Below are 115,343 nucleotides of genomic sequence, written 5' to 3'. Positions count from 1 at the left end.
GGACAATAGATGTTTGCGATCGAGCCATGCCCAAGTTTCACCATGTCAGGAGACTGTGCGCTTATTTGCTGATCGTCGCGGCAATGCTGCTGTCGATCGGCACCGTACATGCCGCCATCACGGAAGAGAGCGGGCGCCGCGTCGCCCTGGTCATCGGCAACTCGGTCTACAAGACGCTGCCTTCGCTTCCCAATCCGGCCAATGACGTCGAGGAGGTCGCGACCACGCTGCGGGCGGCCGGTTTCGACGTGACGATCGGCGTCAATGTCGACCGCATCGGGCTTGAGGATACGGTGCGCCGTTTCCTGCGTTCGACCAGCAATGCCGAGGCCGGCCTGATCTATTATTCGGGCCATGGCATCCAGGTCGGCGGGCAGAATTTCATCGTGCCGGTCGATGCGACCCTGGAGACGCCCTATGACGTCGAGACGCAGACCATGCCGCTCGACCTGATCCTCAACCATCTCAAGCAGAATTCGCGGGTGCAGCTGATCTTCCTCGACGCCTGCCGCAACAATCCCTTCAACGCCCAGAAATTCTGGATGGCCGAAAAGCTGGAACCGGTCGGCGCCACGCGCGGACTGGCCCGCATCGACAGCGATCTCGGCAGCCTGATCGCCTTTTCCACCGAACCGGGCCAGGTGGCGCTCGATGGCACGGGCGCGCTTAGCCCCTATTCCGAATCCTTCATCAAGCGGGCGAGCGAACCCAACAAGGAAATCCGCCAGGTCCTGACCGATGTGCGCCGCGATGTGATCGCCATGACCGGCGGCAAGCAGGTTCCCTGGGAAAACTCATCGCTGACCGACAGCTTCTATTTCATTCCGGCACCGCCGCCCCCGAGCGTCGAGCCGATGCAGCAGGTGAGCGTGCCGGAGGGCGCGGCCGCCACCAAACTGCCGATCGCCCCGCCGCATGACGAGACCGGCGCAGCACTGCTCGTCACCCTCAACCAGCTTCCAAAGACCGGCAAGCTCAGCTTCGACGGCAAACCCGTCGAGCAGGGCGCGAAGGTCCCTGCGGCAGCCCTGACGGCGCTGACCTTTGATTCATCCGGCGTTGCCGCCGGAACCGTCGGCCTGATCGGTTACACCGTCAGCGACCCCTATGGCCAGGCGACCCAAGGCGTGGTGGCAATCACCGTCTCGGCGGATGCCGGCGCCAAGCTCGCCCAGCTCGAACAGCAAAAACAGGCGCGGCTTGCCGATGCCGATGCCTATCTGAAGACCCTACCGCGCGATGTGGACGCAACCATCGGCGTCGGCCCCGTCGAGGCCGGCCTGCCGGCCGTACCGGCATCGGTCGCGGAAATGACCTTCAAGGTCGCGGCGCTGCCCGACAAGGGCACGCTGCGCGCCGGAGACCGGGTGATCGGGCTCGGCCACGTGCTGGAGGCGGCCGATATTTCGACCCTTTCCTACGAGCCACAGATCGGCACGGAAAACCAGCCTTTCGCCCTGACGCTGCAGGCCGCCAATGACGACCTGGCGCCGGCCACCATCACCTTCAAACCGGCGCTCGACGCCTGCGACACCGCGGCCGCGGCACCCCTCGACCTGCAGGGCGTGACCGCCGGAAAACTGCCGAACGAGATCGACCCCGCCTCCGCACTGCCGGCCTGCACGGAGGCGGTCAAGGCCTATCCCAAGGTGGCGCGTTTCGTCTACCAGCTCGGCCGCGCCCAGCTTGCCAACCGCGATACGAAGACGGCTTTTACGACGATCACGAAGGCGATGGATGCCGGGCATGTCCGGGCGATCCAACATCTTTCAAGCATGTACGAAATTGGTGCATCGGTGCCCCGCAATGTCGATAAGGCTGCCGAGATCGTTCAAGTAGCAGCCAAGAAGGGCGATCCTTACGCGTTGCACAGCTTCGGAAACGCTCTGTATTATGGTCGGGGCATCAAAGCCGATCAGCAGCAAGGATTGCGCATGATGCTACAGGCTGCTGATCTCGGCCATACCTATGCCATGAATGCTCTCGGCTACATCTTTCTTAACGGCGTCAATGTTCCGGCCGATCCGGAGCGTGGCATCCGCTTCTACGAGGCCGGGGTTGAACGCAATGACATCTATTCCGAGAATAATCTCGCGTTGGTTTATCGCTTCGGAAAGGGCGTGCCTCAGGATCTTGCTAAGGCACACGACCTTTTCATGCGGGCGGCAGAGGGCGGCCAGCCCTATGCTCCAACCAATCTCGGGCGCATGTACCGCGATGGCATTGGTGTTGCCCCCGACAAGGCAGCAGCGGTGAAATGGCTGGAGATGGGTGCAGAACGAGGTGACTATTGGGGCGCGTTCGATCGCGGCAAACTGGCAAAAGATGAGGGAGCGAATCCCGATACACTTGCAATCGCTGCGCGCTATTTTGCACTCGCGATGGCGGTCAACAGACCGGGCAGCGGCGACCCGAAGAACCAGGCTCTAGCGGAGCTCAAAAGTGTACCTGACGCTGCAAAGAAGAAAGCGGAAGGAGCTTTCGTCTCTGAGCTGACTACTCAGGAATTAAAGGCTCTTCCGAAGACAAAGTCGCTAGACACGAGACTTGTTCAGCTCGCCAAGGCGACATGGGTAAAGCGAAATCCAAGATATGATCTCTTCTAACGCGGAGATTTGGGGGATTCTTCATGACCAGAAAGTTAGTCATTCGTCTACTGCTTAGCTCGACATTCATCATAGGCTCGAGCACATTACTTCAGGGTTGCGTTTTCGACCCTGGCGCCAAGACGCTGTTTACCAGCAAGGAGCCAACCCAAAAGAAAACGCCGACGGCTCGAAGAGTCTCTGCAGGTAATAGGGAAGTGGCTTTTGGCCGGTCAGGTAACGATTCCAGTTCGTCTGGCAATTCCAATTCAGGCAGTTCCGGTTCAAGCAGCTCCTCCGGTTCAAGTGGCTCTTCCAGTTCAAGCGATTCATCGAGCTCTAGTGGAGACGGTGATTCAGACGGCGGCTCTGGTGGCGATACCGGCACTTGGCACTAAGATAGCAACAGACCGGTGACATGACGCTTCCGCCGTCAACCATCCAGCCCCCTGAAGCGCACCGGCTGGTAGCCGCGCATCAGCAGGCTGCCGAGCGAATAGGTGTTGCGGCAGACGCGGCCTTTGCAGGCGTTCGGCGAGGCCTCCATCACCTCCACCTTGCGGTCGTCGGTGAAGCGCATGAACAACAGCACATGCGAGCCGGGCTTGTTCAGCGCGTCGCCCGGCCGCAGCGACCAGGGGTCGGAGAGGCGCTTGGTGATGCCGGGGATGGCGCGCGTCGTCACATGCATCTTCAGGCCCCAGGCGTCGCTGACGAAGCCGGAGCAGTCGACGCCGAGAATGTTGGATTGCGGCGCGCTCTTGGTGCAGACATTGCCGGCGGTCTGGCCCTTTTCCACCCCGCCGATGAAATTCTCGAGCGGCGTCTTGCAGCCCCAGCAATAGGGAACGCCTTTCACCGTCTGGCCGCGCTTGCCGATCAGGTAGATCGGGCGGCGCAGCCGGTTCATGTTGTCGCAGCCAGGCCCGGGATCCTTGCCATAGGCCGTCTGCGTCACCAGCCAGTTCAGCGTCTCGAAGCCGATGGCCCGCTCGATGACGTCGCTGCGCGATTTCGGCACGATCGCCACCTTCGGCGTCTTGCCGGGTTTGCCGGCATTCGGCTGCTTGGCGGGGCTGGCGACGGCAAGCTTGCGGCCGGGCTCCCTGCCGTCGAGCCGCAGCACCTGCGCCCGGCTCTCCAGCGATCTTAAATAGAGCACGTCGCCACGCGGGCCGATCGCCACGAAACGCCTGGAGAATACCGTGCCCGGTTCGATCGGCAGGTCGTAGACCCGGTCCATCGCCCCGTTCGGCGTGAAGCGCACCACCAGCATGCCGGTGCGTTCGGGCCGGTCGGCCGGCACCAGCTCGACCAGCGCATAGGGCCTGCCTGTTGTGTCGATGTCGAGCAGTTCGACGGTGCCGATCCGCCCTTCGGAGGTCAGCTGCAGCGACAGGAAATTCTCCTCCGAGCTGCTGCGCCGCAGCAGGATCTCCGCCTTGTCGTTGGCAGCCGAGACTTCGGCGACGATATCGCCGAGCCCGCGGCTCGGCACATATTGCTTGACCGGCGGGCGGACCTCGGGCCGGCTCACGCTGCGGCCGATCTCGTCGATGATGCTGTTCAGCGGCCCGGGCGATACCGAGCCCATCGAGGCAAAGACCGAGCGGGTGTAGTCGTCGGCATCGCCGCCGCCGTCGACGGCGCGCAGCGTCTGCGACCGACCGTCGGCATCGGTGGCGCGCTCGAGCGGCACGACGCCATCGGACCAGAGGTAGAGTTCGTTGTGGACGACGGCGAGATCCTCCGGCGTGGCATTCTCCGGCAGCGGCAGGATCTCCGGATCGGCCTGCGAACGTTCGGCGTCGACGGCGAGCACGCGGCCGTTGTTCTGGTCGAGAATGTAGATGGTGCCGTCGTCACCGACGGTGATCGCCGCAGGTCCGGATGCCTCCACTTCCTCGTTGGACGAGATGATGCCGACCGAACGCGCGCCGCCGCCGCTGCGAAGCTCTATGATTGTCGTGTCTTTGGCAAAACCTGGCGAGGCGACTGCAAGTGCCGCGGCAAACAGAATATGCGACCCCAAACCACGCATTGCCTCGACCCTCGAAAAGACTGCCAAGCCATTCAAAATGGTAAGATAGATGCGCCCCATCAGCAAGCTGTTGCTTTCCAAACGATTTGGAGATCTGCGCCTGGAATAGTACAAGATCATCGTCTCGAAGATTTGCTGGCAGGAAATGCTTATGCTGGAATGGAACGGTGACGAACTGGCGCTCGACATCAGCCTGCTGGAGCAGGTTCGCGCCGCACGGATAGGTTTTTCCGATCGCGTCTGCGCGGCGTCTGCCAGCAAGGACGACAAACATCTGGCGCAACTGCGCTCCGAGCCGACCTATCTGATGGCCGAGTTCCTCTATTCGATGAAGGTTTTCGGCATCAACACGGCCGAGGATATCGAACGCTTCGCCGATCTGCACAATGACTACGTGGTTTCGCTGACCCGCGATCCGGCCAAGCTGCAGCGCCTGGGGCTGTCGCAGGATCGGGCGCTCGCCTCGATGTTCACCGCCGACACCAAGCCGCGGCTGATCCAGAACTGGGCGGAAAAATCAGGCGCGATCGACCAGTCCAATCTCGCCCGCTTCCTGGTCGCGGTGATGTCGAGCGAGACCTGCCGCAAGACGCTGATCGATTTCGAGACGGCGGGCTTCATGCAGCGCAAGCGCTCGCCCTACGGCACCATGGTCGTCTGGTCGACGGGGATGATCGAGGAGATCTTCGGCGAGATGCTGCGCGACCTGCGCCTCAGTCTGCAGCAATTGAAGATCCTCTAATGCATGTCGCCCGGAAGTGTGCAGCGGTTCCGGGGCAACGACATGCATAAAACAAAGAGCGAAAGCGCCTCTGCCAGTCGATTTCAACCCTCCCAATCGATTGGCGCCAAGCGCCGTTGCCATCCTCCCAGCCTCTCCCTATTGTCGGGGCGCTTGTCGCGTAATGGCGCCCATAAGACGGATGTGACGACGATGACGAAATCCTGGCTCATAACCCTGTCGATCGGCCTGCTGCTGGCGCTGCAAATGCCTGAGCTTAGTCAGGCCGGCCCGGTCGAGGATGCGCTGGCGGCGCGCAACCCCGCGCTGGCAGCGTTGCGCCAGCAGGACGAAAAGGCCTTTGCTGCGGCGACCGCCATCATCGCCGAACATGAGCGCGCCGAGGGGCTGGCGCCCGGCGAAGGCAAGCTGCCCGATGCGACCTCGCCCGGCCGCGACATGGGCGCCGGCCCCGGCAAGGAATTCGCGATCGACAATCCGGATATTCTCTGGCTCTACAATTCCTCGCCCGAGGGAATGAGCGACCTGATCTCGATTTTGAAATCAGCCGGGCAGAAACCCAAGAACTAACCGCATCCCAGCCATCCGAACGGACTATAATAGCCGCCGGATATTGCCGAGCATGAGTCTTGCTTACCTCTTTGCCTTGATGGATTCTTTCGGGCTCCAAATAATTTGTAACCCTCCCTCAAGCAAGACGGGTGAAACCATCCCAATTTCGCCGGTCAGTGCTATTCTCATCTTCAACACAGTGTGAGATTGTTCGAAGAGGAGGTTTTCCAATGCTGAACCGTAAAGCCATCCTAGCAGCAGCCACCTTTCTTTCATTCTTTTCGGTGGTTCCCGCCGTCGAGGCGCAGAACGAACGCACACTGACCGAAGCGCCGGCCCAGACCGGCCCCGTCAGCATCACCTTCGATCGCGCCGAGGCCAAATACGCCATCGGCGAAGTGGTCGGCCTCTTCATCCAGTCGAGCGAAAACGCCTATGTCACGGTGCTGAACGTTTCGCCGAACGGCGCGGTGGTGAAGCTTTTCCCAAACAAGTACCAGACCGATGCGCTCATCGGCGCCGGCAAGCGTGTGCAGGTGCCGGATCCGGCAAGCGGCGCCCGGCTGCAGGTTTCAGGTCCGGTCGGCCAGGAGCAGATCAAGGTCTTCTATTCCTCCAAGCCGCTGACCATCTTCGCCGATCTCGGCGGCAGCGGCAGCGGCATGTTCCGCTCGATCGACGGCGGCATGGATGCCGTGTCCCGCAGCCTTGAGGAAGCCCGCAGCCTCGGCACCAAGATCAGTAGCAAGACGCTGATGCTGACGACGGTCGATAGTCTGCCCGCGGCTCCTCCCGTCGCAGCCGCCCCTGCCGCAAAACCCGCACCGGTCGAGCAGGCGGCAAAGCCGCCCGTTGCGCCGAAACCGGCAGCCGCTCCGAAGCCGGTGACGAAACAGGAAGTTGCCAAGAAGCCGGAAACGGCGGTGGAAAAACCGAAGTCCGCTGCCCCGAAAAAGGTGGCGCCGAAGCCTGTCGAGCAGGCCACCACACAGCCGCCGAAGAAATACAAGATCGTCACCAATCTGGCGCCCGGCCAGGAACTTGCCGCCGACGAACTGGAACTGATCGGCCCTGCCGACACCACCTCGTCCACCCGGCCGACCCAATATAAGCAGCCGACGCAGTACAAGCAGCCGGCCCAGTCTTCTCAGACCAAGATGCCGAAACTGCCGATGCCGCAGATCAAGATGCCGCAATTCAAGCTGCCCGGCGGCTTCAGCATCAAGATGCCGCAGCTGAACCTCGGCCGCTCGGCCGAACCGGATCAGGCCGGCGAGGAGATCGAGGTCGCCAACGCCGATACGCCGGTTTGCACCGCGCTTCTCGACAAGCTGAACACCGCCGTCGCCGCCAAGGATATCACCGCTGCCGCTTCCGAGGCCGATGCGATCGCCGTCAGCGCCGATTGCGGCCAGTTCCAGGTGAATGCCCAGCGCCGCGTCGCAGCCCTCAGGCTTTCCGCCGCGCAGGAGATGATGGCCGCCGATAGACCGGTCGCCGATTACGAACCGCTGCTTGTCGCTGCCGACAGTCCGCAGGTGCTGTGGCAGGCTTCCGCCACGCTCGGCGAGATCTATTTCTCCGCTCGCCGCTTCGCCGATGCCGCCGCCGATTACCAGCAGGCGATCGAGATCATCAAGAACGAGACCCGCACGCCGAAGGCGCCGCCGGCCGAAACGATTTCCGATCTCATCCAGCGCGCCGCCCAGGCCCGCATCCTTGCCGCGAATCCTTCGAGCGACAATCCGCAAGGCAGCTTCGTGCCGGCCGAGAAGGATCACCGCAGCGGCGTGCTCGGCGGCATCTATTCCGAGAATGTCCGCGGCATCGTGCCGGTCTCCATTCCGGTGCCGATCACCTTCGATTTCGACAAGTCGAGCTTCACCTCGATCGGCACCGAGGCCGCCGAGGAACTGCTGGAAGCGCTGAAGGAGCAGAAGCCCGGCCGCATCATCCTCGTCGGCCATACCGACCGGCGCGGCGCTGACGATTATAATCAGAAGCTGTCCGAGCGCCGCGCCCAGGCCGTCGCCGATTTCCTGAAGAGCCACGGCATCGACGCGACGATCGATGCCGAGGGCCGCGGCGCCTCCGAGCCGGTCGACGTGACGGCAACGGCAAACCTCACCGAAGACGATGTCGATGCGCTGAACCGGCGCGTCGAATGGCGTCGCGAATAGCCGCGGCGAGGGGAGTTTGGCCATGTCCGCATCCGTTTCCATGGCCGCCGCATTAGCCCTCCTCACGCTGGCGGCCACCGACAGCCTGGCAAGGACGATCGAGGCGCCCGAGCGCGGCGCGGTCCGGGCGGTACTGATCGGCATCGATCTCTACCGCAATGTCCCGCCGCTGCACGGCGCCGTCGCCGATGCCGAGGACCTTTCCCTGTCGCTGCGCTCGGTCGGCGTCGAAGACATGACGCTCCTGAAGAATGGCGCAGCCGATCGCGAGGGCATTTTCCAAGCGATCGGGGCCGTGACGGAGCGGGCAGGACCTGGCGACCTCGTCGTGCTCGGCATTGCCGGTCACGGGTCGAGCGAGCCGGAACGCGTCAAGGGCTCGAAACCGAGCGGCCGCGACGAGGTCTATGTGCTGGCCGGCTTCGACACCCGGCTGCCCGGATCGCGCGAGCGCATCTTCGGCGACGAGTTCAGGGTGCTGATCCGCGGCCTGGAGGCCAAAGGCGCCGATGTCGTCTTCATCGCCGATACCTGCCATGCCGGCGGCATGACCCGCGACGTCGATCCGCGCGGCGCCGAGATCACCTGGCGCCAGGCGCCGTCCTATACGATCGAGGAGGATGACCTCGCGCCGATTTCGACGACAGCCGATGCGCTCTCCACCGGCTTCGATTTCGAGCGGCTGACCTTCCTTGCCGCCGTCGACGAGAACACCAAGTCGCCCGAGATCACGATCCCCGGCATTCCGCAGAAGCGCGGCGCGCTGAGTTATGCCACCGCCCGCGCCTTCGAAGGGGCGGCCGACCGCAACGGGGACGGCGCCGTCAGCCGCCGCGAACTCTTCGAATATGTGCGCCAGGCGGTCTATCAGTTCACCGACCAGCGGCAGAACATCTTCACCGAAAGCCCGCCCGGAACCGATCTCGACCGTGCGGTCGTCTATGCCTACGAAGGGGCGGGGGCGCAGGCGGTGGCGGAGAAGTCAAACACTCCGCTGCCCACCGAGCCCGCGCCGATCAGCGTCGCCGCCCTGGGGTCCGAGCCGGTTTTGCAGGGGATCGACGCAGCCGTCACGCCATTCAAGCTGACCGAGGGTGCCGATGCCGAACTTGTCTTCGATCCCGATAAACACGAGGCGATTGCCGGCGGCGATGTCGTCGCCTCCGCCATCGGCGCCGGCGACATGCCTTTTGTCGTCGACCGGATGGCCGCGCTCGACACGCTGAAGCGGCTGTCGGAGACAAACCCGCAAACCGTGCGCGTGACGCCGTCCGACACCGTCCATGGCGAAGGCGAGCGCGTCGGTGTCACGGTTTCGGATCTATCGGGCCGCAAACTCGTGCTCTTCGACGTCACCGGCGATGGCACCGTGCAGTTCCTCTATCCCAACGAGAAGGAGGCCGATGCCGAGATGTCCCAGACCTTCGATCTCGATCTTTCGGTCGTCGCCCCCTTCGGCACCGACCTGCTCGTCGCTGTCACCTCTGAAGCCCCGATGCCGCAGCTTGTGGAGTTCCTGAAGCAGAACGACAGGCGCCGCACTGCCGGCAATATCGCCAGGCACCTCGGTGAATTCCTGCCCGAAGGCGCGCGCGTCGGATTCACGGTCCTCTATACCTCCGCCGGAGCCAAGCTATGAGCACGTCGATCAGCAGGGTCCTCACGATTGCCTCCGTCATGCTGCTTGTGACCTCTCCGGCTCTTGCGCAGCAGGATACCGATTTTGCCGGCGAGGATGGCGGGCGCGTCATCGGCGGCCAGGCGGCGAAGAAGGGCGAATGGCCCTGGCAGGTGAAAATCCTGGCGCCCGACCCCGAACAGCGCGGCCGCTTCGGCGGCCATTGCGGCGGCTCGCTGATTGCACCGCGCTGGATCTTGACGGCCGCCCATTGCGTCACCAGCGGCCGCTCCGGCAAGCAGGATCTCTTCGCCCGCGACCTGCTGATCGTCGAGGGCAAGTCGAAGATCGACAAGGTGATCGCGGTCGACGGCCCCGACAAGCCGGGCCTTGCCGTGGAAGACGTCGTTATCCATGAGGATTTCGACCGCAAGGTCTTCGCCAACGACATCGCCCTGATCAAGCTCGCCGAGCCCGCCAAATCAAGGCCGGCGATCCTTGCCTCGGCCTCGGACGAGGCGGTGGAGGCCGCCGGCCACCCCGCCGTCGTCACCGGCTGGGGTTACACCAAGGCCGACCACGGCTGGGACGACAAATATCTGCCGACCGAGCTGCAGGAAGTCGAACTGCCGATCGTGCCGCGCGAGGACTGCCGTGCGGCCTATCGCGACAGCTCGATGCGCATGAACCCGATCGACGAGCGCAATGTCTGCGCCGGTTATGCCGAAGGCGGCAAGGATGCCTGCCAGGGCGACAGCGGTGGACCGCTCGTCGCCCAGCGCCCCGACAAAAGCTGGATCCAGCTCGGCATCGTCAGTTGGGGTGCGGGCTGCGCCGAGGCCGAACATTACGGCGTCTACACCCGCGTCGCCGCCTTCCGCGGCTGGATCGCCGCGAAGACCGACGGCGCCGTGCCTGATGTCGAAGGATCGGCGACAGGCGATCAGGTGGCGTCAACCACCACCGGCGCCGCAACGAAGCAGCAAAAATCCGGGCAGGAAGAGGCCAACCTCACCATCACCTCGCCGCCCAGCGGCGACGCCCCGCCCACCGGCGACACTCCGCCCGCCGGCGATAGCGCGCCCGCCGGCACGACCGGAAAGCCAAGCCCCGACATGCCGGCTGACAAGCCTGCCCCCAGGCCCGCAGACGCCGAACCCGTCGTCCAATCCCCGACCGTCCAGGCACCGGTGATCCAAAGCTCCCCCGGCGACCGCGCGCTGCTGATTGGCATCGACGATTACGAGATGCACGAGGCGCAACTGACCGGCTCCGCCAGCGATGTGAAGGCGATGCAGGTCTTCCTCGCCAAAACGCTGGCCTATCGCCCGGAACAGATCCACATGCTGACCAACCGCAAGGCGACCCGCGAGGCGATCCTGGCCGAGATCGACGACTGGCTGGTGCGCCAGTCGACGCCGGGAAGCCGGGTCTTCCTCTATTTCAGCGGCCAGGGCTCGGAGGAAATGGGCGCCGAGGAAACGACGAGCCCGACGCTGGTGGCCGCCGATGCGAAACTGGTGCGCGAGGGTGGCAAGGTGACGGTCACCAACCAGATCCGCGAAACCGAGATCGCTGCACGGCTGAACAGCCTCAAGGACCGCCGCGTCACCCTGCTGATCGACGCCTGCCATGTCGGCCCCGGCAGCCGCAGCGCGGTCGCAGCCCCCTCCGGCACCGTGCGTTGCCTCGGCCCGGCACTGGCAGCGCTTGAACCGCCGAACAAGTCAGGCAAGGAAGCGAAATTCTCCTTCGGTGGCGAAAGCGCCATGGTCTGGTCGGCCGTCAATGCAGGGCAGTGGGCGCTCGTTGACCGCGAGGCCAAGCCGGCGCTCGGGGTTTTCACCCGCAACTTCATCGAAGGCGTGCAGGATGGCGTGGCGCGCGCCGCCAACAAGCCCGACGTCAGCAATGCCGCTTTGCTCGATTATGTCCGGCGCAAATCGGACGAGTATTGCCGGACCCATGCCGAGGATTGCCGCTTCACGCCGGTCCCGCAATTTTATGGCCAGCCGGATGCGCTCGGCCGCGACGTGATCACCGGCGAGGAGGCAAAGACGCCGGTCGCCGCCGTCGAAAATACGCTGAAGAGCGACAATGACGCCGGTGTTGCCGTCGACATGCTGCCCGGCACCGCCGTCAGCATCGGCGACAAGGTGGCGATGCGCGTCTCTACCAAGAAGTCCGGTTACCTGATCCTGGTCGATATCGACGCCGCCGGCAAGCTGACGCAGCTCTACCCGAACAAGCGCTCGATGGGCCTGAAGCCGACGGCCAAGAGCGGCGACAACCGGCTCGATCCGGCCCGGCCGGTCGTCGTGCCCGATGCGCGCAATCCCTATATCGGCTTCGAATATCAGGTCGAGGGTCCGGCCGGCGTCGGTATGGTCGTCGCCATCCTCAGCGACAAGCCGATCGAAGTGCTCGACCTGCCGGATGTGCCGACACCGCTGGTCGGCCAGCGCGCCGCCTTCAACTATGTCTACGATCTCGCCCGAAGCCTCAGGATCGTCGGCGACGACGAGACCGGCGCCCAGGGCAAATGGTCGTTCGATTCCAAATTCTATCGCATCCGCTGAAGAGGAGCGAACCATGCCGAAATCCACTCTGCTGGCCGGTCTTGCCGCTTCCCTGATGGCGTTTGCCCCAGTCCATGCCGGCGAGACCGGCGACAGCAAGGCGGTGCTTGCCGCCCAGGCGGTGCTTGCCGCCGAGCTCATCGACCGCACCCTGGCAAAGGAAGGGGCGGCCAATATCATGGTGTCGCCGGCAAGCCTTGCGGCCGCCCTCGGTCTCGCAAGCCTCGGCGCCTCCGATGAGGGCAAGGCGGCAATCGCCAAGAGCCTCGGCTTCGCCGGCGAAGTGAAGGGACCGGAAAAGGTGCTTGCCGCCATGACGGGGGAAAAGCCGGCCGCGGCCGATGCGCCTTTGGCGACGGCGGTTGCGATCGTCTTCGACGACAGACTGGTGCTCGTTGCCGATGCGCTTCCCATGCTCGCCGGTCACCGGGTCAAACCTTCGATCGAGGATCTCGACGGGCCGAAATCGGTCGAGAACATCAACGGCTGGGTGAAGAACGCCACGCGGGGCGCCATTCCGTCGATCCTCGACGCACCGCCCGGCGGCGGCTTCGTCAGCCTCGGCGCACTCTCCTTCAAGGCGCGCTGGAAGACCTCCTTCGAGAAGGAGAGCCCGGCAAGCCCATTTCAGCGCCCGGATGGCTCGACGATTTCGGTGCCGATGATGCATCTTGCCAGCGACGGGCAGAGGTTTCGCTCCGATGAAAAATTCACCGCCGTCGATCTTGCCTATGCCGGCGAGAGCTACAGCATGGTCGTGGTGGCGGCGCGCTCCGGCAAGGGTGTCGGCGGCACGGATCTGAAGGCGCTCGCTTCCTGGCTTCAGGGCGAGAAATTCGAGGCCGCCAAGGGCGAAATCTTCCTGCCCCGCTTTTCCCTGAACGACGGGCGTGATTTGATGCCGGTACTGAATGCGATGGGCGTGGCGCCCGAGAAGGCCAAGGATGCAGGTTTTCCGGGTTTCACCAAGGAAAACATCCGCTTGTCCCATGTCCTGCAGAAGACCATGATCAAGGTTGACGAAAACGGCACGGAGGCGGCGGCAGCCACGGCTGTCATCACGGAACGCAGCATCGAGCCGACACTTGTTCGCGTCGTCGCCGATGCCCGTTTTGCCTTCGCGCTTCGCGATACGAAGACCGGCCTGCTGCTCGCCGCAGGCCTGATCGGTGACCCGCTACTAGAACAGGATGATTTAAGGCCGACCCGGCCTTAAATCTGAATCCTGTTCTAAATTAAAGAGTTAGAGCATGATGTCGTCCGAAAACCGCGTACACTTTTCGGCATCATGCTCTGGCGGGTGAATAGAATTCGGTTTCATGAATGAATGCAGGGGGACACGTGCATGAGAAGTGATCTGATCGCCCGCTACACGATCGGCGAGCCGATCTATGAAAACGAGTTCATCGTCTATCCCGCCCAGGACAAGCGGATGGACCATGCGGTCTTCATCGTCACGCCCGATATAGCGCTAAAATTGGACAAGGCGCGTTTCGAGCGCGTCTGGACCTCGATCAACGAGGCCAAATCGCTGACGGCGCGGCGCTTCGTCGAAATCGAGGACCTTATTCCGCCGTCGCCGGAAGACGACAATTTCTATATCGTCGAGAAGCGGCCGTCGAAGACGCTGCACCAGTATCTCGACGAAACGGAGATGGTGGCCTACGAGCGCGCCGTCGAGATCGGCCGCCACATCCTCGAGGGCCTGGCGACGCTGCACGGCGCCGGTTACGCCCACAATGCCCTGACCGACCAGTGCATCTATGTCTCCGAGGATTATTCCGGCCTGTCGGTGCGGATCGGCAACCTGCACCTGATCTCGAAGATCGGCGAGCATATCATACCGCCCTATGTGCCGGAATTCGGGGCGCCGGAGATCTATGCCAGCGGCACCTTCTCCGCCTCGCCGGCGCTCGATATCTACGCCATGGGCATGATCGCCTACAAGCTCTTCCTGCCGCGGCAGACCTATGCCAGCGTCTTCGACAGCGTCATGGTCTGGGAAGACGAGCACCAGCGCGAGCAGAGCTGGAAGAACATCCATCTCGATCCGTCCAACGTCTTTCCCCGCCTTGATGTGCTGACCCCCGGTTTTCCCGAGGGTCTGGCAAGCCTTGTGGAAAGGATGCTGAGCCGCGACCCGGCCGCGCGACCGCGCACAGGCGCCGATGCGCTGGGCGAATATGCCCGGGTGACCACAGGCATCCAGCCGATGTCATGGGATCCGCGCGGCGGCATGCAGCAGCCGGAACCGCCGAAGCCGAAAAAATGGACGCTGGCCAAGCTCTCCATGATCGGAGCGCTGCTCCTGATCTGCATCGGCGTCGGTGTCGTCACCATCCCCAAACTGCTGCGCCCGGATCCGAAGCTCGTCGCCGATGTCGGCACCTGGAAGAAGGAGGCCGAAAGCCGCAAACAGAAGGCGATCGCCGCCAAGGCGTCGGAGCGCCCTTCCGGTGACCAGGCGAAACTCGCCTATGACACCGGTGCTGCGGCGCTGACCTCGGCCGATGCGCTGCTCAAGGACGAAGACTACGACAAGGCCCTTCCGGGCTATCAGACGGCTGCCATCAATCTCGGCAATGCGCTGATCGCCATCTCCAAGGAGAATGCCGAGAAGGCAAAAGCTGCCGCCTCTGCCGCAGGCGGCGACAAGGCGCCGGGTTTTGCCGAGGCCGATACCAAGATGAAGACTGCCGCCGAGGCCGCCGCCGCCAAACAGATGCACGCTGCCGTCGGCGCCTATGACGAGTCGAAAACGACGTTTGACGATCTCGCCAAGGCGCTCACCGCGCTCACCGCAGCCGAAAAGGACGCGGCGGCCAAACGCGAAACCGTCAACCGCATCGGCGCCGGCGATAGCCCCGACGTCGCCAAGGCGAGCGGGCTGATGACCGAAGCCAAGGCCAAGGCCGAGCAATGGCAGACGCCGGCGGCGACCTCAGGCTATGGCGACGCCGCCAAACTGTTCGACGCCGTCATCGCCGATGTCATGGCGGCGAAGGACGAGGCCACCGCGCTGAAGCAGAAGGTCACCGATCTCAACGCCTCGATCGCCACTCGCGCCGGTGCGGCCGATCCGACGCTAGCAGCCCTCGCGCCGAAGATCGGCGAGGCCGACGACCGCTACACCGCCGAGGCCTACAAGCTCGCGATCATTGCCTACCAGCCGATCCTCGCCGATCTCGAGGCGCTGTCGGCGCGCGGCTTCTGCCCGGTTTCGCCGACCCTTGCCTTCGAAACCGTGCCGGCCGGAAGCTATTCGCTGGAGAATGTCCGGCTGATGACCTCCTCGATGAAGGAGCTCGGCGGCATGCTCGGCGTTGCCAATGGCGCGGTGAAGATCGACAAGTCCTTCTGCATGCAGGCAAAGGCGGTGACCCGCGCCGAGATGGCGCAATATTACACCGCCATCTCAGATCAGACCGCCGCCCAGGCCTATGCCGACAATCCGCAGCAGCCGGCCGACGACGTGCCGCTTGCCGTGGCGCAGAACTATACCGCCTGGCTGTCGAAACAGCTGAACGCCCCCGTCCACCTGCCGTCGGCAACCGAATGGATGGCAAGTGCGGCGAAGATCCCGCCGGAAAAACTGCCCGATAACGGCGACATCATCCTGCAATGGAGCGCCACCCCCTGCGAAGCCGGCGGCAACGTCGCCTTCATGGCGCAGGAGGGCTCCACCTTCGTCGTCTGCTCGGATGCTTCGGCCGGCGGGATTTTCCGGGTTACTGCAGAATTGCGGTGAGGATCGGAAGGGTCGAGATTGAAGGGGGAAAGCTGGGTGCCGCTGACTATCGGCTGCGCGGGATGATGCGCCCGCCCGACCGCGATGGGACAATGTCGATTATCGGCAATGTCCCGTTCGGGCCGCGTCGCGGTCAGCCAGGCTGATGGCGATCAAATCCCGAACGGCGTGCAAGTCCGTCAAGACGCAAGCGCCGAGGCCAAGAAAAAATAGAGAATTCTAGCCGCGGGCAAACGCCGCCAGCGTCTCTCCCGCCATCCGATAGCGGATCCATTCCTTCTGCGGCTCCGCGCCGATCGCCTCATAGACGCGGATCGAAGGTTCGTTCCAGTCGAGCACACTCCATTCAAAGCGGCCGCAGTTCTTTTCCAGCGCGATCTGTGCCAGGCGCCGCAACAGCGCCTTGCCGGCTCCCGAGCCGCGCGCGTCCGGTGTTACGTAGAGATCTTCCAGATAAAGGCCGTTCTTCGCCTGCCAAGTCGAATAGCTGAAGAAATAGACCGCCATGCCGATCGCTTGGCCTTCGCGTTCGCAGATCAGCGCATGCGTGACCGAACCGTCGCCGAAGATCGCCGCACGCGTGCTCTCCTCGGTCGCCTCGACCTCGTGGATCGCCTTTTCATAGTCGGCCAATTCGCGGACGAATCGCAGGATCGTTGCCGCATCTGAAGGCGTCGCGGGGCGTATGTTAAGGGTCATGTGAGAGGCTCCTGATCTGGCGCTCCAGATGAAAGAACCGTCCCGACCTGTCAACTGCATGACGTGCGGAGTGCATCTGTGTAGGCTTGCAGTTTTGTTCCCTCACGGCTCCACGGCGGCTCCCGCCATCGAGATGGCGATCAAATCCCGAACGGCGTGAAGATCCGCCAAGATGCAAGCGCAGCGGCCAGGAATATCCGGAGCCGGCTGAACCAGATCAGGCACCATGATGGTCATCGCTCCGGCGCCTGATGCGGAGAGAACTCCATTTCGGGAGTCTTCCAGGGCAACGCATTCCGATATGGGCAGGTTGAGCCGCTCGGCGGCCAGCAGGTATGGAGCGGGATCCGGTTTTCCCACCGTGTAATCGCCATAGGCAATAATGGTTTGGAACCGGCGGCCTTGCAGCCCGGCGGCCGAAAGATGCGCCTCGACGGCCGTCCGATCCGATGAGGTGACGATGGCCGAAGGGATCCGCGCCGCTTCGAGGAAGGATAGGATTTCCGGCAAGCCTGCCTTCGTTCGTAAATCCGTTTGCACCATCTGCGTGAAGAGTTCCGAAGCCTGCCTCCAGAGATCCTCCAGAGGGGCATCCTTGCCGAACCGGGCCAACAGGAGTTCGCGCACACGGGAAGCCGGCAAACCGATGGTTTCAAGATAGGCCGAGAGAGGCAATTCGAAACCCGCATTCCGTGCAGCCGTGATCGTCGCATCCCGATACAGCGCCTCGGTATCGAACATCAAACCGTCCATGTCGAACAGAACGGCTTTGGGGGCACGGGGCAGGCGCTGCATGTATGGCTTTCGACAAAGGGATTCGCTTGAGTGTATACTGGCTTGCCGTGACTGCACCATGGCCTATGGGTCGTCACCGTCATGACGAATAGAGGGAGGGGTTCCGGCAGATCGACAAATATGCTACTGAGTAGCAAATTCGGCTCAATGGAGATAAACCGATGAGTGTCAAATCGTCGATCTCGCTGACCGACCAGCAGGACGCCTTTGCCCGTTCGCTGGTGGAAAGCGGCCGGTATTCCAGCATGAGTTCCGTTCTTCAGCAGGGCTTGGAACTCCTCCGCCAAAAGACGGAGGCAGAGGCCGTCGAAACGGCAGCGCTTCGCGAATTGGTCCAGCGGCGTCTGAAAGGCCCGATGATTTCCACGACGGAAATGGAAAGCCGCGTCGAGGCGATGATCGAGCGGAAGCGGCGGGCTGTTCGTGTGGAGCCTTGAATATTCCGAGGATGCCGAACGCGATTTTGAGCTGATTTTCGATCATCTCTTCGAGTCCCACGTCGAACTCGGAGACTTGGCCGACGAGGCGTTGGAGCGTACCGCTGAACGAATCCGCAAGTTGCGTGTCGAAATCGATCGTCTCGTCGATACGCCTTATACCGGCACATTGCGGGCCGACATTGACCCTGGAATCCGGTTTCTTCGGCGGGATAAGGCGGCTATCTGGTTCGTGCCGGTGGAAAGTCGTCGCACGATCACTATCGCTGCAATTTTCTACGGCGCGCAGGACCATATCAGACATATGCTCGCACGTATGCTGGCTGGATAAGGTCCCTACTGGTGGCAGTTGCTACGCTTCGTCGGAAAGCATGGTTCAAAAACGCCTTCCATGATTTCCGATCATGTGGACGGCCTTTCCGCCCCAGGGATGTCACCTGTCGACGCAACGCAGGGCGCTCCGAGATAAAGCCATGGGCGCCATTTTTCCGGATTCCACAGCCTCGCGTTCAAGCGGTGCCTCTCGACAGTTTTCAATTCCAAATTTCAAAATACGCGCGTATATTGATCGCGGGGACTGTAGTACCCGTGCCTTGAGGGGTCGAGGACAATGTGCTGGAATACATCATCAGCATTTACGCCGGTCGGATTCGCTTTGCGAGGACCGGCATCTCGCAAGATCGTATGGACGCTGGGCGACGCGGCGCGTCTCCTGATCAACGACTGGCCTTGCGATGACGGCGAGGAATATGTGGCTGCCGTGAAAGCCTGCGTCGACGCATTGAGCGGGAAGATTGCCCCGGAACAATTCCGGGAAGCGCTTCTGCGTGCGGCCGATGAGGCGGGGATCGCGGCTCTATCGCTCGTCCCGCGGGGACTGGGAGAGCGGCGGCCGGACCTTCCTCCGATGATGCTAACCTAGGCCGTATTTCCAGGGGCTACCTGCCTATCGACGTCAGGCTTGCGCCGGGAGCGGCCGTCGCTGATGCATGTCGCCCGGAAGTGTGCAGCGGTTCCGGAGGTACGACATGCATAAAAACAAAGAGCTAAAGCACGTCGCTTGAACCACGTTTCATGCGACGCGCTTTAGAGCAATTCCAGGAAAAGTGCGAAGCGGGTTTCCCAGGCAAAGCGCGAAGCGCTTTTGCCGGGAATTGCGTAAAAACAAAAGAATAGAGCGGTTCTGCGCTTCCGTTAAAAGCTGAACCGCTCTAGACCGCTCGAACTTCGGCAAGTCGCTGTTTCGCGTATTCGTCATCCCAACAGACGGCGGCTTCCCATGCGGCCGATGCTTGCGCGGCGATGTCATACGCCCCGGCTTCCAGATCGGCAGCATTATGGGGCAAGACGAGGTCAAGGTCGGGGACGTCGATATGCGACTCATCCCAGTCGATCAGTGCGACGCGGTCCGTGGTCATGCGGATGTTGGCAGGGTTGTTGGGATTACCGTGGACGACGCTTGCCTCACGTCCGATAAGCCGTGCCCACGCCGCGCGGCATCGAGCGACGCCATCTGGCGGCATCGCGGCAAGGTCGATCCTCGTCCCCGTCTCGGCATGCAGGAGGTCCGTCGAGGATCGCCACCCTGGGCGCTGCGGCCAGCCTTGCGTCAAACGATGCAGTTCGCGGAGGGTCTCGGCGACACGACGCCAGTCGCCCTCGGTCTCGGGTGGTCCGCCATGCATGTATGTCATAACCATCAGGCCATCCGCGAATAGCCGGCCGTCGTCTGCCGGGATCGGCACCGGCACGCTCAGACCTTCACGGTCAAGGTGCCGGAGGAGTTCAACCTCCCACGCCAGATCAGCATTGCTCCTGGTACCCAGACGACCGACTGCAAGTTGCCCGTGGATGTGCACGCTCCAGACATCATTGGCGACCCCGCCAGCCAGCCGTTCGATGCGAACCGCGTCCTTGCCCCACAGCTCCAGTGCTTCCCATCCCACTCGCGGCACCCTCGATCAACCCGATTGAGACTTGGGTAAACCAAGCGCAGGATCGGGACAACACCCGGTCGCATTGCGCCCCATATTGCTCATAGAACCACCTGTTTCCTTTTTCCGAAAGCGGACATGGCACAGGTTTGAGAAGCGGTCATTGGGAAAGCCATTGCGTTCGTACTCAGGCTTTGGTCGCCTCCGCTCTGGTCGTTGGCTTCAGCAAGATGATGAGAAGCAAGCCGGCGACGATGAGTGCCGCGCCTTCGAGATGATAGCGTTGCAACTGTTCGCCGAGGAACAGGTAGGCGAGCACGGCGATAAAGATCGTCTGGATGTAAAGCAGCACGCCCGCCCGCGCCGCACCCAGGGCCTCGATGCTGCGATTGAAGAGATAATACATAACCGCGCCACCCGGGATCGCGACATAGCCGAGCGCGATAAGGCCGCTGGCATTCAGCGTCGAGCGCTCGTCGGAGACAAGCTCAAACAGGTAGAAGGGCAGCGCCGTCAGCACCGCTGCACCGAGGAGCAGCACCAGGAGCGCAAGGCGATTCACATCGAATTTCGCCCGGCGGAGCAGGACGGTATAGAGGCTGAAACAGAACGCGCCAGCGACGATCCACAACTCCCCGGGATTGAGGTCGAGACGCAAGAGCGCAGCCGGGCTGCCCTTGACGATGATGACCACGATCCCGAAAAAGGCGAGGATCGATCCGATCACCTGCCAGCGTCCCATCGGCTCAGCCAGAATGAAACGGGCAAGAATCATGGTGATGATCGGGATCAGGGCGATGATGATGCCGGCGGTCGTGGCATCGGCATGTTCAAGGCCGACAAAAATCAGGCCCTGGCAGACGCCAAGCCCCACACCGCCGATGGCGAGCAGCTCGAGGCCGCGAGCCCGCACCAGCGCGACCATGGCGCCGAAATGCCGGTACACGATGGGCATCAGGATCGCCCAGGCGATCAGCACGCGCCAGAAGCAAAGCGCCCAGGGCGGCATCTCCGAAGAGACCCATTTCGCGGCGATATAGACGCCGGCCGACAGCAGCCAGCAGAAAACCCCCACGGAATAGGCGGCTGCAAGCGAACCGCCCGCCGCCTGTTCCGTCCCGACCGTGTCGCGATGGACCGCCAAGACATGTATCGCCATGGCCCAGTTATGCCACAATTCCCGTGCGCTGCACAGATGAAGGCGGCGGTATCCCTGGTTGCTAAGCCGCCGTCTGCTGGCGGGACGAGTATGCAGTCAAGCGGCTTGCCGAAGTTCGCCCGGTCTGAGCAGTTGCGGCGGGAAATCGGCTCTCCTGAAGAGGCGGCACGGCCGTCTGCGTGAATCCCATCCCGATGAAGCAGCGATGACCGCTTCGAAGCGTTGCACACGCATCGCGGCCCCTGCGATTCTGCACCGTTTCATGATCCGGGTGATGCGTATCGAGAGGCTGGCTCTCATTTTCCCCGGCTACCGACCAGGGCGCGTGGCCGGTAAATTTTCTCCATTCGATCAAGCATTTCGCTTGACTGCCAAACGGCATACTCGGCGTCGCGGAGACCAAGGCTCGGTGACGCAACGTCAAAAGGGTGAGCATATGGACAGACTTTTCTATGTTGGCGTGTCGGCCGCTCTCTTTGCGGCCTTTGCCTTTTCGCTCAATTTCGTCGTGCCCTTCATCATCGGTGACTATTCCACCTTTGATTTTGCCCTCATCCGTCACGTCGTCTCGGCACTCGTCGGGCTTTACATTCTGTTTTCCGAGAAGGGTGTCATGCGCCACCTCACGCTTCGAAACTGCCTGCAAGCCATCTGGCTCGCCTTCGTCGGCTATGTCGGCTACTTCCTGACAGTGACCGGAGCGGCCCTCTTTGCCGGCCCAGTCATCGCTCCGGCCTTTCTCGGGCTGGTGCCAATCGTATTGATGGTCATTGGCAATCAGCGTCAGGCATCATTGCCTTGGCGATCCCTCATGGTGCCTCTGGCACTGGTGCTGGTGGGTCTTGTTCTCGTCAATGGCACGGCATTCACGGCCGAAGGACTGGACTCTGTGCAATCATTGTGGATTGGCGTGCCGCTGGCGCTTGCTGCCGTGGGCCTTTGGGTCTGGTTCGCGCTTTCCAATCAGGCGGCACTCGCCGCACGGCCGGACATGCCCTCCGGCGTGTGGTCGGCGCTGATACTGGTGGGCGGCGGCGTCTTGATGCTGGCCTTCTATCCCATCGGTGCCGCGATGGACCTCTTCCGGCTTCCTATATTGGGATTCGGCTGGAGCGCTGCCGGCAACCTCTATGTCTGGGGCACAACTCTCGCGCTGCTGGCCACCGTAGGCGGCGTCTGGGCCTGGAATATCGCCTCCCGCAGCCTGCCGGTTGCCTTGGCCGCGCAATTGATCGTCTCAGAGACTGCCTTCGGCGTGATCGGCGGACTTGTCGTGCATGCCCGCTGGCCAACTCCGATCGAAGTCGCTGGGGTTGTCGTCCTGATCGCCGGCGTCGTTCTGTCGGTTCGGATTTTCTATAATCGCCAATTTGCATCTGGAAAGACAGTGCTTGCGAACGAGTGACCCGCTGGACACAGGGCCAAAAACAGGCGCAGGCATCAAAGATGCAATCACGTTCAACGTAAAATCCGCTTTTGATGCAAACATGCCGCCTCGCCACTCCGATGCGTTGTCCGCTTTCAAGCCACCGCTTGGCTCTACGATTGATATGAGGACGCCAAGCAGCCTTCGCCTTCGACACCGAAAGGTCCGCTTAGGACCGAACTCCCCCATGGCTCAGATGGACCAAAAGCAAACTCCCCGGTGAGGTCGGCTGTCCAAAGGCTTGTGTGCGGTGGAGTGGCGGCGGCCAGTAAAATCACCGGCCGCCCTTCACATTCAGCAGGGAGCCGAGGGCCGGCTCCCCGTCCTATACCATGGCGGCGGCGGCCCGCAGCTCGAGCCTTCGGCATAGCGGGTCGTCTCTCAGGCCTCGGATTTCAGCTTGCCGCCGACCGCCCAGGAATCCTTGGCGATCTCCGTTATCAGGATTTCCAGCGATTCCGGCGGGCACGCCAGGGTTTCGACGGCGGCCTTGGTTGCTTCGCGCGCGAAGGCGCGTTTCTGATCGTCGGTGCGGCCGGGATGCATCTGCAGGTGAAGAATGGGCATGGTCTCTTCCTTGGTCAGGTTGGTGATGTCCGTCGTCTTGGCGCGGGCGTGATGACCATGTTGTAAATTCGTCGGTTGATAAATAAGCTGTTGGTATCGTCATTCGAAACCAACAGGTAGGCAATCGTGGACAAGCTGGCCGGCATGGCGATGTTCGTCAGGGTCATCGACAATGGCAGTTTCGCGGCGGCCGCGGAGATCGCGCAAGTGTCGCCTGCCATGGTTGCCAAGCACATCAAGACGATCGAGACCCGGCTCGGGGCGAAGCTGATCCATCGCACCACGCGGCGCCATCAACTGACAGAGGTCGGCCAGCTCTATTACGAGCGCTGCAAACGCGCACTTTCCGAAGTGGCGCTGGCCGAAGCTTCGGCGAGCGAACTGCAATCGGCGCCGCGCGGCCGGCTTCGAGTGGTTGCGCCGGTCAGCTTCGGCACGCAAGTCTTGGTGCCGGCGCTGATCGATTACCAGAACGCCTATCCCGACGTCAGCATCGAACTGTCGCTCGACAACAATGTCCATGATCTCGTCGGCGAGGGGTTCGAGCTCGGCATCCACATCGGCCCGCTCGCCGACAGCGGCCTGGTCGCCCGCCCGCTCACGCCCTACCGGCGGATTCTCGCTGCCTCGCCGGACTATCTTGCCCGCCATGGCCGGCCGGCCTCGCCGGAGGCTCTGGCGAACCACCTCTGCCTCGGCCACTCCTATTGGCGCATGCAGGATCGCTGGCACCTGGTCGGGCCGGGCGGCGAACTGCGCGATGTGTTGATCTCCGGAAAATTCTCGACCAACCAGGGAGCGGCGCTGCGCATGGCAGCACTCAGCGGCGCGGGAATTGCGCTTCAGCCGGAACTGCTGCTCGCCGCCGATATCACCGAAGGACGGCTTGAACGGGTACTGCCGGAGTGGTCCTACAAGCCCGTCCCGATGCACCTCGTCTATGCGCCGAACCGGCGGCCGACAGCGATGTTGCGGACGGTGATCGATTTCCTGATGGGACGGTTTGGCTGACGACGCTCGGCCAAGGCCGATGTCGCTCGTAAGGTTTAGCCTTGAGCTCTGTCCCCGGCTCCGGACTTACGCCTGGGGATAATCATTGAAGGCGACTATTTGCCGCGCCGCTTTAAAGCCTATGGACGTCGAAGTTTCCGCATCTAGATGATGATCGGTTGTGGATAGCGTTTGATCAACTGCCTGTCTCCCAGCGGAGCAACTCAATGCAAATCACAAAGCTTGTTTTCGGACTTTTGCTCATCGCTATCGTGCAGCCTGACCCTTCGGCTCACGCCGACGAGTTGGTGCGATTTGACAGCGCAGTCGTAAAGCCAAGTCCATTTCTGGAACGCAAGGCAAGGGAACAAGGTGTCAGTCTCCCGCAGGCCCAAGTCACGCACTTGCTGGGATATCTAAGCCGACCACAGGGAGATGGTCCCTTTCCGGCTATCGTCGTCATGCACGGTTGTGGCGGTATCCATGAGAACGTCAAGACTTACTGGCCGCAGCGGTTGACCTCATGGGGATATGTCGTGCTGGTGGTCGACAGCTTCACGACCCGCAACATCGACAACACCTGTGAGAGCTGTCTTCCTGACCGGGTATTCGATGCCTACGGGGCTCTCGATTTCCTATCAACATACACCTTCGTTGATGCCCGACATGTGGGGCTGATGGGCTTTTCCGCTGGTGGCATCGCGACGCTGGAAGCCACGAAAGCCGAGGGCAACGAACAGTTCATGGATCGGAAGTTCGAGGCTGCAGTCGGGTACTATCCGGTTTGCGCTCCCCACGAGGGCGATGCGACGGTGCCAACTTTGATCCTCATTGGCGACGTGGACGATTGGAGCCCAGCCGAAAGGTGTCGGCAGAGGGTTTCTCACATCAGTGGCAAAGGTCCGCCGATCGAACTCGATATCTATCCAGGTGCGTACCATGCCTTCGATGCTCCAGACGTCACAGTGGCAAAGACGGCATTCGGTCATCGGGAAGAATATAACGCGCCTGCTGCCGAGCAGTCCTTCATCAGAGTGAAGGCATTCCTGCACGAGTATCTCTCGAACTGAACGAGCTGGCGGCAATTTGGCGGCGACGCGGGCTCGATGATGCGTCAGTCAGGTTCGCTTGCCGGCGATCAGCGGTGCTGATCGTTCTCGCCTTCCAGCCAGGCAAGCTTCGGGGCTGAGACCACTCAACTCGGATTCGATGCAATAAAGTTCACCGATCGGCTTCATGTTTGAAGCCCATCAGCAATCTACCCTCATTGAAGCGGGACAAGAGATGGACGGAATATTCATCGTAGGCAATGGCGGAAGTGGCAAGTCCTGGCTGGCCGGGCAACTAGCCCATAAATTGCAAATCCCAGCAGTTCATCTCGACGATCTTCATTGGCTACCGAATTTTGCCGGAGAGCGTCCGCGTGATGAGCGCGACCGACTGGTGACCCAGGCTGCTGGCAACAGCTCTTGGGTGATGGAGGGTATTTACGGTTCGATCCTCAGGCAGGTGATGACGCGTGTGACAACTCTCATTTGGCTCGACGTCTCTGACGATGAGTGTATTTCAAACCTTCTGCAACGAGGCCAGACCGGCGGCGGGACCGTGGAACAGTTCGAGGAATTGCTGGAATACACGCGTGGTTACCGTCTTCGGAAGAACCACATGAATTCCTTCGACGCACATCAACGTTTTTTCGAGGAGCATCCGTTGCAAAAGGTAAGGCTGTCCAGCCGCTCGGATGTTGCGACCTTCCTGGCGACAATCTGAAGCCGAAGCTACGCGCCGCCTTAGTGATAGGTCACGATGGGATGGAACATCCTTTTCAGGAAGGGGCGGAGAGCTTCCTGCACGTGGCTCCTTGGAATTTGATGCCCACACTCAAACATGTGAAGCGTCACCGGGACGCCTGCATTGGATAGAGCTTTTGAGAACAGTTCAGCATGGGCAACCGGCGCACGGTCGTCATGCTTTCCATGCAGCAACAGCGTCTCCGACCGAACTTCGGGCGCGTAATGCAGCGCAGAGCGAGCCAGAAAGGCCTCTCTCGACAGGCCCGCCTCCTTCTCGATAGCCCACCGCAAACCGTCTGAACTCGCGTGATAAGCGACTTCAAGATCGTAGACGCCGCCCGAGAGAATGACTGCTCGCAGATCAGAAATCTGGGTGGCAACCATTGCCGATGCAACGGCGCCACGACTGTTTCCATAGAGGACCATTCGGCTAGGGTCGACGGAAGGCTGTTCCCTCAGGAAGCCGAGAGCCGCAATGATCGCCTGCTGAGTTTTGGGACCGCAGAAATCTGGAGGCCCATCTGACGCCCCAAAACCGGGCTGCGAGACTGCCGCCGCAGTGATATTCAAACCAGAACAGAACCGAAGCAACGCGCCGCTATCGACCGCCTCTATCCCTCCAAGCAGACGGCCACCCTGGTTGCCGTGGACAAACAGGATTGCGCCTGCGGGCGTTTCGCTTGCGACCTGAGCTTGAAAGAGCTCGACCGTGGCTCCGTCACCCCGATCAATGAGATGTCGAGTTACTACCGGCATAACCACCATCAGGTTTTCTCGTGCGGGACAGACAATAGTACAACTTTTGGTATTGGCAACGTCCGGTGATCGCCTTCTGCATACGGCGACTGCGGAATATCCAGGCCGCACTGAGTGTGGAGTTCTCGAATCCCCCGTCCGTGGGCTGAAACATGCCCAATTCATCCCGAGGACTGGTCGAGATGCCTGTCCCACGACAGACAGTTACAAGCCCGCCTTGCGAAAGTTGACAGGTTGAAGCTGTTTGGGAAAGCTTGCTTAGCAGTTTTCCGCTAGACATAGCTTTCACAACGAACGCGGATAGGAAGTAAGCGTCCGGTGGTGACGGCTATGCGATTGTGAGGATAAGAACGGCGACCACAACCACCCACGGGATCAAACCGATCCATCCTGCCATAGGAGCTTGGCAGATCAGTGAGCCATCGGGGACGCGTTTGAAGCCCAGCCAGTTAAATCCCGTCTCGGTCGAGGATATGGCTTGCACGCGCACCTTCCCGCCGGTGATGAGCGGCAACACGAGCCTGGCGGTAGTGTAGCCAATCACCTCAAAAATAAAGTCGATAATGATCAAATCAGGGCTCCGGTGTGATGTTTCACGGCAACAAGGCGTCAATTCGGTTGATGGGATAATCGGCGAGTAAGCGTCCGGTTAACTGGTTTTCCAAGTGCATGATGGCGTTTCCTGAGGCTGTAATGCTACGATAACAGCTCCGGCGTGAAGAGGTTGAGCTTGTGGTGCGTGCGATTGTTTTGCTTTTGGTCGGGACTCTGGCAACGCCGAGTTACGGCCAGGGTCCGGCGGAGCTTGGACCGAATACAAACGAGCATCCTTTCCAGTGTGGAGCGGCCTTTGCGATCATGGCTAAGGTCTATCAGGAAGCCGGAGATGCCAACAAAGCCGGAGATTACCAAACAAAATTCGATAAGCTAGCTGTCCAGGCTGAAGGCATTTTCGAACAATCTCATCGACCTAAAAGCGATGCAGAAGCCTACATGCAGAAGCATGTAGATTCCTTGGCCGCTATTGCTGAGAAAGACGCCGCGCTCGTAATCAATTTTGCCCGACGTTGCGACCAGCGCTTTCCTGGTTAGATTCGGTTAGCTGCGGTGTTCCATGGCAATAGCTCACCGATTGTGTAGATGGGATGATCGGCGATGCGGGTAAGGATGTCCCGCAGATAGGCCTCTGGATCGAGACCATTGAGCTTTGCGGTTTCGATCAGTGACAGGATGGCGGCGGCCCGTTCTCCGCCTTTTTCTGATCCGGCGAACAGAGAAGGTGGCCAATTGCTGCTTGGGATGTTGCCCCTTACGATCCGGACTGAAGAAGTAGCAGGCTGCCGGTGGTGTCGTGTCACCGTGGGGCCGACCGTCGCGAACATAGGTCCACAGTCGGCCAGTCTTGGTCTTGTCCCTTCCAGGCTCCAGCACAGGAACACTGTATCATCGCCATGACGTCGATGACCCGCGAATACATGCTCTTGAAGCTTCACCAGCAGCGGCTCCAGCAATGTGCTGGCTGCCGATCCAGTCTGGCATAGTTGAACGGCTCAGATCGACGCCTTCCCGAGCATAAATCTCTGACTGGCGATAGAGTGGGAGGTGATCATAGTATTTGGCGATCAGCACATCGAGGGGACGGTTGGGATGACGGCAGTCATCGTGAGCACTTAAAAAAACCGGAGTGTGGCCGTTGCCGCTGGCCCAACTGCATGGCCGTCAGGTAGGCCAGCGGATCGATGGCCGGATTGACAGATGTAGACACCACCATGCGACGGGTGGATCTATGTATCCGGCTGTAGTCAAGGGATACACTCTTGGCAGAAGCAATCATATAGGGCATTCTTAGTTCATGATGACCTTCGCGAGCAAAGCAGCACGCGTGCGTATTCTCGGCGCACGACTTACCAACCCGGCCTCCTGACTGGAGCCGGGTCAATCCTGCTATTTGCCTTTCATTTCATCTGCCTGGGTCGTCATCCATGGACGTTGGAACGTCTTCCTCGCCTCATCATTCAATCACCGTCGAAGCGCGGCTGCGGCTGGCGAATTCGCATGCATGTCGACTTAGCGGCGGCTGCCGGAAATCATCGCAGTACCGGCAGCCGTAGCTGCTCCTGACATCCTTAAAAGCGAGCCACATTCAAAAGACGCCACCAATGAGTTGGTCGGCGCGAGGAGCGGCGCATGCCCTACGATCCACGGGCCATTGAGCCCAAATGGCAGGCCTATTGGGCCGAACACGATATCTTTCGAGCGGAGTTCGAGCCGACCAAGCCGAAATTCTATGCACTCGATATGTTTCCGTATCCGTCAGGCGCTGGGCTGCATGTCGGCCATCCCCTGGGTTATACGGCGACTGACATCCTGTGCCGCTACAAGCGCATGTGCGGATTCAGTGTGTTGCACCCGATGGGATGGGATAGCTTCGGCCTGCCAGCGGAGCGCCATGCGATGCGCACAGGCGTTCATCCGGCTATCACGACCAAGCGCAATATCGAGACGTTTCGCGGCCAGGTGCAACGACTGGGTTTTTCCTACGACTGGAGCCGCGAACTCGCCACCACCAATCCCAACTATGTCAGGTGGACGCAGTGGATTTTCCTGAAGCTGTTCGAGCGGGGTCTTGCGTACCAGGCCGAGGTGGCGGTCAATTGGTGTCCGGCTCAGAATGCCGTGCTCGCCGACGAGGAAGTCAAAGACGGGCGCTACGTCGAGACCGGCGATCCGGTGGTCCGCCGTCAGATGCGTCAATGGATGCTGCGCATCACCGCATATGCCGACCGGTTGTTGGATGGCCTGGATGATCTCAATTGGCCAGAAAGCCTGAAGGCGATGCAGCGCAATTGGATCGGCCGTTCGGCAGGAGCCGAGATTGCCTTTACTGTCGATCCTGGCGGCACGGAGATCGTGACCTTCACAACACGACCCGAAACCCTGTTTGGTGTGAGCTATATCGTCGTCGCGCCGGAGCATCCGTTGCTGCCTGCTATCGTGACGGGGGAGGCCCGAGCTGCGGTGGAAAGCTATGTTGAGCAGTCTGCAGTCCTAGATGAGACGTCGCGCGCCGATGCAGGACGCGAAAAGACCGGCGTTTTCACGGGTGCTTACGCAGTCAATCCGGCAACAGGGATCCGGCTGCCGATCTGGGTGGCAGATTATGTTCTGAGTGGGTACGGCACTGGTGCCCTCATGCCGGTTCCAGCCCATGATGCGCGTGATCATGCTTTTGCTGTTGCTCACGGCCTGCCGATCACGCGCGTGATCGAGAGCGACCAGGACGTCGAGCGCGTGGCCTACGAGGGCAATGGGCGGATGGTCGGTTCCGGTTTTCTGGATGGCCTGGACGCGCCTGCAGCCAGGCAGACGATGGTTGCCTGGCTGCAGGCCAACGGGGCAGGTAAAGCGAAGGTCACCTATCGCCTGCGGGACTGGCTTTTCTCGCGTCAGCGTTATTGGGGTGAGCCGATTCCGGTGCTGCATCTGGCCGACGGTTCGGTGGTGCCTTTGCCTGAAGAATGCCTGCCGCTGCTGCCGCCGGAATTGGATGACTATGCACCGACGGCTGATGGAGAACCGCCACTCGCCCGGGCGGAGGACTGGGTGCAAACGACGGTGCCTGGCACCGACCTCCCGGCAAGGCGGGAGACCAACACGATGCCGCAATGGGCCGGCTCATGCTGGTACTATTTGCGGTTCCTCGATCCCCACAATAAGCGTGAACTGGTGGGGCATGAGGCCGAACGCTACTGGATGCCCGTCGATATCTACGTCGGCGGGGCGGAGCATGCCGTCTTGCACCTGCTCTACGCTCGCTTCTGGCACAAGGTGCTTTACGATATCGGGGTCGTATCGACCGAAGAACCATTTCAGCGCCTGTTCAATCAGGGAATGATCCTCGCCCACTCCTATCGGGATGTGGCTGGCCGATATTACGAGCCGTCTTCCGTAACCGAAAAGGGCGGACGATGGTTTGCGGGCTCGGTCGAGGTCCATCGCGCCGTCGAGAAGATGTCCAAGTCGCGTTTGAACGTCGTCAACCCTGATGACGTCGTCGACGAATATGGGGCTGATGCGCTGCGGCTTTACGAGATGTTCATGGGGCCACTGGACGGAACCAAACCCTGGCAGACGGAGGGTGTGAAGGGTGTGCGCCGGTTCCTGGATCGAGCATGGCGCATGGTCTGTGATGAGGCTGATGGACTGCATCCAGCCGTGCGGGACGCCATCCCTGGTTCGGAACTGCTGCGCTTGCGCCATCAGACGGTGAAGTTCGTCACCGAAGATATAGAAGCCATGCGCTTCAACACGGCCATCGCCCGTCTGATGGAATTGTCTAACGCCCTTGTGGCAGCGACCGAGCGGCCGCGCGAGGTCGTCGAGACATTGATTTTATTGTTGTCCCCGTTCGCTCCTCACATTGCCGAGGAGTTGTGGAGCAAGCTTGGTCATGAAGGGACACTGGCTTTCGTTCCATGGCCAAGTTTCGATCCTGAATTGGCGGAGGAGGAGATGCGCGAGTACGTGGTGCAGATCAACGGGAAGGTTCGTCACCGTTTCCGAGCGGCGTCCGATCTGGGGGAGGGTTTGCTGGCGGCAGCTCGATCAGAGCCTGAGGTGGTGACTTTGCTTGCCGGCAGGACCGTTGTGAAGGAAATAGCGGTCCCGGGTCGATTGGTGAACTATGTCACAAAAGGGTAAGGTTTGCTTCAAGGAGCAACGATGGCTGTAACCAGCAAAAACTCAATTTATGACAGCCGCTGGCCGTCTATGTTTCCTGCTGAGAAACAACGGATCGCGGGCTGCTTCGAGGGTGATGTCGCATTGTTTCACCAGCGCCCGAACACGACGCTTGGCGTTTAACTCAGGCATCGTAGCCAAAATTAACAACGTCACGCATCGAGCGCACCTCGTTTGGCAATCGAGATCAGCTCTTTGAAGTGAGTCACAATTCTACCTTCACGGCTGGCGTCCTCCGCTTCCCAACCGAACTTCCACGCGTCGTGACGCGCAAGCCAATCCCCCAGAGCAGCGCTATCACCGGTCGGCATCCTATGGGCCGCGAGGTATGGGTTCTCGTGAGCCTTCAGTCCGAGCACCCGCGCCCTCGAGCCTGCTTCCTGTAAATCGATCAGCTCTTCAATTGTCATACGCGATCCCCCACGATGGCGTCGACGGTAGCATCGAAGTCCGCGCATGCAAGCGAATGCTAAATTATGGGTTAATTTGGGACAGTTGCGAGTGGAGAGCGCCTCTGGTCGGTCGGGCGTTGCACCGGAGTGTCAATGCTTCCTGTGCTTCATACTTGCCCCGCCGCCAATTGATCGCAGGAGCAGCAAATAAATCAGGCGTACTGCCTAATTTCAGCACACCTCCTGACGAATTTATACGCAACCATAAGTGTTGATTCTAGAATTTTTTACACGTAATAATGCGCCCGCTGAGCGCTACAAGCAGATAGGAGCGGAGTACTTTCAAGACGGATATTGCAAGTTCGACGAGTTAACGGAGCAAAGGAGCGCATGATGGACCTACAAACAGTTCTGACGTTTAGCTTGGCCTTCTTCGTATTCGCGGCAAGCCCTGGCCCTGACAACCTGACGATCCTGTCGAAGACCGTGTCCAGCGGCCCGGCGCAGGGCGTCGCCTACGGGGGCGGCGTCGTTTTTAGCATCTTCCTGTTCGTCATCTTCTCGGCCATCGGCTTCAACGCCATTGCTCAATACATGAACGAAAATCTGCGTTTCATCCAATATGTCGGCGCTATCTACCTGATTTACACAGGGGTCACGATGTGGCGTTCGAAGCCGAACATCAAACCTCGTGTGATGAGGGGCGGCCTGATCCGCCTGTTCATTACGGGTTTTCTTCTCAATATCTCCAATCCCAAAATGCCGATTTTCTATCTGGCGCTACTGCCGGGCGTCTTGGGCATCCGGCCACTGACCATCCCCGACACCGTGGAACTGCTGGCGGTCATAGCCCTGATAGAGGTGGTCGTGGTCGGAGGACATGTGCTCATCGGCTCTAAAGCGAAAACGGCACTGGCCGATCCGAAAAAGATCGGCATCCTCAACCGTGGCGCTGGAGCTTTGATGGTCGGGGCAGGGGTGCTTGTCGCCAGCAGATGATGCCGCCTCGAAGGCGTAGCGCCGAATAGTGACGCGATGACGGAAGCCCACGATGCGATAAGAGAACGTGCGGGATGGCTGACTGGCATCAACGGCTTGTCGGCCCCGAAAGGTCAGAGGACTTCGAACGTCCGCTTCGGGCCGAGAGCGGAAGACCGGCCTCGGCTGGAATGCGCCAATAGCGAACGTTGTGCGCGTTGCGGAACTTCCTATTATCCCGACGGACAGATCCAGCGGATCACTTTGGCGGAGAGGCTCATGATCGAAATTCCAATCCGTTGTTTTGCTGTATCGGTCGTCGTCATCCGCAAAAGAACTGCTCGACATGAGGTGCTGCTTTTACGCAGAAATCACACGTTGATTGGTGAGTGGTGCCAGGTAGCCGGCGGCATCGAGGACGGCGAGAAAGCTTGGGAAACTGCGCTACGAGAGGTCCGTGAAGAGACGGGCCTGATCTGCGACTTTCTCTATTCCGCAGATATCTGCGAGCAATTCTATGAGGCTGATCGCAATGCCATCAGCATGCTGCCCGTCTTCGTCGGCATTGTGGATGCCGAGCAGCCAGTTTTTCTCAACGACGAACACAGCGAATTTCAGTGGGTATCATTCGCGGAGGCGATGGAAATGGTGCCATTCGCAGGGCAGCGCCATGTTCTAAAACATGTAGAGGCAGAATTTGTGAATCGGGAGCCTATTCGGCATCTTCTCATCCATGAGGTGTCGCGGAAAATTTAAATTTCTGCGACGCCCAATGACCGCTTCGGGCCGATACCGTTGAAAAACTTGGCATTGCCGGTGCTTGAGACGCGTGATTCAATCCTCTGAGTGATTTGCAGGGGATTAGGCGAATGATGGGATGTCAGGCGGCTCCGGCACAGCTCTTCTACGACTTCTGCCTCGATGATCACGTCCCTGCGGACCATCTGCTGCGCGGGATTAACCGCCATCTCGACCTCGACAGCGTCCGGGTACAGTTGAAGCCGTTCTACAGCAGCACAGGTCGTCCTTCGATTGACCCTGAGCTGATGATGCGGATGCTGATCATCGGCTATTGCATGGGTATCCGCTCGGAACGGCGGCTTTGCGAAGAGGTTCACCTCAATCTTGCCTATCGCTGGTTTTGTCGCCTCGGACTGGACGGCAAGGTGCCGGATCATTCCAGCTTCTCGAAGAACCGTCATGGCCGGTTCCGGCAGAGCGACATCCTGCGGCATATGTTCGAGACGGTGGTGGAGCGTTGTCTGGCACAGGGTCTTGTCGGTGCTGAAGGCTTTGCGGTCGATGCCAGCTTGATCGCGGCGGACGCCAACAAGCAGCGCTCGGTGCCCGGCTCAGAATGGGAGGTCAAAGACGACGCCAGCCGCTCGGTCCAGGAATATCTGGCGGTTCTCGATGACGCCGCTTTCGGTGCTGCCTCTCCCGTAACGCCGAAGTTCATCTCCCCATCCGATCCGGCAGCGCAATGGACCGGTGCCCACAAAGGCCATGCCTTCTTCGCCTATGCCACCAATTATTTGATCGATACCGACCATGGCGTCATCCTTGATGTGGAGGCGACGCGTGCGATCCGCCAGGCGGAGGTGGGAGCATCCCGTACGATGCTCGACAGGACCGAGAACCGCTTCGGCTTGAAGCCGGACTATCTCGCTGCCGACAGTGCCTATGGTTCTGCCGACAATCTGGCCTGGCTGGTCAAGGAAAAGAAGATCGCGCCGCACATTCCTGTCTTCGACAAATCGAACCGGACAGACGGCACCTTCTCGCGTTCCGACTTCACCTGGGAGGCGGAGAATGATCGCTACATCTGCCCTGCGGGCAAGGAACTGAAGCAATTCCATCGAACCTATGCAACGCCCAGATCGGGGATCACGGCCGAAGGTACGCGGCTCTATAGGGCAAAAAAGAGAGATTGCGACGCTTGTGAACTCAAGCAGAGATGCTGTCCGAACATGCCGATGCGCAAAATACCGCGTGATCTCAACGAAGATGCCCGCGATGTCGCCCGAGCGATTGCCGCCACACCGGAATACGAGCAGACCCGGCATCGTCGCAAGAAGGTCGAGATGCTCTTCGCTCACCTCAAACGAATTCTCCGCATGGCGCGTTTGAGGCTGCGAGGTCCATGTGGTGCGCGGGACGAATTCTTGCTTGCAGCAACCGCCCAGAACCTCAGAAGATTGGCGAAACTCAGACCACCAAGGCCGCTGTGCGGCGTCATCGCCGCATAAGAGCGGCACAAACCAATACCCCCGCGCACGAGCGCAGGGCATCTACCGACAACGCCCTGCGCCAAAAGGCCGAAACCGGCAGATGAGCCGCTACCCCTTCGAGTTTTTCAACGATATCGGCCGAGAGCAGTCAGCGGATCGCGTCCGCTTTGTACTGAGAGCGGTCATTGAACCGATGGCCGCTAAGAGGCATTGTGCAAGCCTTCGCAACATATCGAGAGATCATTGCATGCTCCGAAAAGCGGTTCCGAGTGACCTCTTGGCGCTGAAAGCTGTCCGTTCCTCAGTCGTCGAAAACATATTGAGCGACCCCACAAAGGTTACCGATGATGATTACGATTTGTATGTAGCCAATCCGGGAGTGGCCGTTTGGGAAGAGAACGGCGAGGTCGTCGGCTTTTCTGCGGCCGACCCACGCAACGGAAACATTTGGGCGCTTTTTGTGGTTCCCGGATTTGAAAGAAACGGGATCGGCTCGATCCTGCTGGCCGAAGCCTGTGCCTGTCTCAAGTCTGCAGGCATCGGACGCGCTTGGCTCACCACCGATCGAAACACCCGAGCCGAGAGATTTTATCGCGCGGCTGGTTGGGAACACGTCGGCGAAAAGGACAATGAGCTTCTTTTCGAACGATCACTGTGAATTAGATCACAAACGCTCCAAAAGCAGGCCTCCCGCCAAGGCATGAAAGGCCTCGACCGCCTTCGGCTGCGCGCTCTGCGGGTTTTCGCTCGCGGCGACCTAGAGGGCAGCGTTGAGAGCCGCGCCGCTCTCCCTGATCTCCATCTTCGACGGTCCCGTCTGATCAACACTTCGTCATCCACGACCATTCCTCAGGAGCCGCTCGCCCGCGTCACGGGCATTTGCCAAGCCCAGGCGCGACGCTCGAACCTCGTGATCGCTGGTGGCCAAGAAGTGAGACAATTTGCCCACTTAACTATGACCTAAAAGTAATTCATCCTCCAATTGACTCTTCAGAATCGCGGTTGTAATTGCTGTTTGAGTTTTGAAAATACAAGTTGAGTATATGCATCACCTCGGCGAAGTTGTAATACGAAGACAAAAAGAAAAGTTGATTGAAATAGTAAGGAAATTTGTAAGCCGGGGACAGCCTTACGTTTTAATAAACTTTCCATCAAATAAAGATCCTGGCCATCACGCGAGTTGGCTTGGATTGGCGATAGTATTGCGCGAAGTAACGGGGCGCCTCCCGGTGCTGACGGGCAGCACAACGCAAAGTATAGATGAGATAAAAACAACACCAGGCGACGCTCCAATATTCATTTGCGGTGGAGCCGACCTTGGCGACGCGCAGGCGGGCAGGGATGATGTTCGCTACCGTTTGATGTGGAAATATCCGGATCGAACGATCATCCAGATGCCGCAAACGATCCATTTCGCAAACGAGTCCCTCAAGGAATATGCGAAACGTACGATCGGAAGGCATCGCAATTTTTTTTGCATGACGCGCGATCGTCAGAGTTTCGAGCTGGCGAAAGCCAACTTCGATTGTGATGTCGAGGCCGGCCCGGACACGGCATTCGGCGTGGGAGCGCTGAAACCGTTCGAAGCCGATCCTCTCCGGGTATTATATGTCATGCAGCCTCTCGGAGAGGACGAGGTCGATATAGCGAAAGCGCGAGCGATCGTTGACGGACCTCTTACCAATTGGATCAACGGTCCGAACAGTTTGTCGCGCATGCGCAAGTCGAGCGTCGTCAAGTCGGCGTTGCGGCATGGCTTTAGCCGCACAGAGATGATCGCCCAGCATCGTCAGGATGTCGCGGCTCGATATGTCGATTACGGCGTGAAGATCCTCTCCGGCGCACAACGGATCATCACCAACCATCTGCACGGTCATATTCTCTGTCTTTTGCTGAATAAGCCGCATATCGCGGTTGCGAGGGACGGCAGCAATCTGCACGACGTCATCGGTAGCCAGACTGGCGATAGCCCTCTGGTGGAGAAGGCGACAAATGCCGGTGAGCTTTTGGCAGCAATGTCTCGCCTGCCGTATGAGCTGGGAGGAACTTGGTACAAGTCGAGTAAACCCATGCATCCAAGTCCCGCTGTTCCGGCCCCAGATCTAATACCTCAACCCTCCATAGTCTGATTCCCGGTAGGAGTTCACTTTGTCGGTTTTACGAGACGACGATATTCTGTTCAGCCATGTCAGTGAGAACCGATCCGCCGCAGCCGTTACGGGTGCTTTCTGGTCGGCGCTGAGCACGCTTATTCCGACAGTCCTGACCTTCGCAGTCTTTGTGGTGACGTCTCGCGTTCTCCAGCCTCAGGATTTCGGCCTTGTTGCGCTGGCCTTCAGCATCGTGTCGTTTGCCGGCAGCTTTGGACCGACGGCATTTGGCGAAGCGATCATCCAAAAAGCCGAAATCAGGCGCAGCCATCTGGATACGATATTCCTGCTTTCGCTCGCTTTTTCATTTTTGATCTATGGTGCTTTGTGCATCGCCGCTTCGCCAATCGCGGCCTATGTGGGGCATGAGCAAATCACACCCCTGATTTACATCATGGGATTGAAGGTTTTCTTCGACTTCACGGCCGTCGTTCCGAATGCAATTGTCAATCGGAAGATGTCGTTTCATCTGGTAGCCGTCCGCACTGTGATTGCGACGATCACTTCTGCCTGCATTTGCCTTGTTTTGGTTCTCGCGGGTTTCGGCTTGTGGGGGCTTGCGATTGCGCAGATCGCGGCCACAGCGGCATCATGCGGCGCCGCTTTCTGGGGCGCCGGGTGGCGGCCCGGGCTTCACCTGAAAAGAGCAAGCCTCAACGAGCTCCTTCACTATGGGTTTTTTGCATCCGGCACTCGGTTTTTACAGACAATGAGCTTGGACAACCTGCTCATCGGGGTGCTCTTGAGCCCATCAGCGCTCGGGATCTATAATTTTTCCAAGCGTTTGTTCGATATGATCAACAACGTCATCGCCGGGGGCTTAACATCCGTCACGCACGTCTTGCTTTCTTCATTGCGGGCCGATCCGAAGAAAGTGCGAGAAGCATTTCTCATGGCGACGTTTGGCTGCGCTCTGGTTTCCTACCCCGTCTTCATAGGCCTTGCTGCCGTCGCCGATGATGCGATCACGACAATTTTCGGTGCACATTGGATCGCGGCCGTTTGGCCGGTTCGGTTCTACTGCGTCATAGGATTGATGGCCGGGATCGGCTACGTGCAGGCATCCTTGATCAAGAGCCAAGGAGAGATGGATTGGTGGTTTTACTACCAGCTGGCACGAAACCTCCTCACACTCCTGACGATCGCAATTCTCTATCCCTACGGCGTCACGACAATCGTTTTCGCCATCATGATCGAAGTTCTGTTGTTTTGGCCGATCACCAGCTGGAAGGTTTCGCAGCATATAGAGCTGAGTATCCCGGCATATCTGGCGCAATTCCTGCGGCCTACCATGGCCTCTGCAGGAATGGTTGCAGTCATTTTCCTCCTCCATGAATTGCTCATTCATTGGTCCCCGTATCCACGCTTGGCCGTGGAAATCCTGGCAGGCGGCATGGCTTACTGCGGTCTGATATTCGTTCTGTGCAGAGCTCGTTTAAATGTCTTGATCGGCAGTATAAAGCAGGCACGGCAGCGCAAGAGTAACAGGGGTGCGGTTGCCAACCCTGCATGATTTCCAGGCCATACCCGCATAGACCTGTGTCGCGATTTGAGGGATCTGGTGCTCAAGCCGTCATCTGAAATTATCAGAACGTCGCTTTGGTGACGTTCTCATCCACCGCATCCGAACGCCCCTCAGACGCAATGCGCAATAGGATAATCCATAAGATGACTAGCCTCGACCGCGGTTATTCGCCATCGGCGATGGACGACGTAGGAGTCTCGATTGCCGAGCGCAGCCGTTACTACACGCTCGATGCCATGCGCGGATTTGCCGCTATCTGTGTTGTCGCTACACATTTCCGGGAGAGCTATGCGCCTTCGGCCTATCTGGCAGTCGATTTTTTCTTCGTTCTCAGCGGATTTATTATCGCGGATATTTATGGAAAACGGCTCTCGCGCGGTCTGCTGTTCCAGTCGTTTATGGCGGCCCGCATCAAGCGCCTTTATCCGCTCTATTTCATCGGAATTGTGGTCGGCCTCGTCCAGATCATTCTGCTAACAAACTGGGGGCTGAGAAATCAAAGCGTCCTCGACCTGCTGGTGTCGACGACTGCGAACACGTTCTTTCTGCCGAGCCCGATGTATTTCCTTCAAGCGAATCCGATGCAAGGAATGTTTCCGATCAACGGTCCGGCATGGTCGATGTTCTGGGAGCTGTTGGTGAATATCGTCTTCGCCCTGTGGCTTTTTCGGCTCTCCGTCCGCGCGCTCTGCGGCGTTGCATTGGTCTCGGCTGCGTTTTTGGGTTTTGTCGGTCTTAAATACGGCATGTTGAATATCGGCTGGGAGTGGCCCTCAGCGGTCGGTGGACTGCCAAGGGTGATGTTTTCGTTTACGGCAGGGGTGGTGATAAGCCGCCTCTTCGGCGGCATGCCCGCCTGGAGGAAGGGTTGGGTCGCCATTGTGCCATGCCTTCTTCTGATGATTTGCATTGCGGCGCCGGTTCCTGTCGTGTTGCGGCCTTACTACGACTTGATGTTCGCGATGGCCTTGGCCCCGCTCATCGTGATGCTCGGCCTCTTTCTGGAGATGCCCGCAAAAGCCGAGGCGTTGGCGACGTGGATTGGCTATATTTCCTATCCTGTCTACATCTTGCACCGCGGGGCGATCGGCGTTTTCAAGCCGGTTGCGGCGTCGATGGGATTGAATGGCCCTCTCGCATTCTCAGTGTTTCTCAGCGTGGTCCTGTGTTTCGCTTATCTGACCGCTCGTCTCGTTGACAAAACGATGGCCACACGGACTCGTCGCGCTCGATAAGTTGCGTCCGCTACGCCATGGGCTTTCTGTTTGGCGAGAGAACCTCTCACGACGATCACGAACGCTCCAAAAGCAGACCTGCCGCCAAGGCATGAAAGGCCTCGACCGCCTTCGGCAGCACGCTCTGCGGGTCGTCGCTGGCGGCGATCCAGAGGGCGGCATTGAGAGCCGCGCCGCTCAGCAATCGGGCAGCCGCCTCGGCGTCGAGCGGCTTGAGGATGCCTTGTGCGGTCAGGCGCTCCACCGTGCTCTTGGTCACCTGTAGACAATTGTTCTGGCTGGGCCATTGCGAGGGATCACCCAGCACCGCTGGTCCGTCGAGCAGAACGATGCGCTGGACTTCCGGATTGAGCGCCATCTCGATATAGGCCGCGCCCTCGGCGAGTAGGCCCTGCCAGTCGTCACCCGCCCGAGACCCGATCTGTTGAGCGCGCGCCGCCATCTCCGTGTCGATCTGATCGACGACCGCCGCCAGCAGCCCGCGCTTGTCTCCGAAGTTGTGGTAAAGCGCGCCGCGTGTCAGGCCGGCGTCAGCCGTCAGCTCGTCCATCGACGCTGCGGCGTAGCCCTTTTCGGCGAAAGCCTTTCGCGCCGCCGCGATCAGCTTGGCGCGGTTTTCCTGCATCGTTTCATTGCGTGTTTTCGCCATTCGACCCCTCAATTCACATACGAAGCGTATATTAACTTGACATACGATGCGTATGCCAGTTATTTCACATACGTACCGTATATCAAATCGAGCACGCTTGTGAAGCATTCCCCGCGCTCACCGGTCTTTGCCAACATCAAGAGAGATCAGAATGACCCAACGCGAAGCAATCTTTCCTGCCGAAAGGCACGCTCTTTACGAGGAGCACGGCTATTCCGCCGCCATCCGATCCGGTGATCTGCTGTTTGTATCAGGGCAGGTCGGCAGCCGTTCGGATGGAACAGCCGAACCCGATTTCGAACGTCAGGTGCGGCTGGCCTTTGAAAACCTGAAGGCGACGCTGAGCGCCGCCGGCTGCACGCTGGATGACATCGTTGACGTCACCACCTTCCACACCGACCCGGAGAACCAGTTCGGAACGATCATGGCGGTCAAGCAGGAGATCTTCAGCAAGCCACCCTATCCGAATTGGACGGCGCTCGGGGTGAACTGGCTCGCCGGTTTCGATTTCGAGATCAAGGTCATCGCCCGCATTCCGGCAAGTCCTTGATATCGTCCCCCGGCTTGAACGTCAGCAAACAGCGCTGCGGGACCGCTGTCAGCGGCGGGCGACCGGCTTCGTGGCGGCGCGGCGCTGCAGCGCGAAACGTGCAGCCGAGCAGTTGACGTCGGGCACGAGATCGTAGGTCTGCTGGTAGAGGCTCTGCGCCAGCGTATTGTTGCCGCGGGTTTCCGAGGCAAGGGCTGCGAGCGCCGTGCGCTTGTAGGCCTCGACGATCGGTTCGGCGGCCTTTGCCAGCGCCGCATCGTCGGATGGTTCGGCGCTCAGGGAAAGGGCGGCATAGGTTGCGTCGCCATCCCTGCCGACGCGGCCGCCGACGGCGCCGTTGAAGCTTTGCTCGGAAACCTGGCGCATGCGCCGGGCATTCTTGATGCATGTGGGGATGCGGGCGGCTTCCGCGTTGATGCGTTCCGCCGTCGGGCCGCCGTCCGCGCTGCCGCTGTCGGATAGGATGACGTAGCCGATGATGCCGACGATGGCGAGATAGGCGACCCCCATGCCGGCGAGGAAGGCCGGCTGCTTGAGCAGCGATTTCTTCGGCTTGTCGTCACCGGCCTTGGAGGCCTCCTTCTTCGGCGCCTCCTTGGCGGCGGCTTTGACGACGAACTGGAATTCGACGTCCTTGCCGAGACGGAAGCTGTCGCCAGCTTTCAGCGAGGCCGTCTGCAGCAGCGCTTCGCCGCGCAGCATGATCGGGTTCAGCCCCATGCGGCGAATGATGAAGCCGCCGTCGCTCTGGCGCTCGATGCGCGCATGGATCGGCGCCAGGAACGGATCGTCGACGACGATATCGGCGTTGGAAGCTCGACCGATCGACATTTCCGGCCGGTCGAGCACATGGCTGCGGCTCTGGCCGCCGGGCCCGGTCTGCAGCAGGCTTGGTTTGTTTCCGCGAAAGAAGGAAAAGGCCATGATCAGAACATCCCACTCGACATCATCTCGACGATTGCCGGCGCCAGCACCAGAAGAAGGATCGACACGACGATCATCATCGCCGGCATGACGATCTTGGCCTTCAGCTTTTCACTGGCCCTGTCGGCCTTTTCCCAGCGGCGGAAGCGCAGGTCGCGCGCATGTTCGCGCAGCAGCTCGACGCGGTTGCTGCCCTCAACTTCGCCCTGAATCACCGCACGGATGACCCGCACGACCTCCTCGGCGGTCATGCGGCGCTCCAGCCGCTGCAGCGCCTCGACCATGCCGGTGCCGAGCGCGACGTCCTTCAGCGTCTGTTCGATCTCCTCGCTCATGACGGTGCCGGGTGCGGCCTCGGCATAAAGCCTCAGGCTCTCCGGCAGCGTCGCCTGCGCCTGCTGCGTCATGACGACGAGATCGAGAAAATAGGGAAATTCGCGTGAGATGCGCTCCTTGCGGTCCTGCATCTTGTCGTCGGCGACGACCCAGAAATAGATGGCGGGGATCAGGCCGAGGATCAGCCCGGCCACCAGCCCGCCGATCACGCTGCCGCTGGCAATGCCGAACAGCACGCCGAGCAGGACGAAGCCGAAGAGGCTGAGAACCACGAGAAGGGCGATATATTCCCGCCCCGTCACGCCGCCGAAGGGCCGGCCGCCATAGATCAGCTTCTGCTCGAGCTGGGCGCCGTAATCGGCCAGCAGCGGCTCGAAATGGGTCAGCACGAATTCGACTGGCGTGCGCATGCCGATGCTGTCGACGATATTCGGCGGCGGACCATCGCCGCCCGCGGACCGGCGCACCACCTGGATGCTGCCGAGCAGATCGCCAATCCACCAAACGAAGAGGGCGGCGGTGATGCCGGCAAAGACGACGGCGATCGGGGCGAGGGGTATGTGAGACATCATACCGACACCTTCATCATCGAGCGCATCCAGAAGAAGCCGGTGGCATAGAGAATGGCGCCGACGATCGCGATGACGATGCCGATGGCGTTGCCGAACACCTTGTCGATCAGCTCGGGCTGGCCGAAAAAGATCATCAGGATCATGAACAGCGCGCCGCCATTGACGACGCGGAAGTTCATGCGCGCCTGCGACGACGAGGTGGTGATCTTCTGGTCGAGCTTCCAGATCTCCTTGAAGGATTTCGACATTTCCGTCAGCGGCTCGGAAATGTCGCCGCCCTGGCGGGCAAAGAGGCCGAGGGCCGCATCGACCATCTTGAAGTGCAGGCTCGGCACGTTGCGGCCGTGGCGGTCGAGCGCCTCGACGAGGCCGATGCCGAGCTTCTGTTCGCGGGCGATGCGCTCGAACTCGCGTGAGGCCGGCATCTGGCCGGTATCGGCCACCGCATTGACGGCGATGGCAAGCGGCTTGCCGGTGCGCACTGCCGAGACGATCTGGTCGACGGCATAGGGAAGCTGCGATTCGATCTGCAGCCAGCGGCGCTGCAGGAAATAGCGGATGATCGCCTTGGGCAAGAAGAAGGCGACCGGGATGGCGATGACGATGCCGGCGATCGGCCCGAAGATCAGCGAGACCACCACGAAGACGAGGATCGCCGTGATGCCGTAGGCGAGGATCATCGTATAGGGCGGAACGGCATCGCGCCCGAAGACCTGGGCCGCCTCGCTGGCGAGCGCGATGTCGCGTTCGGTGGCGCGCAACAGCGGCGCCGGCCAGCGCACCGGCGCGCCCCAGACGAGCAGTCCCGCCGTCACTGCGCCGAGGGCGACCGTAAAGATCTGCAGAATGCTGATATTCATGGTTTCCCCCTCAAACGAACATGTCCAATTTTTCGATTTCGCCGTCGTCGTTGAACTCGACGAGCTCGGCGACGAAGCTCGGCAGGTAACCGGTGAAGGCATGCACGGCCTGGCCGCCGGCGCGGCCGACGAGATGGAAGATCGGCTCGACGATGACAAGACCGGTATCCGGATCGATGCCGATCACCTCGGATATCTCGGTGACGGCGCGCCGGCCGCTCTCCAGACGGTTGAGCTGCACGACGAGTTCGACGGCGGCGACGATCTGCTGGCGGATCGCCATGACCGGCAGCGAGCTCTGGCCCTGCAGCACCATCACCTCCAGCCGGGTCATCATGTCCTGCGGCGTATTGGCATGCGCCGTCGTCATCGAGCCAGCATGGCCGGTGTTCATCGCCTGCAGCATGTCGATTGCCTCGGCACCGCGGCACTCGCCGACGATGATGCGGTCGGGCCGCATGCGCAGCGCGTTGCGCACCAGGTCGCGGATGGTGACGCTGGTCTCGGATTCCGCCGTCTTCGGCCGCGATTGCAGGTAAACGACATGGATGCCGTCGAGCTGCAGTTCCGACGTGTCCTCGACCGCCACGACGCGCTCGCCGACCGGGATGAACTGCGACAGGCTGTTCAACAGCGTCGTCTTGCCGGAGCCGGTGCCGCCCGAGACGACGATGTTCTTGCGGGCGCGGACGGCCGCCTCGAGGAAGGCGCGCATCGGCTCGCTGAGCGCACCTGCCGTGACCAGCTTGCTAATGTCGAGCCGCGACTTGCCGCCGAATTTGCGGATGGTCAGGCAGGCGCCCTTGACCGCAAGCGGCGGAATGACGGCGTTGACGCGCGAACCGTCCGGCATGCGGAAGTCGGCCATCGCCTCGCTCTCGTTGATCGAGCGGTTGGAATCGACGGCGATGCGCTCGATCACCTTCATCAGCTGCCGCTCATTGGCAAAGGCGAAGGGGTAGCGCTCCAGCAGGCCGAATTTTTCGACATAGATCTCGTCGTAGCGCGTCACCATGATTTCCGAGATGACGTCGAGATCCATCAGCTCCGAGATCGTCCCCCAGCGATACATCAGCTCCTCGATATTGGAGCGCAGGTGCATATGGGCGATCTCGTAGCGGTCGCCGGCATTGAAAAGCGCCTGCCGGGCCTGGAAGGCGGCGCTGAAACGGGTATCGAGCTGGGCGAAGTCCGCGCGGGTGGATTCGAAGTTCAGCTTCAGCTGCAGCGCCGAGATCAGCGCCTTGCCGACGTCGAACAGGCGGCGGTTGTCCTGTTCCTCGCGCGCCAGGCTTGCGGCATTCGACGAGGCGTCGCGCCGGCCGGTCCGGGCGATGCGTTTTGCCAGCCATCGATAGACGGCGTTCTTGATGACCAGGATGACAAGATCCTGCGGCGCGCTGTCGAGCGCCTCCTTGATGAACATGTCGAGACGCTCGCGGATGCGGCCGCGCGTCTCCTCGCGGCCGAAATCGGAAGATTTCACCAGCCGGTCATACTGCGTGTCTTTTAGCAGTCGCTCATGTATCTCCATCTGCAGCGCCAGCACCCGTTCCTGGTCCGGAAACTGCGTGACCGCCTCAGGCGCTGCCACCGGCTCGACGAGTTCGATCGTGACGTTCGGCACCCAGATCGACATGCCGGCCGAGACCGCGACCGGCGTGCCGGCCCGAAGCGGCTGGTCGTCGACGCGCGTCGGGTTGCGCCCATGATGCTGCACCGACCAGCCCTGGCCCGATTTCCGCAGCACGAATTGCGGCGAGGAGACATGACTGCCGCGCAACCGCACGACGCCCGCACCGGCCGGCAGCGTCAGCGTGCTGCTTTCGCCGACAAAATAGGTCTCATTCGCCGAGAGCGGGATCACCTCCCGACCGCTGCCGTCCTCATAGGAAATTTTCAACAGCATGGCTCATTCCCCCGCGACGGTCACATGCGCGTCCAGTTGATGCTCGGCAGGTCCTCGACGGTATTGTCGGTCGGATTGCGCAGCACGAGATTGAGGCTGCCGTTCGACTGGCCCATGGCGAAGATCAGCATCTCGGCTTCCGACGGCGTCACTTCGACGGTCACATTGTTGTAAGTGCTGTTGGCCTTGGTCACCGCACCCTCCGGGGTCGTCGCCGCACCGACGGCCAGAACCTTGACGTTCTGCAGGAAGGTGCGGGTGACGACGCGGGTGCGTGAGCTGATGCCGAGTTTATAATCCTGCGCCTGCTTCCGGTAGGCGTTGACATCGTTCTCGTCGGCGCCCGGATACTGGGTGAGGTAGTTCTTCAGCATCTGCTCGACCGGCGACGGCGGCTGGGCCGGAGCCGGCGGTTGCTCAGTCGCGGCAGGCTGCTGGCCCGGAACGGCAGGCACCTGGCCAGGTGTTCCGGGCTGAGTAGCGGCGGCAGGCGCCACCGGCTCGACCGGTTCGTCGACTGTACCGAGGATATCGACATAGCTGCCCGGCTCGACGAAATGGCCGACGGCCGCGGCAGCGTTGACGGGAAGGGTCAGCGCCCGCTTGCCGGGCGCGATCATCGTTGTCAGGCGTCCGCCATCGGTATCGTCGAAATACTGGAAGAGCAGCACGGAGCCGGCCGGAATGTCGCTCGCAGCCGTCCTGTCCTTCAGCCATTCCTGGTAGGCGCTGGCGGCGGGAACCGCGAGTTTGGCAAGCGCGCCGAAACTTTCCGGCAGCATCACCGGTTCGGCGAGCATATCGGGCGTGATCGCCTGGCCTCGCGTCACCTTCCGGTCTGGCTGGAGCCGCATGAAGGCATAGGCCACCTGCTCGTTCTTGACGCTCTCGGTCCAGAAGTAAAGCAGAACGCCGGTGATGAGCCCGACGATGACGGCCGCAATGAGCTTCCAGTTCATGGTGTTATTCCTTCGACGAAGGGTTGCCGGATTTGAATGACCTCGACGGTCCTGCCGTCGGTTTTGCTGCGCGTGTACAAGACATTGGCCTCGACGCTGCCGCGCCGGCCGTAAAGGGCGGTGACCCCGCCGCGCTCAGCCAGCGGCGTCTCGATGGTGAAGCCGTCGCGGGCAAGAAGATCGGCGCGCTGATCCGACCAGCGCGAGGCCGAAATGGTGCCTTTCGACACGACCGTGCGCGAGGTGTGGCCCTTGTCGCGATCGCCGATATCGCTCAGCACCTCGACGCCGGCCGGCGGACGCAGCGACATCGGCAGCTTGCTGACATCGGCAGGCGCCGCAAAGGCCGGCAGCGTCGAGGCGACATCCTCGAAGCGGCTCATCAGCACCTCGGTCATCGGCGCATCGGCGGGACGGCGGATCATGATCGAGACGCCCGGGATCGGCGCTCTTGCCGAAGGATTGGCCGGATCCTGCCGCCTGAGATAATCGAGGGCGGCCTCGCCGTCGCCGTCGAAGAAGCGCACCACCACGGCGAGGTCATCGCGGATGCGGCTTACCTTCGGGACGATCAGCATGTTGGCGGCGATGACGGCGGTCAGCTCTTGCCTGTCATTGCTCTTCGGCAGGGCAGGTCTTGTATTGACGGCCAGCACCCGCAGCCACTCGTCGGTGATATCGGAAATGCTGCGGTCGCTCTGGTAGGGCGTGAATTCCAGCGGCTGGCCGTTGATGGCGAGATCGCGCGGCGAACGTTCCGGCGCGCCGAGAATGCCGGCCAACATCGAATTCAGCGTCACCCTGAAATCCTTGTAGATCTCGGCACGGCCCGGCGTGGCCACCACGGTGGCGAGGCTGATGACCAGCGCCAAACTCGTGAGATGGCCGGCAAAACGGAAGGAGATGCGCGAGCCCTGTCCCATCTCATTTCGCTCCCGGAAAGACGCCGTCGAAGAGATCGCCGGAATCGTCGGCCACATCGCGGATTTCCCGGCGCAGCGTCGGATCGTAGCCGCGGCGCGTGGTATCGTTGTTGTGCGAGGCAAACAGCGTCGAGTCATCCACCGTGAACGCATCCTTCCAGCGGATGCTCCTGATCGTATCGAGATCGTCGGAATCCCTGAACTTGTAGACCCGGTCGGCGGTCGCGGTGACCAGCTGCGGCTTTTCATTGGCGAGGTCGCCGACCATATCGCCGAAGTCGCGACCGTCGCTCTTCAGGGTATTTTGCACGTCGTCCCAGACAAAGGTGCGTTGCGGTTCGCCGTCGCCTTCATGCGACGGGGTGCGCGAGCAGTTCATGGCGTCGCGGCCGGGCAGGGCCGGCAAGGCCGGGATCGGGAAGACGTTCGAGAAGTCGGAGGTGCAGGTGAGCCCATTCGCCTCGGCGAAGGCGGAGTTGCGCATGGCGAGCATGGTCCCGACCTTCTTGGTGGAAATCCTGTTCGCGTGGATCACGAAAATCACGATCAGCAGGATGACCGGCGCGGCGAGCACGAATTCAATCGAGGCAAGCCCGCGACTGTCGCGGTGCAGCCGCATCAGCAGCCCGCGGCCCGGAGGACCGCCCATTGGCTCAGTGTGTGTTGACGGCAGCCCAGGCATTGGCTCCTCCCTGATCGAAGACGCGCGTCAGGCCGGTGAAACTGTCGGCGGCCGGGCTCTGCTTGATGGTGTTCGAGACCTCGCCCATATCGTCGGCAAGCGTGGCGGGAGCCAGCGATGCGAGCCAGTCCTGGGTATAGAGGTCGAAGGCCGTGTAATTGTGGACCCAGCTCTGCGCCAAGGCATAGGCGGATGGCGTCTTGTCCTTGAAGATGCGGACCTGCAGCCGGGCGCGCGGTGCGCGCGAAACGACCGCCAGCGTCTGGTAGTCGGTGAGCTGGTCGCCCCCGAAGGGCGTGAAGTTGAAGGGTATGCGTCCCTTCAGCCAATAGGGCTTCGGGAAGGAGACGACGGGCAGACTAGCGCCCGCCACGGAGATCGCACCGCCCGCCGGGCCGCAGACCTGGTTCCAGATCATGTCGAACTTGCGGGTGAAGTCGTTCTCGTCCTTTGTCTGCGCATCCGAATAACGCGGCGGCACGTCGATCGGCAGCTGGAAGGGGTTGGTGATGCCGAAGCCGACGCCGAAGACCTTGTCTGCCAGCCAGAAACTGACATCGAGCGCCAATTCTTCCCAAAAGCCGAGGTCGCCGGCATATTGCTCGACAATCGCCTTGAACGGAACCTTGCTCAGGTAAGCCGGGCCGAAGGCTTCATAAAAGATGTAGAATTCCACCAGTTGATCGTCGATGCCGCTCTCGTGGTTGACCCAGTCGCGAATATGGCTGCCGTCGACCCCGCCTGCCGTCAGCGGACCCTTGCCGTTGGGGAAGCCACGATTGGCGAACTCGCCGCGCATGAGGAGCGGATCCTGTCCCTGAGTCCCATAGGACATGGCAAGGCACATTTCGGTATAGGCCGCGGCGGGATTGACGCCATCACGGTCCACCGGCAGGTTGCCGCCGGCACCTTCTCCGGCCTGGCCGCAGGATTCGCACGGGGGATGGAAGACGACGTGATCCGACTTGTTGAGGCGCACGAGGTGCAGGGCTTCGTTGCCGACGCGCTGCGGAAAGCTTTCGACGAGGTAGTCGTTCAGATCGTTCATCGCATCGATGATGTCACTGGACTTGTTGATAAGACCCCAGGGATCGTATTTGACTTGCGCCGCCACCGTATAGGCAATCGCCTTGGTGGCTTCCGTCGCCCGGAATCCCTGGAACGCCAAGCAAGCGCCGTAGATTATGCCGCCGACGATCGGCACCTTTTGCCAGCCGGGGCAATAGGGCATCGGCGGAAGCGGCGGCAGCAGGGATGCCGGCCCAAAGCCTTCCGTGAAGGAATATTCGGCGAGTTTCGCCAGAATGACACCCGAGCGCAGGGCCAGTTCCGCCGTCGTAAGTTGGAAGGCGACCGAGGTCGCCATGACGACGGTTGCCTGCGACGAGGCGACGTTGTTCATCGCCATGATGTTGAGATAGCGCGCTTCCCAGTCGGCGTGGACGAGGGCGGCGGCGTCGGCCGTATCCTGCGTGCGCTGCTTGTCGTAGATCATCTGTCCGGTGTTCAGGATCCAGACGATCATCAAAGCGAGCGCGATCGTCATGTAGAGAATGATCGGCGAGAGGAAGCCGCGTTCGTCGCGGTGCAGACGTTTGATGAAGGTCGGTGTCATAGCAAGTTCACCTCCGCCGTCGAAATCGTGTAGTAGCGGCCGTCCTTCCTTTGGCCGCGGGCAAAGACCCAGCCGGCATATTCGAGCAGCAGGAAACGCGCTTCCACCTTGGCGGTCACCGGCACGTGCGGCGAGCGATTGATGGCGGCATAAAGCGCCATCGGCGCACGGTCGACAGTCACGGTGACGTTCTGCGGATCGAACATATAACGGGCCTGGTTGCGCATCGCGCGCCAGTTCTTCGAAAGGCCCGAGGCGTCGGCAAGGCTTTTCAGTGCGTCTTCCGGCGGCTGGCAGGCACCGACGCATTTCAACTGGTCGTAGGGAGCGGCCGGAATCAGCGCCAGGCGGGCGGCAAGATCGGCCTTGCCGGCGGCGGCATCGTCGTCACAAGTCTTGGCGTCGATCAAGCTCCGGATGGTGATCGGCAGGGCCGGGCAGAAATATACGCGGGCGCTGCGCGCCGCCGCATAGGCGGCGTAATGGGTGAAGAGGTGGTTTTTAGCCAGGATGGTGAACTGGAAGACCACGAACATGAAGAAGACGAAGACCGGCGTGACGAGCACGAAATCCATCATTGTCGTGCTGCCTGATGTATCGCCGTGCAGCTCGGATATCCGGCGCCGGCGGGCGGAAAGCCGCGGCAGCAGCAGCATCGAGGCAAGCAAGATCATGGCGATCGCGAAGGTGCCGAAGAGCGCGCCGTGATCCTCAGGGATCCAGAAGGTCCGTGAGTGCAGGATCGAACTCCAGAAAGCACCGTCGAAGATGGGGCGTTCGAGTTCCGCGCGCATTGCCGTTACCTCACGAGTGAGAGAGGGGTGAAATCGGGCATGAAAAGGCACCAGAGAAGTCCGAGCGCAGCGGCAACGCCGAAGCGGACGGTATGATGGGTTTCGCGCGGCTTCAGCACCGAAGCGGCATCGCGGAAACCGGCGGGCAGGAGCAGCGCAAACAGTCCGACAGTTCGGGCCAGCACGCTCCACTGAACACGCCGCGCCATCGAGAAAACGGCGATCACGCCGCCGATCATAAGCGATGCGAGGGTCACGTCGATGGCGGGCCACAGGCCGAGAATGGCGCCGAGCGCCGCCATCAGCTTGACATCGCCGCCGCCGCAGCTTCCGGCTGCGAAGGCGATGAAAAAGATCAGGCCGGCTGCGAGGAGCCCGGCAAAGGCCAGGCCGATCCCGGTCAGACCGCCACTGAGCGCTGCCAGCATGAACCCGCCAAGCAGGCAGGGATAGGTGACGGCGTTCGGGATATGACCGTGGCGATGGTCGAGCACCGCCGCGGTCATGGTGCAGGCGACGGCAAGAGCCGCCGCTGCAGGCATCAGGGTCAGATCGTAGGTCATGTCCATGACACTGATCCGCTTATTGACCCGGCTCGGGAATTCTCTCAGCGTCGGAGAGAGCCGTGTTCTTTTCGTTGAACCATTCGCCGATCTGTTTGCCGAATGCGAGCAAAAGCAGCATCAGCGGAATGACGATCAAAGCGACGGCCAGGACGATCTGGGCCATGTCGCCGCGCTCGTCCTTGTGAAGTGCAATTGCGATAGTCTTGAGTTTTCCAAACATCTGCGTATTCCTCGTTCCTAGGTTTGTTTCGGATCGAAGACCTTGGCGAAGATGAAGCAAGCATACGCTATCGATCCGAACCAGCACGTTGCTCGTTCCAATGATATTTTCTGCTTCAGCTTATCTTCCCCAGTGGCCAACGCTTGTTGAGCAACACCATTAAGACCCAAGAGTGCGCCCAAGGCCAGCCCTCCGTCAAGCAAACGAAACGAAGGGTTCCAATTGACTTGGAGACGTCGCCGGCAAAGCCGCAGTTGACGGCGGAGTTTTTCAACTAACCGTTTGAACCGTCTGCAGTTTTACCTGCCGAGACGAAGTTTTTGGCGCTGTTGCGGCACCTCGTCTACTGCTCCATAATTGGTCAATTCTTTCAAAGCGATAGAAGAAGTGGCGCGCTGCACTCATAACGGCCGTCTTCGTCGAGCCCAACCATGGTGTTATTTGAGGATCTGGATTAAGCTTTCCTCAAATGGTGGACATGGTCCGCCAGTCGATCCGGAGAGAAAACGATGGAAACGATGAGCAGCATCTTGATACTTGGATTGGTCCTCATTCCACTGATGATGTTCTTTCCGACCGCCGTTCAGATGATGGCGACACTCTTCGGCATGAGCACGGTTCTGGTCGGGATGCCGCTCTGATGAAAGCCGTTTCCGACGACGCTGCCGAACAGGCAACCTTCCAGGTTCTGACCCGGGCGCTGGACAAGCTGCTCGGGCCGATCCGTTTTCTCCTCGAGGATCCGAGCGTTTCCGAAATCCTGATCAACGGGACATCCGACATCTTCGTCGAAAGGCGAGGCAAGCTCGAACGCGCCGATACGCGTTTCGCCAGTCGCGAGGACCTGGAATCGGCCGCGCGCAGCATCGCGCAATTCTCCGGCAAGCGGCTGACGCCGGAGGAGCCGAGCGTGGAGGCCCGCCTGCCGGATGGTTCACGCGTCCAGATGATCCAGCCGCCGGCGGCCCGCACCGGGCTCTGCATCTCCATCCGCCGCTTTCTGAAAGAACATCGCAGCATCCGCGATCTCGTCACACAGGGCAGCCTGACCGAGGAGTCGCTGTCGCTGCTGCAGGCGGCCGTCGGGCTGCAGAAGAACGTCATCATCTCCGGCGGCACCGGCACCGGCAAGACGACGATGCTGAACGCGCTGTCGGAAGCCTTTGCCGACCACGAACGCATCATCGTCATCGAGGACACGTCGGAACTGCAGATCCGCAAGGAACACGTGGTCTATCTCGAAGTGACGAAGCCCGACCGTTTCGGCCGCGGCGGCGCCAGCATCCGCGACCTGTTCCGCTCGTCGCTGCGCATGCGGCCCGACCGCATCATCGTCGGCGAGTGCCGCGGCGGCGAGGCGCTCGATATGATCCAGGCAATGACCTCGGGCCATAGCGGCAGCCTTTCGACGGTGCATGCGAACACGCCCTACGATGCCCTGCACCGGCTGGAAACGCTGGCGCTGATGTCCGACATCGACATGCCGCTGCGGCCACTGCGCGCCCAGATCGCCTCGGCAGTCGACGTCGTCGTGCAGATCGCCCGCTTCAAGCGCACCGGAAGACGGCGGGTGATCGAGATTTCCGAGATCAAGGGCCTGAACAATGACGGCCAGTATATCGTCGAAAGCATCTACAAGCTTGAGGGCGACGGCCACTCCAATTCCGATGGCGCATTGCTATGGACCGGCGTCGTGCCCAGCTTCGCCACCGATGCGATGGAAGAACTGCAAGGCGCAGAGCGCGCGGAGTGGATGACGGCCGAAGCCACCGCGCGGGCAACGGCTTGAAATCTGTTGGCGGACGCTACTTGGGAACTGTCTGCCCGACTTTCGACGCTTGGTAAAAGGCCCGGAGATCGCGCCGAGCGTCGATAGCATGCACCGGCCGCGCAGATTTTTCTGCGGAAATCGAATCGCCATTAATGCCGGGCCGATACTCTTGTTCGCTATCCCCTACAATTTAAAGGGTTCACAAAACTGTCATAATCCGCAATCATGGGTAGATTGATTGTTTTATTTCAATGTGAGCCGATGTTCCGATATAGCACGCCCCCAATGTTCGACTGTGCAACGGCCTTGGCGGCATCTGTTGTGTCGTACTTTGACCCCGAGTCCAAAGCAATCAGCCCTCCTCGTTGGGAGAAAGAACGGGAACTCCATAAGTCGACAGTCGAATTTGTGCGGCAGGGATTGGAAATCGAGGTAGCCGAAGCGTGGTCTATCTCTCCTTCGGTGCCTTCTTTTTTTAGGGGTGTTTTGTCGAGCATCAAAGATGCCCTTGAACGGCCCGGCATGCCGGTCAACCAGGCAACTATTGTAGCGAGTCGTGTCCTTTCTGAAACGAGGCTGCTTTTTGCCATGCAAAATTTTGACGCAAATTCGGCGTCTCCGAGCAAGCGGCGATCAGATCACCCCGGTAAAGTCAGCGTTATAATTCCTTTTCGAGCAACCGTCCCTCATGACGGCCGGCTGCGAAACCTGCTTTCGTGTTTGAGGGTACTTACCCGACAGAGCGCTGGAGCAGTATCCATCGTCGTTGTCGAAGATGATGAGATTCCCCGCAACAGGGGGGCACTGGAGCACTACGACATCCAATATCATCATCGGCTGAACACCGGCAAATTCAACAAATCAGCAGCGATTAATTTCGGCTCATCAATTTGCAGATCGGATGATGGGATTCTCTGCATTCTCGACGGTGATGCCTACCTAGATGAAACATTTGTCGATCAGTCGATAGGTTGCCTCATTGAGTCGGGCTGCAAGGTACTCTTTCCCTACACGGACATGTACTTCATTCAGCCGGAAGATACGGGCCGAATATACGAAAAGGGATTTCGGTCTGCCTGCCCAATCTTCGGGTACGTTTCGAAGAATGCACCAGGAGGCTGTGTCTGGTTATTTCAAGAAACATTCGACGCCGTTGGCGGATTCGACGCAGGCTTTGTCGGCTGGGGAGGAGAAGACCGTGACTTCTTCAGCCGGGTTGAAGCGATTGAGAAAATCGCCCGCCTTCCCGGCATTTTTGCCCATCTCTATCACGAACGAGCCCCAGAAATAAAAATATCGATGAATTCAGGAAAGCCATGGGAAAATGACTATAGAGCCTCTGCCACCTAAAGTATAAGTGAAGGAAATTTATAGTGCAAAATGCGATATCCGAATATATAACGGATTTTAATAGCGCTTTGGCGTCAGTGCATTTAAATTCGATTGCCTCTTTCGTTGATCTGATCGATGACGCTTGGCAGCGGGATAAGCAAATCATAGTTTGCGGCAATGGCGGCAGTGCTTTGACGGCGCTCCATTACGTTACTGACTGGAACAAATCGCTCCCACTCGCGACAGGGAGGCGGTTTCGTGGTCGGTCCGTTCTTGACAATATTGGTTTGCTGACTGCCCACGCGAACGACCAATCCTATCCAGAAAGTTTTGCCGAGCAGATCCGCAATGTAGTCGATCCCGGCGACGTTGTTCTGCTGATTTCCGGTAGTGGCAACTCCGCCAACGTCGTCCAAGGGGCGAAAGTCGCAAAGTCCCTTGGCGCAACGGTCGCCTCGATCGTCGGGTTTGATGGCGGAGCACTGGTATCGTTGTCCGACCGGATTCTTCACGTTTCGCGTTCCGACATGCAAATATGTGAAGACATTCACATGATGGTCGGACACATGATCCTGCGCACACTGATCAAGCGGCACACTCCCCCTATTGCTGCTGCATGAGCCATCTCAAATCGCCTGACGTACCGCCCGACTTAATAGTTTCAAAAACCCCATTGAGGGTGAGCTTCCTGGGTGGAGGAAGTGATGTGCCAAGCTTCTATAAGAAAATGAATGGCGGCGTCGTGAGCACCGCCATCGACAAGTTTGTGTTCGTGACCGCCAAATGGCGACGCGATAGCAAAATCAGGTTGGTTACTCATTCGGAACAGCTATTCTCAACCTGGCATAAGATAAGCGATCCGATCCTACGATCGGTTTTCCAGTCTCTCAACTGGCGAGGGGGAGTTGACGTTTCGATCATGTCGGACGTCACATCAAGCGGAAGCGGCCTTGGAGCATCCAGTGCCGTTGCCGTTGGCCTGTTCAATGCACTTGTGCAACTCGCCGGTCATTTTCTCGAACCGAATGAGCTAGCAGCGCGCGCTGCGCACGCCGAAATGATAATTGCTGGCCGCGAGATCGGGAAGCAGGATGCCTACCCTCCGGCCTTTGGCGGTCTTCGACATTATCGGTTTCTGTCTAACGAAACGGTCGAATGCCGTGGCCTCGACCTTTCGCCTGATGTGCAAGCAGAATTGTCAAGCTGGCTTATGCTGCTCGACAGCGGTTATCGCCGGGACGCGTCGAAAACATTGGCAACACAAAGGGTTCTTGTGTCGCCCGTTGCACGCGACGAGGTTCTGGCAAGGATGGTCCACCTTGCTGAAGACTTGGCATTGGACTTGGAACGTTCGGATCTATCGAACGTCGGAAATTACTTCGACGAGGCGTGGCATCTCAAAGAGCGCCTTGGCGCTTTAGATGGCAAACCTGAGCTGGCGGAGATTTACAATCGAGCCAAGCGTTGCGGGGCTTTAGGTGCGAAAATTCTGGGAGCCGGCGGAGGAGGATATTTCCTGTTTCTAACGCCCCCTAGCGCACATGCTCAGCTCCAGGATGCCTTTCACAGCAAAGCCTTGCACAAGGTTTCCATCCATAGCGAAGGCTCTCGTGCCGACAAGATTGACTACTCTGGCGTGGGAGCGTCTTAATGGAAGGTGCAGATCACTTTGATGTTTTGGTCGTGGGAGCTGGCTGCGCAGGGCTCACAACTGCCGACGTTCTAAGCGAACTTGGCGCAAAAGTCCTCCTCATCGAGCAAGGAGATAAAATCGCTCCTGGTCCAAGCACTCGGAACGGGGGCTATGTTCACGGTGGCGGTTTTCATGCCGCTGTGATCGATGATCCGATACGGGCGGCCCGCACTGCGCAACGATGCAGGGAAGGGTGCGAATTTTACCGCACGCATCATTGGACGGCGATCCATCACAACGCAGCGCCGGTTCGCCTTCTTGTCCGCGACAAGGTTCTCGCAGACCGAGCCCTGGAAAGATGGGCCTCTTTTCAGATAGAAGCGATCCCTCTTTCTTCTGCCCAATTGGCCAACCCTGAATTTGAATTCCGCGGAAACGCCACGGTTGCTGCATACGTGAAGGACCTGCCGATCAACTACGCAATGGTCTACCAGAAGCTCCTATCCCGGATGCTTCATAGAGGCGTCACCACGTGGGTGGGACATCGCCTGTCTTCATACGTCGATGGCATTGCAACAATCACGGTCGCGGGTGAGACCAAGCGCGTGAGGGTAAAGCAGGTCGTCTATTGCGCAGGTTTCGAAACAAAAGGCTTGTTGGAGCGAAACAGAGACCGGTGGAGTTCACTCGGGGATACGACTGTTAAACTATGGAAAAGTCATGTTGTTTTGACGAAGCGTTTCACGAAATTTGGATACATGATCGTCGATCCCGGTGACGTTTCGGTGATGCCCCAAGGCGACTACTGCGTTGTATGTCAGAGCCAGGAGGATTTGGAAATCGAAGCGCCCAACTATGACCAGGTGCCCTCCACTGTTGCCGGCATCAAAGACCGGCTGAATACAACCTATAACGTCCCGCATTTCGCAGCTTATCAGTCCAATGCCTGCCTGAAGCCGAGCATTCATGTCAGCAGCGCCGGCCCACGATCAGTTGACGTGCATGTCATAGAGCTTTCTGAAAATGAGATCCTCGCCCTTCCAGGCAAAGCAACGGAAGCTCCCCTCATGGCAGCAGAGGTAGCCGCCAAATTACAAGCCATGCTCACGTATTCAATAACGAAACGGCCGGGAGACACATATTCATGGTGAAACACAGATTCCCGGAAGAGACCCATCTTTCAGTGGTAGCTCGAAATGTCCGCTGCAAGCTCGCTGGTAGTTTCGAGTTCGATGACGCAGGTCGATCGGAACAGTTCCGCATTTGGTCAGATTTCACACGGACTCGGCCGAGCGCGTTCGATGGCGCACTTCTCAGGCTCAAATCTTTTGCGAGCGCAAAGGGCATCGCGGCAATCGAGGCAGAGCGGACATCCTTCTCCGCTTACATCACATCACGCCAGCCGTCGTTTTCTGATGAGTTTCCAGCGTCAGGAAGAGCAGACCCCCTGGGCTTGACTGTTCTTCTTGTCAGCCGCGATAACCACCTTGTCCTCACTCAGCGGAGCCTAACAGCCGAGCAAAACCCGGGTGGTCTCTATTTCGTCGGCGGATATGCCGAGCCGACCGCGCGCGATGGAGAGATCAATCTATTCGAAGAAGCCACGCGCGAAGTGAAAGAAGAACTTGGGGTTCTGGATGTTGATCCAGACCGATCATGGCTGATCGGCCTAGCGTATGATCCTGTCTACTGCCATCCGGAGCTGTTCTTCGTTATGAGGGCCGGTCACACTGCGGCGGAGATTGTGAGCCTCAGCCGGGATGCGGATGATCGGAATGAGGCAAACAGCATCTTTACGCATCCATTTGATGCCGTTCTATCAGAGGATGTGAAGCAACTGGCGACTTTTCCGAGGACGTGGAGCTATATCAGAGGCATTAACTTCGCGAGACGCCATGTTGAAACCACTGGCCGGTTATAAGCGGCAGGAATACGAGAAATTCCATTCTCGCATATACTGGCGACGCGAACGACAAAGCCGACCGCGGCAGGAAATTCTATTCTTGGACCGGGATGGCGTCCTCAACGTCGATAGCGGATATGTGGGGAGTATTCGGCAAGTTGAACTCCTGCCCGGGGTGATCAATGCGATCCAATTTTGTCGCCGGTCAGGAATCTTCGTCGCTCTCGTGACAAATCAAAGCGGCATTGGAAGAAAGTATTACTCCTGGGCTGATTTCGAGTTGGTGTGCCATCACATAGAGCAATCGATCTCAAAAGATGCTCCAATGTTCGAAGCTATTGCAGCCTGCGCTCAGGTTCCAAATCCGGACTTAGTGGAGGAGTTCGAATGGAGGAAGCCAGGCCCGGGCATGATACAGGCAATTTGTGACCGGTTGGAGTTACGCGCGGACCGGTGTTGGCTTGTCGGAGATCGGCTCTCTGATGTTGAAGCAGCTGCGCGAGCCGGACTTGCCGGTGCAGTTCAAATATCGGACCCGCGATCGAAGCGAGCGAGCCCTGCTTCCACGGGATTTTCCCATCTTTATGCAGATGAAGCCGCTGACGCCATTGCGCTGGCCGCATCATCAATCCTTCGACAAAGAGATTTAAGGGATCGCAATGTCTATGAGTGACGCCGAGACCACGTCAACTCGGTGGAATAATGTCGCCTATGCTCTGTCCATCGGCCTGCTAACGGCGTCAGTAAATCCCAATCTTTCCTTGTATCTGTATGAGAGATTTCGCGTCGACCCCACCACGCTAAGCTGGCTTTTGGGTCTGAACAGTATTGCCGGCTTGGTTTTCACATTGATTATACCGGCGATCTCCGATCGCGTTTCAGACCTCCGAAGAATGCTTTCCACGGTGAATTGCGTTGCATTTTTCGGGTTGGCTAGCATTCCTTTCGTGTCAGACCCGCACACGCTTGGCCTGCTGTTTGTTCTGTTGCTGGGACCATACAGCGCGTTATCGAGCCTCTTTTTCGCATACATTCGACGGACGCATTCCAACCCATCGCTCGTTGTGAAATTACGGAGCCTGTTTTCTGTCGCATGGGTCGTGGGACCAGCAGCAGCCACCACAGCGATGACCAGTTTCGGTCTATCAAGCATATTTTGGATTGCCGCGACTCTTTGTTTAGCCAACAGCATGTTTATTTGGTGGATGCCGTCATCCAACCCACCGTTTCCCCGAGCTAAGAGGGACAACGGTCAAAACGGAAAAATTACTGTTATCTTGATGTTCGCTGGTTTTGTGCTCCTTCTGGGCACCAACTATATCACGGGCAACGTGGTCTCCTTGTTGCTAAGGGATGAGTTTCACTCAACTCTGTTTCAGATCGGCCTCGTCGCAAGCTTGGCCGCCGCGTTTGAGATACCGCTGTTCTTTTTATTGCCAATTGTCGCAGAAAGACGTGGACGCGCATTCGTGTTTAAAATTGGCTGTCTAGCAGGGCTCCTTTACTGCATCGGCCTTTCAGCCTCACAAAACTACCTGCAAGTTCTGCTCTTACAGGCTCTTAACGCCGTATTCGTTGCATCCGTGATAGGAATGGGGCTTGCCTGGTTCCAGGAAATTCACCCGGCGAAGATTGGATTCATGACGGGACTTTTTTCCAACGCTTCGCGTCTAAGCGCATTGGTCGCGGCACCAGTTATCGGCACGTCAACACTTTATTTTGCAAGCTATCGAGGTCCCATCCTAGTTGCAGCCATCATGGTCCTGGCGGGCGGGCTGATTCTGCTCCCGATCGCCGCCGACAGGAAACAGCACGCTCGGTAGCTTCCATGCGACGTGCAGGAAATCGCACCTGCCATATTTTTCATCCGACCACTCGATCACCGTCGTTAGAGTGTCATTCGCCCCCAGCCGGAACCGCTCTCTCTCAACCAATTCCACCGGCCCTTGGTCGGTGTCCGGATGGGTCTCGTAGAGGATTACATAGGGAGCCTCAACGAGCATGCGCGCCGAGGGACTGATATCCCGTTGGCGTGAGCCGAGACGCGGCTGGTCGATCAAAAGCATCGCCTTCTCTCGGAAACGGCGGAAATATCGCTCCGCCGCCTGAGGCTGTTCCCGGGCGATGTCAGCGTAGATTTTTTTCACGCCGGCGCGGGCGGCGACAGTCCAGACGAGCGGGCATGCTGGGCGGCGAGCTTGGCTTCCTGGCGTGCCTCGTCGAGCAGCCGATCGAAATCTACGGGCTCAATGCCGCCGCTTGCCTTGCCTTCGGCCCAGAATGCGCGCAAGCGCTCAATGTCGCCCTTACGGGATTCCCATTTTGCAGACCAGTCGCGGATAGCTTCACGGATTACTTCGCTGCTGCTGGCGTATGCGCCGCTTTCCACGGCATCGCGCAGCAAATCCGCCTGCTGTGGCGTCATCGAGACACTAATCTTTTCGACGTTGGGCACAAGCAGCTCCATTTCCCCGCGGTGGTAAAGATTACCACCGCCTCGACCTCCTGCCAAGTATCCTGGAAATGGCGCCATTGCCGACACGGATGGCCCCTATGCGTCGTCCTTTTCGGCGCTCGCCGCCATATGGGTGAGTTCGTCCCAGAGGCTTTCGGCAAAGCTGCGCAGGACCGTGAGTTCGAAGCTGTCATCGCCGGTGCGGACGATCTGCACGGAGAGATGACCAACCATGGTCATGGCCGAATGGCCTTCCGGGAAGACGCCGGGATCGAGATTGACGGCGGTGCCCTTTGAGAGAAGCGCCCGCGAAGAGCGGCCGGAAACGCCGATGCGCACACGCCCGTGGCTCTGGTCCATGACGTAGGCTTTTCCGGCAAGCGCTGCGGCGAGGGCATCAAGGCTGGCCGGGACGAGTGGTTCGTCGCCGGCGACGAACCATTGACCGAAGCCCGCCTTGCGGATCGAACTTTTTGCAAAGCCTGCCTTTGCCAATTCCGCAGCGAGCGCGGATGGCTCTATCGCGCCGAGCACATGCAGGAGATGCCCCTCCGGCAGGGCTTGCAGGCGGATGCCGGCCTCCGAGATGCCGTTATAAACCGTTCCGGCCAGAACCGGTTTGTGTTGCGGAAGATCAGGCATGAAGCTTCTCGTTTTCGGGATCGATGAAGACGGGATGGCAGAGCACCGCATCGGTGAATTCATTGCGCAGGCCGTTCCAGACCGTCACCTTTTCGCCGATACGCTCCGGCCCGCGCTTGACGAGCGCCAGGCCGATCGTATGGCCGAGCCCCGGCGAAAAGGCGCTCGATGTGACGTAGCCCTGATCGTTTTCGAGCGTCGCCGCAGCGCCCTCGGCAAGGATATGCGAGCCGGTGCGGAAGCCGCTTGTCGGATTGAGCGGTTTGACGCCGACGAGGCGCGGGCGCTCGGGATCCTGCAGGCCGTCGCGGGCAAGCATGGCCTTGCCGATGAAATCCGGCTTGGTTGATGAAACCATGCGGCCGAAACCGAGATCGCCTGGGGTGACCGTGCCGTTGATCTCGGCATGGGTGACGTGGCCCTTCTCGATGCGCATGACGCCGAGCGCTTCGGCGCCATAGGCGCAGATGCCATGTTTCTCACCGGCTGCCATGATCGCGTCGGCAACGCCTTCGCCGTAGCCGGCCGGTACTGCCAGCTCGTAGGCGAGTTCGCCGGAGAAGGAGATCCGGAAGAGCCGGCCTTCGAGCCCGCCGCCGAAGAGCGAGACCTTGCGGGCGCTCATGAAGGGGAAGGCCGCATCCGACAGATCCTCGTCGACGATCTCGGAGAGGATGTCGCGCGACTTCGGCCCGGCAACGGCCATCTGCGCCCATTGATCGGTGGAGGAGGCGAAGCAGACGTCGAGCTCCGGCCAGAGCGTCTGGGCGCAGAATTCGAGATGGGTGAGCACGCCGGCGGCAAGTGCGGTCGTCGTCGTCATGAAGAAATGATCGTCGCTGAACCGGCTGGTGGTGCCGTCGTCATAGATGAAGCCATCCTCGCGCAGCATGATGCCGTAACGCGCCTTGCCGACGGCAAGCTTGGCGAAGCCGTTGCAATAGATGCGATCGAGGAAGGTCGCGGCATCCCTGCCGAAGATTTCGATCTTGCCGAGGGTCGAGACGTCGCAGAGGCCGGCATTTTTGCGGATGTTCAATACTTCGCGGTCGACGCTTTCGCGCCACGTCGTTTCGCCCACGCGCGGGAACCAGGAAGAACGATACCAGAGGCCGGTTTCGACGAAGACCGCGCCGTTTTTCTCGGCCCAGCCATGCAGCGGCGATTTGCGCGCCGGCTGGAAATGTTTGCCGCGCGATGCCCCGGTCAAAGCGCCGAAGGAGACCGGCGTATAGAAGGGCCGGAAGGTCGTCGTTCCCACCTCGGCGGGCGACACGCCACGCGTCTCGGCGAGAATGCCGATGGCGTTGATGTTGGAAAGCTTGCCCTGGTCGGTCGCCATGCCGCTGGTGGTATAACGCTTGGCGAGCTCGACATGGCCGTAGCCTTCGCGCACGGCCAGCCCAAGGTCCTTGAGATGCACGTCGTTCTGATAGTCGACGAAGGCCTTGCCCTTTGAACCTTTGACCGACCAGAGCGGCTTTGCGTGCTGAGCCGTCTCGGTGGCGGAAGCAAAGGCCGGTTCCGCGGCGATGCCGATTGCCTGCAATGCGGCGGCGGCCTTTGCGGCGCCATCGCCGAGGCAGGCTGTGGTCTGCGCAAGGCCGTCTGCGGCGCCCGCAACCGCGAGGCCTTCCTGTGCAGTCGGCGCCAGAAACCCCGAAGTCTCCTCCGACCATCGCGGCTTGCCGCCGCGATGGCAGGCAAGATGAATGACCGGGCTCCAGCCACCCGACATCGCGAGCGCATCCGCGTCGATCCGGCGAAGGCCGCCTGCGGTTTCGACGCCGACGCTGTGCAGGCGCTTGCCGCCGAACGCATCGATCACCCGGGCGCCCCGCAGAACCTCGGCACGGCCCTGCCAGCTCTTGCCGCCATCGGCGCGACTGTCGATGATCGCCGCAACTCGAAGGCCGGAGGCTTCAAGGTCGGCGGCGGTGTCATATCCGGCATCATTGGTGGTGAAGATCACCGTGCTTTGGCCCGGCGCCACCGCCTGCCGGTTGAGATAGCTGCGCATGGCGCCTGCCATCATCACACCGGGAATATCGTTGCCGCCAAAGACGAGCGGCCGCTCTTCGGCGCCGGTCGCCAGGATCGCCTGGCGGGCGACGATGCGCCACAACCGTTCGACCGGACGATCCGGATCGGGCATCGCTACATGCTTCTGCACCCGCTCGACGGCGCCGAAGACATTGTCGTCGTACCAGCCGAACACCGTCATGCGCGGCATGCGGCGCACGTTCTCCAGGCCCTCCAGCTCGGCAAGCAGCTCGTTGAGAACAGTGCCCGCCGGCTTGCCGTCGACGGTGCCGGTCTCGGAAAGCAGGCTACCGCCGAGTTCCGGCCCCTCGTCGGCGAGGATGACGCGTGCGCCGGCCCGGCCGGCGGTCAGCGCTGCGGCAAGGCCGGCAGGGCCGGCGCCGATCACCAGCAGATCGCAATGCGCCCAGCATTTCTCGTAGGAATCAGGATCGGCTTCGTAGGAGGCTCTGCCGAGGCCCGCCGCCTTGCGGATCACCGGCTCGTAGAGCTTTTCCCAGAGGGCCGCCGGCCACATGAAGGTCTTGTAATAGAAGCCGGCGCTGAGGAAGGGCGACAGCAGCCCGTTGACCGCGCCGATATCGAAGCCGAGAGAGGGCCAGCGGTTCTGGCTCTTTGCCGTCAACCCCTGATAAAGCTCGATCATCGTCGCGCGTGTATTCGGTTCGGTGCGCCCGCCGCTGCCTGTCGTCACCAGCGCGTTCGGTTCGGCGGCCCCCGCCGTCAGAATGCCGCGCGGGCGGTGATATTTGAAGCTGCGGCCGACGAGCTGGACGCCGTTGGCGAGCAGCGCCGAGGCGAGCGTGTCGCCCGGATGGCCTTCGAGCGGCCTGCCGTCGAAGGTGAAGCCGAGCGTTGTGGCGCGGTCGATCCGGCCGCCGGAGGAGAGACGGAAACTCGTCATGCCGGTTCTCCGCCGAGCTTGGAAAGGGCGGCATCCCTGACGCGGTGGACCGCATGGGTGACGGTGTCGCGCTCGACGATCAGCCAGCGGCGGCATCCGGAGGTGTGATGCCAGTATTCGCTGTGCCGGCCGCGCGGATTGTCACGGAGATAGACATAGTCGAACCAGGCATCCGCGCCGGCATCCGGCGCCGGCCTGGCAAGGCTGGCATCGCCGCGGATCGAAAATTCCTCCTTGGGCCGGGCACCGCAATGGGGACATGAAATCAGGCTTGCCATGGTCGAATGTCCTTAGTGCAGATTGGGCTGGGCGCCGACGCCCTTTTCGTCGATCGGATAACCGCGCGCGAAACGGTCGAGCCGGAAGGCGCGGGCGGTCTGATGCGGCGTGTTGCGGGCGATCAGATGGGCGTAGCAGAAGCCGGAGGCGGGTGTCGCCTTGAAGCCGCCGTAACACCAGCCGGTATTGAGGTAGAGATTGTCGATATGGGTGCGGTCGATGATCGGCGAGCCGTCCATGCTCATATCCATGACGCCGCCCCAGGAGCGCAGATAGCGCACGCGCGAAAGCGACGGGATCATCGCCAGCCCGGCCTCGGCGACATGTTCGACCGAAGCGAGATTGCCGCGCTGGGCATAGGAATTATAGCCGTCGATATCGCCGCCGAAGACGAGGCCGCCCTTATCGGACTGGGAGACATAGAAATGCCCGGCGCCGAAGGTGACGACCGTGTCGATGAAGGGTTTCAGGCCTTCGGAGACGAAGGCCTGCAGCACATGGCTTTCAATCGGCAGCCGCAGGCCGGCCATATCGGCGACGACGGTGGAGTTGCCGGCGGCTGCGAGCGCCAGCTTGCCGCAGCCGATGAAGCCCTTGCTGGTCTCGACGCCGGTCACCTGACCATTTTCGCGGCGGATACCGGTCACCTCGCACTGGGTGATGATGTCGACGCCGCGGCTGTCTGCGCCGCGCGCATAACCCCAGGCGACCGCATCGTGACGCACCGTGCCGCCGCGCGGGTGGAACAGGCCGCCCATAATGGGGAAACGGGCATTGTCGAAATCGAGGAAGGGCAATTTCCGGCGCACTGCCTGCCGGTCGAGAAGCTCGGCGTCGACGCCGTGCAGCCGCATGGCGTTGCCGCGGCGCGTATAGGCGTCACGCTGCGCATCGGAATGGAAGAGGTTGAGCACGCCGCGCTGCGAGACCATGGCGTTGAAGTTGAAGTCCTGCTCCAGCCCTTCCCAAAGCTTCATCGACAGCTCGTAGAAGGGATTGTTGCCTGATAGCAGGTAGTTCGAACGGATGATCGTCGTGTTCCTGCCGATATTGCCGGAGCCGAGATAGCCCTTTTCGAGGACGGCGACATTGGTGACGCCGAACTCCTTGGCGAGATAATAGGCGGTGGCAAGACCATGGCCGCCGCCGCCGACGATGATGACGTCGTAATGCGGCTTCGGCGCCGGATCGCGCCAGGCAGGCGCCCAGCCCTTGTTGCCGCGAAGGCCGTTCAGAAAAATCGAAAGAGCGGAATAGCGCATGGGTCACCCGGAAAGAACAGGAGCATGATGCCAGAAAGAGACGCATGTACTTGCACGATAAGGACATAAATCGCTAAGAAAGAGACATGTCTTCATTTGATAGCAAAAATGTCCAGACAATCGGCTTCATCCTCATCCCGGGATTTGCGCTGATGTCCTATGCCTCGGCCACAGAGCCGCTCAGGGCGGCAAATCTTCTGGCCGGGCGCGAGATCTATCGGCTGCGGATCTTCTCGCCGGATGGTGCAGCGGCGCTTTCCTCCTCGGGCACCAGCGTTCCCGCCGAACCTCTGCCGGTCAGAGGCTCGGGACTTGGAACAGCCTTTGTCTGCGCCGGCGGGTCACCGCGCGACTGGCGATATCCCGGTGTGCTTGCCTGCTTGCGGCAGCTGTCGCGCGAAGGTGTAAGGATCGGCGGCATTTCGGGCGGTCCCTATCTGATGGCCGCCGCCGGACTGCTGGGCGGCCGCGACTTCACCATCCACTGGGAGCATGCCGCCGCCCTTCTCGAAGCCTTCCCGGACCTCACGCCGCGCCAGGCGCGCTTCATGATCGACGGCAACCGGATCACCTGCGGCGGCGGCATCGCGCCCCTCGACATGATGCATGTGCTGATCGCCGAGCGCATGGGACCGGATTTCGCCCGCCGGGTCAGCGACTGGTACCTTCATACCGAGGTCAACGAGCCGGCGGCACCCCAGCGCGCCTCGCTGGCCGAGCGTTACGGCGTCCATCATCCCGGCCTGCTCAGCGTTCTCGAACGGATGGAGGAGACGATCGAGATGCCGCTCGAACGTGCCGCCATGGCGCGCATTGCCGGCGTCACCGCCCGCCACCTCGACCGGCTCTTTGCCGCCTATCTCGGCACCTCCTTCCTCGATCAATATCGCAGGATCAGGCTGCAGCATGCCCATCGCCTGCTGAAACAGAGCCCGCTTTCGGTCTCGGAAATCGCGGTCGCCACCGGTTTTTCCAGTCTGAGCCATTTTTCCCGGATGTTCCGCGCCGTCTACGGCATCGCTCCGCGCGCGGCGCGGCGGGAATAAGTTTTCTTCACGGTTGAGGAATTTTCACTATGGCGATAGGGTTGCCTGCAGACCAAAGAGAAGGCGGCGGTGGAAAATCCATGAAATCCAAGCGTGAAGCGGCAGAGCAATCGGAACAGGCGCATAGTGGACGCGCGCCCTTTTCCCAGGATCCGCACGCCGTCCGGGAGCCGAAGGAGAACAACCTCGAAATGGCGATCGGCCACGAGGTGCGCGCCTACCGCAAGAAACTCGGCATTACGGTCACCGATCTGGCGGCCGCGACCGGCATTTCGCTCGGCATGCTGTCGAAGATCGAGAACGGTAACATTTCGCCGTCGCTGACGACGCTGCAATCGCTGTCGCGGGCGCTCGGCGTGCCGCTGACGGCCTTTTTCCGCCGCTTCGAGGAACCGCGCAATGCCGTCTTCGTCAAGGCGGGGCAGGGCATCGAGCTCGAGCGGCGCGGCACGCGCGCCGGCCATCAATATAATCTGCTCGGCCATATCGACAACAATACCAGCGGCGTCATCGTCGAGCCCTATCTGATCACGCTGACGGCCGATTCCGATATTTTCCCGACCTTCCAGCACGAGGGCATGGAGTTTCTCTACATGCTCGAAGGCGAGGTGATCTATCGCCACGGCGACCAGCTTTTCCAGATGCAGCCGGGCGACAGCCTGTTCTTCGACGCCGACGCGCCCCATGGGCCGGAGCAGTTGATGAAGCTGCCGAGCAAGTACCTCTCGATCATCAGTTATCCCCAGCAGAACTCCAAGAGCTGACTTGCCTTAGAAGAAAAGTTTATTCCTCCCAGTTGATGTCCTGATGTAGACCTGCTAGTCCTTTCTCAACATGAAAGGAGGCACACCTATGTGCGGCATCGTTGGACTGTTCCTCAAGGACAAGAGCCTTGAGCCTCAGCTGGGAAATCTGCTCTCGGATATGCTGATAACCATGACCGATCGCGGTCCGGACTCGGCCGGCATCGCCATCTATGGCGGCTCCGCCGAAGGCAGGGCAAAAATCACCATCCAGTCGGCCAATCCCGGCGCGGATTTCGACGGCCTCGCCGGCGACCTTGAGAAGGCCGGCATCAAAGCCGACGTCTCGATCAAGAGTACGCATGCGGTCATCGAGCTGGACGCGTCCAAGCTTGGCAATGTGCGCAAGGCGCTTGAAGAGATCCGCCCGGCGGTCCGTCTGATGGGATCGGGCGAAAGCGTCGAAATCTACAAGGAGATCGGCCTTCCGAAAGAGGTCGTGGCGCGCTTCGGCGTCCGGGCGATGAGCGGAACCCACGGCATCGGCCATACCCGTATGGCAACGGAATCCGCGGTCACCACGCTCGGCGCGCATCCGTTCTCGACCGGCGCCGACCAGTGCCTTGTGCACAATGGCTCGCTCTCCAACCACAACAACCTGCGCCGCGAACTGGTGCGCGAAGGCATGACCTTCGAGACGCAGAACGATTCCGAAGTCGCCGCCGCCTATCTCACCGCCGAAATGGCCAAGGGCAAGGATCTCGGCCAGGCGCTGACGGGCGCGCTCGACGATCTCGACGGCTTCTTCACCTTCGTCGTCGGCACCAAGTCCGGCTTCGGCGTGGTGCGCGACCCGATCGCCTGCAAGCCCGCCGTCATGGCCGAGACGGATCAGTATGTCGCCTTCGGCTCGGAATACCGCGCGCTGGTCAACCTTCCCGGCATCGAGAATGCCCGTGTCTGGGAGCCGGAGCCGGCAACCGTTTACTTCTGGGATCACGACAAGGCCGCCTGAAGGACGCCTGAAAAGCAGGAGCCGGCTCAAACCGTCTCGGACCAACGAGGAATAAATGCCCACATTCGATCTTTCCAACACGCCTCTTCGCGAATTGAACAGCGCGCTGCACGCCCTTTCCCAGGGTGCGAACGACACTGAATTCGAAGTCATCAACCCGCGCGGCAGTCATGCCGTCGCCGTTGGCATCGACAGCCCCGTCACGGTCGCTGTCAGAGGATCGGTTGGCTATTACTGCGCCGGCATGAATGACGGCGGCAGGGTGACTGTTCATGGTTCGGCCGGTCCGGGCGTTGCCGAAAACATGATGTCCGGTACCGTCGTCATAGAGGGCGACGCCAGCCAATATGCCGGCGCCACCGGCCGAGGCGGCCTGCTCGTCATCAAGGGCAACGCGGCGTCGCGCTGCGGCATTTCGATGAAGGGCATCGACATCGTCGTTCATGGCAGCATCGGCCACATGTCGGCCTTCATGGGTCAATCCGGCCATCTGGTCGTGCTGGGCGACGCCGGCGATGCGTTGGGGGATTCGCTCTACGAAGCCAAGCTGTTCGTCCGCGGCGAGGTCAAAAGCCTCGGCTCCGACTGCATCGAGAAAGAGATGCGGCCGGAGCATCTGGACAAGCTTGCCGAACTGCTCGATCGCGCCGGGGTCACGGACGTCAGGCCCGAAGAGTTCAAGCGCTACGGCTCCGCCCGCAAGCTTTACAATTTCAACATCGACAACGCCGACGCGTATTAAGGCGAGGGACCCCCATGAGCTATCACAACCCCTATACCCCGCCGCGCAAGTCCGCGACATTCGACGACTATACGCTTGCCGAAATCCGCCGCGCGGCCGCGACCGGTATCTATGACATCCGCGGCGCCGGCACCAAACGCAAGGTTCCGCATTTCGACGACCTGCTGTTTCTCGGCGCCTCCATCTCGCGTTATCCGCTCGAAGGCTACCGCGAGAAATGCGACACGACAGTGGTGCTCGGCTCACGTTTCGCCAAGAAGCCGATCACGCTGAAGACGCCGATCACCATTGCCGGCATGAGCTTCGGCGCGCTGTCCGGCAATGCCAAGGAAGCGCTCGGCCGCGGCGCGACGATCGCCGGGACCTCCACGACGACAGGCGACGGCGGCATGACCGATGAAGAGCGCGGCCATTCGCAAACGCTGGTCTACCAATACCTGCCGTCGCGCTACGGCATGAATCCGAAGGATCTGCGCCGCGCCGACGCGATCGAAGTCGTGGTCGGCCAGGGCGCCAAGCCCGGCGGCGGCGGCATGCTGCTCGGCCAGAAGATCTCCGACCGCGTCGCCAATATGCGCAACCTGCCCAAGGGCATCGACCAGCGCTCGGCCTGCCGCCATCCGGACTGGACCGGCCCCGACGATCTGGAAATCAAGATCATGGAGCTGCGTGAGATCACCGACTGGGAAAAGCCGATCTACGTCAAGGTCGGCGGCGCGCGTCCGTACTATGACACCGCTCTTGCGGTGAAGGCGGGCGCCGATGTCGTCGTGCTCGACGGCATGCAGGGCGGCACGGCGGCGACCCAGGACGTCTTCATCGAGAATGTCGGCATGCCGACGCTCGCCTGCATTCGTCCGGCTGTCCAGGCGCTGCAGGATCTCGGCATGCACCGCAAGGTGCAGCTCATCGTTTCGGGCGGCATCCGCTCCGGCGCCGACGTTGCCAAGGCGCTGGCGCTGGGCGCCGACGCGGTCGCGATCGGCACGGCGGCGCTCGTGGCGATCGGCGACAACGATCCGCATTGGGAAGAGGAATACCAAAAGCTCGGCACGACGGCCGGCGCCTATGACGATTGGCATGAAGGCAAGGATCCGGCCGGCATCACCACCCAGGACCCGGAGCTTGCCAAACGCCTCGACCCGGTTGCGGCCGGCCGCCGCCTCGCCAACTACCTCAAAGTCATGACGCTCGAGGCCCAGACGATCGCGCGAGCCTGCGGCAAGAACCACCTGCACAATCTCGAGCCGGAAGACCTCGTCGCGCTGACGATCGAGGCATCGGCCATGGCGCAGGTGCCGCTCGCCGGCACCAACTGGATCCCCGGCAAGACCGGTTTCTAAAAACGCCGGCCGGGCGCGTTTGGGAGGATGCGGCCGGCTTCATTATCAAGTGTCTAAGATCATTACATAAGGTCAATACAAGGGGACAAACGTGACACTGGACCTCTCGCAATACGCCTCCGAAAAAGGCATCAAATATTTCATGATCAGCTACACCGACCTGTTCGGCGGCCAACGCGCCAAGCTGGTCCCCGCCGAAGCCATCGCCGACATGCAGAAAGATGGCGCCGGCTTTGCGGGCTTTGCAACCTGGCTCGATCTGACGCCTGCCCATCCCGACCTGTTCGCGGTTCCCGATGCTTCCTCCGTCATCCAGCTGCCCTGGAAGAAGGACGTCGCATGGGTTGCCGCCGACTGCGTCATGGACGATCAGCCTGTCGAACAGGCCCCGCGCGTTCTGCTGAAAAAGCTGGTCGCCGAGGCTGCGAAAGAGGGGCTGCGGGTAAAAACCGGCGTGGAGCCCGAGTTCTTTCTCATCTCTGCCGATGGCTCGGTGATTTCAGACCAGTTCGATACCGCCGAGAAGCCTTGCTATGATCAGCAGGCGGTGATGCGTCGCTATGATGTCATCGCCGAGATTTGCGACTACATGCTCGAGCTCGGCTGGAAGCCCTATCAGAACGATCACGAGGACGCGAACGGCCAGTTCGAGATGAACTGGGAATATGACGACGCGCTTCAGACGGCGGACAAGCACTCCTTCTTCAAGTTCATGGTCAAGTCGGTCGCCGAAAAGCACGGCCTTCGCGCCACCTTCATGCCGAAGCCCTTCAAGGGCCTGACCGGAAACGGGTGCCATGCCCACATCTCGGTCTGGGACATCGATGGCAAGGTGAACGCCTTCGCGGACAAGGAAATGGCCTTCGGGCTCTCCGCTCAGGGTAAAACCTTCCTCGGCGGCATCATGAAGCACGCCTCGGCGCTCGCCGCGATCACCAATCCGACGGTCAATTCTTACAAGCGCATCAACGCGCCGCGCACGACATCGGGCGCCACCTGGTCGCCGAACACCGTGACCTGGACGGGCAACAACCGCACCCACATGGTGCGTGTGCCGGGACCCGGACGTTTCGAGCTGCGCCTGCCGGACGGGGCAGTCAACCCGTACCTCTTGCAGGCGATCATCATCGCCGCCGGCCTCGACGGCATCCGCAGCCAGGCCGATCCCGGCCGGCATTACGATATCGACATGTATGCCGAGGGGCATCTGGTGAAGGACGCACCGCGCCTGCCGCTCAACCTGCTCGACGCGCTGCGGGCCTATGATGCCGACGAGGGCTTGAAGGCGGCCATCGGGGCTGAGTTTTCCGCCGCCTACCTCAAGCTCAAGCATCGGGAATGGAATGCCTACTGCTCGCATTTCACCCAGTGGGAACGCGACAACACGCTCGACATCTGAGGAGCGGGCAGACCTGCAATAGGCACGCCGGACGGAAAAGCGCCGGCGCGCCCAGGTTCTCTGCGCTTGAAACGGCGAAGGAAAAGACCGCATGAAGAACTTCGTACTCACCGTATCCTGCCAATCGACGCGCGGCATCGTTGCGGCGATTTCGAGCTATCTGGCGGAGAAGGGCTGCAACATCATCGACAGCTCGCAGTTCGACGATCTCGATACCGGCAAGTTCTTCATGCGCGTCAGCTTCATTTCGGAAGAAGGGCTTTCGGGGGCCGATATCGACGCCGGTTTTACAGCCGTCGCCGCGCCCTTCGAGATGGATTACGAGTTTCACGACAGCGAGAAGCGCATGAAGGTGCTGCTGATGGTGTCGCGCTTCGGCCATTGTCTCAACGACCTGCTCTACCGCTGGAAGATCGGCGCGCTGCCGATCGACATCGTCGGCGTCGTCTCCAACCATTTCGACTACCAGAAGGTCGTGGTCAACCACGACATCCCCTTCCACCATATTCCGGTCACCAAGGCCAACAAGGTGCAGGCCGAGGCCCGGATCATGGAGGTGGCCGAGCAGACCGGCACCGAACTGATCGTGCTCGCCCGCTACATGCAGATCCTGTCGGACGAGATGTGCCAGAAAATGTCCGGCCGGATCATCAACATCCATCATTCCTTCCTGCCGAGCTTCAAGGGCGCCAATCCCTACAAGCAGGCCTATGGCCGCGGCGTCAAGCTGATCGGGGCGACGGCGCATTACGTCACCGCCGATCTCGACGAAGGCCCGATCATCGAGCAGGACACGGCGCGCATCACCCATGCGCAGTCGCCCGACGATTATGTCTCGATCGGCCGCGACGTCGAAAGTCAGGTGCTGGCGCGCGCCATCCACGCCCATATCCATCACCGCACCTTCATCAACGGCAACCGCACCGTGGTCTTCCCGGCAAGCCCCGGCAGCTACGCCTCCGAACGCATGGGTTGAGAGAGACGGCCATCGGCGGCAGCACGCAGTCGCATCGGTCATGCAGGACGTTAAAGCTGCGGCGAGTGTCGCCGAAAGTTTGGGAAATGCATGCCGGGCGGGCTTGCCACGGCGCGAAAGACTTATATAGTCAGGAAATAAATATTCCGTAGAGGAAATAAGAGGGAACGGAAATGGCTTTATCATGGCGTTTCTCCGTCTTGGCGGATCGGCATCGCGCTCTGGGATCGAAGCTCGAGGACTGGAGCGGCATGGGAACCGCCTGGACCTACGACAAGGACATGTCGGAAGAACATGTCGCCGTTCGCACCAAGGCCGGCATCATGGATGTCTCGGGCCTGAAGAAAGTGCACCTGGTCGGCCCGCACGCCATCGCCGTGCTCGACTACATCACCACCCGCGACCTGACGAAGATCTATCCCGGCCGCTCGGTCTATGCGACCATGCTGAACGAGCGCGGCCACTTCACCGACGACTGCATCGTCTATCGCACCGGCCCGAATTCCTGGATGCTGGTGCATGGCTCCGGCTCCGGCCACGAGGAAGTCGTCCGCCAGGCGGCAGGCCGCAATTGCGCCGTGCTCTTCGACGACGACCTGCATGACCTGTCGCTGCAGGGTCCGCTCGCGGTCGACTATCTCGCCAAATACGTGCCCGGCATCCGCGACCTCAAATATTTCCACCACATGCAGACGACGCTATTCGGCGCGCCGGTGATGATCTCTCGCACCGGCTATACCGGCGAGCGCGGCTACGAGATCTTCGTGCGCGGCCAAGACGCCGTGATGGTCTGGGACCGGATTGTCGAGGAAGGCAAGGAGATGGGCATCATCCCCTGCTGCTTCTCGGTTCTCGACATGCTGCGCGTCGAAAGCTATCTGCTCTTCTACCCCTACGACAATTCGCAGATGTATCCCTTCGCCGATCAGCCGCCCGGCGACAGCCTCTGGGAACTCGGCCTCGACTTTACCGTCAGCCCCGGCAAGACGGGCTTTCGCGGCGCCGAGGAACATGCCCGCCTCAAGGGTAGGGAACGCTTCAAGATCTTCGGCATGCTGATCGATGCCGACGGACCGGCCGATCTCGGCGACGAGGTCTTTGCCGACGGCAAGAAGGTCGGCGTCATCACCTGCCCGAGCTATTCGTCGCTGACGAAGAAATCCATGGCGATCGCCCGTCTCGACGTTGACAAGGCGGTGCATGGGACGAAACTCGAAGTCCGCGGCAAGACCCTCAAGGCGGGCGCCACCGCCCATACGCTTCCCTTCGACGATCCGGAGAAGAAGAAGAGGACTGCCGTAGGTTAAGGAGCACGCGAATGCTCGTTGCAGGCATCAAGAGCCGACCAGTCTACACGGGACTGACCATCCAGCCCAACGCCCGGCGGCACATTTTCGCGCTCGAAGGGGAGGGCGCCAAGGCTCTCCTCGATCAGCAGCCGGCGCTTGACGACACGGCGCTTTCCCGCAGCGAAATCCTCTATGTCGCCCGCGGCTCGCAAGGGTCCGGCCTGGACGAGGCGCTGCGCCGCCTCGGCGCCGACATGTTCTTCACCGCCCCGACCATCGCAACGCTGCTCTTCCGGTTGAAAGGCTCGCTCGCCACCGCCCATATGGGCACGCGGCTTTATATCTCGGGCACCGAAGGCTTCATCGGTCAGGCGATGCTCTTGGCGCTCGAATACGGCATGGACCATGCCTCCGTCATCACCGAGCATCGCGGCTCGCTGGCCCGACGCGTGCAATGCGTCCATTGCAAGGGCATCACCGACGACGTCACCACCAGCCCCTTTGCCTGCAGCCATTGCGGGCTCCCGCTTCTGGTGCGCGACCATTATTCACGCCGGCTTGCGGCCTTCCAGGGCGTCAATATCGATGCCGAAGAGCCCGGCAGCGCGCCTGATCCGGAGGAGTTGTTCCTTTGAGCGGTGGTACTGAAATTCCTGTCCGCGTGGCGCGGATCACGCCGATCGCCGATCGCGTCAAGCGCTTTCGCTTCGAGCGCCTGGACGGCAAGCCGATGCCCTATTTCTCCGGCGGCGCGCATGTCATCGTCTCGATGAACGATGGCGGCCACATGCGCCGCAACGCCTATTCGCTGATGTCGCCGCCGCATGACTGCACAGCCTATGAGATCAGCGTGCTGCATGTCGAGGATTCACGCGGCGGCTCCACCTTCATGCATGAGAAGGTCAGCGAAGGCGACGAACTGAAGGTCAGCTATCCCGTCAACCTGTTCCAGCCGGACTGGCGCGGGCGCAAGCATCTCCTGATCGCCGGCGGCATCGGCATCACCCCCTTCATCGCGATGATGGAACAGTTTTCCCGCGAAGGCGCCAATTTCGAGCTGCACTACGCCATCCGCACGCGTGACCGCGGCGCCTATTGGCGGGAACTGCTGGAGCGCTACGGCGGGCATCGCATCAAGATCTATTGCGACGCCGAAGGTGGCGCCATCCCGTTGACGCGCCTGCTCGACAGCCAGCCGCTCGGCACGCATCTCTATGTCTGCGGCCCATCCGGGATGATCGACGGTGTGCTGAAAACAGGCCTCAATGCCGGCTGGCCGGAACAGAACCTGCATTCGGAACGGTTCCTGTCGTCGCTGCCCGGCAAACCCTTCACGATGGAACTGATCCGCTCCGGCAAGACCGTGAAGGTCGGCCATCATGAAAGCATGCTGGAGGCGATCGAGGCGGCGGGCGTCGACGCGCCCTTCCTCTGTCGCGGCGGCGCCTGCGGTCAATGCGAGACGGGTGTCGTCACCTGCGACGGCAAGCTGCTGCACCATGACGTCTATCTGACGAACGAAGAAAAAGCATCCGGCCGCAAGGTGATGATCTGCGTGTCCCGCTTCGAGGGAAACACGCTGCATCTCGATCTCTAGCGGCATCTGATAAAGCGGGACAAGGAGACCGAACATGGCAATCGCCTTCAAGCAGGAAACCTTCCGGAACGACTTCAGCTACCGCAACAGCCCCGAAAACATCCGGCGTTTCCCGTTTCCCTTCGACCGCGACGAATACATGTATTCCGTCAACATGGAGCCGCATGTGCGCGGCCGGGCGGGCACCGTCTACGAAAACCTGATCGACGTCGACGAGCATTACGTCGCCGAAATGCACGACCGGGCGTTGGTTCTGAAGGAAGATCCGCTGCGCTACCAGGCGCTGCCGCACATGATGAGCGCGCAATGGGATACGCTCGAACTTTTGATGGAAGAGCAGGCGGCGGGTTATCCCGAGCATTTCACGCTGATCCGCAACGGCGACCAATGGCGCTGGATCAACCGCCCGCTCGGCATCGACGACAGCTTCACCTTCGGCGATGCCTCGACGCTGCCCTGCGAGCCCTTCGAATATATCACCCGCCAGGCCCAGGGCGACTTCTGCATCGTTGATCAGCGCGACGGCAATCTCTGGATGGACGCCGGCATGGTGACGACGCAGGCCGACTGGTCGCTCGATTTCGATATCGGCATGAATTTCATGGAATGGCACGGGCCGGTGCCGCTCGCCCACCAGATCGGCGTCTTCGACCGGGCGCTGAAATTCCTGTTGAACCTGCAGCAGGGCAAACCGACACGGCGCTTCAACTGGACGATGACGATCAATCCTCGGCTCGACACCAGCCCAGAGAACTACCACAAATGGGGTCCCGATCGCACCACCGTGACGCCTGACAATGTCGGCGAGAAGGTGCATCTGCGCGTCGAGCTGCAGAGCCTCTGGCGCCTGCCGCGCTCGAATGCCATCCTCTTCGTCATCCGCTGCTACCTGATGAACATGGAGGAGCTCGCCACCGTGCCGAAATGGGCGCGCCGCTTTCCGCGCGTGCTGAAGACGCTGCCGCCGGAGCTCATCGACTACAAGGGCCTCACCCGTTTCCGCGAGACGACGATCGACTGGCTTTCCAAATATGACGACGGAGCTCCCACCAGCCCCGGCATCTATCCCGACTGACGCGCAGCGGTGCGCACCAGCGCCGCGTGTGGTTTCAGACGCGCAAAACAGGCAATGACATATAATCAAGAGGGGAATGCTTCATGACAAGAGTAGCCGTCATCGGTGCCGGTCCTTCCGGGCTTGCGCAGCTGCGCGCCTTTCAATCGGCCGCCCAGAAGGGCGCCGAGATCCCGGAGATCGTCTGCTTCGAAAAACAGTCGGATTGGGGCGGGCTCTGGAACTATACCTGGCGCACCGGCCTCGACGAATATGGCGAGCCGGTCCATGGCAGCATGTATCGATACCTCTGGTCGAACGGCCCGAAGGAATGCCTGGAATTCGCCGATTATTCCTTCGAGGAGCATTTCGGCAAGCCGATCGCCTCCTATCCGCCGCGCGCCGTGCTCTGGGATTACATCAAGGGCCGCGTCGAGAAGGCGAATGTCCGGCACTGGGTGCGCTTCAGCACGCCGGTGCGCATGGTCCGCTTCGACGATCAGACGAAGAAATTCACGGTGACGGCGCATAACCGCATCGAGGACCGGATGTATGACGAGGAATTCGATTATGTCGTCGTCGCAAGCGGCCATTTCTCGACGCCGAACGTGCCCTATTTCGAGGGTGTGAAGACCTTCAACGGCCGCGTGCTGCATGCCCATGATTTCCGCGACGCGCTGGAGTTCAAGGGCAAGGATATCCTGATCGTCGGCCGCAGCTATTCGGCCGAAGACATCGGTTCGCAATGCTGGAAATACGGCGCGAAATCGGTGACGACGAGCTACCGTTCAAAACCGATGGGCTTCAAATGGCCGGAGAATTTCGAGGAACGGCCGCTGTTGACCAAGCTCGAAAACCGCACGGCGCATTTCCTCGACGGCTCGAGCAAGGAGGTCGATGCTGTGATCCTCTGCACCGGATACCAGCACCACTTCCCCTTCCTGCCCGACGATCTCCGGCTGAAGACCGCCAACCGCCTCTGGGCCGACAGCCTCTACAAGGGGGTGATCTTCGACAAGAACCCGCAGCTTTTCTATATCGGCATGCAGGACCAGTTCTACACCTTCAACATGTTCGACGTGCAGGCCTGGTGGGCGCGCGACGTAATGATGGGGCGCATCACCCTGCCGTCGGAAGAGGCGCTGAAGGCCAATTTCGAGATGTGGCGCGCCCGCGAGGAAACGCTTGAAGATGCCGAGCAGATGATCTGGTATCAGGGCGACTATGTGAAGGAACTGCTTGATGAAACCGACTATCCCTCCTTCGACATCGAGGGCACCAACCGGACCTTCATGGAGTGGGAACATCACAAGGCCCACAATATCATGGGCTTCCGCGATCATGCCTACCGGTCGCTGATGACCGGCAACATGTCGCCGACGCATCACACGCCCTGGGTCGAGGCGCTCGACGATTCCATGGAAGAATATCTGCGCAACTGATGAGGCAGGCCTGCATTGCCGGAGGAGGGTGGTCGTGCATTCTCTTCCGGCGCATGCGCCGTATTAAATGAGACGACATAAATCCATCTGCAACTCTTCTCTTCGGATGTGGCCTTCATGGATTTTCAAACGAGCATTCTCGGGCGCATGAACGGTTTTCTCTACCGCTGCCGCGCCGACGAAAACTACACCATGCTTGAAATGACCGACGGCATCGAGCGCATCTTCGGTTATCCCACCGACGAGATCATCGGCAATCGCACGCGGACCTTCACCTCGATCATGTACGAGGAAGACGTGCCTCTGATGGACGAGATCGTCGGTCGGGCGCTGGAGAAGCGCACGGACTGGACGATGGAATACCGCATCCGTCACGCCATGGGTCATCTCATCTGGGTCACCGAGACCGGCGGCGGCATCTGGGACGAGAGGGGCGAGCTTCTTTATCTCGAAGGCAGCATCATCAACATCGAATCACTCTATCAGCGAATCGATGAGCAGACCGCCGACATGCGCGTCACCGCCTCGAAGACCAATGAAATCCTGCAATCGCTGCGTTACCTGAAGCTGCTTGCCGTCAATGCCGGCATCGAGGCCGCCCGCGCCGGCACGGCCGGATCGGGCTTTGCCGTGCTGGCCGCCGAGATGCGCACGCTCGCCAACTCCTCGGAAGAGGCCGCACGCGCCATTTCCAATGCACAACGCAAGGCGGAAGGCTGAGCGTCACCCGGCGCAGCGGCAGATTTGCGGCTGACGTCGAAAGCCGCATTATTAACCGTGCGGTGCAGCTGGAGAACATAAAGCGTTTCCAATGGCTTGCCGCAATCTCGCCCTCGAAAAACCTCACGTCATTATGGGTAATGTTAAGGTCGCGTTAACTTTTTGTTAACCATAGCAGCGCTAGACATGGTCAACGATTTCTTCACATAGATGACCAAAGTGCTAACAGACGCTCGCTCTATCCGCATCAAGGGCCGCTCTTTCCTCGCGGTCATGCTGTCCCCGGATCTTCCCATCGATGATTGGTTGATCAGGCTGGACGATCTGGCCGCGCGTTCGGCCGGGTTTTTCCTCGGCCGGCCTGTCGTGCTCGATCTGACGGACCTGCAGATCGACCGGCCGCAGCTGAAGGACCTGATTGCCGAACTTGCCAAGCGCAATGTCAGCATCATGGGCATCGAAGGCGCGCGGCCTTCGATCCTCGGCTCCGGGATGCCGCCGGCGCTCAAAGGCGGCCGGTCGGTTTCCGATATCGAGGTTCCGGCCAAAGAGAGCGTCGATACGCCGGTCAAACCGGCAGCGGCGGAGACGCGCCCGGCCATGCAATCGATCGTCATTCGGGAGCCGGTGCGCTCCGGACAATCGGTGATATTCCCGGAAGGTGACGTCACCGTCATCGGATCGGTCGCCTCGGGTGCCGAGGTCATCGCCGGAGGGTCCGTGCATATCTATGGCGCCCTGCGTGGCCGAGCCATGGCGGGGTCCATCGGAAACGCATCGGCGCGGATCTTTTGTCGCAAGCTCGAGGCCGAGCTGGTTGCAATCGACGGCATCTACAAAATGGCGGAAGACATGGCCCCCAATCTTCGCGGACAGGCTGTTCAGCTCTGGCTCGAAGAGGACGCGATCATGGCAGAGAAACTGATCTGACGGCAGCGGTGCGCGTCTCTTCGAGAGCCGCAAAGGACGCTGTAACACTTTGAATTACTGGGGCCACGGCAAAGGAGAGACAATGATGGGGAAAGTGATCGTCGTCACGTCAGGCAAGGGCGGGGTTGGCAAGACCACCTCGACCGCCGCATTGGGAGCGGCGCTGGCGCAACGCAATGAAAAAGTCGTCGTCGTCGATTTCGACGTGGGCTTGCGCAATCTCGACCTCGTGATGGGCGCCGAACGCCGGGTCGTCTACGACCTGATCAACGTGATCCAGGGCGACGCCAAGCTTACCCAGGCGCTGATCCGCGACAAGCGTTTGGAAACGCTGTTCCTGCTGCCGGCCTCGCAGACGCGCGACAAGGACAATCTGACGGCCGAGGGCGTCGAGCGCGTCATCAACGACCTGAAGCGCTATTTCGACTGGATCATCTGCGACAGCCCCGCAGGGATCGAACGCGGCGCGACGCTTGCCATGCGCCACGCCGATGTTGCCGTGGTCGTCACCAATCCGGAAGTCTCGTCGGTGCGCGATTCCGATCGCATCATCGGCCTGCTGGATGCCAAGACCGCCAAGGCCGAACGCGGCGAGCGGATGGAAAAGCACCTGCTGCTCACCCGCTACGACGCCAACCGCGCCGAACGCGGCGACATGCTCAAGGTCGACGACGTCCTGGAAATCCTTTCCATCCCGCTGCTCGGCATCATACCCGAAAGCATGGATGTCCTGCGTGCCTCCAACATCGGCGCGCCGGTCACGCTGGCAGACAGCCGCAGCGCGGCTGCTATGGCCTATTTCGATGCCGCTCGCCGGCTCGCCGGCGAGACGGTGCCGATCGCGATCCCAGAGGAAAAGAGGAATATTTTCGGCAAGATCTTCGGACGGAGGGCAGCATGAATATTTTCCGTCTTTTCAACAAGCAGAGAACAGCACCGGCCGCCCGCGAACGGCTGCAGGTCCTTCTCGCCCATGAACGTTCCTCGGCGGGGTCGGACCTGGTCTCGCTGCTGCGTGAGGAAATCCTGGCGGTGATCGCAAAACACGTGCAGCTCGACCATGACAAGGTGCAGGTGACGATCGATCGCAACGAGTACGTCTCGACGCTGGAAATCGACGTCGAAATCCCGCTGAATGCAGCCGTGCAGGCGGCTTGAAAGATAGCGCTGCCTGTCGTGTCGACAGGCGGCGCCGACAGTCAGGACTTTCTGGCTTTGCGATTGGCGTAGCGCAGGTCGCGTTCGGCCTTTCGGGCCGCTTCATCGGCAATCACGCGGGCGATCCGGTCTTTGTCAGCCGCTTCGCGCGCGTCGGCCTCGGCGCGTGCGGCGGCCTCGGCGGCAGCCTGACGCTCGGCTTCTGCGGCCTGAGCCCGCTCCAGTTCCTCGAGCTTGACCCGTTCGCGCGCAGCACGCCGTTCTTCCCTGGCCGCGGCAATGGCCTGGCGCTCCGCCTGCTTGGCGAGCCGGGTGGGTTCAGCCGTATCCTTGGCGGTACGATACGCATTGAGGAGAGCGGCCTTGGCTTCGGCAGCGGCGCTGCGGCGATCGGCAAGCTCGTTGTTTCTGGCGTTTTTCAAATCTGTTTCCTGACTGTTGGATGTCTGGCCCGAAGGTCAGATTTTCTTTTTCTTTGCGGCAAGAGCGGTAACCGCTGTCAAGCGATCCTGCAACTCCTTGGCCTCGCGGGCTTCGCGTAACCGCAAGGTCTTTTCTTCGCGGGCCCGCACCGTCTGATCGACTTCCTCAACCGCACGGCTTCGCGCCAGGAATTGCGATTGCGCGTTTCCAAAGGCAATCTCCGCCTGCTTGCGTGATTTGCTATGTGACTCTGTCATATCCGTCCTGGATTCATGCGCCGCTCAGCGAACGCAACAAAAAGGCCAGGCAAATTGCCTGACCTTGATAGTATCATGCTTTCGGCAGTGCCGGTACATCCGCGGTCAAAGGAAAGCAGATTTCAGCTCAGGCAGCCTGGAGATTGCAAGCGGACATTTTGCCCGACTTGTTATCGCGCTCAAGCTCGTAGCCGATCTTCTGGCCCTCGACGATTTCGCGCATTCCGGCGCGCTCGACGGCAGAGATGTGAACGAAGGCGTCAGCGCCGCCGTCATCAGGCTGAATGAAGCCGAAGCCCTTGGTGGAATTGAACCATTTAACTGTGCCAGTGGTCATAACAAACCCTTTCATAGCAATTGACAGACCGCACGTGCGCAAGCACGGCGGATGATGATCTCGATTTTGAAGAGGGAAGTTCGTCCAGGGCACGTTGCTAGCGTGCGATAACAAAAGTCAAACAAGCAATATCGACAACCGGAATATAGTCATCCAAGCCGAGTTTGTCAACTTTTAGTTTTTTGGAATAGCGAAATCTCCATTAGGTTGCACATCAGCCGCTTTGCATACCAAAAAGGCCGATCGCCGCCTCCGCCCTCAAAAAACAGGGGTTACGAGCGCGGCCGCGTCTTCTGCGGGTCGTAATGCGAAAGCGGCACGATCGTCGCCGGCAGGCGCTTCTGGTGGCCGTCGAGCTTGCCGATTTCGACCTCGGTGCCGGGGCTTGCATGCATCACGTCGATGCGGGCGAGCGCGATGGTCTTGCCGAGAACAGGCGAGCGGGTGGCACTGGTGACGACGCCGACCTGGGCCCGGCCGATATGGACGCAATCACCATGGCCGACGGCCTCGTTGGCCTTGATGTCGAGGCCGACGAGCAGGTGGCGCGGATGCTCCTTGCGCCGGATCAGCGCCTCACGGCCGATAAAATCATCCTGCTTGGATTTCAGCGGCACGGTGAAACCGATGCCGGCCTCGAACGGGTCCGTCTGGTCGGTGAATTCGTGATGGGCGAAAATCAGGCCCGCCTCGATGCGGACCATGTCGAGCGCCTCCAGCCCCATCGGCTTCAACCCATGCGGCTGGCCTGCCTCCCAGACGGCGTCGAACACCGTCAGCGCATCCTTCGGATGACAGAAGATCTCATAGCCTAGCTCGCCGGTATAGCCCGTGCGCGAGACGACGACAGGGGCGCCCTCGAAGCCGCCGATGCGACCGACGGTGAAGCGGAACCATTCGAGCTCGCCGATTTCAGGCTGGCGCGGCGCCGTCCAGATGATCTGCTTCAGGATATCGCGGCTCTTCGGCCCCTGGAGGGCGATATTGTGCATCTGGTCGGTCGAGGAGCGGACCCAGGCCTTGAAGCCCTTCTTCTCGGCCTGTTGACGCAGCCATATGCCGCTGAAATCATCGCCGCCGATCCAGCGGAAATTCTTGTCGCCGAGCCTAAACAGCGTGCCGTCATCGATCATGCCGCCGTTTTCGTAGCACATGGCGGAATAGACGACCTGGCCGGTCGACAGTTTGCGCACGTCGCGCGTCAGGCAATATTGCAGCAGTTCCTCGGCATCCGGCCCCGTCACCTCGAACTTCCGCAAGGGCGAGAGATCGATGACGGCGGCGCGCTCGCGGCAGGCCCAATATTCCTCGACCGGCCCTTCGCTGGAAAAGCGGTTCGGCAGCCAGTAGCCGCGATATTCGGCGTAGTCCCGCGTCAAGGCGGAGAGGCGAGGATGAAAGGCGGTTTCGCGCGTCAGTTCGGCGTCGGCATCTGGGGTCATGCGATAGGCTACCGCTCGTGAGAATTTCTCTTTTCCGGAAAAGGTGCGGACGTGGGTATCCGTCGGATCCCAGCCGTTCGCCGCGTCGATATCGTCGGGACAGGACGAGGAGACGCAGACGAGATCGGTCAGCGCCCGCATCAGCACGTAATCGCCGGGACGTGACCATGGCTCGTCGAGATAGAGCTGGTTGTTGTGGTCGATATTGGTGTTGTAGAAATAATTCAGCGCTTCCCAGCCCTTGCGGCCGGCAATGCCGTAGGGCGCCAGCGCCGCGTTGAAATTATCCGTGCAGTTGACGTGGCCGGGATAGCCCATGTCGTCGTAATAACGCGCATTGCAGGCGGTCGCGAAAGCGTCGTGACGGCCGACCGTATCCTGGACGATCTCGACCAGCGGCTCGAAGTCGCGGTCGAAGGCCTTGGAGGGCAGGCCAGGCATGGGATAGCTGCGGCCGAGCAGCGTGCGGGTGACGGTGGAATCAAGCGCGAGATCGAGGCCTTTGTCGACCTTGCGGGCGGCAAACGCCTGGAAATCGGTGCACTGGCGTCCATAGACGTCGATGATCTGGATGAATTCGCCGGCACGTACGAAATAGGCAGCGGCGGTCGCCGCCCGGATGCGGATATCCTCGACCGGATCGGCGACCGGTTCCGGCAGGGCCGAGGCGTAATCGCGGATCAACAGGCTGCGCTTGATCCTGATCTCGATCGGCGTCGCCGTATCCTGCGCCTCCGGCGACATGGCCGCGGCGGGTGCCGCGACGATCAGCAGGCCCTTCATGGCAATCGTGAAATCCGCCTGGCTGCCCGGGGTCGATCCTGCCCCGAAAATGCGAAGCGCCCCGGCCGAAGCCAGATCGGCGCCGCGGCGCTGAAGCGCTACGCGCGTGCGGGCGGCGCTCTCATGCTCTGCCTGAAGAATGGCCTTCAAACCCTCGGCTGAATTGCTGAATGCCGCACCAAGACCGGCTGCCCGGAACCGTCCCTTTTCGTCGAGGAAAGAGATCTCGCAGACCTGCCCGCCCTCGCTGTCGATGACGCTGACGCGGTCGCCCGGCGCGACGCGCATGACGACCGATCCGCCGCCCTTTGCCCGGTAGCGCTCGGTTCCCTCCGGCAGGGTGGGAATGCCGGGATAATGCACGAGGCTCGCAGTCGCCGGGCGCAGGCCGTTCATAGCAGGATGAAGTTCTCGCATGCTGCCCTCATGGGGGATCGGCGTACCCTGGGGCACACCCATACAGGTTACAAAATGCCTCGGGAAAGTAAAGTCATGTTGACTAAAAAGAAAATATCTTCACTATGTATAAAGAGTTGAGACTCGGGGAATCCGTCGGGAACACGGATCGCCAAAATCATCCGGGCCGGCTTGAGACTGTCAGGGAGACACGTTCAGGGAGACGTACAAAGATACGTCCGGAACAAATCGAATGGGGAATTTCACCGATGACAGATGTTGTGGAGGCCGGAATTGCATCCGGCACCGAGGGTAAGCTTGTACGCGCGCTCGATTGGAAGGGCGCATTCTGGGTGGCTGCGGGCGTGCCGCCGCTCGTTCTTTTCTCCATCGGCGGTATCGCGGGCACGACGGGCAAGCTCGCCTTCGTCGTCTGGATCATCTCGATGGTGATGGGTTTCCTGCAATCCTTCACCTATGCCGAAATCGCCGGCATGTTCGGCAACAAATCCGGCGGCGCCTCGGTCTATGGCGCCACCGCCTGGCTGCGTTATTCGAAATTCATCGCGCCGCTGTCGGTCTGGTGCAACTGGTTTGCCTGGTCGCCGGTGCTGTCGCTCGGCTGCGCCATCGCCGCCGGCTACATCCTCAATGCCTTCTACCCGATTCCGGCGGCGGATTCGCAAATGGTCCTCGACTGGATAGCCGCCCATGCCGCTTCCATCACGGCCGATAGCCCCCGCGTCGCCGAATATATCGCCGCCCATGCCGGCACCACCCCCGATGACGCCGTCAAGGCATTGCTCAGCACCGACGGTGTCGCGGCGCTCACGCCGGCGATCCGCAACTGGTCGCTCGTCACCTTCAACATCCCCTTCCTTGCCACCGCCAATATCAATGCCACCTTCTTCATCGGCGGCATCCTGATGCTGATCATCTTCGCGATCCAGCATCGCGGCATCTCGGAAACGGCCAGCGTACAGAAGTGGCTGGCCATCATCGTGCTGGTGCCGCTGCTGATCATCGGTCTTTACCCGATCGTCAGCGGCCAGATCCTTGCCACCAACGTCACCGGCCTCGTGCCGCCGACGGCAGCCTATGCCGCCGCCGACGGCACCTGGAGCAACGGCGGCTGGACGCTCTTCCTCGGCGGCCTCTATATCGCCGCCTGGTCGACCTACGGCTTCGAGACGGCGGTCTGCTACACCCGCGAACTGAAGAACCCGAAGACCGACACCTTCAAGGCGATCTTCTATTCCGGCCTTGCCTGCTGCCTGTTCTTCTTCCTCGTCCCCTTCGCCTTCCAGGGCGTTCTCGGCCATGCAGGCATGCTCGCCCCCGGCATCGTCGACGGCACCGGCGTTGCCGAAGCGCTCGGCGGCCTGATCGGCGCCGGCCGGGTCGTCACCCAACTGCTCGTCGTGTTGATGATCATGGCGCTCTTCCTCGCCATCATGACGGCGATGGCCGGCTCTTCGCGCACCCTCTACCAGGGCTCGAAGGACGGCTGGCTGCCGAAATACCTCGACCACGTCAACGAAAACGGCGCGCCGACGCGGGCGATGTGGACCGATTTCGCCTTCAACCTCTTCCTGCTGGCGATCGCCTCGGATGTCGGCGGCTATTTCTTCGTGCTCGCCGTCTCGAATGTCGGCTACATCATCTTCAACTTCCTGAACCTCAACTCCGGCTGGATCCACCGGGTGGATTCCGGCCATATCGAACGCCCCTGGAAGGCGCCGACGTGGCTGATCGGCCTCAACACCGTGCTCGCCTTCGTCAACGCCCTCTTCCTCGGCGCCGGCGCCAAGGTCTGGGGTTACTCCAATGCGCTCTGGGTCGGCTTCATCTTCGCCGCCCTGATCCTGCCGGTCTTCGCCTATCGCCACTATGTGCGCGACGGCGGCAAGTTCCCGGCCGGCGCGATGGAGGATCTCGGTCTGGTCGGCCAGGATCTCGGCGTCAAGAAGGCCGGCATCCTGCCTTACCTGGCGCTCGCCGGCGGCTTGGCGATCGTCCTGATCGCCAACGTGATCTTCCAGCTTCCGGCCTAAAATCGCCTCCCAAGCAGCAAGGCCGAAAAGCCGCCATGGAAACATGGCGGCTTTCTTCGTTGGTGTTGCAGACCGGGCGAGACGACTCATCCGGTTATGGACGGAGGCTCAGCGGCCGCCCTCGATCTTGCGGTGGCGCTGGTTGATGCCGCCCTTGCCATAGGGGTAGTCGAACGGCTGAGGAGCACTCACCTCGTTCAATCTTGCCATGTCATCATCGGAGAGCTTGAGCTTCATGGCGCCGAGATTGTCGGCGAGCTGTTCGGGCGTGCGGGCGCCAAGGATGACCGAGGTGATCGCCGGCTGTGCCGCCGTCCAGGCGAGCGCCACCTGCGCCATGCTGACGCCATGCCCCTTGGCGATCTCTTCGACAACAGCGATGATCGCCCAGGTTCGCTCCAGCGCATTGCGCGGCGCATAGGATTCGCCGCCGCGATTGGGGTTTTCACCGAGGCGGGTAGCACCCGTCGGCATCTCGTCGCGCTTGTACTTGCCGGTCAGCCAGCCGCCGCCGAGCGGCGACCACGGCAGCAGGCCCATGCCGGCATCCTGGCAGGCCGCGACAATCTCAAGTTCGATGTCGCGCACCAGCAGGTTATATTGCGGCTGCAGCGTCACCGGGCGGGTATAACCGCGTGCCTTGGCGATTTCCGAGGCCTTGGCGATGTGCCAGCCGACATAATTGGAGAAGCCGTAATAGGCGATCTTGCCGGAGGAAACCGCATCGTCGAGAAAGCGCAGCGTCTCTTCGATCGGCGTCAGCGCATCCCAGGCATGCATCTGATAGAGATCGATCTGCTCAAGGCCGAGGCGGCGCAGAGAATCGTCGAGCGCCTGGCCGAGATGCCGGCGCGACAGGCCGATATCGTTGGGTCCGTTGCCCATCGGGAAACGCCCCTTGGTGGCGACGATCGCCTGGCGGGCCTCGGTCGGGCGCGCTTTCAGCCAGCCTCCGATGATCTCTTCCGACTTGCCGGCGCTGTAGACATCGGCGGTATCGATGAAATTGCCGCCCCAGGCGAAATAATCGTCGAGCAGTTTATGCGAGGCGGCCTCGTCAGCCTCCGCGCCGAACGTCATGGTGCCGAGGCAATAGGCGGTGACGACGGTCCCGCTGGGACCGAGCTTGCGATAGTCCATTTCTTCCTCCTCATGCGGATACCCGCAGCCGACGCGCAAACGGTCGGGGTAGAAGCCGGGGCTCCTGCAATCAATGACAATATTGAGCTTGAGGCGGCCGCTTGCCGCCGGATGACGTACCGCGCCCTGAGCTCGCAGCGCAGGGGCGAGGGGGAGCATAGCCAATCCCGCCCTCGCGACAAGTGAGAAAAAAATTTTCCCGCCTGCCGTCGCAGCCGGCGACGGTTACGGATTTTGCGAAAACGAGCCGGCGATCAGATCGGCCGCAGCAACCCCGGTCTCGTAGGCGCCGTGCGCCGTTGAATAGCGCGACGTCGAACAGGCTTCGCCGGCAAAGAAGATCCGCCCGTCATGCGGCGCGGCGAGACGGCCGCGCAAATTGGACGCGCCGGGTTCGGCATAGGAATAGGAGCCGCCGATATGGGGCACAGCGGCCCAGGCCGACAGTGCGGCGACCGACAATTGCTTGCGAATGTCAGCGCCGAAATGCGCTGCCAATTCGTTGCACGCGAAGGAAAAGGCGGCCTCGCTGCCTTGCCCTTCCAGATCATGCGCGAGGTCGCCGGCGAAATAGGCCTCGACGACAGGCGCGCCGAACGGCCGGAGCTGATAGGTGCCGGTCGCGCCACGACTGGTGGAACCGAGCATATGCGTATCCGCCGGCAGCGCCTCCGGATTTGCGAGCCTCAGGAAGAGCTTGTCGGCGAGGCCGAGCGGCAAACGGGCTGCCGCCTCGATCTTGTCAGGCAGAGGCGGGTCGAAGGCGATCCTGCCGGCGGCAAGCACATTCGTCGACACGGTCACCAGCACGGCGCGGGCACGGAGCACACCCTGGTTCGTCTCGATGCCGATACGGCCGGCATGACGGTGGTCGATGCGCGTCACCTCGGTGCCGAGCCTTGCCGGAACCGGCTTGCCGTAACGCGAGACCAGCGTTCCATAACCCTCGCGCACCCGCCAGTCGGGACCGGCGCCGGGATCATATCTGTTGTAATCGACAATTGACGACCGCTCCAGTTCGGCGCCGGTGATATAAGTGCCGATCGCCCGGATCTGGCCGTTCCAGGGATTGCCGGGCTCGAGCAACTCGGCCATGGCGGCGTCATTCCCCTCATGGCTCTCGAGACGCTCGAAATAGGCGCCGATCGCCTGCCTTGCGGCACGCGCCTCCGCGCCATCACGCTGAAGCTGGCGTCCGCCGTCGTTCCAGGGCGCCGGCGTGCGGTCGACCGTCAGTCCGACCTCGCCGGCGATCGCAGTCCAGGCATTGGTCCGCGCGCCATGCAGCCAGCCGCAGCCGAGATCGAGCGCAATACCGGCGTCAGGCAGTCCAAGCGTCCAGGCGCGCCCGCCGAGACGATCGCCGGCTTCAAGCAGGAGGATGGACAGATCCGGGCGGAGCGCCTGCAGGCGGCGGGCGGCGGCAATACCGGCAGCTCCACCGCCGATGATGACGACATCCGCGTCGGCACCCTTGCTATCGTCACCAGGCATCTATTTTCCTTCGGTCGTGCGACGGTTAAGTGGAAAGGGGCAAGGCAGTGCCGCTTCGCTATTGCAACTGTGCCAGCAGCCGCCGGAGCGCTGTCCGCAGATCGTCCATTTGCTGCTGGCTGGTCAAGGCGGCCCAGCTTTCATCGACGCGCCGGCCCGCCGCCATCGCTATCGGCCTGACTCCTTGGCCTTTTTCCGTCAGAAACACCAGCCGGCCGCGCCGATCGTTCGGATCGGGCCGGCGCTCGACATAACCCAAGCGCTCGAGTTCTTCCACGGCCTGGGTCATCGTCTGCTTGCGAACACGGGCGAGCTTGGTCAGCTCGCTGACCTGAATGCCCTCGGGTCGCGCGAAGGTGAAGACGTTGGCGTGCGGCGGGCGGATATCTCCGTAGCCGGCCTCATCGAGTGCCGCTTCGACAGCCTGTGTCCAATGCTGATGGACCAGACGCAACAACAGGCCAAGGGACGAAGACGCCATGAAACCCCCGCGGCAATATAGACAGTTACCTGTCTATGCGATAAATGGACAGTTGCCTGCCTATATAGCACGAAAGCGCGGAGCTCCATATGCCGACCATCGATATTCTCACCTCGTTCATCTCCTACGAGGAACTGGGGGAGGGCGACCCGATTGTCTTCCTCCACGGCAATCCCACTTCATCGCATCTCTGGCGGAACATCATGCCAGGCGTCGGGCCAGGCCGTTGCCTGGCGCCCGATCTGATCGGCATGGGACGCTCCGGCAAACCCGATATCGACTATCGCTATGGCGATCACATCGCCTATCTCGACGCCTGGTTCGAGGCGCTTGACCTCGACGACGTCGTGCTCGTCGGCCACGACTGGGGCGGTGCGCTGGCATTCGACTGGGCTTCGCGCCACGCCGAACGTGTGCGCGGCATCGCCTTCATGGAAACAATCCTGCGGCCGATGAGCTGGGAGGATCTGCCAGGCGGCGGAAAGGCGCGTTATGAACTGTTGCGGGGCGCCGGAACAGGCGAGGCCAAGGTCCTCGATGAAAATATCTTCATTGAGCAGGCCTTGCGTGCAACCACGCTGAAAGGGCTTAGCGATGCCGACTGGGATGTCTACCGCGCTCCCTATCCGGACCGTAACAGCCGGCGCCCGCTGCTGGAATGGCCGCGCGCTATGCCCATCAACGGCGAGCCGGCCGATGTGGTCGCCAGGATCGAGAACTATGACCGCTGGCTTTCCGCCAGTCCTCAGACTCCCAAGCTGCTGCTGACCTTCGAAGGGCCTGCCGAAACGCTGTTGATCGGCAGCGAGATGATTTCGTGGTGCCGCGACAACATCGCAGGCCTGGAGACCAGGGGGTGCGGGCCTTCGCGCCACATTGCCCCCGAGGACCAGCCCGAGGCGATTGCCGCCGAAATCAAAAGCTGGATCGACAGGAGGGGTCTCAGGGCAGCGCAGCCGAAGGTCGAGTCTCAGGTATAAAATCTGCGTCTGCGTCACCGTGACTGCGCCATGACAGACTGTTGCAATGTTGAGCCGGTTCATGGGCGGGATCAATCAGCCGCTGTGAAGGTCCAATGCCCCGTTTCGATCGACGACGCTTTCTTCTCGCTTGGCTTCGCGCGCCGCTGCGCATCGCTTCGATCACACCATCAGGCCCCCGCCTTGCGGGCCTGATGACCAAGGAAATTTCTGCGCTCACCGGGCCGGTTCTCGAACTCGGTCCGGGCACCGGCGTTTTCACCGCGGCCCTTTTGCAACGCGGCATTGCCGAGCGGGATCTGACGCTGGTGGAATACGAGCGTGATTTCGCCACGCTGTTGCAGGACCGCTTTCCCGATGCCAGGGTGCTGCAGGTGGACGTGCGGCAGATGTGGAAGACGTCGCTTTCCGGAAGTTTCTTCGGCGGCGTCGTCAGCGGGCTTCCGCTTCTTGCCATGCGGCCGGACGACGTGCAGGCTCTGCTCGAGGACTGCTTTGCCAACCTCAGGCCGCACGGCGCCTTCTATCAATTCACCTACGGGCCGAAATGCCCGGTGCCTGCCGAAATCCTCGACGCCCTCGGCCTTGTCTCAAAAAAGATCGGCTGGACGTTGCGCAATATTCCGCCGGCCGCGGTCTATCGCATCAGCCGCCGCTACCAGCCAATGGCCCTGATCGAGCAGCGCCGCGCATGATGACGGATACGATCCTTTGCGACGAAGCGGCGCTCTTGCATTCGATACGCCACGGGCACCGCAGACTTGCTTGAGGGTGATATGGTTTCCACCTATGGATCGACGGCCCCGACAAGCCCCCATAGGCCCTGCGACAGGAATGTGAGATGCGCATATTACTGATCGAGGATGAACCTCAAATGGCCGCAGCACTCCGAGGGGCGCTCACCAGGCACGACATGGTGATGGACCACGTTTCGAGCTTGGGCGACGCCGAACTGGTGATCGGCGACGGCGCCTATGACGCCGTCCTCCTGGATCGGCAGCTGCCAGACGGCGACGGTCTTGAGCTTATTCCGAAGATCCGCAAAAGGGGATTGACGCTACCGGTCATCGTCATCACCGCCAAGGGAGAGGTTCCAGACAGGATCACCGGCCTGGAGACCGGCGCCGACGATTACCTCGCCAAGCCCTTCGTCTTCGACGAACTTCTGGCGCGGCTGCGTGCCGTCATGCGCCGCTCCGAAACCTTGCGCCCCGCGCTGATCTCGATCGGCCGGCTTTCATTCGATCCGACCTATTGCGAGATCATCGTCTCCGGCCGGCGTCTGGAAATGCCGCGCCGGGAAGCGCTGGTGCTCGAATGCCTCGTGCGCCGGGCCGGCCGCATGGTGCCGCGACCGGCGTTGATGGAAGCGGTTTTCGGCTTCGACGACGAGATCCAGTCGAACGCGCTCGATTCCCACATATCGCGGCTGCGGCGCAAGCTGGCAGCGTCGGAGGCGGGCGTGGTCATCAACGTTATCCGGGGCGTGGGTTATCTCCTGCGTGAGGCATCATGAGCAAACATTGCTCCTATTCGCTGCACAAGCGGCTGTTCTGGCGGCTTCTTGCCGTCCAGTCGGTCGTGCTCATCCTGGTGATGATCGTGCTGATCTCGGTGGCCAAGATATGGGATTACCGGTCGACGGAAGGTACGATCGAGATTCTGCGTCAGGCCGTCTTCCGCCAGCCCACCGGAGCGTTGGGCCTGAGGGAGACCGAGGATATCAGGCAGTTGCGGAAAGATGCGCCCGATCTCTGGTACACCATTCGCGACATGCAGGGGCATGTTTTGACCGAGGGCCGGATTCCGAAAGAATATGCCAGCATCGGCAATACGCTCGATCATGTCGGCCAGGCGCGCTTCGGCGAGAATCTCGGCGACCACGACCGTCCGGCGGCAAGGATGAAGTGGATTGCGATGGATGGGGGACAGGTGCAGTTCCTGACCGGCACCGATGGCCCAAACCCGCTCGCCCCTTTCCTGTTCGGCGTTTCGCTGATCCTTGCGAAAATGGTGATTCCCATCGTTGCGGTGATGGCGTTGGGAGCGCTGATCGCGACGCCGCTCGTCGTGCGAAGGTCGCTGGTCGGGATCGACCAGGCCGCGCTCCAGGCCGATACGATCGATATCGACCAGCGCGGCGGCCGGCTCTCGGCAGACGATATTCCCGACGAGATCGCGCCGCTGGTGCGTGCCGTCAACCGCGCGCTCGGCCGTCTCGACGAGGGGTATGAGCGGCAGGAGCGGTTCCTGACCGACGCCGCTCATGAACTGCGCACGCCAATCGCCATTCTGAATACGAGAATTGGATCCCTGCCGCACAGTTCGATCAAGACCGACCTTCTGGAAGATGCCGCAAGGCTCGCCGTCCTCACCGAGCAGATGCTCGATCTTCAGCGGCTGAAGCAGGGCAAGGTCCAGTTCAGCAAGGTCGATTTGGGGCAACTGGCGCGCAAGGTCATCATCGAGATGGCGCCGCTGGCCTTTGCCGCCGGTTATACGGTGCAGTTCGAGGTCGACGGCGCCGGAGAGATCGACGGCGATCGTCTGGCGCTGCAGCGCGCCCTGATGAACATCCTGCAGAACGCGATCAACCACGGCGGCAGGAAAGGCATCATCTCGCTGACGTCAGGCTGCAACTGGATCGAGGTCAGCGATGAGGGACCAGGCATTCCCGCCGATGTCCGGGATCGGATATTCGAGCCCTTCTTCAAGCGCCATCATGACGGACGCGGCGCCGGCCTCGGCCTCAATCTGGTTCGCGACATCATCCGTTTGCATGGCGGCGAGGTGACGATCGACAACCGCAATCCCGGCGCGGTCTGCCGGTTGAGCTTCCCGCTGGAGAGGGCCGCAGGTGGGGATACTCCACAGCGGCTGGCGCGAGTGATGGATTCAATCGCCTCTCCGTGACATATAGATTCGATGAGCGTGCATAGAGATTCGCAACTCGACATGTTTGCCAAAGCATCGCCCGCGATCGCCAAGGCGCGCGGTCCATCGCGCCGGCCGCCGTCGCAGCCGGCCGGCTCTTCCCAAGAAGAGATGGCGCGGACGCTGGAAGAGAGCGGCAATTATCGCATCCTGAGAAAACTGGCCGCCCGGCCGATTGCGCCCGTCAGACGGCCGGGATTTTCGCGGCTCGGCGTCGTTCTCGACACCGAGACGACAGGTCTCAGCCACCGCAACGACGAGATCATCGAAATCGGCGCCGTCGCCTTCACCTTCAACGATGACGGCGCGATCGGCGACATCGTCGGCATTTATGGCGGCCTGCAACAACCGTCCCGGCCGATCCCGCCCGAGATCACCCGGCTGACGGGCATCACCGATGCGATGGTCGAAGAACAGGTCATCGATATCCAGGCGTTGCGGTCCCTGATCGAGCCGGCGGATCTGATCATTGCCCACAATGCCGGTTTCGACCGGCCGTTCTGCGAGGCCTTCTCGACAATTTTCGCCGGCAAGGCCTGGGCATGCTCGGTGTCGGAGATCGACTGGAGCGCCCGGGGTTTCGAGGGCACGAAGCTCGGCTATCTCGTCGGCCAGGCCGGATATTTCCATGACGGCCATCGCGCGGTGGACGATTGCCACGCGCTGCTTGAAATTCTCGATCGAGAGCAGGGCGAGAGTGAAAGCCCGTTCACCGAGCTTTATCGCGCCAGCCAGCGTTCGCGCATCCGTATCTTTGCCGAACACAGCCCGTTCGAGATGAAGGACCACCTGAAGGCGAGGGGCTATCGCTGGTCTGATGGAAGCGATGGCCGGCTGAAGTCGTGGTGGATCGAGGTCGACGAAGACGGCCTCGGCGACGAGCTTTCCTATCTGCGCGCGGAGATTTACCGGTGGAAAGAAGCAGAACCACCGCTCGTGCGGCTGACGGCCTTCGATCGCTTCAAGTCCTGATCGCGAAGCGGTTCCGATCGTGACCGCGAAATCGCCCATAGATAGCGACCCATGCAGGCACCGCATAGGTGCAGTGATGCATTGGCGCTGCAACAATCGAAGGTCTCGTACTATATAGAACTCATCGAAGCGAACGAAGCGCCAAGGACTGGCAGCTAGGCTTCGAAAGCCCACGGAAAGGGGATCATCATGAACGTAGCACGCTCTTTTAACAACTGGCGCAAGTACCGTCAGACGGTCGCTGAACTGGGTCGCATGTCCGCACGCGAACTGGACGACCTCGGCATCGGCCGCAGCGAAATCCGCAATGTCGCCCGCGCAGCCATCGCCCGCTAACGGCAACTAAGACTACGCATTTTCGAGACTGTGCCCAGCGCCTGCTTCCTCCCGAGCGGGCGCTTTGCTTTTGTGTTTCCGGTGGATGGATCACGGGCAGTCGAGCCGCCCGCTTTTCGCATAACGCATAGCTGCCTTGCAAAGAAATGCCTATCAACTGGGCAAGAAATAAGTATGATTATTTCTATCGAAGCGATGCACCTCCTCCCGCATCCCTTCGATATACAGGCGCCCCATCCTCCTCCCAGGGTCGTCTGTGGAACGACAGCACTCATCCTCCCAGCTGTCGTTCGGTTCTTTTCGAAAGCCTGCCGCACCTCCTCCCGCGGCAGGCTTTTTCGTTTTGGCCGACAGAAATTCTAGCGGGGCTGAGAAACGAGCACCTGCGATCCGTCGCTTGGGAGATGACAGTTTTCCCGTTTATTGTTGATTTTATTCCCTATTTTCCCGGTCCGCTTGCTGCCGCGCGCGAGCCTGCAGAAACATATTGACTCCGAACTTGTCGTACAACTATGTAACCGTATGGTTCATTGCCGAGCGGAGCGGACGGTCGAACCGAGCCGGCTTTCGCGACAGCAACAACGCTTGACGACAACGAAAACTGAGGAATTCGACATGCAGACCGACGTCAGACATGCCTCCCATCCCGAGGCAGTGCGCAATTTCGACACCGAAACGCTGCGGCGTCACTTTCTGGTCGAGACCATCTTCGAGGGCGGCGAGATCCGGCTCACCTATTCCCATTACGACCGCATGGTCATCGGCGGCGCCACACCGCTCGATACCGGGCTGACACTGACGGCGCCGACGGCGATCGGACAGGAAACCTTCCTTGCCGAGCGTGAACTCGGCGCGCTGAACATCGGCGGCGCCGGCCGTATCGTCGTCGACGGTACCAGCTACGATCTCGCCAAGTATGATTGCCTCTATGCTGGCAAGGGTGCCAAGGATATCCGGTTCGAGAGCGCCGATGCCGCCAATCCGGCAAAGTTCTATCTGGTCTCGACTCCGGCCCATCAAACGCACCCGACCGTGTTGCTCACCCGCGAAAAGGCCCGTCACCTGACGCCCGGCGAAGCCGCGACGGCCAACAAGCGGTCGATCTACCAGTTCATCCATCCGGACGTCTGCCAGTCCTGCCAGCTCACGCTCGGCTTCACCATGATCGAGCCGGGCAGCGTCTGGAACACCATGCCGGCCCATACGCATGACCGCCGCATGGAAGCCTATCTCTATTTCGATCTCGAAGCCGAGCAGCGCGTCTTCCACTTCATGGGCGAGCCGCAACAGACCCGGCATATGCTCGTCGCCAACGAGCAGGCGGTCATCTCGCCGCCCTGGTCGATCCATTCGGGCGCCGGCACCAAGAACTACAGCTTCATCTGGGCGATGGCCGGCGACAATAAGAGCTTCACCGACATGGACCATATCGCCATTGCGGATCTGAGGTGAGCGCCGTGGCCAATCCCTTCGACCTGTCCGGCAGGACTGCCGTCGTTACCGGCGCCAATACCGGCCTCGGCCAGGCGATCGCGGCGGCGCTGGCCGAGGCCGGCGCGTCGATCGTCGCCGTCGGCCGCTCCTCGATGGACGAAACCGAGGCGCTGGTGAAGCAAGCGGGAAGCCGCTTCCATGTCATCAAGGCCGATCTCGCCAGCATCGAACCGGTAAAGGGGATCGTCGCCGAGACCATCCAGACTTTCGGCGGCCTCGACATCCTCGTCAACAATGCCGGCATCATCCGCCGTGCCGATGCGCTCGACTTCACCGAGGAGGACTGGGATGCGGTGATCGACGTCAATCTGAAGACCGCCTTCTTCCTGTCGCAAGCGGCCGGCCGCCATATGGTCGAGAAGGGCAGGGGCAAGATCATCAACATCGCCTCGCTGCTCTCCTTCCAGGGCGGCATCCGGATCCCGTCCTATACCGCCTCGAAAAGCGGGCTTGCCGGACTGACCAAGCTGCTGGCCTGCGAGTGGGCCGGCAAGGGCGTCAACGTCAACGCCATCGCCCCCGGCTACTTCGTGACCAACAACACCACGGCGCTGCGCGAGGATGCCGACCGCAATGCCGCCATCCTTGCCCGCATCCCGGCCGGGCGCTGGGGAACGCCGTCCGAACTCGGCGGTGCTGCCGTATTCCTGGCATCGTCGGCGTCCGACTACGTGCATGGAACGGTGCTGCCCGTCGACGGCGGTTGGCTGGCGCGGTGATCCGCCCATTGAATGCGACTGCATAATTCAAAGTGCGACAGCGTCGTGCGTCTGGGAAGACATGCGGCGCTGTCGGCATCAGGCTGCCGTGACCGGCGTCATTTTGCCTTTCTCGCCGGCATGCGCTAGCAAAAGGATATGAGGCCGGCGCAGCCGCATCGACAGGCAGGATTCAATAGGGATGACGGACAGGGACAAGGTGGTCTTCAACACCATGCGGCAGCCGGTCAATAACCTGCGCAGCGGCCTTGCGGATACGTTGACGGCGCAGATCGAGTCCGGCGACCTGAAACCCGGCCAGCGTCTGCCGACCGAACAGGCGATCATGCAGGCGACCGGCGTCAGCCGGACGATCGTTCGCGAAGCGCTCGCCGCGCTGCGCGCGAAAGGCCTGATCACCACGCGGCAAGGCCTTGGGGCGTTCGTCGCGAACGATCCGACGACCCGATCCTTCTCCATCATTCCCAACGACCTGCAATCGATCGACGAGGTTCTGCGCGTGCTGGAGCTGCGCATGGGGATCGAATACGAAGCCGCTGGCCTTGCCGCATTGAGACGCACGCAGGACGATATCGACCGCATGCAGGATCGTCTCGATGCCCTCGACAAGGCGCTCGAGGAGGGCGGTTACGGCGCGCAGGAGGATTACGCCTTCCACAGGTCCATTCTGGTCGCGACGCAGAACTCCTATTACAGCCGCCTCTTCGATACGTTCGGGGACATCATGGTGCCGCGGCAATGGGCGCGCCTGGACAAGATGACGGCAGTCGAGCGCAAGCGCCATGCGGCACGCATGCGCCGGGAACACCACGCGATATTCGCGGCGATCCGTGACCGAGAGGAGGCCGCCGCACGCCGTGCCATCCGGACCCACCTGTCGAAAAGTGCGGCGCGCTTCGAAGAGTTGCGCGACGCTACGGTATAATCCTTCTTACAGCTCAGGCTTCGGCTTCATCAGCCGCCGCCAGGCGGCGTGGTCGGTGTGCAGATCGACGGAAGCGTGGATCGCGGGAAGAAGCGGTTTGCGTTTGCGCCGGCCGAAGCGCCGTTTGAAGCCCAGGATGTTTTCGACGAAGCTCCTGGTGTAGAGGCCGGGGCCGCTCGAATAGATGCGCCATCCGCCGTCGACGGCGATCTCTCCCGCCTTGACGCGCTCCCATTCGGCCGCCGCCTGGTAGCGGTCATGGAAAGCCGCATCGCTGCTGCTGAAATAGGTATTGCGCTGGCGCAGCGACGCATGCGGCAGCGCTGACGTGATCGAAATCGGATTGACGACGGCGATCGCCTTCCAGAGCTCTTCCGCTTCGGCCTCCAGCGCCAGCGTTTCGCAATAGCGCAGATGCGCATGCACATACATCAAGCCGATCTCGCGGCCGAAGAAGGAGGAGGATTCGGCCCGGCGAAACAGCGTCTCGGGTCCGCCGGCATAGGTCGCCGGCTTCTCCATCAGCCGCACGCCGTCGGGGAAGAGCAGATGCTCTTTAATCAGCTTCATATGATCGCGTCTCTGCGCCGGCGTGAACAGGCCGCCGAGCATTGCCTGCGTCATCGAGATCAGCGAGAAGTGCAGGCCGGTGCGCCGGTCGCTCGGGTGCAGCAGCAATTCGACGCCGTCATGGGCGGGATCGAAGATACCGTAGCCGGCAACGACGCCGTCACGCACGAGATGGTGGTTGAAATCCCGGCGCATCGCGGTTGCGATCTTCCGCAGTCCCTTGGCCTTGTTGCCATGGCCGAGGCGGCGCAGGATCGCGGAATAACGGACGATCTGCTCATAGAGCAGGGCGACGGTCCAACTGCTGACCATCCAGTCGCGCAGATGCGGATCGGCCGGCTGCAGCGAATCGTTCCAGTCTCCCTCGCCATAGCGGATCAGATGCGTTCCCGGGATGAACGCTTCACGGACGGTATCGAGCAGCTTCTCGACATGGATCGCGATGGTATCGGCTTCCCTCGCCCTGGCCATCGTCTTCTCATCGCGCCAGGAGACTTTCTCGTCGAGGAAGGCGAGATCGCCGGTCGCCTCGATATAGTCGCAGAGCGCCTTCAGCGGCCAGACGACGATATCGCCGTGGCTATCGCCCGCCCGGATATTGGCATAGGGCTCCAGCATGAACCATTGCGGCCAGTCGCCTTTCTCCAGATATTGTTCGCTGAAGACGGTCTTCAACACCTCTTTGGCTTCGCGGTCATGCTCATAGGCGAGCAGGAATTCGATCGGACCCTGGCAGGCGTCGCGTGTACCCCAGGCAGCGCCGGTATATTGTTCGAGGCCATGCGGCACGCTCAAATGCACGATGGCGTCATGCGCGAGCCAGGGTAGCAGGGCCGTCTGCGCCGCAAGATCGGGCGAGGTGCTGCCGATCGTTACGCCGCGGACGGCGTTGCGCCAGAATTTTGATGCCGGCGCAAGCATGGCCTCGTCGGTGACGCCGGCCTCATAGCGCTGCGCCAGGCGCTCGGCTTCCGCCGCATCGGTCATCGAACCGACGACGGCGAAGGAAATCACCCGCGTCGGTCGGGATCGGAGCGCGACGAAGGCGCCGTTGCGCGCCACCCCATCGCTATAAAGCAGTTCGTCGCCGCCGATCTCCTCGATGGCATCGGGTGTCGAACTCACCAGCCAATAGCTGGCATCGGGATAACGCTCGCCCCAGAGCCAGGCCGGGTCCGGCCGGAAAAGGATGCGTTTGCCCGAGGTGTCGAATTCGATCTGGCCGCCCGCATCATATTCGCGCTCGCCGAGCACGACATGGCCGAACACCAGGAAGCGGCACGGCGTGCCCTCGACGGAAATGGTCCACTGCATCGCCGCATCCTCGCCGGAGGCGACCGCCGAAACGATGATCGTGCGTTCGGGGAGGCGATAGATCCAGCGGCAATCGCTGAGACCCATTTCGAAAGCCGACGGTACCGCCAGCAGCTGCCAGCCGGCGCCAAGATCCGCCATGATGCGCAGCCCGCTGGCGCGCGTCAGATTGTAGGGGTCGCGGGACACGGAAAAGAGTTTGTGAAAGGAGGTATTGCCGATCGTCAGCTGCGCGGCGAAAATGCCCTGCATCCAGCAGGTCGCGGCAAGCGTCGCATCGTCGAGCAGCATATTCTGGCCGCTACGAACGATCGCGCCGTGGCGGCGGGCCACCATGAGTTCCTTGTCGCGCAGCACGACATGGCGGTTCAAAACGCCGTCGGAGACAAAAAACGACAACAGCTTTCCGCCGACCCGCTCTTCGAGGCTGCGCTGGGGATAAAGCTGGCTGATCGCCTTTTTGTCCAGCGTTTCGGCCTTCAGCAGGGCGGCATCCTGCAGCAGGCTGCGCACCGGCGCCGCCTCTGCGATATCGGCGGCCGTATTGTCCGTCGTCGCCAGCCCATCGAGCCGCGAAAGGTCGGCATCGCTCGACGCCTCGGGATGGTCGGCGGCGAAGACGGCAAAGAAGGTCGCGGTCGCCCCACTTGCCGGCACGGAGAGCGATTTCGACTGGATGGCGGGACATGCCGTCTCCTGCTGGCGCCGCTTGCTCGGCAGGCTGGTGCCGAAGGGGCCGACCAGCAGATCGTCGAGACGGTTCTTCGCCTGCACCAGCTGGATCGCATCCGTGGCATAGGCAGCCGCGCCATCGACGCAGCCCTGCGCGAGCCAGGGATTGCGGGCGCCCGACTGCTTGAGATTTTGCCGGTTCATCACCACAGGGCCGAATGTCTGATGATCGGCAATATGGTGATCGACATATTGCGAGGCATAGGCTTCGCTGTTCATCAGGAAGCCGAGATCGCCGAGACCGACGTCCTGGATCAGCACCAGATCCGCCGGCAGCGTCCCATCCTTCCGATGCCGGATGGAGACGCGCCAGAACCAGGCCGTTTCGGAAGGATGCAGCTCAAGACGGACGGCGTAGCCGATATCGCCTGTTTCGCCGCTCCAGGAAAGGCTCGTCGCATCGTGCCCGAAGCCGCCATTGGCGCGGGGCCCGACAATCTCGACGACCTCAGGCGCCGCGCCGCCGATGCGCAGATAAAGGCGACTGACGCCGCCAAACAGCGGCGATCCCTGGATCTGGTTGATCTGCACCGATCCCTTGTCGTCGGCATATTCGATGGCAAACAGCGTGCCGTTCGGCAGGGCCGATACCGACAGGCCGGACCCGTTGCTGATCGTGACGAGGCCAAGCTCCTCGCGTCGAGGCATTTGAAAACTGCGCGTGAGGTTCGGGGCCATTGAGATCTCGTCGATTGGCTTCAGAGGGGAACTGGAGGATGACGCAAAATGATTGAGAGAAATCTTACCGGCGGCCGGAAGATCGGCAAGGTGTCGCGACTGATGAACTCACATTGGAGCGCAATAAACACTGGTGGAAAGTGAAACAGATTCAGAAGCCAAAGATATCACATCGACTTCCCTAGAAACCCAACTGGCTACGGCATTGCGTTGCATTGACCGTGACGAATTGAAAAACGAGCCATCGAACGTAAGTTCTGTTTGCTTCACACTGTGACCATGCGCCTTGCCGTTTCGACTACTACCGCTGTGACAGAGATGACAACAATGCGCCGATAGGAGACGTCCACATCAATCCGGGGAGCTCAAGTCGCCGGGCGCGGGCACAGCACCAAGGTTGGAAACTTCTCCTTGAAGGTTCTTGTCATCGTGGTTTTCAGATCGCGAGGAAGCTTGAGTTCGTCTAACTGTTCGGGCGTGAGTTCCGGAACAAAGTTGATGTCTTCGAATACAGCAACGGTATTGTCGTGTTTAAGAGCGAAGGTCGTCACCAAATCGATCGAACCGTGACGGGATGCTATCGTAAGACGATGAGAACCGAGATCGGATAATTTGACATTCTTCTGAAGAACACGTTTCCCGCTCGTTCCAACGAGAACGAAGTTATCCTCGTCCACAGCGAGAAAGTCCCCGCCGCAGGACGAACCCAAAGCATGGAGTTCACTACTCGTAAACTTCGCAATATCAGGACTTTTGGTTTCCGACGAGCATCCGGCCGAAGCGGTAGCAAACAAGACCAAAACTAATGACCTTTTACAGGGGATCATGGCACCTCGCGCAGCATTTCACCTTCACAACTACCGCAAGCGACGTAAAATTTCGCTCATACAACCGTTAGCATCTTATGTAATTTGTACCTGCGTCATGCCCAACGCCAATACTCATACTCTTAAAACAGAGAGCCTTCGATATTCAGAGTTCCGCTTGTTGGCTGATTCTCTTTAAAGCGGGTTCGTCACCGTGACGGTCTTCATACCGGCGCTGGCCGCCTGGCGAAGGGCACCGATAGCAGGGCGCAGCCGGTCAGGACGGCGATGACCAGCCAGGCTTCGTTGATCGCCTGGACGCTTGCAGCGGTCTGGACCAGCGGATCGAGCACCGCCATCGTGTCCGCATCGAAGCTGCCGCTATGTCCCGATATGGCCTGGAGAGGTGCGCCGACAAATGTCGCAGCCTCGATATCGCCGGATTGAAGACGGGTCCAGAGGCCTTGTCCCAGCGGTTCCGAGCGGGTGTAGATGATGGTGTCGATCAGCGCGATGCCGATCGCCCCGCCGAGATTGCGCATCAGATTGAAAAGACCGCTCGCATCGGGGATGCGATCCGGCGGAAGCGTGCCGAGCGCCAGCCGCGTCGGCGGCAGCAGGCAGAACATGATGGCGACGCCGCGCACGACCTGCGGCCAGAACATCGCGTCATAATCGGAGCGGGGATCCTGAAACGCGCTCATCCCGACGCCGATCGCAAACAAGGCGAAACCGGCGGCCGACAGCAGCCGCGCATCCATGCGCTTCTCCAGCGCCACCGCGATCGGCGCGGTGATCAGTTGCGCAATCCCGGTGACCAGCATCGTCATGCCGATTGCGAGCGCGTCGTGGCCTCTGATGAAAGCGAGAAAGACCGGCATGAGATAAACCGAGCCGAAGAGGCCGATGCCGAGCACGAAGCTCAGCACCGAGCCGACGAGAAAGTTCCGGTCGCCGAAATTGCCGAGATCGACGATCGGCCGGCTTCGGTAGAGCGTTCGCCCTGTGAACAGGCCTCCCGACGCAAGACAGAGGGCCAGCAGGCCGAGCACATAGGCCGAGGTCCAGCCGCTGGTCGGCGCCTCTTTCAGGCTGAGTTCCAGGCTCGTCAACGCGGTCGCCATCAAGAGAAGCGACAGACCGTCGAGATGCCGAAGCTCGGACGGATCGGCCGCCTGCCGCTGCAGGAAGCGCGCCGCCAGGATTGCCGAGACGATGCCGGGGATGATGTTGATCAGGAACAGCCAATGCCAGGAATAGGTCTGCGTCAACCATCCGCCGACGATCGGCCCGACGGTCGGCGCCAGCACCGCCAGCACGCCGGCGATGGTCGTCGCCAACGCCTGCCGCTCGTTCGGAAAGAGGATGAACACGGCTGAAAATACCGAGGGGATCAGGGTTCCACCGGAAAAACCCTGCAGCACCCGCCAGGCGACCAGCTCACCGAAACTGCCGCTGGCCGCGCAGCCGGCGGAGGCGGCGACGAACAGGCTGATGGCGGTGACGAACAGCCACCGCATCGTCAGAAGCCGCGTCAGCAGGCCGGTGAGCGGGATCGCCACCACTTCGGCGATGAGATATGCCGTCTGTATCCAGCTCATCTGATCCGGATCGATGCCGAGCGCCGACTGAATGGTCGGCAGCGATGTCGCCACCACCTGGACGTCGAGGATCGCCATGAACATGCCGACGCACATCGCCAGAAAGCCGAGCCAGACGATGGCGGGCGTTTCACCAGAATGGGCAGATTCAAGTCGTTCCGACATGCGATGATCCCGCACACTGCATTCTTCGCTCCCGACTGCGAAAGCCAAGGCTGATCGCGTTTACGATCGAGACGACCGACGGCATGGTTCAAGCAAAGAAATGGACCGCGATTCCGCCGATCGCGACACCATAGTTCGGATGAGGACGGAAGCGATAGAGCCTGCCCACACAAATACGTCACCAACGCAATCGAGCCTGACCGGGAGGGCCAGGCTCGATCTTCGATCGGCGAATGCGGTCCGGGCGTTTTATGCGCTCGGCTCCTTTGCGGCCAGGACGATTAGCCGCGGAAGAGCGACAGGATGTTCTGCGACGACGAATTCGCGATCGACAGCGACTGGATCGCCAGCTGCTGTTGTGTTTGCAAGGCGGAGAGTTTGCTCGACTCCTCCTCCATATCGGCATCGACCAGCCGGCCCACGCCCGAGTCGATCGAATCGGAAAGCGCACCGACGAAGTCTTCCTGCAAGTCGATGCGCGTCGAGATCGAACCCAGTTGCGCACCGGCAGAGGTCATTGCCGATAGCGCGGATTCGATGGTCGACAGGGCCGACTGGATCTGACCGGTGGTGAAGTTCGTGATATCGAGCGAATAGACGGAATTGCCATATGCATCAGCCGTTCCGAGAATACCCGTGGAGGTTTCGATCGACCCGCCGCTCATGCCGAACAACACATTGCCCACGGAGCTGGTATCCAGGGTGTATTCCGTCATCTTAACGGAAACGGCGCCGGAACCGTCGCGAACGAAGGAGGATACGACACTTTTCGTGCCATCCGCGCCCGCAACCCAGTTCTCGCCCGAGAACGACGCCGACTGGGCAATGCTCGCCAGCTGTTCCTGCAGCTGGCTGATTTCTTCCTGGACCTTGGACTTGTCGACACCGTCCTCGGTTGCTGCGACGAGCTTGGATTTGATCTCGTCGACGACGTCAATCGCATTGTCCATGGCCGTATAAGCCGTATCGACCTTTGCTGCGCCGAGGCCGAGCGCGTCGGACACGGCGGAGAGCGCCTTGTTGTCGGACCGCATCGTGGTTGCGATCGACCAGTAAGCGGCGTTGTCGGATGCGGTGTCGACCCGGTAACCGGTGGAAACGCTGTTCTGTGTCGTTTCGAGATTGGAGTTGATGCTGCGCAGCGTCTGAAGGGCAGACATCGCTGAATTGTTCGTATTGATGCTCGTCATGGGAAATTCGCCTGCTTCGGAGGTTGAATGTGTTGCATCCCGGGGAACATCCCGGCCGTGGCGAGCAGCCTCATGCTTATCGATCCGTGTTTCCGATCAATTCGCCACCGTTGGGTTAATTATCGTACTTAAAAGTACCTTAATGGTTAACGCGGCGCGCATGGCCCGATATTTTTCTCGAAACGGGACGTGAAACCTCGGAAGACCCTGATCCGCCGGCCATCTCACGGGCGAATCCTGCATTGATTTCTGCCGAAGAGCTGAGCCGAAAGGTCGCTGCAGAAATTTGAGATCGGCAATTGACGGGTCGGCGGGAAACTGACTATCAATATTAAATCAATTTGATTGACTACAAAAATAAAGCACAAGGGGAACATTGGAATGAGATCGAGCAAGAGGGCAATCCGCAATATTTCCGTGCGTGCCGGCTGGGCGGCGGCAACCGCCCTGACGGCACTCGTCGTTTTTGGGGCAGGTGGTGCAGCCGCTGAATCGGTGCTGACGATGCACATCGAAGAGCAGACCAGCTGGGTGCAGAACTTCAATCCCTTTGACCTCGCCGGCCGCCGGCAGAGCACGATGGATTTCATCTACGAGCCCCTGGTCATCTTCAATGCCGAGGATGGCGGCAAGCCGGTGTTTCGCCTGGCGACTGATTATAAATTCTCCGAGGATATGAAATCGGTGACCTATACGCTGCGGTCAGGCGTGAAGTGGTCAGACGGCCAACCGCTGACGTCGGCCGACGTGAAATACACGATCGATCTGATGCTGAAGAACGCCGCCCTCGACACTGTCGGCGTCGGCGAGAGCGTTGCCTCCGTCGAAACGCCGTCGCCGACCGAGGTCAGGATCGATCTCAAGGCGGTGAATTCCGATTTCCCGGAATCGCTTGCGGATCTGGCCGTCGTTCCCGAGCATATCTGGAAGGACGTTTCCGATCCGGTCGCCTTCAAAAACGAGAAGCCTGTGGGCTCCGGCCCGATGACGGAGCTGCGCCGCTTCACGCCGCAGGTCTACGAGCAGTGCCGCAACCCGAATTACTGGGATGCTGCCTCGCTGCACGTCGACTGCCTCCGGCTGCCGCAGATTTCGGGCAACGACCAGATGCTTGCCATCCTGCCGGAAGGCAATATGGACTGGATCGGCTCCTTCATCCCGCAGATCGACAAGACCTTCGTCGCGCTCGATGCCGATCACAACGGCTATTGGCAGCCGCCGGCCGAAACCGTCGCCTTCCAGATGAACTTCAAGAGCGGCAATGAAGGCAACCTCGAGGCCTATAAGGACCTGAATTTCCGTCACGCCTTCAGCCTTGCCATGGACCGCGCATCGATGGTCGATATTGCCGGCTTCGGCTATCCCGTCGTCAACGAACATGCGACCGGCCTGCCGCCGCGCTTCGAGACCTGGCGCAACAAGGGCGCCGAAGGCGACAAGGACGCCTTCATGGGCTTCGATACCGAGAAGGCCAACAAGATCCTCGACGATGCCGGCTACAAGAAAGGCGCCGACGGTTTCCGCACGACGCCAGGCGGCAAGCCAATCGCCTTCCCGATCATCGTTCCGAACGGCTGGACGGACTGGATCGACGCGGTGCAGATCGCGGTCGAAGGGCTGCGCGCCGCCGGCATCAACGCGTCGGTTGCCACGCCGGAATACGAACAATGGCGCAAGCAGATCATCGACGGCAGCTTCGAGGTCGTCATGAACTCCCGCGCCGACGGCGCAACCCCGTTCCGCGGCTATTATCAGAGCCTGTCGACCGCCTATGGCGGGCGCATCACCGGCGCGCCCTCGCGCTATTCGAACCCGAAGCTGGACGCCCTTTTCGATCAATATCTGAAGGCAACGTCGGAGGATGATCACAAGAAGATCTTCAACGACATCCAGCTGCTGATTGCCGACGACTTCCCCGTCGTGCCGGTGTTCAACGGGCCGACCTGGTATCAGTTCTCCAGCAAACGCTTCACCGGCTGGGTCACCGACAAGGATCCCGTCATGAATCCGGAGGATCATGACAATAACCGCATGCGCCTGATGCATTTGCTGCGCCTCAAGCCGGTCAGCTGAGCCTCGCGAAGGAGCGGAAATGCGCGTTTCGAGCCGGCGCCTCGGCGTCTATGTGGTCGCCCTGGCGTTCGCGATCGTCATGAACTTCATCCTTCCCCGGCTCATGCCGGGGAGTCCGGTCGATGCCATGGTCGCCCAGCTCGGCCCGCGGGCGACACCCGCGGCCGTTGAGGCGATCAAGGCGCGCTTCGGCGCGGTCGACCAGCCGATGCTCTGGCAGTTCGTCGATTACGTGAAGGGGCTTGCGACCTTCGATCTCGGCGTCTCGGTCAAATATTATCCCCAGACCGTCGTCCAGGTCCTTGGCCGCTCGACGCTCTGGACGGTCTTTCTCGTGACGACCGCGGTCATCTTTTCGCTCTGCGTCGGTGTCGTGCTTGGCGCGATCTCGGCCTGGCGCCGCGGCGGGCGCTTCGACACGATCGTCTCGCCGCTCTCCGTGATCATGATTTCGGTGCCGCCTGTCATCGTGGCGCTGACGACGCTGTTCGTCTTCGCGGTCTCGCTGCGCTGGTTTCCTGTCGGCTATGCCTATGATCCGAACCTCGATCCTGCCTTCGATTTCACCTTCGTCGGCAGCGTCTTCGCCCATGCGATCCTGCCGGTGCTGACGCTGTCACCGTTCCTGATCGGCGAATTCCAGACGACGATGCGCTCGTCGATGATCTCGGTGCTCGGCGAGGATTATGTGACTATGGGGCGTGCCAAGGGCCTCAGCCACCTCACGGTCATGTTCGGTTACGGCGCGCGCAATGCCATGCTTCCGGTGCTGACCAACCTGGCGCTGATGCTCGGCGCCGTCTTCGGCGGCTCGATCGTTACCGAGATCGTCTTCAACTATCCCGGCTTGGGACTGACGCTCTATACTGCGAGCATCGCCCGCGATTACCCGGTCATCCAGGGACAGCTACTGCTGATGACGCTCGCGACGCTCGGCGCCAATTTCCTCGTCGACCTCATTTATGGGCTCGTCGATCCCAGATTGCGGGAGGCCGTATAATGGGCTTCGGACTCCGGCCTATTCTCAGGCAGAAGAAGGCGCTGGCCGGCCTCGTCATCATTGTTGCCCTGTGGCTGATGGCGCTGTTTGCGCCGATCGTCGCGCCCGGCGAGCCGGGAGCGCGTGTCGGGCGGTCGCACCAACCGCCATCGATCGAACATGTCATGGGCACCACGAAGATGGGGCGGGACGTCTATCGCCAGTTCGTCTGGGGCGCCCGCAGTTCTCTCTCCGTCGGCTTTGCCACGGGGATTGCCATCACCGTTCTCGGCACGGCCATCGGCCTCGTCGCCGGTTATGCCGGCGGCAGGACCGATGCGGTGCTCGACCTTGCGACCAACGCCGTGCTTGTCGTGCCGAACATGCCGCTCTTAATCCTGCTCGCCTCCTTCGCCGGCACGGTGGGGCCGATGACGATCATGGCGATCATCGCGCTGACCTCCTGGCCCTGGGGCGCCCGCATGACGCGCTCGCAGACGATGGCGCTTCGCAACCGTGATTTCGTCACGGCCTCCAAGATGATCGGAGAGCCGGCCTGGCGCATCATCTTCGTGGAAATCCTGCCGAACCTGACGACGCTGATCGGCATCAACCTCGTCGGCAGCATCATCTACGCCATCGTTGCCCAGACGACGCTCGAATATCTCGGCTTTGGCGATCCCTTGAAGGTCTCCTGGGGCACGATGCTCTACAATGCCCAGAATTCCTCGGCGATCATGGTCGGCGCATGGTGGGACATCGGCGTGCCGGCAGCAGGCATCGCACTGACGGGGCTTGGCCTTGCGCTTTTGAATTTCACCTTCGACGAGATCGCCAATCCGCAGCTGCGCTCCGGCCCGGCGCTGACACGTTGGTTCCGCCTCACCCGCGCCCGCAACCGGGAACTGGAGCTTGGCCGATGAGCGACAATCTGCTGGAAATCGACAAGCTCAATGTCGACTACCTCGTCGACAAGGGAGAGTTTCGCGCCGTCAAGGACGTCTCCTTCACTATCGGCCGCGGCGAGATCTTCGGGCTGGCCGGTGAATCCGGCTGCGGCAAGAGCACGATCGCCTATGCCATCACCCGTCTTTCCAAGGCGCCGGCCTGGATCAGCGGCGGCAGCATCCGGCTCACCGGACAGGATCTCCTGAGGCTGCCGGAACGCGAGCTGCAGCGTATCCGCTGGAAGCGCATCGGCATGGTCTTTCAGAGCGCGATGAATTCGCTCAATCCACTGATGCGGGTCGAGGCGCAGTTCCACGACGTTCTCTACCGGCACACCGGTTGTTCGCGCGAGGAATCAAGAGCTCGGGCCGAGGAGATGTTCCGCCTTGTCGGCATTCCCACCCATCGCATCGGCGATTACCCGCACCAGTTCTCCGGCGGCATGCGTCAGCGCATCGTCATTGCGATCTGCCTGGCGCTGAGGCCCGAACTCATCATCATGGACGAGCCGACGACCGCGCTCGACGTCGTCGTGCAGCGGGAGATCCTCGAGCAGGTCGTCGATCTGCAGCGGAGCTATGGTTTCTCGGTGCTCTTCATCACCCATGACCTGCATCTGATGGCGCAGCTCTGCCAGCGCATCGGCGTCATGCTGAAGGGCGAACTCGTTGAAGTGGGCGACGTGCGGCAGGTCGCCCAGGCGCCGCTGCACGCCTATACCCGCAAGCTCTGGAATGCCATTCCACAGCTTCCGGGCAATCCGCATCTCTCGGGGGTCCTGGCATGAAAGCGGAGACTGATGCTGTTGTCACGGATGCCGTGATCCGGCTCGAAGACATCAAGCGCAATTTCGGCCCGGTCCAGGCGCTGAAAAGTGTGTCCTTCTCGCTCTTTCCCGGCCGGGCATTGGCGCTGGTCGGCGAATCCGGCTGCGGCAAGACGACCTGCGCCCGCATCATCGCGCGTCTGGACAAGCCGACCGGCGGCAGGCTGTTTTTCCGCGGACAGGATCTGACCGCCCGCGGCGAGGCCAAGGATGAGCATCGCTACCGCCGAGAGGTGCAGATGGTCTTCCAGGATCCGTTCTCGTCGCTCAACCCGGCCTTCACCGTCAGCCATCATCTGGCGCGGCCGCTGCAATTGCACCGGCAGAACGGCGCGAGGGCGGATCTTGCCGAAGAGATTGCCAGCCTGCTGGCAAGCGTGGGGCTGGAACCCGATTTGACCCGGCAAAAATTCCCGCATGAGCTTTCGGGCGGGCAGCGGCAGCGCGTCAACATCGCCCGCGCGTTGGCGGTCGCGCCGAGCGTGTTGGTCGCCGATGAGCCGACCTCGATGCTCGATGTCTCCATCCGCAAGGACATTCTCGATCTGCTCGCCACAGTGAAGCGTGAAAACGACTTGGCCATGCTCTATATCACCCACGACATCGCGACGGCCGCACATGTGGCCGAGGAGATCGTCGTGATGTTCGCCGGTCAAATGGTCGAATGGGGCGATACCGATGCCGTCCTCTCCGATCCCCGCCATCCCTATACGCGGTTGCTGCTTTCAGCCGTTCCGGATGGCAGCCGGCCGTTCGTGACGGGCGGAAGCGCGCGTTTCCTCGAACAGGCGGAAAAGGTGCGCTCGCTCAGCCGTCCTGAGTCCACCGTCGTCGAGCAGGTCGGCCCCAATCATTTCATGCGCGCGCTTGGCGACTCGAATGCCGGAATGCTCGAGAGCTGATTTTCAAAAGGCCAATTCTCAAAAGGCCAATTCTCAAAAGGCCAATCCTCAAAAGGAAAGAGTGACCATGTCCACATCACGACCGAAAGCCCTGCGGCTTGAAACCCTTTGGAACCCGCCTGCCGACGGCAAGGAGTTTTCCTACGTCCTGCGCCTCAAGAACCTCGGCACCGAGCCGCTTTCGAATTTCTCGCTTTGCGTCAGCGGCCCGGGTCGTGTCGATCCGGCAGGTCGTGTCGAAGGCGCCACGGTTTCGCAGCGGCTCTCGAATTTCACCGAATTCCAGCCGCCGGCCAATTTCGTTCTCGGCGCCGGCGAGACGTGGACGATCTCGGTCTATGCGCTGAGCTGGCAGTTCCGCCACTGGACGGACGGCGCGACGAGCGGCTATCTCGCGCTTTCCGACGGCAGCACGATCGTGCTCACCATAGAGCCGACGCGATCTTCGGTCAGCAACGCGCCGCTGAAGCGTGGCGCCGAGATCTATCCGGTTCCCGTCAACGCGCCGGTTCAGGTGTCAATCATCCCCTGGCCGAACCATGTGGCCGTCACTGCCCGCCGGCCGCTGCCGGCCGGTTTTGCGCCGCAGGCGCAAAGCGCTGAAGGGGAGGCGGCAGCACGCAGCTTCGCAGCGCTGGTCGAGCATCTCTTCGCCGTTGAAGGCATCGTGCGGCGCGAGGCGGAAGGCGCGGTTCCGGTTGTCCTGAAGGAGGCCACCGGGTTCGGACCAGAGGCTTACCGGCTGAGTTTCGAAGGTGAGACGATCACCATCGAGGCAAGCCGCCAGAGCGGCTTCTTCTACGGTCTCGTCACGCTCGGCCAGATCTGGCGCGGCGCAAGGCTGCATCCCCAAGTCTTCCAGTTTCCGGCCGCAGGCGAGATCGTCGACGAACCGTCGATGGGCTGGCGCGGGCTGCATCTCGATGTCGCCCGCCAGTTCTACGGTGCTGCCGAGGTCAAGAAGCTCGTGGCGGTGCTGGCCTGGAACAAGCTCAACCGCTTCCACTGGCACCTTTCCGACGACGAAGCCTGGCGCGTCGAGATCGACGCCTATCCCGCCCTGACCGCGGTCGGCGCCTGGCGCGGCCATGGCCTGGCCGTTCCGCCGCTGCTCGGTTCGAGCCCTGCCCGCACCGGCGGTTATTACACCAAGGCTGCGATCCGCGAGATCGTCGCCCAGGCTAAGAGCTTCGGCGTCGAGATCGTGCCGGAGATCGATGTCCCCGGCCATTGCTACGCCATGCTACAGGCGATACCGGAGCTGCGCGACCCGGCCGAGGTCGGCAGCTACTATTCGGTTCAGGGCTTTCCCGACAATTGCATCAACCCGGCCCGCGAGAAGACCTACGAGATCATCGAGACGATCCTCTCGGAACTCATCGAGCTCTTTCCGTTCAAGACCATCCATCTCGGCGCCGACGAAGTTCCGCTCGGCGCGTGGTCCGGCTCGCCGGAAGCGCTCGAGCGCCTGCGCACCGTGGCGGGCGACGAGGTGGCCGATGCGCATGCCAAGCGGCTGAACGTCGTGACCAATACCCATGGCGCCGACGACATCCACGGCTCGGGCGCCGCCATCCTGCAGGCGGAGTTCCTGAATCGTGTCCAGCGCTTCCTTGCGAGCAAGGGCTGCATCACCGGCGGCTGGGAAGAGGCCGCCCACGGCGATGTCATCGACAAATCGAAGAGCTATCTCTGCAGCTGGCGCAACGTCGAGGTCTCGGCCGAACTTGCCGAACGCGGCTATCAAATGGTGGTCTGCCCCGGGCAGGTCTATTACCTCGACATGGCGCTCGGGCCCGATTGGGACGAGCCCGGCGCCAGCTGGGCGGGGACTTCGGATGCGGAAAAGCTCTACAATTTCGACCCCATCGGCGGCTGGACGACAGCACAGAAACAGAAGCTCCTCGGCATCCAGGCCTGCATCTGGTCCGAGCCGATGACGGATCGCGCCGTTTTCGACCGCCTCGTCTTCCCCCGCCTTTCCGCCCTTGCTGAAACGGGCTGGACGAAGCCGTCATCCAAGTCGTGGGAGCGTTTCAGGGCGCTAGCAGGACTGATGCCGCTGCTCTACGGGCTGCAGCAGTCGTAGCGCCCGGATCGGCCACGGGTTTTGATTTGCCGACCACCCTTGCCATCGCCGGAGGCGGTGATGGCGGGGGATACTGACATTGCTTTCAAAGGGAATTGTCCGGTGCCGCTTCATCTGCCGCGGGCGGCTGACATTCGGCTGCGGCGATACGAATCGGACGTGTTCCAATCGGCGCGCCGGTCGCGCGGTCGATGGTGACGGGATCGATCTCGGTTCCGGTCTCGGCGTCGAAGAAGCGGGTGACGTCACCGCCGCCGCGATGCTTGCGGCCCCAGGCACCGATCGCAAACAGCACCGGCAGAAAGTCGCGGCCAGCCTCCGTCAGCACATATTCATCGCGCGGCGGGCGCTCGGAATAGCGGTGTTTTTCCAAGAGCCCTTCCTCGGTCAACGATGACAGCCGCCCCGTCAGCATCGTCGGGACGATGCCGAGGCTTTTGCGAAATTCATCGAAGCGGGTCAGCCCGGCATGGGCGTCGCGCATGATCAGCATGCTCCACGCATCGCCGACGAGCGCCAGGCTGCGGGCGATCAGACAGGGTTGATTCGAAAGATTCTTCATGTCGATATCTTTTTAGTAGTGACTTGCTATCAATTTGATAGTAACAGGTTGCGCATAGATGTTCCATGACAAAAACGAAGGCAGACATTGATGAGCAAGAGAGAACGCGGCGTTGCCCTGGTCACCGGGGCTTCCTCCGGCATCGGGCTGGTGACGGCGAAAGCGCTGCGGCACGACGGTTACCGTGTGTTCGGCACCAGCCGGAAGCCGATGTCTGATACCGCCGATGGCATCACCATGCTGGTCTGCGACGTCATCGACGATCAATCCGTGCAGGGCGTCGTCGACGAGGTTCTGAAACGCACGGGACGGATCGATCTGCTCGTCAACAATGCCGGGATCGGCCTGCTCGGCGGTGCCGAGGAGTCGACGACGGCGCAGGCCAAAGCCGTCTTCGACGTCAACGTCTTCGGCACGATGCGCATGACCAATGCAGTGCTGCCGGTGATGCGGCGGCAGCGTAGCGGCCGGATCATCAACCTGAGCTCGATCCTCGGGCTGATCCCGGCGCCCTTCAACGCGCTCTACGCAGCAACCAAACACGCGATCGAAGGCTATTCGGAATCCCTCGACCATGAGGTGCGAACGCAGGGCATCCGCGTCGTGCTCGTCGAACCGGGCGTCACTCGCACCTCTTTCGAGGAGAACATCACCCGGCCGGACAAGCCGCTTGCCGTCTACGATGCGGTGCGCGCCGATGCAGAGAAGCTGATGCGCGAGATCGTCTCGAAGGGCGATGCGCCCGAGGTGGTCGCCGCAACCGTCGTCCGGGCTGCCAATGCGCCATCGCCCAAGAGACGTTACACGGCCGGGAAAGCAGCAGGACAGGTGCGTTTCATCCGCCGCTTCCTGCCCGAGTCCTTCGTCGACAAGAGCCTGCGGAAATTCAACAAACTTCCCGATTGATCCTGGCTTGCTGCGCATTGTCGGCTCATCACAAACACGAAAGTTCGCCTTCATGAAAGCATTCCTGATCGATCGCTACAAGAAAGGCGGCGCCCTCAGGCTCGGCCAGAGCCCTGAACCGCAGCTGCGCGAGAATGACGTCATGGTCGAGATCCATGCCGCTAGCGTGAACCCGCTGGATGCCAAGATCCGGGACGGAGAGTTCAAGCTGATCCTGCCTTACCGGCTTCCGTTGGTACTCGGCAATGATGTCGCTGGTGTCGTGGTCCGGGTGGGCGCCAATGTCCGGCAATTCAAGCCCGGCGACGAGGTCTATGCGCGCCCCGGCAAGGATCGCATCGGCACCTTCGCCGAGTATATCGCCATCGACGCTGCCGATATCGCCCCGAAGCCCGCCAATCTCAGCATGGAAGAGGCCGCATCCATTCCGCTTGTGGCGTTGACCGCATGGCAGGCGCTGGTCGAGCGCGCCAAGCTGCAGAAGGGGCAGCGGGTGCTGATCCATGCGGGCTCGGGCGGCGTCGGCACCATCGCGATCCAGCTTGCCAAACATCTCGGCGCCCATGTGGCGACGACCGTGAGCACGGCAAATATCGATCTGGTGAAAAGCCTCGGCGCCGATTTCGTGGTCGATTACAAGAAGGACGACTTCGAAAAGGTGCTGAAGGGTTATGACGTCGTGCTGAACAGCCTCGGCAAGGATACGCTGGAGAAATCGCTCGCCGTCCTCAAGCCGGGCGGCAAGC

Annotated in this window: 108 protein-coding genes and 2 pseudogenes (1 of these 110 only partly in view); 68 read left to right on the top strand and 42 right to left on the bottom strand. The window is 61.0% G+C overall.

Annotated elements, in window-relative coordinates; all coding sequences use genetic code 11:
* The first annotated feature begins 26 nt into the window (after nt 1-26).
* Nucleotides 27-2,606, top strand: coding sequence for a caspase family protein (locus NE851_RS05755; RefSeq protein WP_254955503.1), 2,580 nt, complete (start codon nt 27-29; stop codon nt 2,604-2,606).
* A gap of 412 nt (nt 2,607-3,018) precedes the next feature.
* On the opposite strand, the gene NE851_RS05750 is transcribed toward NE851_RS05755, so the two are convergent.
* The gene (locus NE851_RS05750) at nt 3,019-4,626 is read right to left on the bottom strand and encodes an NHL repeat-containing protein (protein ID WP_254955502.1); all 1,608 of its coding nucleotides are present in this window, start codon (nt 4,624-4,626) and stop codon (nt 3,019-3,021) included.
* 151 nt (nt 4,627-4,777) lie between these two features.
* Between NE851_RS05750 and NE851_RS05745 the strand changes: the two genes are divergently transcribed.
* From NE851_RS05745 to NE851_RS05715, 7 genes are all read left to right on the top strand, one after another.
* Complete coding sequence (locus NE851_RS05745; protein WP_047613358.1) at nt 4,778-5,368, top strand: hypothetical protein; 591 nt, start codon at nt 4,778-4,780, stop codon at nt 5,366-5,368.
* A gap of 192 nt (nt 5,369-5,560) precedes the next feature.
* Complete coding sequence (locus tag NE851_RS05740) at nt 5,561-5,938, top strand: hypothetical protein (protein WP_097596037.1); 378 nt, start codon at nt 5,561-5,563, stop codon at nt 5,936-5,938.
* 212 nt (nt 5,939-6,150) lie between these two features.
* The gene (locus NE851_RS05735) at nt 6,151-8,100 is read left to right on the top strand and encodes a DUF4384 domain-containing protein (protein ID WP_097622409.1); all 1,950 of its coding nucleotides are present in this window, start codon (nt 6,151-6,153) and stop codon (nt 8,098-8,100) included.
* Between the two features lie 22 nt (nt 8,101-8,122).
* Nucleotides 8,123-9,739 (top strand): caspase family protein, encoded by a 1,617-nt coding sequence (locus NE851_RS05730; protein ID WP_097542617.1) that lies wholly within the window; start codon nt 8,123-8,125, stop codon nt 9,737-9,739.
* Nucleotides 9,736-12,297, top strand: coding sequence for a trypsin-like serine protease (locus tag NE851_RS05725; RefSeq protein ID WP_097542618.1), 2,562 nt, complete (start codon nt 9,736-9,738; stop codon nt 12,295-12,297). The genes NE851_RS05730 and NE851_RS05725 overlap by 4 nt, the downstream gene beginning before the upstream one ends.
* 13 nt (nt 12,298-12,310) lie before the next feature.
* On the top strand, nt 12,311-13,513 hold the full coding sequence (locus NE851_RS05720) for a serpin family protein (protein WP_097542619.1): 1,203 nt from the start codon (nt 12,311-12,313) through the stop codon (nt 13,511-13,513).
* A gap of 129 nt (nt 13,514-13,642) precedes the next feature.
* Nucleotides 13,643-16,045: a protein kinase domain-containing protein gene (locus NE851_RS05715; protein ID WP_254955501.1), complete on the top strand. Its 2,403-nt coding sequence runs from the start codon at nt 13,643-13,645 to the stop codon at nt 16,043-16,045.
* Nucleotides 16,046-16,264: 219 nt separating this feature from the next.
* Here NE851_RS05715 and NE851_RS05710 read toward each other — a convergent pair whose 3' ends face one another.
* A complete protein-coding gene (locus tag NE851_RS05710) occupies nt 16,265-16,744 on the bottom strand; it encodes a GNAT family N-acetyltransferase (protein ID WP_029868333.1) in 480 nt (159 codons plus the stop codon).
* Between the two features lie 102 nt (nt 16,745-16,846).
* Entirely contained in the window at nt 16,847-17,539 is a 693-nt protein-coding gene (locus tag NE851_RS05705) for an HAD family hydrolase (RefSeq protein ID WP_029868332.1), read from the bottom strand.
* 161 nt (nt 17,540-17,700) lie between these two features.
* Here NE851_RS05705 and NE851_RS05700 point away from each other — a divergent pair, with 161 nt between their 5' ends.
* From NE851_RS05700 to NE851_RS05690, 3 genes are all read left to right on the top strand, one after another.
* On the top strand, nt 17,701-17,976 hold the full coding sequence (locus tag NE851_RS05700) for a type II toxin-antitoxin system ParD family antitoxin (protein ID WP_029868331.1): 276 nt from the start codon (nt 17,701-17,703) through the stop codon (nt 17,974-17,976).
* Nucleotides 17,957-18,307, top strand: coding sequence for a type II toxin-antitoxin system RelE/ParE family toxin (locus NE851_RS05695; protein ID WP_097542621.1), 351 nt, complete (start codon nt 17,957-17,959; stop codon nt 18,305-18,307). Before NE851_RS05700 ends, NE851_RS05695 begins: the two co-directional genes overlap by 20 nt.
* A gap of 279 nt (nt 18,308-18,586) precedes the next feature.
* A complete protein-coding gene (locus tag NE851_RS05690; RefSeq protein WP_029868329.1) occupies nt 18,587-18,898 on the top strand; it encodes a DUF982 domain-containing protein in 312 nt (103 codons plus the stop codon).
* Nucleotides 18,899-19,187: 289 nt separating this feature from the next.
* Here NE851_RS05690 and NE851_RS05685 read toward each other — a convergent pair whose 3' ends face one another.
* Nucleotides 19,188-19,922: a protein kinase family protein gene (locus tag NE851_RS05685; RefSeq protein ID WP_029868328.1), complete on the bottom strand. Its 735-nt coding sequence runs from the start codon at nt 19,920-19,922 to the stop codon at nt 19,188-19,190.
* Between the two features lie 175 nt (nt 19,923-20,097).
* Nucleotides 20,098-21,069 (bottom strand): DMT family transporter, encoded by a 972-nt coding sequence (locus NE851_RS05680; RefSeq protein ID WP_029868327.1) that lies wholly within the window; start codon nt 21,067-21,069, stop codon nt 20,098-20,100.
* Nucleotides 21,070-21,505: 436 nt separating this feature from the next.
* Here NE851_RS05680 and NE851_RS05675 point away from each other — a divergent pair, with 436 nt between their 5' ends.
* Nucleotides 21,506-22,474 carry a DMT family transporter gene (locus NE851_RS05675; protein WP_029868326.1) on the top strand — a complete coding sequence of 323 codons (969 nt, stop codon included), beginning with the start codon at nt 21,506-21,508 and terminating at the stop codon, nt 22,472-22,474.
* A gap of 402 nt (nt 22,475-22,876) precedes the next feature.
* Here NE851_RS05675 and NE851_RS05670 read toward each other — a convergent pair whose 3' ends face one another.
* Nucleotides 22,877-23,089, bottom strand: coding sequence for a 4-oxalocrotonate tautomerase (locus tag NE851_RS05670; RefSeq protein WP_080759851.1), 213 nt, complete (start codon nt 23,087-23,089; stop codon nt 22,877-22,879).
* Between the two features lie 99 nt (nt 23,090-23,188).
* Between NE851_RS05670 and NE851_RS05665 the strand changes: the two genes are divergently transcribed.
* From NE851_RS05665 to NE851_RS05655, 3 genes are all read left to right on the top strand, one after another.
* Nucleotides 23,189-24,073: a LysR family transcriptional regulator gene (locus tag NE851_RS05665; RefSeq protein ID WP_029868325.1), complete on the top strand. Its 885-nt coding sequence runs from the start codon at nt 23,189-23,191 to the stop codon at nt 24,071-24,073.
* A 206-nt stretch (nt 24,074-24,279) separates the two neighbouring features.
* Nucleotides 24,280-25,122, top strand: coding sequence for a dienelactone hydrolase family protein (locus NE851_RS05660; RefSeq protein WP_097622408.1), 843 nt, complete (start codon nt 24,280-24,282; stop codon nt 25,120-25,122).
* Nucleotides 25,123-25,288: 166 nt separating this feature from the next.
* Entirely contained in the window at nt 25,289-25,822 is a 534-nt protein-coding gene (locus tag NE851_RS05655) for a P-loop NTPase family protein (protein ID WP_049813668.1), read from the top strand.
* A 20-nt stretch (nt 25,823-25,842) separates the two neighbouring features.
* Here the strand turns inward: NE851_RS05655 and NE851_RS05650 are convergent, their stop codons facing one another.
* A complete protein-coding gene (locus NE851_RS05650; protein WP_028759184.1) occupies nt 25,843-26,610 on the bottom strand; it encodes an alpha/beta hydrolase family protein in 768 nt (255 codons plus the stop codon).
* A gap of 319 nt (nt 26,611-26,929) precedes the next feature.
* Entirely contained in the window at nt 26,930-27,172 is a 243-nt protein-coding gene (locus tag NE851_RS05645) for a hypothetical protein (protein ID WP_028758720.1), read from the bottom strand.
* A 161-nt stretch (nt 27,173-27,333) separates the two neighbouring features.
* Here NE851_RS05645 and NE851_RS05640 point away from each other — a divergent pair, with 161 nt between their 5' ends.
* The gene (locus NE851_RS05640; protein WP_028758721.1) at nt 27,334-27,693 is read left to right on the top strand and encodes a hypothetical protein; all 360 of its coding nucleotides are present in this window, start codon (nt 27,334-27,336) and stop codon (nt 27,691-27,693) included.
* On the opposite strand, the pseudogene NE851_RS35435 reads toward NE851_RS05640, so the two are convergent.
* Both NE851_RS35435 and NE851_RS35430 read right to left on the bottom strand, forming a co-directional pair.
* Nucleotides 27,690-27,875 (bottom strand): annotated as a pseudogene (locus NE851_RS35435) (transposase domain-containing protein); the annotation flags it as partial. The gene NE851_RS05640 and the pseudogene NE851_RS35435 sit on opposite strands and share 4 nt — an antisense overlap.
* Before the next feature lie 169 nt (nt 27,876-28,044).
* On the bottom strand, nt 28,045-28,230 hold the full coding sequence (locus NE851_RS35430) for an IS66 family transposase (protein WP_425349160.1): 186 nt from the start codon (nt 28,228-28,230) through the stop codon (nt 28,045-28,047).
* Between the two features lie 558 nt (nt 28,231-28,788).
* Here NE851_RS35430 and leuS point away from each other — a divergent pair.
* Together leuS and NE851_RS05620 are read left to right on the top strand one after the other, a co-directional pair.
* A complete protein-coding gene (leuS, locus tag NE851_RS05625) occupies nt 28,789-31,302 on the top strand; it encodes a leucine--tRNA ligase (RefSeq protein WP_028758723.1) in 2,514 nt (837 codons plus the stop codon).
* A gap of 21 nt (nt 31,303-31,323) precedes the next feature.
* Nucleotides 31,324-31,464 (top strand): GrpB family protein, encoded by a 141-nt coding sequence (locus NE851_RS05620; RefSeq protein WP_141677034.1) that lies wholly within the window; start codon nt 31,324-31,326, stop codon nt 31,462-31,464.
* 29 nt (nt 31,465-31,493) lie between these two features.
* Here NE851_RS05620 and NE851_RS05615 read toward each other — a convergent pair whose 3' ends face one another.
* Nucleotides 31,494-31,751 carry a CrpP-related protein gene (locus tag NE851_RS05615; RefSeq protein ID WP_028758724.1) on the bottom strand — a complete coding sequence of 86 codons (258 nt, stop codon included), beginning with the start codon at nt 31,749-31,751 and terminating at the stop codon, nt 31,494-31,496.
* A 375-nt stretch (nt 31,752-32,126) separates the two neighbouring features.
* On the opposite strand from NE851_RS05615, the gene NE851_RS05610 reads away from it, so the two are divergent.
* The 4 genes from NE851_RS05610 (at nt 32,127) to NE851_RS05595 (ending at nt 35,600) form a co-directional block, all read left to right on the top strand.
* Nucleotides 32,127-32,732, top strand: a complete 606-nt coding sequence (locus NE851_RS05610; RefSeq protein ID WP_029733137.1) for a LysE family translocator — start codon at nt 32,127-32,129, stop codon at nt 32,730-32,732.
* Nucleotides 32,733-32,990: 258 nt separating this feature from the next.
* Entirely contained in the window at nt 32,991-33,467 is a 477-nt protein-coding gene (locus NE851_RS05605; protein ID WP_029733135.1) for an NUDIX hydrolase, read from the top strand.
* A gap of 113 nt (nt 33,468-33,580) precedes the next feature.
* Nucleotides 33,581-34,960: a transposase gene (locus tag NE851_RS05600; protein WP_254955500.1), complete on the top strand. Its 1,380-nt coding sequence runs from the start codon at nt 33,581-33,583 to the stop codon at nt 34,958-34,960.
* An 82-nt stretch (nt 34,961-35,042) separates the two neighbouring features.
* Nucleotides 35,043-35,600 carry a GNAT family N-acetyltransferase gene (locus NE851_RS05595; protein WP_254955499.1) on the top strand — a complete coding sequence of 186 codons (558 nt, stop codon included), beginning with the start codon at nt 35,043-35,045 and terminating at the stop codon, nt 35,598-35,600.
* Between the two features lie 6 nt (nt 35,601-35,606).
* Here the strand turns inward: NE851_RS05595 and NE851_RS05590 are convergent.
* A pseudogene (locus NE851_RS05590) lies at nt 35,607-35,729 on the bottom strand (TetR/AcrR family transcriptional regulator); the annotation flags it as partial.
* 256 nt (nt 35,730-35,985) lie between these two features.
* Here NE851_RS05590 and NE851_RS05585 point away from each other — a divergent pair.
* The 3 genes from NE851_RS05585 to NE851_RS05575 all read left to right on the top strand — a co-directional run bounded on the left by NE851_RS05585 (nt 35,986) and on the right by NE851_RS05575 (nt 39,852).
* Complete coding sequence (locus tag NE851_RS05585) at nt 35,986-37,071, top strand: polysaccharide pyruvyl transferase family protein (protein WP_029733133.1); 1,086 nt, start codon at nt 35,986-35,988, stop codon at nt 37,069-37,071.
* 19 nt (nt 37,072-37,090) lie between these two features.
* Complete coding sequence (locus tag NE851_RS05580; protein ID WP_028758729.1) at nt 37,091-38,605, top strand: lipopolysaccharide biosynthesis protein; 1,515 nt, start codon at nt 37,091-37,093, stop codon at nt 38,603-38,605.
* A gap of 155 nt (nt 38,606-38,760) precedes the next feature.
* A complete protein-coding gene (locus tag NE851_RS05575) occupies nt 38,761-39,852 on the top strand; it encodes an acyltransferase family protein (RefSeq protein WP_029868310.1) in 1,092 nt (363 codons plus the stop codon).
* A gap of 55 nt (nt 39,853-39,907) precedes the next feature.
* Here the strand turns inward: NE851_RS05575 and NE851_RS05570 are convergent, their stop codons facing one another.
* Complete coding sequence (locus NE851_RS05570) at nt 39,908-40,501, bottom strand: TetR/AcrR family transcriptional regulator (protein WP_029868311.1); 594 nt, start codon at nt 40,499-40,501, stop codon at nt 39,908-39,910.
* A gap of 151 nt (nt 40,502-40,652) precedes the next feature.
* On the opposite strand from NE851_RS05570, the gene NE851_RS05565 reads away from it, so the two are divergent.
* Complete coding sequence (locus NE851_RS05565) at nt 40,653-41,051, top strand: RidA family protein (RefSeq protein ID WP_029868312.1); 399 nt, start codon at nt 40,653-40,655, stop codon at nt 41,049-41,051.
* A gap of 48 nt (nt 41,052-41,099) precedes the next feature.
* Here NE851_RS05565 and NE851_RS05560 read toward each other — a convergent pair whose 3' ends face one another.
* The 11 genes from NE851_RS05560 to NE851_RS05510 are packed head-to-tail and all read right to left on the bottom strand — an operon-like array spanning nt 41,100 to nt 51,411.
* Nucleotides 41,100-41,975: an FHA domain-containing protein gene (locus tag NE851_RS05560; RefSeq protein ID WP_029868313.1), complete on the bottom strand. Its 876-nt coding sequence runs from the start codon at nt 41,973-41,975 to the stop codon at nt 41,100-41,102.
* Between the two features lie 2 nt (nt 41,976-41,977).
* A complete protein-coding gene (locus tag NE851_RS05555) occupies nt 41,978-42,883 on the bottom strand; it encodes a type II secretion system F family protein (protein WP_063475695.1) in 906 nt (301 codons plus the stop codon).
* Nucleotides 42,880-43,743 carry a type II secretion system F family protein gene (locus tag NE851_RS05550; protein ID WP_029868316.1) on the bottom strand — a complete coding sequence of 288 codons (864 nt, stop codon included), beginning with the start codon at nt 43,741-43,743 and terminating at the stop codon, nt 42,880-42,882. The genes NE851_RS05555 and NE851_RS05550 overlap by 4 nt, the downstream gene beginning before the upstream one ends.
* Before the next feature lie 10 nt (nt 43,744-43,753).
* The gene (locus NE851_RS05545) at nt 43,754-45,652 is read right to left on the bottom strand and encodes a TadA family conjugal transfer-associated ATPase (protein ID WP_029868317.1); all 1,899 of its coding nucleotides are present in this window, start codon (nt 45,650-45,652) and stop codon (nt 43,754-43,756) included.
* 20 nt (nt 45,653-45,672) lie between these two features.
* Nucleotides 45,673-46,611, bottom strand: coding sequence for a Flp pilus assembly protein CpaB (gene cpaB / locus NE851_RS05540; RefSeq protein ID WP_029868318.1), 939 nt, complete (start codon nt 46,609-46,611; stop codon nt 45,673-45,675).
* Nucleotides 46,608-47,534: a hypothetical protein gene (locus NE851_RS05535; protein ID WP_097622406.1), complete on the bottom strand. Its 927-nt coding sequence runs from the start codon at nt 47,532-47,534 to the stop codon at nt 46,608-46,610. Before NE851_RS05535 ends, cpaB begins: the two co-directional genes overlap by 4 nt.
* Nucleotide 47,535: 1 nt before the next feature.
* Complete coding sequence (locus tag NE851_RS05530; RefSeq protein ID WP_063475691.1) at nt 47,536-48,216, bottom strand: TadE/TadG family type IV pilus assembly protein; 681 nt, start codon at nt 48,214-48,216, stop codon at nt 47,536-47,538.
* Nucleotides 48,188-49,831, bottom strand: a complete 1,644-nt coding sequence (locus NE851_RS05525; RefSeq protein ID WP_097622405.1) for a TadE/TadG family type IV pilus assembly protein — start codon at nt 49,829-49,831, stop codon at nt 48,188-48,190. Before NE851_RS05525 ends, NE851_RS05530 begins: the two co-directional genes overlap by 29 nt.
* Nucleotides 49,828-50,625, bottom strand: coding sequence for a TadE/TadG family type IV pilus assembly protein (locus tag NE851_RS05520; protein WP_063475689.1), 798 nt, complete (start codon nt 50,623-50,625; stop codon nt 49,828-49,830). The genes NE851_RS05525 and NE851_RS05520 overlap by 4 nt, the downstream gene beginning before the upstream one ends.
* Nucleotides 50,626-50,630: 5 nt before the next feature.
* On the bottom strand, nt 50,631-51,194 hold the full coding sequence (locus NE851_RS05515; protein WP_047611856.1) for an A24 family peptidase: 564 nt from the start codon (nt 51,192-51,194) through the stop codon (nt 50,631-50,633).
* Nucleotides 51,195-51,207: 13 nt separating this feature from the next.
* A complete protein-coding gene (locus NE851_RS05510) occupies nt 51,208-51,411 on the bottom strand; it encodes a hypothetical protein (protein ID WP_047611854.1) in 204 nt (67 codons plus the stop codon).
* A 469-nt stretch (nt 51,412-51,880) separates the two neighbouring features.
* Here NE851_RS05510 and NE851_RS05505 point away from each other — a divergent pair, with 469 nt between their 5' ends.
* From NE851_RS05505 to NE851_RS05470, 8 genes are all read left to right on the top strand, one after another.
* On the top strand, nt 51,881-53,200 hold the full coding sequence (locus tag NE851_RS05505; RefSeq protein ID WP_244604739.1) for a TadA family conjugal transfer-associated ATPase: 1,320 nt from the start codon (nt 51,881-51,883) through the stop codon (nt 53,198-53,200).
* 207 nt (nt 53,201-53,407) lie between these two features.
* Entirely contained in the window at nt 53,408-54,532 is a 1,125-nt protein-coding gene (locus tag NE851_RS05500; RefSeq protein WP_097622404.1) for a glycosyltransferase family 2 protein, read from the top strand.
* Nucleotides 54,533-54,555: 23 nt separating this feature from the next.
* Nucleotides 54,556-55,134, top strand: a complete 579-nt coding sequence (locus NE851_RS05495; RefSeq protein ID WP_206114689.1) for a D-sedoheptulose-7-phosphate isomerase — start codon at nt 54,556-54,558, stop codon at nt 55,132-55,134.
* 86 nt (nt 55,135-55,220) lie between these two features.
* Nucleotides 55,221-56,165, top strand: a complete 945-nt coding sequence (locus NE851_RS05490) for a GHMP family kinase ATP-binding protein (RefSeq protein ID WP_254955498.1) — start codon at nt 55,221-55,223, stop codon at nt 56,163-56,165.
* On the top strand, nt 56,165-57,298 hold the full coding sequence (locus NE851_RS05485; RefSeq protein ID WP_097542640.1) for an NAD(P)/FAD-dependent oxidoreductase: 1,134 nt from the start codon (nt 56,165-56,167) through the stop codon (nt 57,296-57,298). Before NE851_RS05490 ends, NE851_RS05485 begins: the two co-directional genes overlap by 1 nt.
* The gene (locus NE851_RS05480; RefSeq protein WP_097622403.1) at nt 57,292-58,068 is read left to right on the top strand and encodes an NUDIX domain-containing protein; all 777 of its coding nucleotides are present in this window, start codon (nt 57,292-57,294) and stop codon (nt 58,066-58,068) included. Before NE851_RS05485 ends, NE851_RS05480 begins: the two co-directional genes overlap by 7 nt.
* Nucleotides 58,043-58,723: a D-glycero-alpha-D-manno-heptose-1,7-bisphosphate 7-phosphatase gene (locus tag NE851_RS05475; protein ID WP_097622402.1), complete on the top strand. Its 681-nt coding sequence runs from the start codon at nt 58,043-58,045 to the stop codon at nt 58,721-58,723. Before NE851_RS05480 ends, NE851_RS05475 begins: the two co-directional genes overlap by 26 nt.
* Entirely contained in the window at nt 58,716-59,873 is a 1,158-nt protein-coding gene (locus tag NE851_RS05470) for an MFS transporter (RefSeq protein ID WP_097542643.1), read from the top strand. The genes NE851_RS05475 and NE851_RS05470 overlap by 8 nt, the downstream gene beginning before the upstream one ends.
* Here the strand turns inward: NE851_RS05470 and NE851_RS35275 are convergent.
* From NE851_RS35275 to NE851_RS05440, 6 genes are all read right to left on the bottom strand, one after another.
* Nucleotides 59,793-60,197 (bottom strand): type II toxin-antitoxin system RelE/ParE family toxin, encoded by a 405-nt coding sequence (locus tag NE851_RS35275; RefSeq protein WP_097622400.1) that lies wholly within the window; start codon nt 60,195-60,197, stop codon nt 59,793-59,795. The genes NE851_RS05470 and NE851_RS35275 overlap by 81 nt on opposite strands.
* Nucleotides 60,194-60,505, bottom strand: coding sequence for a ribbon-helix-helix domain-containing protein (locus NE851_RS05460; protein WP_097622649.1), 312 nt, complete (start codon nt 60,503-60,505; stop codon nt 60,194-60,196). The genes NE851_RS35275 and NE851_RS05460 overlap by 4 nt, the downstream gene beginning before the upstream one ends.
* A 96-nt stretch (nt 60,506-60,601) precedes the next feature.
* Nucleotides 60,602-61,147 carry a sarcosine oxidase subunit gamma family protein gene (locus tag NE851_RS05455; RefSeq protein WP_097542645.1) on the bottom strand — a complete coding sequence of 182 codons (546 nt, stop codon included), beginning with the start codon at nt 61,145-61,147 and terminating at the stop codon, nt 60,602-60,604.
* Nucleotides 61,140-64,094: a sarcosine oxidase subunit alpha family protein gene (locus NE851_RS05450; RefSeq protein WP_254955497.1), complete on the bottom strand. Its 2,955-nt coding sequence runs from the start codon at nt 64,092-64,094 to the stop codon at nt 61,140-61,142. Before NE851_RS05450 ends, NE851_RS05455 begins: the two co-directional genes overlap by 8 nt.
* Entirely contained in the window at nt 64,091-64,372 is a 282-nt protein-coding gene (locus NE851_RS05445; protein WP_047611841.1) for a sarcosine oxidase subunit delta, read from the bottom strand. The genes NE851_RS05450 and NE851_RS05445 overlap by 4 nt, the downstream gene beginning before the upstream one ends.
* Nucleotides 64,373-64,384: 12 nt before the next feature.
* The gene (locus NE851_RS05440; protein WP_097542647.1) at nt 64,385-65,635 is read right to left on the bottom strand and encodes a sarcosine oxidase subunit beta family protein; all 1,251 of its coding nucleotides are present in this window, start codon (nt 65,633-65,635) and stop codon (nt 64,385-64,387) included.
* Nucleotides 65,636-65,721: 86 nt separating this feature from the next.
* On the opposite strand from NE851_RS05440, the gene NE851_RS05435 reads away from it, so the two are divergent.
* The 16 genes from NE851_RS05435 (at nt 65,722) to minE (ending at nt 81,089) form a co-directional block, all read left to right on the top strand.
* Nucleotides 65,722-66,681: a GlxA family transcriptional regulator gene (locus NE851_RS05435; RefSeq protein ID WP_254955496.1), complete on the top strand. Its 960-nt coding sequence runs from the start codon at nt 65,722-65,724 to the stop codon at nt 66,679-66,681.
* 80 nt (nt 66,682-66,761) lie between these two features.
* On the top strand, nt 66,762-67,445 hold the full coding sequence (locus tag NE851_RS05430; RefSeq protein ID WP_097542649.1) for a helix-turn-helix domain-containing protein: 684 nt from the start codon (nt 66,762-66,764) through the stop codon (nt 67,443-67,445).
* Nucleotides 67,446-67,533: 88 nt separating this feature from the next.
* The gene (locus tag NE851_RS05425) at nt 67,534-68,439 is read left to right on the top strand and encodes a class II glutamine amidotransferase (RefSeq protein ID WP_097542650.1); all 906 of its coding nucleotides are present in this window, start codon (nt 67,534-67,536) and stop codon (nt 68,437-68,439) included.
* A gap of 55 nt (nt 68,440-68,494) precedes the next feature.
* Nucleotides 68,495-69,181, top strand: coding sequence for a GltB/FmdC/FwdC-like GXGXG domain-containing protein (locus tag NE851_RS05420; protein WP_047611831.1), 687 nt, complete (start codon nt 68,495-68,497; stop codon nt 69,179-69,181).
* A gap of 14 nt (nt 69,182-69,195) precedes the next feature.
* Nucleotides 69,196-70,524, top strand: a complete 1,329-nt coding sequence (locus NE851_RS05415) for an FMN-binding glutamate synthase family protein (protein WP_003594873.1) — start codon at nt 69,196-69,198, stop codon at nt 70,522-70,524.
* A gap of 91 nt (nt 70,525-70,615) precedes the next feature.
* A complete protein-coding gene (gene glnT / locus NE851_RS05410) occupies nt 70,616-71,923 on the top strand; it encodes a type III glutamate--ammonia ligase (protein WP_063475679.1) in 1,308 nt (435 codons plus the stop codon).
* A 91-nt stretch (nt 71,924-72,014) separates the two neighbouring features.
* Entirely contained in the window at nt 72,015-72,899 is an 885-nt protein-coding gene (purU, locus tag NE851_RS05405) for a formyltetrahydrofolate deformylase (protein ID WP_183905569.1), read from the top strand.
* A gap of 173 nt (nt 72,900-73,072) precedes the next feature.
* On the top strand, nt 73,073-74,206 hold the full coding sequence (locus tag NE851_RS05400; RefSeq protein ID WP_063476232.1) for an aminomethyl transferase family protein: 1,134 nt from the start codon (nt 73,073-73,075) through the stop codon (nt 74,204-74,206).
* 11 nt (nt 74,207-74,217) lie between these two features.
* Entirely contained in the window at nt 74,218-74,823 is a 606-nt protein-coding gene (locus tag NE851_RS05395; RefSeq protein WP_047613346.1) for a dimethylamine monooxygenase subunit DmmA family protein, read from the top strand.
* Nucleotides 74,820-75,785, top strand: coding sequence for a PDR/VanB family oxidoreductase (locus NE851_RS05390; protein ID WP_097622836.1), 966 nt, complete (start codon nt 74,820-74,822; stop codon nt 75,783-75,785). Before NE851_RS05395 ends, NE851_RS05390 begins: the two co-directional genes overlap by 4 nt.
* Before the next feature lie 34 nt (nt 75,786-75,819).
* Nucleotides 75,820-76,860: a heme-dependent oxidative N-demethylase family protein gene (locus NE851_RS05385; protein ID WP_097622835.1), complete on the top strand. Its 1,041-nt coding sequence runs from the start codon at nt 75,820-75,822 to the stop codon at nt 76,858-76,860.
* Nucleotides 76,861-76,943: 83 nt separating this feature from the next.
* Nucleotides 76,944-78,281, top strand: coding sequence for a trimethylamine monooxygenase (locus NE851_RS05380; RefSeq protein WP_097622834.1), 1,338 nt, complete (start codon nt 76,944-76,946; stop codon nt 78,279-78,281).
* A gap of 117 nt (nt 78,282-78,398) precedes the next feature.
* On the top strand, nt 78,399-79,001 hold the full coding sequence (locus NE851_RS35210) for a methyl-accepting chemotaxis protein (protein WP_047613341.1): 603 nt from the start codon (nt 78,399-78,401) through the stop codon (nt 78,999-79,001).
* Nucleotides 79,002-79,211: 210 nt separating this feature from the next.
* Nucleotides 79,212-79,931, top strand: a complete 720-nt coding sequence (minC, locus tag NE851_RS05365; protein WP_047613339.1) for a septum site-determining protein MinC — start codon at nt 79,212-79,214, stop codon at nt 79,929-79,931.
* An 85-nt stretch (nt 79,932-80,016) separates the two neighbouring features.
* Complete coding sequence (gene minD, locus NE851_RS05360) at nt 80,017-80,832, top strand: septum site-determining protein MinD (RefSeq protein WP_018448670.1); 816 nt, start codon at nt 80,017-80,019, stop codon at nt 80,830-80,832.
* Nucleotides 80,829-81,089 (top strand): cell division topological specificity factor MinE, encoded by a 261-nt coding sequence (minE, locus tag NE851_RS05355; RefSeq protein WP_003574994.1) that lies wholly within the window; start codon nt 80,829-80,831, stop codon nt 81,087-81,089. The genes minD and minE overlap by 4 nt, the downstream gene beginning before the upstream one ends.
* Before the next feature lie 41 nt (nt 81,090-81,130).
* Here the strand turns inward: minE and NE851_RS05350 are convergent, their stop codons facing one another.
* From NE851_RS05350 to NE851_RS05335, 4 genes are all read right to left on the bottom strand, one after another.
* Entirely contained in the window at nt 81,131-81,511 is a 381-nt protein-coding gene (locus NE851_RS05350) for a DUF6481 family protein (protein ID WP_047613336.1), read from the bottom strand.
* 36 nt (nt 81,512-81,547) lie between these two features.
* On the bottom strand, nt 81,548-81,769 hold the full coding sequence (locus NE851_RS05345) for a hypothetical protein (protein WP_047613334.1): 222 nt from the start codon (nt 81,767-81,769) through the stop codon (nt 81,548-81,550).
* Between the two features lie 127 nt (nt 81,770-81,896).
* Nucleotides 81,897-82,106, bottom strand: coding sequence for a cold-shock protein (locus NE851_RS05340; protein ID WP_003548109.1), 210 nt, complete (start codon nt 82,104-82,106; stop codon nt 81,897-81,899).
* Nucleotides 82,107-82,378: 272 nt separating this feature from the next.
* A complete protein-coding gene (locus NE851_RS05335; protein WP_097622833.1) occupies nt 82,379-84,748 on the bottom strand; it encodes a trimethylamine N-oxide demethylase in 2,370 nt (789 codons plus the stop codon).
* 248 nt (nt 84,749-84,996) lie between these two features.
* On the opposite strand from NE851_RS05335, the gene NE851_RS05330 reads away from it, so the two are divergent.
* Nucleotides 84,997-86,781: a trimethylamine N-oxide permease gene (locus tag NE851_RS05330; protein ID WP_047613331.1), complete on the top strand. Its 1,785-nt coding sequence runs from the start codon at nt 84,997-84,999 to the stop codon at nt 86,779-86,781.
* A gap of 108 nt (nt 86,782-86,889) precedes the next feature.
* Here the strand turns inward: NE851_RS05330 and NE851_RS05325 are convergent, their stop codons facing one another.
* From NE851_RS05325 to NE851_RS05315, 3 genes are all read right to left on the bottom strand, one after another.
* A complete protein-coding gene (locus NE851_RS05325) occupies nt 86,890-87,921 on the bottom strand; it encodes an aldo/keto reductase (protein WP_097622832.1) in 1,032 nt (343 codons plus the stop codon).
* 225 nt (nt 87,922-88,146) lie between these two features.
* On the bottom strand, nt 88,147-89,415 hold the full coding sequence (locus tag NE851_RS05320; protein ID WP_097622831.1) for a flavin monoamine oxidase family protein: 1,269 nt from the start codon (nt 89,413-89,415) through the stop codon (nt 88,147-88,149).
* A 58-nt stretch (nt 89,416-89,473) separates the two neighbouring features.
* Nucleotides 89,474-89,896: a MarR family winged helix-turn-helix transcriptional regulator gene (locus tag NE851_RS05315; RefSeq protein ID WP_097622830.1), complete on the bottom strand. Its 423-nt coding sequence runs from the start codon at nt 89,894-89,896 to the stop codon at nt 89,474-89,476.
* Nucleotides 89,897-89,985: 89 nt separating this feature from the next.
* Here NE851_RS05315 and NE851_RS05310 point away from each other — a divergent pair, with 89 nt between their 5' ends.
* The 9 genes from NE851_RS05310 (at nt 89,986) to NE851_RS05270 (ending at nt 98,256) form a co-directional block, all read left to right on the top strand.
* Entirely contained in the window at nt 89,986-90,876 is an 891-nt protein-coding gene (locus NE851_RS05310) for a haloalkane dehalogenase (protein WP_097622829.1), read from the top strand.
* A gap of 95 nt (nt 90,877-90,971) precedes the next feature.
* Complete coding sequence (locus NE851_RS05305; protein ID WP_063476223.1) at nt 90,972-91,571, top strand: class I SAM-dependent methyltransferase; 600 nt, start codon at nt 90,972-90,974, stop codon at nt 91,569-91,571.
* Between the two features lie 146 nt (nt 91,572-91,717).
* Nucleotides 91,718-92,392, top strand: a complete 675-nt coding sequence (locus NE851_RS05300; protein WP_097622828.1) for a response regulator transcription factor — start codon at nt 91,718-91,720, stop codon at nt 92,390-92,392.
* The gene (locus tag NE851_RS05295; protein ID WP_097622827.1) at nt 92,389-93,789 is read left to right on the top strand and encodes a sensor histidine kinase; all 1,401 of its coding nucleotides are present in this window, start codon (nt 92,389-92,391) and stop codon (nt 93,787-93,789) included. The genes NE851_RS05300 and NE851_RS05295 overlap by 4 nt, the downstream gene beginning before the upstream one ends.
* 12 nt (nt 93,790-93,801) lie before the next feature.
* Nucleotides 93,802-94,782: a 3'-5' exonuclease gene (locus NE851_RS05290; RefSeq protein WP_097622826.1), complete on the top strand. Its 981-nt coding sequence runs from the start codon at nt 93,802-93,804 to the stop codon at nt 94,780-94,782.
* Nucleotides 94,783-94,971: 189 nt separating this feature from the next.
* Nucleotides 94,972-95,118, top strand: coding sequence for a DUF1127 domain-containing protein (locus NE851_RS05285; RefSeq protein WP_003548073.1), 147 nt, complete (start codon nt 94,972-94,974; stop codon nt 95,116-95,118).
* 615 nt (nt 95,119-95,733) lie between these two features.
* Nucleotides 95,734-96,570, top strand: a complete 837-nt coding sequence (kduI, locus tag NE851_RS05280) for a 5-dehydro-4-deoxy-D-glucuronate isomerase (RefSeq protein WP_097544647.1) — start codon at nt 95,734-95,736, stop codon at nt 96,568-96,570.
* On the top strand, nt 96,567-97,331 hold the full coding sequence (kduD, locus tag NE851_RS05275) for a 2-dehydro-3-deoxy-D-gluconate 5-dehydrogenase KduD (protein ID WP_280178053.1): 765 nt from the start codon (nt 96,567-96,569) through the stop codon (nt 97,329-97,331). Before kduI ends, kduD begins: the two co-directional genes overlap by 4 nt.
* Nucleotides 97,332-97,512: 181 nt before the next feature.
* Nucleotides 97,513-98,256: a FadR/GntR family transcriptional regulator gene (locus NE851_RS05270; RefSeq protein ID WP_047613318.1), complete on the top strand. Its 744-nt coding sequence runs from the start codon at nt 97,513-97,515 to the stop codon at nt 98,254-98,256.
* A 6-nt stretch (nt 98,257-98,262) separates the two neighbouring features.
* Here NE851_RS05270 and NE851_RS05265 read toward each other — a convergent pair whose 3' ends face one another.
* The 4 genes from NE851_RS05265 to NE851_RS05250 all read right to left on the bottom strand — a co-directional run bounded on the left by NE851_RS05265 (nt 98,263) and on the right by NE851_RS05250 (nt 105,312).
* The gene (locus NE851_RS05265) at nt 98,263-101,550 is read right to left on the bottom strand and encodes a GH36-type glycosyl hydrolase domain-containing protein (RefSeq protein ID WP_097594707.1); all 3,288 of its coding nucleotides are present in this window, start codon (nt 101,548-101,550) and stop codon (nt 98,263-98,265) included.
* A 365-nt stretch (nt 101,551-101,915) separates the two neighbouring features.
* Entirely contained in the window at nt 101,916-102,377 is a 462-nt protein-coding gene (locus tag NE851_RS05260; protein WP_097594708.1) for a hypothetical protein, read from the bottom strand.
* A gap of 203 nt (nt 102,378-102,580) precedes the next feature.
* Complete coding sequence (locus NE851_RS05255) at nt 102,581-104,122, bottom strand: DHA2 family efflux MFS transporter permease subunit (protein WP_097594709.1); 1,542 nt, start codon at nt 104,120-104,122, stop codon at nt 102,581-102,583.
* Nucleotides 104,123-104,403: 281 nt separating this feature from the next.
* Nucleotides 104,404-105,312, bottom strand: a complete 909-nt coding sequence (locus tag NE851_RS05250) for a flagellin N-terminal helical domain-containing protein (RefSeq protein WP_063476216.1) — start codon at nt 105,310-105,312, stop codon at nt 104,404-104,406.
* A 381-nt stretch (nt 105,313-105,693) separates the two neighbouring features.
* Here NE851_RS05250 and NE851_RS05245 point away from each other — a divergent pair, with 381 nt between their 5' ends.
* The 6 genes from NE851_RS05245 (at nt 105,694) to NE851_RS05220 (ending at nt 113,129) form a co-directional block, all read left to right on the top strand.
* Nucleotides 105,694-107,385, top strand: a complete 1,692-nt coding sequence (locus NE851_RS05245; RefSeq protein ID WP_063476215.1) for an ABC transporter substrate-binding protein — start codon at nt 105,694-105,696, stop codon at nt 107,383-107,385.
* 19 nt (nt 107,386-107,404) lie between these two features.
* Nucleotides 107,405-108,385: an ABC transporter permease gene (locus tag NE851_RS05240; RefSeq protein WP_097594710.1), complete on the top strand. Its 981-nt coding sequence runs from the start codon at nt 107,405-107,407 to the stop codon at nt 108,383-108,385.
* A complete protein-coding gene (locus NE851_RS05235) occupies nt 108,385-109,287 on the top strand; it encodes an ABC transporter permease (RefSeq protein ID WP_063476213.1) in 903 nt (300 codons plus the stop codon). Before NE851_RS05240 ends, NE851_RS05235 begins: the two co-directional genes overlap by 1 nt.
* Nucleotides 109,284-110,099, top strand: coding sequence for an ABC transporter ATP-binding protein (locus NE851_RS05230; protein ID WP_097594711.1), 816 nt, complete (start codon nt 109,284-109,286; stop codon nt 110,097-110,099). Before NE851_RS05235 ends, NE851_RS05230 begins: the two co-directional genes overlap by 4 nt.
* Nucleotides 110,096-111,040 (top strand): ABC transporter ATP-binding protein, encoded by a 945-nt coding sequence (locus NE851_RS05225; RefSeq protein ID WP_097594712.1) that lies wholly within the window; start codon nt 110,096-110,098, stop codon nt 111,038-111,040. The genes NE851_RS05230 and NE851_RS05225 overlap by 4 nt, the downstream gene beginning before the upstream one ends.
* Nucleotides 111,041-111,107: 67 nt before the next feature.
* A complete protein-coding gene (locus tag NE851_RS05220) occupies nt 111,108-113,129 on the top strand; it encodes a beta-N-acetylhexosaminidase (RefSeq protein WP_097594713.1) in 2,022 nt (673 codons plus the stop codon).
* An 85-nt stretch (nt 113,130-113,214) separates the two neighbouring features.
* Here NE851_RS05220 and NE851_RS05215 read toward each other — a convergent pair whose 3' ends face one another.
* Entirely contained in the window at nt 113,215-113,691 is a 477-nt protein-coding gene (locus tag NE851_RS05215) for a winged helix-turn-helix transcriptional regulator (RefSeq protein ID WP_063476209.1), read from the bottom strand.
* A 90-nt stretch (nt 113,692-113,781) separates the two neighbouring features.
* Between NE851_RS05215 and NE851_RS05210 the strand changes: the two genes are divergently transcribed.
* Together NE851_RS05210 and NE851_RS05205 are read left to right on the top strand one after the other, a co-directional pair.
* Nucleotides 113,782-114,597 (top strand): oxidoreductase, encoded by an 816-nt coding sequence (locus NE851_RS05210; RefSeq protein WP_097594714.1) that lies wholly within the window; start codon nt 113,782-113,784, stop codon nt 114,595-114,597.
* 52 nt (nt 114,598-114,649) lie between these two features.
* A protein-coding gene (locus NE851_RS05205; protein ID WP_254955495.1) for an NADP-dependent oxidoreductase crosses the window boundary here: on the top strand, nt 114,650-115,343 show its 5' portion. The gene runs 308 nt beyond the window's last position; only the first 694 of its 1,002 coding nucleotides appear in the window; the start codon lies at nt 114,650-114,652; its stop codon lies beyond the right edge, outside the window.

It is taken from the genome of Rhizobium anhuiense bv. trifolii, assembly GCF_024346605.1.
In the GTDB taxonomy this organism is placed as follows: domain Bacteria; phylum Pseudomonadota; class Alphaproteobacteria; order Rhizobiales; family Rhizobiaceae; genus Rhizobium; species Rhizobium anhuiense.
The sequence above is the reverse complement of the archived record's forward strand: the minus strand, read 5'-3'. Positions and strand labels throughout refer to the sequence as shown.

Coding starts and splice junctions, on each gene's coding strand:
- kduI (WP_097544647.1), top strand. CDS start 95,734: ATGCAGACCGACGTCAGACATGCCTCCCATCCCGAGGCAGTGCGCAAT.
- NE851_RS05300 (WP_097622828.1), top strand. CDS start 91,718: ATGCGCATATTACTGATCGAGGATGAACCTCAAATGGCCGCAGCACTC.
- leuS (WP_028758723.1), top strand. CDS start 28,789: ATGCCCTACGATCCACGGGCCATTGAGCCCAAATGGCAGGCCTATTGG.
- NE851_RS05385 (WP_097622835.1), top strand. CDS start 75,820: ATGGCAATCGCCTTCAAGCAGGAAACCTTCCGGAACGACTTCAGCTAC.
- NE851_RS05475 (WP_097622402.1), top strand. CDS start 58,043: ATGTTGAAACCACTGGCCGGTTATAAGCGGCAGGAATACGAGAAATTC.
- NE851_RS05440 (WP_097542647.1), bottom strand. CDS start 65,635: ATGCGCTATTCCGCTCTTTCGATTTTTCTGAACGGCCTTCGCGGCAAC.
- NE851_RS05735 (WP_097622409.1), top strand. CDS start 6,151: ATGCTGAACCGTAAAGCCATCCTAGCAGCAGCCACCTTTCTTTCATTC.
- NE851_RS05400 (WP_063476232.1), top strand. CDS start 73,073: ATGGCTTTATCATGGCGTTTCTCCGTCTTGGCGGATCGGCATCGCGCT.
- NE851_RS05340 (WP_003548109.1), bottom strand. CDS start 82,106: ATGACCACTGGCACAGTTAAATGGTTCAATTCCACCAAGGGCTTCGGC.
- NE851_RS05430 (WP_097542649.1), top strand. CDS start 66,762: ATGAAATCCAAGCGTGAAGCGGCAGAGCAATCGGAACAGGCGCATAGT.
- NE851_RS05705 (WP_029868332.1), bottom strand. CDS start 17,539: ATGCAGCGCCTGCCCCGTGCCCCCAAAGCCGTTCTGTTCGACATGGAC.
- NE851_RS05510 (WP_047611854.1), bottom strand. CDS start 51,411: ATGTTTGGAAAACTCAAGACTATCGCAATTGCACTTCACAAGGACGAG.
- NE851_RS05320 (WP_097622831.1), bottom strand. CDS start 89,415: ATGCCTGGTGACGATAGCAAGGGTGCCGACGCGGATGTCGTCATCATC.
- cpaB (WP_029868318.1), bottom strand. CDS start 46,611: ATGAACTGGAAGCTCATTGCGGCCGTCATCGTCGGGCTCATCACCGGC.
- NE851_RS05235 (WP_063476213.1), top strand. CDS start 108,385: ATGGGCTTCGGACTCCGGCCTATTCTCAGGCAGAAGAAGGCGCTGGCC.
- NE851_RS05750 (WP_254955502.1), bottom strand. CDS start 4,626: ATGCGTGGTTTGGGGTCGCATATTCTGTTTGCCGCGGCACTTGCAGTC.
- NE851_RS05315 (WP_097622830.1), bottom strand. CDS start 89,896: ATGGCGTCTTCGTCCCTTGGCCTGTTGTTGCGTCTGGTCCATCAGCAT.
- NE851_RS05680 (WP_029868327.1), bottom strand. CDS start 21,069: ATGGCGATACATGTCTTGGCGGTCCATCGCGACACGGTCGGGACGGAA.
- NE851_RS05230 (WP_097594711.1), top strand. CDS start 109,284: ATGAGCGACAATCTGCTGGAAATCGACAAGCTCAATGTCGACTACCTC.
- NE851_RS05730 (WP_097542617.1), top strand. CDS start 8,123: ATGTCCGCATCCGTTTCCATGGCCGCCGCATTAGCCCTCCTCACGCTG.
- NE851_RS05525 (WP_097622405.1), bottom strand. CDS start 49,831: ATGACACCGACCTTCATCAAACGTCTGCACCGCGACGAACGCGGCTTC.
- NE851_RS05620 (WP_141677034.1), top strand. CDS start 31,324: ATGGCTGTAACCAGCAAAAACTCAATTTATGACAGCCGCTGGCCGTCT.
- NE851_RS05455 (WP_097542645.1), bottom strand. CDS start 61,147: ATGCCTGATCTTCCGCAACACAAACCGGTTCTGGCCGGAACGGTTTAT.
- NE851_RS05265 (WP_097594707.1), bottom strand. CDS start 101,550: ATGGCCCCGAACCTCACGCGCAGTTTTCAAATGCCTCGACGCGAGGAG.
- NE851_RS05555 (WP_063475695.1), bottom strand. CDS start 42,883: ATGATGTCTCACATACCCCTCGCCCCGATCGCCGTCGTCTTTGCCGGC.
- NE851_RS05425 (WP_097542650.1), top strand. CDS start 67,534: ATGTGCGGCATCGTTGGACTGTTCCTCAAGGACAAGAGCCTTGAGCCT.
- NE851_RS05505 (WP_244604739.1), top strand. CDS start 51,881: ATGGTGGACATGGTCCGCCAGTCGATCCGGAGAGAAAACGATGGAAAC.
- NE851_RS05615 (WP_028758724.1), bottom strand. CDS start 31,751: ATGACAATTGAAGAGCTGATCGATTTACAGGAAGCAGGCTCGAGGGCG.
- NE851_RS05415 (WP_003594873.1), top strand. CDS start 69,196: ATGAGCTATCACAACCCCTATACCCCGCCGCGCAAGTCCGCGACATTC.
- NE851_RS05565 (WP_029868312.1), top strand. CDS start 40,653: ATGACCCAACGCGAAGCAATCTTTCCTGCCGAAAGGCACGCTCTTTAC.
- NE851_RS05690 (WP_029868329.1), top strand. CDS start 18,587: ATGTGCTGGAATACATCATCAGCATTTACGCCGGTCGGATTCGCTTTG.
- NE851_RS05755 (WP_254955503.1), top strand. CDS start 27: ATGCCCAAGTTTCACCATGTCAGGAGACTGTGCGCTTATTTGCTGATC.
- NE851_RS05600 (WP_254955500.1), top strand. CDS start 33,581: ATGATGGGATGTCAGGCGGCTCCGGCACAGCTCTTCTACGACTTCTGC.
- NE851_RS05335 (WP_097622833.1), bottom strand. CDS start 84,748: ATGCGAGAACTTCATCCTGCTATGAACGGCCTGCGCCCGGCGACTGCG.
- NE851_RS05560 (WP_029868313.1), bottom strand. CDS start 41,975: ATGGCCTTTTCCTTCTTTCGCGGAAACAAACCAAGCCTGCTGCAGACC.
- NE851_RS05650 (WP_028759184.1), bottom strand. CDS start 26,610: ATGGTGGTTATGCCGGTAGTAACTCGACATCTCATTGATCGGGGTGAC.
- NE851_RS05310 (WP_097622829.1), top strand. CDS start 89,986: ATGCCGACCATCGATATTCTCACCTCGTTCATCTCCTACGAGGAACTG.
- NE851_RS05550 (WP_029868316.1), bottom strand. CDS start 43,743: ATGAATATCAGCATTCTGCAGATCTTTACGGTCGCCCTCGGCGCAGTG.
- NE851_RS05435 (WP_254955496.1), top strand. CDS start 65,722: ATGTCTTCATTTGATAGCAAAAATGTCCAGACAATCGGCTTCATCCTC.
- NE851_RS05245 (WP_063476215.1), top strand. CDS start 105,694: ATGAGATCGAGCAAGAGGGCAATCCGCAATATTTCCGTGCGTGCCGGC.
- NE851_RS05215 (WP_063476209.1), bottom strand. CDS start 113,691: ATGAAGAATCTTTCGAATCAACCCTGTCTGATCGCCCGCAGCCTGGCG.
- NE851_RS05485 (WP_097542640.1), top strand. CDS start 56,165: ATGGAAGGTGCAGATCACTTTGATGTTTTGGTCGTGGGAGCTGGCTGC.
- NE851_RS35210 (WP_047613341.1), top strand. CDS start 78,399: ATGGATTTTCAAACGAGCATTCTCGGGCGCATGAACGGTTTTCTCTAC.
- NE851_RS05420 (WP_047611831.1), top strand. CDS start 68,495: ATGCCCACATTCGATCTTTCCAACACGCCTCTTCGCGAATTGAACAGC.
- NE851_RS05450 (WP_254955497.1), bottom strand. CDS start 64,094: ATGACGAGTTTCCGTCTCTCCTCCGGCGGCCGGATCGACCGCGCCACA.
- NE851_RS05535 (WP_097622406.1), bottom strand. CDS start 47,534: ATGGGACAGGGCTCGCGCATCTCCTTCCGTTTTGCCGGCCATCTCACG.
- NE851_RS05225 (WP_097594712.1), top strand. CDS start 110,096: ATGAAAGCGGAGACTGATGCTGTTGTCACGGATGCCGTGATCCGGCTC.
- NE851_RS05345 (WP_047613334.1), bottom strand. CDS start 81,769: ATGACAGAGTCACATAGCAAATCACGCAAGCAGGCGGAGATTGCCTTT.
- minE (WP_003574994.1), top strand. CDS start 80,829: ATGAATATTTTCCGTCTTTTCAACAAGCAGAGAACAGCACCGGCCGCC.
- NE851_RS05220 (WP_097594713.1), top strand. CDS start 111,108: ATGTCCACATCACGACCGAAAGCCCTGCGGCTTGAAACCCTTTGGAAC.
- NE851_RS05285 (WP_003548073.1), top strand. CDS start 94,972: ATGAACGTAGCACGCTCTTTTAACAACTGGCGCAAGTACCGTCAGACG.
- NE851_RS05570 (WP_029868311.1), bottom strand. CDS start 40,501: ATGGCGAAAACACGCAATGAAACGATGCAGGAAAACCGCGCCAAGCTG.
- NE851_RS05270 (WP_047613318.1), top strand. CDS start 97,513: ATGACGGACAGGGACAAGGTGGTCTTCAACACCATGCGGCAGCCGGTC.
- NE851_RS05585 (WP_029733133.1), top strand. CDS start 35,986: ATGCATCACCTCGGCGAAGTTGTAATACGAAGACAAAAAGAAAAGTTG.
- NE851_RS05655 (WP_049813668.1), top strand. CDS start 25,289: ATGTTTGAAGCCCATCAGCAATCTACCCTCATTGAAGCGGGACAAGAG.
- NE851_RS05515 (WP_047611856.1), bottom strand. CDS start 51,194: ATGGACATGACCTACGATCTGACCCTGATGCCTGCAGCGGCGGCTCTT.
- NE851_RS05605 (WP_029733135.1), top strand. CDS start 32,991: ATGATCGAAATTCCAATCCGTTGTTTTGCTGTATCGGTCGTCGTCATC.
- NE851_RS05470 (WP_097542643.1), top strand. CDS start 58,716: ATGAGTGACGCCGAGACCACGTCAACTCGGTGGAATAATGTCGCCTAT.
- NE851_RS05545 (WP_029868317.1), bottom strand. CDS start 45,652: ATGCTGTTGAAAATTTCCTATGAGGACGGCAGCGGTCGGGAGGTGATC.
- NE851_RS05255 (WP_097594709.1), bottom strand. CDS start 104,122: ATGTCGGAACGACTTGAATCTGCCCATTCTGGTGAAACGCCCGCCATC.
- NE851_RS05520 (WP_063475689.1), bottom strand. CDS start 50,625: ATGCGCGCGGAACTCGAACGCCCCATCTTCGACGGTGCTTTCTGGAGT.
- NE851_RS05305 (WP_063476223.1), top strand. CDS start 90,972: ATGCCCCGTTTCGATCGACGACGCTTTCTTCTCGCTTGGCTTCGCGCG.
- NE851_RS05295 (WP_097622827.1), top strand. CDS start 92,389: ATGAGCAAACATTGCTCCTATTCGCTGCACAAGCGGCTGTTCTGGCGG.
- NE851_RS05395 (WP_047613346.1), top strand. CDS start 74,218: ATGCTCGTTGCAGGCATCAAGAGCCGACCAGTCTACACGGGACTGACC.
- NE851_RS05210 (WP_097594714.1), top strand. CDS start 113,782: ATGAGCAAGAGAGAACGCGGCGTTGCCCTGGTCACCGGGGCTTCCTCC.
- NE851_RS05290 (WP_097622826.1), top strand. CDS start 93,802: ATGAGCGTGCATAGAGATTCGCAACTCGACATGTTTGCCAAAGCATCG.
- minC (WP_047613339.1), top strand. CDS start 79,212: ATGACCAAAGTGCTAACAGACGCTCGCTCTATCCGCATCAAGGGCCGC.
- NE851_RS05740 (WP_097596037.1), top strand. CDS start 5,561: ATGACGAAATCCTGGCTCATAACCCTGTCGATCGGCCTGCTGCTGGCG.
- NE851_RS05325 (WP_097622832.1), bottom strand. CDS start 87,921: ATGGACTATCGCAAGCTCGGTCCCAGCGGGACCGTCGTCACCGCCTAT.
- NE851_RS05660 (WP_097622408.1), top strand. CDS start 24,280: ATGCAAATCACAAAGCTTGTTTTCGGACTTTTGCTCATCGCTATCGTG.
- NE851_RS05330 (WP_047613331.1), top strand. CDS start 84,997: ATGACAGATGTTGTGGAGGCCGGAATTGCATCCGGCACCGAGGGTAAG.
- NE851_RS05610 (WP_029733137.1), top strand. CDS start 32,127: ATGGACCTACAAACAGTTCTGACGTTTAGCTTGGCCTTCTTCGTATTC.
- NE851_RS05250 (WP_063476216.1), bottom strand. CDS start 105,312: ATGACGAGCATCAATACGAACAATTCAGCGATGTCTGCCCTTCAGACG.
- NE851_RS05575 (WP_029868310.1), top strand. CDS start 38,761: ATGACTAGCCTCGACCGCGGTTATTCGCCATCGGCGATGGACGACGTA.
- NE851_RS05380 (WP_097622834.1), top strand. CDS start 76,944: ATGACAAGAGTAGCCGTCATCGGTGCCGGTCCTTCCGGGCTTGCGCAG.
- NE851_RS05720 (WP_097542619.1), top strand. CDS start 12,311: ATGCCGAAATCCACTCTGCTGGCCGGTCTTGCCGCTTCCCTGATGGCG.
- NE851_RS05675 (WP_029868326.1), top strand. CDS start 21,506: ATGGACAGACTTTTCTATGTTGGCGTGTCGGCCGCTCTCTTTGCGGCC.
- purU (WP_183905569.1), top strand. CDS start 72,015: ATGAAGAACTTCGTACTCACCGTATCCTGCCAATCGACGCGCGGCATC.
- NE851_RS05595 (WP_254955499.1), top strand. CDS start 35,043: ATGAGCCGCTACCCCTTCGAGTTTTTCAACGATATCGGCCGAGAGCAG.
- NE851_RS05530 (WP_063475691.1), bottom strand. CDS start 48,216: ATGCCTGGGCTGCCGTCAACACACACTGAGCCAATGGGCGGTCCTCCG.
- NE851_RS05745 (WP_047613358.1), top strand. CDS start 4,778: ATGCTGGAATGGAACGGTGACGAACTGGCGCTCGACATCAGCCTGCTG.
- NE851_RS05710 (WP_029868333.1), bottom strand. CDS start 16,744: ATGACCCTTAACATACGCCCCGCGACGCCTTCAGATGCGGCAACGATC.
- NE851_RS05240 (WP_097594710.1), top strand. CDS start 107,405: ATGCGCGTTTCGAGCCGGCGCCTCGGCGTCTATGTGGTCGCCCTGGCG.
- NE851_RS05725 (WP_097542618.1), top strand. CDS start 9,736: ATGAGCACGTCGATCAGCAGGGTCCTCACGATTGCCTCCGTCATGCTG.
- NE851_RS05500 (WP_097622404.1), top strand. CDS start 53,408: ATGGGTAGATTGATTGTTTTATTTCAATGTGAGCCGATGTTCCGATAT.
- NE851_RS05260 (WP_097594708.1), bottom strand. CDS start 102,377: ATGATCCCCTGTAAAAGGTCATTAGTTTTGGTCTTGTTTGCTACCGCT.
- NE851_RS05445 (WP_047611841.1), bottom strand. CDS start 64,372: ATGGCAAGCCTGATTTCATGTCCCCATTGCGGTGCCCGGCCCAAGGAG.
- minD (WP_018448670.1), top strand. CDS start 80,017: ATGGGGAAAGTGATCGTCGTCACGTCAGGCAAGGGCGGGGTTGGCAAG.
- NE851_RS05700 (WP_029868331.1), top strand. CDS start 17,701: ATGAGTGTCAAATCGTCGATCTCGCTGACCGACCAGCAGGACGCCTTT.
- NE851_RS05480 (WP_097622403.1), top strand. CDS start 57,292: ATGGTGAAACACAGATTCCCGGAAGAGACCCATCTTTCAGTGGTAGCT.
- NE851_RS05715 (WP_254955501.1), top strand. CDS start 13,643: ATGAGAAGTGATCTGATCGCCCGCTACACGATCGGCGAGCCGATCTAT.